This window comes from Nocardioides sp. CPCC 206347, from assembly GCF_048654605.1.
GTDB lineage: Bacteria > Actinomycetota > Actinomycetes > Propionibacteriales > Nocardioidaceae > Nocardioides.
The window spans coordinates 55244-169805 of the sequence record NZ_JBMCYZ010000001.1 but is presented as its reverse complement, the minus strand read 5'-3'; the positions used below and the strand labels follow the sequence as shown (position 1 = coordinate 169805).

103 protein-coding genes (2 of these 103 cut by a window edge) are annotated in these 114562 nt (G+C 68.7%); 65 read left to right on the top strand and 38 right to left on the bottom strand.

What is annotated here, in order from left to right:
* The 3 genes in view from ACOACQ_RS00820 to ACOACQ_RS00810 are tightly spaced (at most 24 nt apart) and all read left to right on the top strand, a layout consistent with a single transcriptional unit that may run on beyond the window.
* On the top strand, positions 1-885 hold the 3' portion of the coding sequence (locus tag ACOACQ_RS00820) for a bifunctional 3-(3-hydroxy-phenyl)propionate/3-hydroxycinnamic acid hydroxylase (RefSeq protein WP_378599765.1). Its footprint begins 558 nt before the window's first position; only the last 885 of its 1443 coding nucleotides appear in the window; its start codon lies beyond the left edge, outside the window; the stop codon is at positions 883-885.
* A complete protein-coding gene (locus tag ACOACQ_RS00815; RefSeq protein WP_378599762.1) occupies positions 882-2069 on the top strand; it encodes a cytochrome P450 in 1188 nt (395 codons plus the stop codon). The genes ACOACQ_RS00820 and ACOACQ_RS00815 overlap by 4 nt, the downstream gene beginning before the upstream one ends.
* A gap of 24 nt (positions 2070-2093) precedes the next feature.
* Positions 2094-2603: a hypothetical protein gene (locus ACOACQ_RS00810; protein ID WP_378599760.1), complete on the top strand. Its 510-nt coding sequence runs from the start codon at positions 2094-2096 to the stop codon at positions 2601-2603.
* An 84-nt stretch (positions 2604-2687) separates the two neighbouring features.
* Here the strand turns inward: ACOACQ_RS00810 and ACOACQ_RS00805 are convergent, their stop codons facing one another.
* Positions 2688-3068: a Rieske (2Fe-2S) protein gene (locus ACOACQ_RS00805; RefSeq protein ID WP_378599758.1), complete on the bottom strand. Its 381-nt coding sequence runs from the start codon at positions 3066-3068 to the stop codon at positions 2688-2690.
* A gap of 253 nt (positions 3069-3321) precedes the next feature.
* Between ACOACQ_RS00805 and ACOACQ_RS00800 the strand changes: the two genes are divergently transcribed.
* The 3 genes from ACOACQ_RS00800 (at position 3322) to ACOACQ_RS00790 (ending at position 6177) form a co-directional block, all read left to right on the top strand.
* Entirely contained in the window at positions 3322-4008 is a 687-nt protein-coding gene (locus ACOACQ_RS00800) for a DUF3558 family protein (RefSeq protein WP_378599756.1), read from the top strand.
* Positions 4009-4148: 140 nt separating this feature from the next.
* A complete protein-coding gene (locus ACOACQ_RS00795) occupies positions 4149-4907 on the top strand; it encodes an MlaD family protein (protein WP_420287414.1) in 759 nt (252 codons plus the stop codon).
* Positions 4908-5475: 568 nt separating this feature from the next.
* Positions 5476-6177 (top strand): maleylpyruvate isomerase family mycothiol-dependent enzyme, encoded by a 702-nt coding sequence (locus ACOACQ_RS00790; RefSeq protein ID WP_378599751.1) that lies wholly within the window; start codon positions 5476-5478, stop codon positions 6175-6177.
* A gap of 57 nt (positions 6178-6234) precedes the next feature.
* Here the strand turns inward: ACOACQ_RS00790 and ACOACQ_RS00785 are convergent, their stop codons facing one another.
* Positions 6235-6636: a DMP19 family protein gene (locus ACOACQ_RS00785; protein WP_378599748.1), complete on the bottom strand. Its 402-nt coding sequence runs from the start codon at positions 6634-6636 to the stop codon at positions 6235-6237.
* 279 nt (positions 6637-6915) lie between these two features.
* A complete protein-coding gene (locus ACOACQ_RS00780; protein WP_378599746.1) occupies positions 6916-8280 on the bottom strand; it encodes a mycothione reductase in 1365 nt (454 codons plus the stop codon).
* A gap of 216 nt (positions 8281-8496) precedes the next feature.
* On the opposite strand from ACOACQ_RS00780, the gene ACOACQ_RS00775 reads away from it, so the two are divergent.
* Positions 8497-9174 carry a DUF6226 family protein gene (locus ACOACQ_RS00775; protein WP_378599743.1) on the top strand — a complete coding sequence of 226 codons (678 nt, stop codon included), beginning with the start codon at positions 8497-8499 and terminating at the stop codon, positions 9172-9174.
* A gap of 117 nt (positions 9175-9291) precedes the next feature.
* On the top strand, positions 9292-9993 hold the full coding sequence (locus ACOACQ_RS00770; RefSeq protein WP_378599741.1) for a DUF6891 domain-containing protein: 702 nt from the start codon (positions 9292-9294) through the stop codon (positions 9991-9993).
* A 66-nt stretch (positions 9994-10059) separates the two neighbouring features.
* Here ACOACQ_RS00770 and ACOACQ_RS00765 read toward each other — a convergent pair whose 3' ends face one another.
* The 4 genes from ACOACQ_RS00765 to ACOACQ_RS00750 are packed head-to-tail and all read right to left on the bottom strand — an operon-like array spanning position 10060 to position 15873.
* Positions 10060-12615, bottom strand: coding sequence for a bpX6 domain-containing protein (locus tag ACOACQ_RS00765; protein WP_378599738.1), 2556 nt, complete (start codon positions 12613-12615; stop codon positions 10060-10062).
* Positions 12612-14306: a hypothetical protein gene (locus tag ACOACQ_RS00760; RefSeq protein ID WP_378599735.1), complete on the bottom strand. Its 1695-nt coding sequence runs from the start codon at positions 14304-14306 to the stop codon at positions 12612-12614. Before ACOACQ_RS00760 ends, ACOACQ_RS00765 begins: the two co-directional genes overlap by 4 nt.
* On the bottom strand, positions 14303-14710 hold the full coding sequence (locus ACOACQ_RS00755) for a hypothetical protein (RefSeq protein ID WP_420287413.1): 408 nt from the start codon (positions 14708-14710) through the stop codon (positions 14303-14305). Before ACOACQ_RS00755 ends, ACOACQ_RS00760 begins: the two co-directional genes overlap by 4 nt.
* Entirely contained in the window at positions 14707-15873 is a 1167-nt protein-coding gene (locus tag ACOACQ_RS00750; RefSeq protein ID WP_420287412.1) for an AAA family ATPase, read from the bottom strand. The genes ACOACQ_RS00755 and ACOACQ_RS00750 overlap by 4 nt, the downstream gene beginning before the upstream one ends.
* 81 nt (positions 15874-15954) lie before the next feature.
* Here ACOACQ_RS00750 and ACOACQ_RS00745 point away from each other — a divergent pair, with 81 nt between their 5' ends.
* Entirely contained in the window at positions 15955-16563 is a 609-nt protein-coding gene (locus ACOACQ_RS00745; RefSeq protein ID WP_420287411.1) for a hypothetical protein, read from the top strand.
* Between the two features lie 385 nt (positions 16564-16948).
* Positions 16949-17245, top strand: a complete 297-nt coding sequence (locus ACOACQ_RS00740) for a hypothetical protein (protein WP_420287410.1) — start codon at positions 16949-16951, stop codon at positions 17243-17245.
* A gap of 205 nt (positions 17246-17450) precedes the next feature.
* On the opposite strand, the gene ACOACQ_RS00735 is transcribed toward ACOACQ_RS00740, so the two are convergent.
* Both ACOACQ_RS00735 and ACOACQ_RS00730 read right to left on the bottom strand, forming a co-directional pair.
* Complete coding sequence (locus tag ACOACQ_RS00735) at positions 17451-18101, bottom strand: AAA family ATPase (RefSeq protein WP_378597590.1); 651 nt, start codon at positions 18099-18101, stop codon at positions 17451-17453.
* Positions 18102-18132: 31 nt separating this feature from the next.
* Positions 18133-19167 (bottom strand): LOG family protein, encoded by a 1035-nt coding sequence (locus tag ACOACQ_RS00730; RefSeq protein ID WP_378597591.1) that lies wholly within the window; start codon positions 19165-19167, stop codon positions 18133-18135.
* 547 nt (positions 19168-19714) lie between these two features.
* On the opposite strand from ACOACQ_RS00730, the gene ACOACQ_RS00725 reads away from it, so the two are divergent.
* Positions 19715-20368, top strand: coding sequence for a GIY-YIG nuclease family protein (locus tag ACOACQ_RS00725; protein WP_378597592.1), 654 nt, complete (start codon positions 19715-19717; stop codon positions 20366-20368).
* Between the two features lie 125 nt (positions 20369-20493).
* Here the strand turns inward: ACOACQ_RS00725 and ACOACQ_RS00720 are convergent, their stop codons facing one another.
* The 4 genes from ACOACQ_RS00720 to ACOACQ_RS00705 all read right to left on the bottom strand — a co-directional run bounded on the left by ACOACQ_RS00720 (position 20494) and on the right by ACOACQ_RS00705 (position 29683).
* Positions 20494-23853, bottom strand: coding sequence for an NACHT domain-containing protein (locus tag ACOACQ_RS00720; protein ID WP_378597593.1), 3360 nt, complete (start codon positions 23851-23853; stop codon positions 20494-20496).
* A gap of 668 nt (positions 23854-24521) precedes the next feature.
* Positions 24522-26177, bottom strand: coding sequence for a UvrD-helicase domain-containing protein (locus ACOACQ_RS00715; protein WP_420287409.1), 1656 nt, complete (start codon positions 26175-26177; stop codon positions 24522-24524).
* Positions 26174-28099, bottom strand: a complete 1926-nt coding sequence (locus ACOACQ_RS00710) for an ATP-dependent nuclease (RefSeq protein ID WP_420287408.1) — start codon at positions 28097-28099, stop codon at positions 26174-26176. Before ACOACQ_RS00710 ends, ACOACQ_RS00715 begins: the two co-directional genes overlap by 4 nt.
* 180 nt (positions 28100-28279) lie before the next feature.
* Positions 28280-29683, bottom strand: coding sequence for a WS/DGAT/MGAT family O-acyltransferase (locus ACOACQ_RS00705; RefSeq protein WP_420287407.1), 1404 nt, complete (start codon positions 29681-29683; stop codon positions 28280-28282).
* Between the two features lie 136 nt (positions 29684-29819).
* On the opposite strand from ACOACQ_RS00705, the gene ACOACQ_RS00700 reads away from it, so the two are divergent.
* A complete protein-coding gene (locus ACOACQ_RS00700) occupies positions 29820-32759 on the top strand; it encodes a PQQ-dependent sugar dehydrogenase (protein ID WP_420287406.1) in 2940 nt (979 codons plus the stop codon).
* Between the two features lie 2 nt (positions 32760-32761).
* Complete coding sequence (locus ACOACQ_RS00695; RefSeq protein WP_420287405.1) at positions 32762-34135, top strand: GDSL-type esterase/lipase family protein; 1374 nt, start codon at positions 32762-32764, stop codon at positions 34133-34135.
* On the opposite strand, the gene ACOACQ_RS00690 is transcribed toward ACOACQ_RS00695, so the two are convergent.
* Positions 34107-35402, bottom strand: a complete 1296-nt coding sequence (locus tag ACOACQ_RS00690; protein WP_420287404.1) for a class I adenylate-forming enzyme family protein — start codon at positions 35400-35402, stop codon at positions 34107-34109. The two genes, ACOACQ_RS00695 and ACOACQ_RS00690, sit on opposite strands and share 29 nt — an antisense overlap.
* A gap of 86 nt (positions 35403-35488) precedes the next feature.
* Between ACOACQ_RS00690 and ACOACQ_RS00685 the strand changes: the two genes are divergently transcribed.
* A complete protein-coding gene (locus ACOACQ_RS00685) occupies positions 35489-36049 on the top strand; it encodes a DUF937 domain-containing protein (protein ID WP_378600317.1) in 561 nt (186 codons plus the stop codon).
* A gap of 22 nt (positions 36050-36071) precedes the next feature.
* Positions 36072-36644: a dephospho-CoA kinase gene (gene coaE, locus ACOACQ_RS00680; protein ID WP_420287403.1), complete on the top strand. Its 573-nt coding sequence runs from the start codon at positions 36072-36074 to the stop codon at positions 36642-36644.
* On the opposite strand, the gene ACOACQ_RS00675 is transcribed toward coaE, so the two are convergent.
* The 3 genes from ACOACQ_RS00675 to ACOACQ_RS00665 all read right to left on the bottom strand — a co-directional run bounded on the left by ACOACQ_RS00675 (position 36641) and on the right by ACOACQ_RS00665 (position 41340).
* Complete coding sequence (locus ACOACQ_RS00675; RefSeq protein ID WP_378600322.1) at positions 36641-37600, bottom strand: sigma-70 family RNA polymerase sigma factor; 960 nt, start codon at positions 37598-37600, stop codon at positions 36641-36643. The genes coaE and ACOACQ_RS00675 overlap by 4 nt on opposite strands.
* 185 nt (positions 37601-37785) lie before the next feature.
* Complete coding sequence (locus tag ACOACQ_RS00670; RefSeq protein ID WP_420287402.1) at positions 37786-39969, bottom strand: S9 family peptidase; 2184 nt, start codon at positions 39967-39969, stop codon at positions 37786-37788.
* A gap of 9 nt (positions 39970-39978) precedes the next feature.
* The gene (locus ACOACQ_RS00665; RefSeq protein ID WP_420287401.1) at positions 39979-41340 is read right to left on the bottom strand and encodes a DNA polymerase IV; all 1362 of its coding nucleotides are present in this window, start codon (positions 41338-41340) and stop codon (positions 39979-39981) included.
* Positions 41341-41473: 133 nt separating this feature from the next.
* Here ACOACQ_RS00665 and ACOACQ_RS00660 point away from each other — a divergent pair, with 133 nt between their 5' ends.
* Together ACOACQ_RS00660 and ACOACQ_RS00655 are read left to right on the top strand one after the other, a co-directional pair.
* A complete protein-coding gene (locus ACOACQ_RS00660; RefSeq protein WP_420287400.1) occupies positions 41474-42475 on the top strand; it encodes a DUF4192 domain-containing protein in 1002 nt (333 codons plus the stop codon).
* Positions 42468-43928 (top strand): glutamate--cysteine ligase, encoded by a 1461-nt coding sequence (locus ACOACQ_RS00655; protein WP_420287399.1) that lies wholly within the window; start codon positions 42468-42470, stop codon positions 43926-43928. The genes ACOACQ_RS00660 and ACOACQ_RS00655 overlap by 8 nt, the downstream gene beginning before the upstream one ends.
* Positions 43929-43930: 2 nt before the next feature.
* Here the strand turns inward: ACOACQ_RS00655 and ACOACQ_RS00650 are convergent, their stop codons facing one another.
* A complete protein-coding gene (locus tag ACOACQ_RS00650; protein ID WP_420287398.1) occupies positions 43931-44371 on the bottom strand; it encodes a hypothetical protein in 441 nt (146 codons plus the stop codon).
* Between the two features lie 77 nt (positions 44372-44448).
* Here ACOACQ_RS00650 and ACOACQ_RS00645 point away from each other — a divergent pair, with 77 nt between their 5' ends.
* Entirely contained in the window at positions 44449-45303 is an 855-nt protein-coding gene (locus ACOACQ_RS00645; RefSeq protein WP_420287397.1) for a sulfurtransferase, read from the top strand.
* Here the strand turns inward: ACOACQ_RS00645 and ACOACQ_RS00640 are convergent.
* From ACOACQ_RS00640 to ACOACQ_RS00620, 5 genes are all read right to left on the bottom strand, one after another.
* Positions 45284-47329 (bottom strand): SDR family oxidoreductase, encoded by a 2046-nt coding sequence (locus ACOACQ_RS00640; protein ID WP_378600157.1) that lies wholly within the window; start codon positions 47327-47329, stop codon positions 45284-45286. The two genes, ACOACQ_RS00645 and ACOACQ_RS00640, sit on opposite strands and share 20 nt — an antisense overlap.
* A gap of 40 nt (positions 47330-47369) precedes the next feature.
* A complete protein-coding gene (gene sepH / locus ACOACQ_RS00635) occupies positions 47370-48368 on the bottom strand; it encodes a septation protein SepH (RefSeq protein WP_420287396.1) in 999 nt (332 codons plus the stop codon).
* 182 nt (positions 48369-48550) lie between these two features.
* The gene (locus tag ACOACQ_RS00630) at positions 48551-48952 is read right to left on the bottom strand and encodes a YchJ family protein (protein WP_420287395.1); all 402 of its coding nucleotides are present in this window, start codon (positions 48950-48952) and stop codon (positions 48551-48553) included.
* 16 nt (positions 48953-48968) lie between these two features.
* On the bottom strand, positions 48969-50297 hold the full coding sequence (locus ACOACQ_RS00625) for a D-arabinono-1,4-lactone oxidase (protein ID WP_420287394.1): 1329 nt from the start codon (positions 50295-50297) through the stop codon (positions 48969-48971).
* Positions 50257-51483 (bottom strand): MFS transporter, encoded by a 1227-nt coding sequence (locus ACOACQ_RS00620; RefSeq protein WP_420287393.1) that lies wholly within the window; start codon positions 51481-51483, stop codon positions 50257-50259. Before ACOACQ_RS00620 ends, ACOACQ_RS00625 begins: the two co-directional genes overlap by 41 nt.
* A gap of 32 nt (positions 51484-51515) precedes the next feature.
* Here ACOACQ_RS00620 and ACOACQ_RS00615 point away from each other — a divergent pair, with 32 nt between their 5' ends.
* From ACOACQ_RS00615 to ACOACQ_RS00605, 3 genes are all read left to right on the top strand, one after another.
* Positions 51516-52628, top strand: coding sequence for a ferrochelatase (locus ACOACQ_RS00615; protein ID WP_378600142.1), 1113 nt, complete (start codon positions 51516-51518; stop codon positions 52626-52628).
* Complete coding sequence (locus ACOACQ_RS00610; protein ID WP_378600139.1) at positions 52625-53416, top strand: inositol monophosphatase family protein; 792 nt, start codon at positions 52625-52627, stop codon at positions 53414-53416. Before ACOACQ_RS00615 ends, ACOACQ_RS00610 begins: the two co-directional genes overlap by 4 nt.
* A 135-nt stretch (positions 53417-53551) precedes the next feature.
* Complete coding sequence (locus ACOACQ_RS00605; protein WP_378600136.1) at positions 53552-53842, top strand: DUF4193 domain-containing protein; 291 nt, start codon at positions 53552-53554, stop codon at positions 53840-53842.
* A gap of 45 nt (positions 53843-53887) precedes the next feature.
* Here ACOACQ_RS00605 and ACOACQ_RS00600 read toward each other — a convergent pair whose 3' ends face one another.
* Together ACOACQ_RS00600 and ACOACQ_RS00595 are read right to left on the bottom strand one after the other, a co-directional pair.
* Positions 53888-54202 (bottom strand): DUF4235 domain-containing protein, encoded by a 315-nt coding sequence (locus ACOACQ_RS00600; protein WP_378600134.1) that lies wholly within the window; start codon positions 54200-54202, stop codon positions 53888-53890.
* A 10-nt stretch (positions 54203-54212) separates the two neighbouring features.
* Complete coding sequence (locus ACOACQ_RS00595; RefSeq protein ID WP_420287391.1) at positions 54213-54683, bottom strand: DUF3093 domain-containing protein; 471 nt, start codon at positions 54681-54683, stop codon at positions 54213-54215.
* A 51-nt stretch (positions 54684-54734) separates the two neighbouring features.
* Between ACOACQ_RS00595 and dut the strand changes: the two genes are divergently transcribed.
* The 4 genes from dut to ACOACQ_RS00575 are packed head-to-tail and all read left to right on the top strand — an operon-like array spanning position 54735 to position 56997.
* The gene (gene dut, locus ACOACQ_RS00590; RefSeq protein WP_378600128.1) at positions 54735-55196 is read left to right on the top strand and encodes a dUTP diphosphatase; all 462 of its coding nucleotides are present in this window, start codon (positions 54735-54737) and stop codon (positions 55194-55196) included.
* 54 nt (positions 55197-55250) lie between these two features.
* Positions 55251-55895 (top strand): DUF3710 domain-containing protein, encoded by a 645-nt coding sequence (locus ACOACQ_RS00585; protein ID WP_378600126.1) that lies wholly within the window; start codon positions 55251-55253, stop codon positions 55893-55895.
* 11 nt (positions 55896-55906) lie between these two features.
* Positions 55907-56269: an OB-fold nucleic acid binding domain-containing protein gene (locus ACOACQ_RS00580; protein WP_378600123.1), complete on the top strand. Its 363-nt coding sequence runs from the start codon at positions 55907-55909 to the stop codon at positions 56267-56269.
* Positions 56266-56997, top strand: a complete 732-nt coding sequence (locus ACOACQ_RS00575; protein WP_378600121.1) for a DUF3159 domain-containing protein — start codon at positions 56266-56268, stop codon at positions 56995-56997. Before ACOACQ_RS00580 ends, ACOACQ_RS00575 begins: the two co-directional genes overlap by 4 nt.
* Positions 56998-57038: 41 nt before the next feature.
* Here ACOACQ_RS00575 and ACOACQ_RS00570 read toward each other — a convergent pair whose 3' ends face one another.
* Together ACOACQ_RS00570 and ACOACQ_RS00565 are read right to left on the bottom strand one after the other, a co-directional pair.
* Positions 57039-57713, bottom strand: a complete 675-nt coding sequence (locus tag ACOACQ_RS00570) for a potassium channel family protein (RefSeq protein ID WP_378600118.1) — start codon at positions 57711-57713, stop codon at positions 57039-57041.
* 13 nt (positions 57714-57726) lie between these two features.
* Positions 57727-58392 carry a potassium channel family protein gene (locus ACOACQ_RS00565; protein WP_056710475.1) on the bottom strand — a complete coding sequence of 222 codons (666 nt, stop codon included), beginning with the start codon at positions 58390-58392 and terminating at the stop codon, positions 57727-57729.
* Between the two features lie 44 nt (positions 58393-58436).
* Between ACOACQ_RS00565 and ACOACQ_RS00560 the strand changes: the two genes are divergently transcribed.
* Both ACOACQ_RS00560 and ACOACQ_RS00555 read left to right on the top strand, forming a co-directional pair.
* Positions 58437-60485: an APC family permease gene (locus ACOACQ_RS00560; protein WP_378600115.1), complete on the top strand. Its 2049-nt coding sequence runs from the start codon at positions 58437-58439 to the stop codon at positions 60483-60485.
* The gene (locus ACOACQ_RS00555) at positions 60482-61660 is read left to right on the top strand and encodes a class I SAM-dependent RNA methyltransferase (protein ID WP_420287390.1); all 1179 of its coding nucleotides are present in this window, start codon (positions 60482-60484) and stop codon (positions 61658-61660) included. Before ACOACQ_RS00560 ends, ACOACQ_RS00555 begins: the two co-directional genes overlap by 4 nt.
* On the opposite strand, the gene ACOACQ_RS00550 is transcribed toward ACOACQ_RS00555, so the two are convergent.
* On the bottom strand, positions 61652-63163 hold the full coding sequence (locus tag ACOACQ_RS00550; RefSeq protein ID WP_420287389.1) for a class I adenylate-forming enzyme family protein: 1512 nt from the start codon (positions 63161-63163) through the stop codon (positions 61652-61654). The two genes, ACOACQ_RS00555 and ACOACQ_RS00550, sit on opposite strands and share 9 nt — an antisense overlap.
* Entirely contained in the window at positions 63160-64083 is a 924-nt protein-coding gene (locus ACOACQ_RS00545; protein WP_420287387.1) for an alpha/beta hydrolase, read from the bottom strand. The genes ACOACQ_RS00550 and ACOACQ_RS00545 overlap by 4 nt, the downstream gene beginning before the upstream one ends.
* A gap of 72 nt (positions 64084-64155) precedes the next feature.
* On the opposite strand from ACOACQ_RS00545, the gene ACOACQ_RS00540 reads away from it, so the two are divergent.
* Positions 64156-64839: a TetR/AcrR family transcriptional regulator gene (locus tag ACOACQ_RS00540; RefSeq protein WP_378600106.1), complete on the top strand. Its 684-nt coding sequence runs from the start codon at positions 64156-64158 to the stop codon at positions 64837-64839.
* A 28-nt stretch (positions 64840-64867) separates the two neighbouring features.
* Here the strand turns inward: ACOACQ_RS00540 and ACOACQ_RS00535 are convergent, their stop codons facing one another.
* On the bottom strand, positions 64868-65293 hold the full coding sequence (locus ACOACQ_RS00535) for a hypothetical protein (RefSeq protein WP_378600103.1): 426 nt from the start codon (positions 65291-65293) through the stop codon (positions 64868-64870).
* A 28-nt stretch (positions 65294-65321) separates the two neighbouring features.
* Positions 65322-65774 (bottom strand): tautomerase family protein, encoded by a 453-nt coding sequence (locus ACOACQ_RS00530; protein WP_378600100.1) that lies wholly within the window; start codon positions 65772-65774, stop codon positions 65322-65324.
* Between the two features lie 90 nt (positions 65775-65864).
* On the opposite strand from ACOACQ_RS00530, the gene ACOACQ_RS00525 reads away from it, so the two are divergent.
* Entirely contained in the window at positions 65865-66749 is an 885-nt protein-coding gene (locus ACOACQ_RS00525) for an MBL fold metallo-hydrolase (protein ID WP_420287385.1), read from the top strand.
* A 44-nt stretch (positions 66750-66793) separates the two neighbouring features.
* Here the strand turns inward: ACOACQ_RS00525 and ACOACQ_RS00520 are convergent, their stop codons facing one another.
* Positions 66794-67369, bottom strand: coding sequence for a dihydrofolate reductase family protein (locus ACOACQ_RS00520; RefSeq protein WP_420287384.1), 576 nt, complete (start codon positions 67367-67369; stop codon positions 66794-66796).
* Positions 67370-67517: 148 nt separating this feature from the next.
* On the opposite strand from ACOACQ_RS00520, the gene ACOACQ_RS00515 reads away from it, so the two are divergent.
* The 15 genes from ACOACQ_RS00515 (at position 67518) to ACOACQ_RS00445 (ending at position 86109) form a co-directional block, all read left to right on the top strand.
* A complete protein-coding gene (locus ACOACQ_RS00515) occupies positions 67518-69410 on the top strand; it encodes an ABC transporter ATP-binding protein (RefSeq protein ID WP_420287383.1) in 1893 nt (630 codons plus the stop codon).
* 130 nt (positions 69411-69540) lie between these two features.
* Positions 69541-72219, top strand: a complete 2679-nt coding sequence (gene acnA, locus ACOACQ_RS00510) for an aconitate hydratase AcnA (protein ID WP_378600088.1) — start codon at positions 69541-69543, stop codon at positions 72217-72219.
* A gap of 106 nt (positions 72220-72325) precedes the next feature.
* Positions 72326-72520, top strand: a complete 195-nt coding sequence (locus ACOACQ_RS00505) for a hypothetical protein (protein ID WP_378600085.1) — start codon at positions 72326-72328, stop codon at positions 72518-72520.
* A gap of 48 nt (positions 72521-72568) precedes the next feature.
* A complete protein-coding gene (locus ACOACQ_RS00500) occupies positions 72569-73375 on the top strand; it encodes a DNA polymerase beta superfamily protein (protein ID WP_420287382.1) in 807 nt (268 codons plus the stop codon).
* A gap of 23 nt (positions 73376-73398) precedes the next feature.
* Positions 73399-73698 carry a thiamine-binding protein gene (locus tag ACOACQ_RS00495; protein WP_420287381.1) on the top strand — a complete coding sequence of 100 codons (300 nt, stop codon included), beginning with the start codon at positions 73399-73401 and terminating at the stop codon, positions 73696-73698.
* Positions 73695-74441: a DUF3105 domain-containing protein gene (locus ACOACQ_RS00490; RefSeq protein ID WP_420287380.1), complete on the top strand. Its 747-nt coding sequence runs from the start codon at positions 73695-73697 to the stop codon at positions 74439-74441. Before ACOACQ_RS00495 ends, ACOACQ_RS00490 begins: the two co-directional genes overlap by 4 nt.
* Positions 74442-74500: 59 nt before the next feature.
* Positions 74501-77734 (top strand): ATP-binding protein, encoded by a 3234-nt coding sequence (locus ACOACQ_RS00485; RefSeq protein WP_420287379.1) that lies wholly within the window; start codon positions 74501-74503, stop codon positions 77732-77734.
* Positions 77735-77827: 93 nt separating this feature from the next.
* Entirely contained in the window at positions 77828-78508 is a 681-nt protein-coding gene (locus tag ACOACQ_RS00480; protein WP_420287378.1) for a hypothetical protein, read from the top strand.
* Positions 78505-79614, top strand: coding sequence for a class I SAM-dependent methyltransferase (locus ACOACQ_RS00475; RefSeq protein ID WP_420287377.1), 1110 nt, complete (start codon positions 78505-78507; stop codon positions 79612-79614). The genes ACOACQ_RS00480 and ACOACQ_RS00475 overlap by 4 nt, the downstream gene beginning before the upstream one ends.
* A 23-nt stretch (positions 79615-79637) precedes the next feature.
* The gene (locus tag ACOACQ_RS00470) at positions 79638-80066 is read left to right on the top strand and encodes an NUDIX domain-containing protein (protein ID WP_420287376.1); all 429 of its coding nucleotides are present in this window, start codon (positions 79638-79640) and stop codon (positions 80064-80066) included.
* Positions 80063-81031: an SMP-30/gluconolactonase/LRE family protein gene (locus tag ACOACQ_RS00465; protein WP_378600065.1), complete on the top strand. Its 969-nt coding sequence runs from the start codon at positions 80063-80065 to the stop codon at positions 81029-81031. The genes ACOACQ_RS00470 and ACOACQ_RS00465 overlap by 4 nt, the downstream gene beginning before the upstream one ends.
* A gap of 9 nt (positions 81032-81040) precedes the next feature.
* Entirely contained in the window at positions 81041-82951 is a 1911-nt protein-coding gene (gene dxs, locus ACOACQ_RS00460; RefSeq protein WP_378600062.1) for a 1-deoxy-D-xylulose-5-phosphate synthase, read from the top strand.
* Between the two features lie 31 nt (positions 82952-82982).
* Entirely contained in the window at positions 82983-84248 is a 1266-nt protein-coding gene (locus tag ACOACQ_RS00455; protein WP_420287375.1) for a hypothetical protein, read from the top strand.
* Between the two features lie 29 nt (positions 84249-84277).
* Positions 84278-85249, top strand: a complete 972-nt coding sequence (locus tag ACOACQ_RS00450) for a PAC2 family protein (RefSeq protein WP_378600056.1) — start codon at positions 84278-84280, stop codon at positions 85247-85249.
* Between the two features lie 11 nt (positions 85250-85260).
* Positions 85261-86109 (top strand): acyl-CoA thioesterase, encoded by an 849-nt coding sequence (locus tag ACOACQ_RS00445; RefSeq protein ID WP_378600162.1) that lies wholly within the window; start codon positions 85261-85263, stop codon positions 86107-86109.
* On the opposite strand, the gene ACOACQ_RS00440 is transcribed toward ACOACQ_RS00445, so the two are convergent.
* On the bottom strand, positions 86110-86955 hold the full coding sequence (locus ACOACQ_RS00440) for a MaoC family dehydratase (protein WP_378600159.1): 846 nt from the start codon (positions 86953-86955) through the stop codon (positions 86110-86112). It lies immediately after the preceding gene.
* Position 86956: 1 nt separating this feature from the next.
* Positions 86957-88303, bottom strand: coding sequence for a 3-oxoacyl-ACP reductase (locus tag ACOACQ_RS00435; protein ID WP_378600054.1), 1347 nt, complete (start codon positions 88301-88303; stop codon positions 86957-86959).
* A gap of 165 nt (positions 88304-88468) precedes the next feature.
* Here ACOACQ_RS00435 and ACOACQ_RS00430 point away from each other — a divergent pair, with 165 nt between their 5' ends.
* Positions 88469-89749 (top strand): acetyl-CoA C-acetyltransferase, encoded by a 1281-nt coding sequence (locus ACOACQ_RS00430; protein WP_420287374.1) that lies wholly within the window; start codon positions 88469-88471, stop codon positions 89747-89749.
* A 77-nt stretch (positions 89750-89826) separates the two neighbouring features.
* Complete coding sequence (locus tag ACOACQ_RS00425) at positions 89827-91467, top strand: acyl-CoA synthetase (protein ID WP_378600049.1); 1641 nt, start codon at positions 89827-89829, stop codon at positions 91465-91467.
* 33 nt (positions 91468-91500) lie between these two features.
* Here ACOACQ_RS00425 and ACOACQ_RS00420 read toward each other — a convergent pair whose 3' ends face one another.
* The gene (locus ACOACQ_RS00420) at positions 91501-92202 is read right to left on the bottom strand and encodes a TetR/AcrR family transcriptional regulator (protein ID WP_378600046.1); all 702 of its coding nucleotides are present in this window, start codon (positions 92200-92202) and stop codon (positions 91501-91503) included.
* A 136-nt stretch (positions 92203-92338) separates the two neighbouring features.
* On the opposite strand from ACOACQ_RS00420, the gene ACOACQ_RS00415 reads away from it, so the two are divergent.
* Complete coding sequence (locus tag ACOACQ_RS00415) at positions 92339-93451, top strand: hypothetical protein (RefSeq protein ID WP_378600044.1); 1113 nt, start codon at positions 92339-92341, stop codon at positions 93449-93451.
* Between the two features lie 19 nt (positions 93452-93470).
* Here ACOACQ_RS00415 and ACOACQ_RS00410 read toward each other — a convergent pair whose 3' ends face one another.
* Both ACOACQ_RS00410 and ACOACQ_RS00405 read right to left on the bottom strand, forming a co-directional pair.
* Complete coding sequence (locus tag ACOACQ_RS00410; protein WP_378600041.1) at positions 93471-94994, bottom strand: ATP-dependent DNA ligase; 1524 nt, start codon at positions 94992-94994, stop codon at positions 93471-93473.
* 12 nt (positions 94995-95006) lie between these two features.
* A complete protein-coding gene (locus ACOACQ_RS00405) occupies positions 95007-95615 on the bottom strand; it encodes a TetR/AcrR family transcriptional regulator (RefSeq protein ID WP_378600039.1) in 609 nt (202 codons plus the stop codon).
* Between the two features lie 128 nt (positions 95616-95743).
* On the opposite strand from ACOACQ_RS00405, the gene ACOACQ_RS00400 reads away from it, so the two are divergent.
* The 15 genes from ACOACQ_RS00400 to uvrB all read left to right on the top strand — a co-directional run bounded on the left by ACOACQ_RS00400 (position 95744) and on the right by uvrB (position 111304).
* Positions 95744-96694, top strand: coding sequence for a DNA-3-methyladenine glycosylase family protein (locus ACOACQ_RS00400; RefSeq protein WP_420287373.1), 951 nt, complete (start codon positions 95744-95746; stop codon positions 96692-96694).
* 82 nt (positions 96695-96776) lie between these two features.
* Positions 96777-97733, top strand: a complete 957-nt coding sequence (locus ACOACQ_RS00395; RefSeq protein ID WP_378600034.1) for an alkyl sulfatase C-terminal domain-containing protein — start codon at positions 96777-96779, stop codon at positions 97731-97733.
* Positions 97733-98557 carry an MlaE family ABC transporter permease gene (locus ACOACQ_RS00390; RefSeq protein ID WP_378600032.1) on the top strand — a complete coding sequence of 275 codons (825 nt, stop codon included), beginning with the start codon at positions 97733-97735 and terminating at the stop codon, positions 98555-98557. The genes ACOACQ_RS00395 and ACOACQ_RS00390 overlap by 1 nt, the downstream gene beginning before the upstream one ends.
* The gene (locus tag ACOACQ_RS00385) at positions 98557-99426 is read left to right on the top strand and encodes an MlaE family ABC transporter permease (protein WP_378600029.1); all 870 of its coding nucleotides are present in this window, start codon (positions 98557-98559) and stop codon (positions 99424-99426) included. Before ACOACQ_RS00390 ends, ACOACQ_RS00385 begins: the two co-directional genes overlap by 1 nt.
* Positions 99427-99435: 9 nt before the next feature.
* Positions 99436-100491, top strand: a complete 1056-nt coding sequence (locus tag ACOACQ_RS00380; RefSeq protein ID WP_378600027.1) for an MCE family protein — start codon at positions 99436-99438, stop codon at positions 100489-100491.
* Positions 100488-101504: an MCE family protein gene (locus tag ACOACQ_RS00375; protein WP_378600024.1), complete on the top strand. Its 1017-nt coding sequence runs from the start codon at positions 100488-100490 to the stop codon at positions 101502-101504. The genes ACOACQ_RS00380 and ACOACQ_RS00375 overlap by 4 nt, the downstream gene beginning before the upstream one ends.
* A gap of 5 nt (positions 101505-101509) precedes the next feature.
* Positions 101510-102481: an MCE family protein gene (locus ACOACQ_RS00370; protein WP_420287372.1), complete on the top strand. Its 972-nt coding sequence runs from the start codon at positions 101510-101512 to the stop codon at positions 102479-102481.
* A complete protein-coding gene (locus ACOACQ_RS00365) occupies positions 102478-103515 on the top strand; it encodes an MCE family protein (protein WP_420287371.1) in 1038 nt (345 codons plus the stop codon). Before ACOACQ_RS00370 ends, ACOACQ_RS00365 begins: the two co-directional genes overlap by 4 nt.
* A 14-nt stretch (positions 103516-103529) precedes the next feature.
* Positions 103530-104753, top strand: coding sequence for an MCE family protein (locus ACOACQ_RS00360; RefSeq protein WP_378600016.1), 1224 nt, complete (start codon positions 103530-103532; stop codon positions 104751-104753).
* A complete protein-coding gene (locus ACOACQ_RS00355) occupies positions 104750-105841 on the top strand; it encodes an MlaD family protein (RefSeq protein ID WP_420287370.1) in 1092 nt (363 codons plus the stop codon). The genes ACOACQ_RS00360 and ACOACQ_RS00355 overlap by 4 nt, the downstream gene beginning before the upstream one ends.
* Complete coding sequence (locus tag ACOACQ_RS00350) at positions 105838-106389, top strand: hypothetical protein (protein ID WP_378600011.1); 552 nt, start codon at positions 105838-105840, stop codon at positions 106387-106389. The genes ACOACQ_RS00355 and ACOACQ_RS00350 overlap by 4 nt, the downstream gene beginning before the upstream one ends.
* An 81-nt stretch (positions 106390-106470) precedes the next feature.
* Complete coding sequence (locus tag ACOACQ_RS00345; protein WP_378600009.1) at positions 106471-107691, top strand: phospholipase D-like domain-containing protein; 1221 nt, start codon at positions 106471-106473, stop codon at positions 107689-107691.
* A 9-nt stretch (positions 107692-107700) separates the two neighbouring features.
* Entirely contained in the window at positions 107701-108597 is an 897-nt protein-coding gene (locus ACOACQ_RS00340) for an SDR family oxidoreductase (RefSeq protein ID WP_420287369.1), read from the top strand.
* Complete coding sequence (locus tag ACOACQ_RS00335) at positions 108594-109142, top strand: carboxymuconolactone decarboxylase family protein (RefSeq protein ID WP_420287368.1); 549 nt, start codon at positions 108594-108596, stop codon at positions 109140-109142. The genes ACOACQ_RS00340 and ACOACQ_RS00335 overlap by 4 nt, the downstream gene beginning before the upstream one ends.
* A 32-nt stretch (positions 109143-109174) precedes the next feature.
* On the top strand, positions 109175-111304 hold the full coding sequence (gene uvrB, locus ACOACQ_RS00330) for an excinuclease ABC subunit UvrB (RefSeq protein WP_378597089.1): 2130 nt from the start codon (positions 109175-109177) through the stop codon (positions 111302-111304).
* Positions 111305-111320: 16 nt separating this feature from the next.
* On the opposite strand, the gene ACOACQ_RS00325 is transcribed toward uvrB, so the two are convergent.
* Complete coding sequence (locus tag ACOACQ_RS00325) at positions 111321-112007, bottom strand: ion channel (protein WP_420287367.1); 687 nt, start codon at positions 112005-112007, stop codon at positions 111321-111323.
* Between the two features lie 245 nt (positions 112008-112252).
* Here ACOACQ_RS00325 and ACOACQ_RS00320 point away from each other — a divergent pair, with 245 nt between their 5' ends.
* The 3 genes in view from ACOACQ_RS00320 to ACOACQ_RS00310 are tightly spaced (at most 13 nt apart) and all read left to right on the top strand, a layout consistent with a single transcriptional unit that may run on beyond the window.
* The gene (locus tag ACOACQ_RS00320) at positions 112253-112975 is read left to right on the top strand and encodes an MlaE family ABC transporter permease (protein ID WP_378597157.1); all 723 of its coding nucleotides are present in this window, start codon (positions 112253-112255) and stop codon (positions 112973-112975) included.
* Positions 112975-113814: an MlaE family ABC transporter permease gene (locus ACOACQ_RS00315; protein WP_378597091.1), complete on the top strand. Its 840-nt coding sequence runs from the start codon at positions 112975-112977 to the stop codon at positions 113812-113814. Before ACOACQ_RS00320 ends, ACOACQ_RS00315 begins: the two co-directional genes overlap by 1 nt.
* A 13-nt stretch (positions 113815-113827) precedes the next feature.
* Positions 113828-114562, top strand: partial view of an MCE family protein gene (locus tag ACOACQ_RS00310; protein ID WP_420287366.1) — the 5' portion only. 588 nt of this gene lie beyond the right edge of the window; the window shows 735 of its 1323 coding nt (coding positions 1-735); its start codon is at positions 113828-113830; its stop codon lies beyond the right edge, outside the window.

The window sequence follows — 114562 nt, the reverse complement described above, 5'->3', positions numbered from 1 at the left end:
CTGAACTTCGAGCAGCGCTGGCTCGTCGTGGACATTGCCGTCGAACGAGAACTCGGACACTGGGAAGGCGTCCATCAGGTCTGTGACACCCGCCGCGCCGCGACCTACATGCGCATCGGGGAGCACCGGCACCGGTGGGAGTTCCAGCTCGTCGGCGACGAGACCGCTGCCCACTTCGGAACCCTCGGAGCCCTCGCGCCGCTCCTCGCGCCATGGGACACCGATCTCACTGGATTCGAGCTCATCCGAACGGCCGAGTACACCTTCCGCGCCCAGCTCGCCGATCGATGGCGACGCGGGCGGATCTTCCTCCTCGGCGACGCCGCCCACCTCACGCCCCCGTTCATCGGACAGGGGATGGGAGCGGGTCTGCGCGACGCGGCCAACCTGGCCTGGAAGATTGCCGGCGTTCTCGACGGCTCCCTCGACACCGGCGTCCTGGACACCTACGAGCAGGAAAGGCGGCCGCACGCCGAAGCGATGATCAGGCTCGCCGTCGTCATCGGCGCCGCGATGACTGCCGGCGGCCGGTTCGGCGACCTCCTCCGCTCGGTGGTCGCTCCGCACCTTCACCGCCTGCCGGGTCTCGGCGCCAGGATCGTGGACGGAACCAGCCCACCACTGCAGCGCTCGACGCTGGTGCGCAAGCGTCGTCTCTCCCGGTCGCTGGCGGGACGGTTGGCACCCAACGTGTTCTGCGAGCCGCGACTCGACGACCGGACCTCCGGGGCGTTCGGCTGGATCACCACCGGCCCGACGTCACCGCGACCCGACGCCGTCACGATCGAAGCGGCCGGCGAGCTGGCCGACTGGCTCACGGCCCACCGAGCTGTGGCCGCGCTGGTTCGACCGGACGGGACCGTGGCCGAGGTGCTGAGCCGATGACGCGCCGTACCGACGTCCCGGTCTACCGCGAGAACCTCTACTCGGTCGTCAACAGCAGGAATCCCTACCCGCACTACCGTCGCCTGCGCGAGCTCGGCCCGGTCGTCTGGCTGCCGAAGCACCACGTCTACGCCATCACCCGGTACGCCGGGTGCAAACGCGTGCTCCTGGACGCGAAGACGTTCATCTCGGGTGACGGCGTCGGCCTGAACCCGATCGTGAACCGGCTCGGCCGCGACACGACCCTCAACAGTGACGGCGAGGACCATGCTCGCCGCCGCAAGCTGGTCGCGCCACGGATGACACCGCGAGCACTTCAGACGATGAAGCAGCAGATCGAGGACATGGCGGACTCGGTGGTCGACGACGCCGTCGTACGCCGTGACATCGACGGCGTCGCCGACCTGGCGCAGGCGCTCCCGTTGGGCATCGTCCCGGACCTGGTCGGCTGGCCCCCGGACCAACGTGAGCACCTGCTTCGCTGGGCCGCTGCGACGTTCGACTCGCTCGGGCCGCTGAACTCAACCGCGCTCCGCACGATGAGATCCAGCATCGGGATGACGCGTTTCGCCAAGAAGGTTGCCCGCACCGGCAACGTCCTGCCCGGCAGCCTGGGGGAGGAGGCGTTGCGTGCAGCACGCGACGGCACCATCAGCGACAGGGAAGGCGTCGCCCTGATGATCGACTACCTGGCCCCATCACTGGACACCACCATCAGCGGCATCGCCAGTGCCCTGCACCTGCTCGCGACCCATCCCGACCAGTGGGAGGCCCTGCGAGCGGACCCGTCGCTGATCCCGAACGCTGCGAACGAGGCGCTCCGGTTCGAGGCACCGATCCGCGCGTTCACCCGTCGCGTCGTCTCCGACGCCGAGGTCGACGGCACCACCATCCCGCGCGGGTCCCGGGTCCTGGTCCTCTACGCCTCGGCCAACCGCGACGAGCTGATCTGGGAGAACCCGGACGTCTTCGACATCCACCGCGACGCCTCTGCGCAACTGGCATTCGGCCGCGGCTCTCACTCCTGCGCCGGCCAGGGCCTGGCACGACTCGAGACCGAAACCCTCTTGTCCAGCCTGGTCGCGAAAGTCGCGCGCATCGAACCGAACGGCGAACCGGAGTGGGCCCGCAACAACCTGATCCGCTGCCACCGCACCTTGCCGCTGCGGCTGCACGCAATCTGACACTCGGCGACTACGTTGACCCGCATGCAGGTGAGATTTGAGCGCACCGGGCAACGTCGGTATGCGGTCGCCGTACTCCGCAGCCTGCACGGTGACCTCCGCATGGACCCGGCGCCCGGCTACTCCGAGCTGATTCCTCATGACCTCGTGCACCTGGTGGTCGAGGAGGAGTTCGGACTACGCGACGGGATCTTCGGCCAGCTCGCCGCTGGCGGCAACGCCGGGACATTCGTACCGACCGAGGAGCTCCGAACCAAGGCGTGGGCGCGCCAGGTCGAGCGACGCAACAGGTCCACCGGAACTGACATGGGGCGATCAGAAGCCCTTGCTGCCCAGGTCTATCCGCGCTGGCTGCGGCGCAGCGGCCACCTGCCCGGCAGCCACTACGTGCTCCAGGACCCTCCGCCGACCGACCTCAGCGACACGGACCTCGACCGGGCGATGAAGCGCATCGACGTACTGTCCGACCAGTGGCGTGCAGTCGACGTCGGCGGGTCGATGTCGGTCCAGTGGCCCTGGCCGGAGCGCGCCTGAGGGATTCAGACGCCGCGCGCGGCCCTTCTGCATGGGCCCATGGCCATTTCACGGCGGGCGCACAACTGTGGGCGACAACGACGCTCAGAGCTCGACGTACACGTCGTCGTTCTCGACGATGACGTCGTAGGTCGTCAATGGAGATGGCTTCTTGCCCAGTGCGATCAGCTTGCGCGACCAGCGGGGCATGTCCTTACCAGCGAAGCCGGGCGCCCAGTCGAGGTTGTCGCCCGATGCGAGGTCGAAGCGGGAGTTGTGCCACGGGCAGACGACCTGGCCGTCGGCGTACCTCAGACCTCCAGGCCCCTTGGTGAGGGAGAGGCCCAGGTGCGGACAGCGGTTGCGTGCTGCGCACAACGAGTCCCCGGCGAGACCAACCACGATGGACGTGCCGGCGGCGTCCGCGGAGTGCAGCTTCCCGTCGGAGAAGTCCGCGACGCTACCGACCCTGATTCGACCTGACATGTCACATCTCCTCGTTCCGGTTTCTGGCTCCGTTCTACCAGCGCGCTGTCGTCGGCGTCACTGTCGCTTGCCGTGCCAACGCACTGTCCAACTGACTACGGGTCAGGCGGTTGGGGCGCAATGGCGCTCGTCCCGGAACTACCGCCCCGTCGTTGCTGACCGGCCGTCTCGTCGCGAAGAGACCAACCTCGCGCGGAAGGCCTGCGGAGCAGAGGGCACACCCGAGAGACCCGCAGCCATGCGACGATTCGCCATGCGAAAGTTCATCGGCGCCGCGGCCGTGTTGTTCACCATGGCTGGTTGCTCGTCCGGTACGCCGGAGACGACGGAGTCCAGAGCGAGCCCGTCCGGCAAGCCGTCATCTGCAGGGTCAACGCCGACGTCAACACCAAGCGGCGATCCGGCATCATCACGGGTAGATGCTTGCGAGCTCCTGTCGGCGGAACAGCTTGTCGATCTCGCGGGCCGACCCGTCGGGAAAGGGCAGCCTGTGCTCGTGGGCGGACTGCCCGTGTGCCAGTGGCCGGCTGGCGATGGTGTCTTTGTGCAGGCCGGTTCCCTTTCGTCTTCAGACTGGGTGCAAGGACTGCCACAACTAATGCAAATGATGGAGGACTCGGGTCTGGTCGAGGACGCGGACGGCAAGCGGAAGTTTCAGCGCTTGCGCGACCTCGTTGAGCCAGGAGTCTCGATGAGTCCTACCGAGGCCTGTCAGGTCTTCTCCGCAATGCTCGAGGTGCAAGGTCAACCCCCGGGAACCCAGTCGATACTCAACGTGTTTCCGCACGCGGAAAATGCAAAGGCGATGAGCGGCCAGATCTGCAGTGCCGGCCGATTCACGACGGTCACGTTGGCCAATGACGACGGGTTGGCGCCGCCCCTGCCGGGTGAGCAGGTGCAGCACGCTCTGGAGCTGGCGCATCGTCGGAGCCTGAGCTGACTCCCTCCCTCAGCCGCGCCTGGCCTGTCACTGCGATGCAAGGCCATCGGTCGGCAGGGACCAACGCGGCGGACTGACGCATCGTGGAGGCCGTCCGTCGGCCTGAACGTGGTCGTCCAGGCCGGGGATCCCCTCATGCCATGATTCGCGCCATGCGCCTTGCGATTGCTGCCAGCTTCGTCGTTCTAGTCGCTGGCTGTTCCTCAGGTGAGCACGACCAGGATCATCCGAGCACCCGAGTTCCTGGGACGTCGCAACAGTCTTCCGCTTCGCCGCTCGACAACACCACGGTCGACCCCGTAGACGCCGAGGTCACCAGGTACCGCGCCGAGTTTGTCGAGGTCAGCGGTCTTCTCGTCGGCGACGATGTACGCATCGCCGGAGTCAAAGTCGGTGGCGTCGAGAAGATCGCAATCGAGGGGGACCAGGCCATCGTCACGTTCTGGGTGCCCCAGGAACAGAAGCTGACCGAGACCACCGGCCTCATCCTGCGCTACCAGAACCTCAGCGGTCAGCGCTACCTCGCACTGGTGCCGGGGAGCAAGGACTCGGCGATCCAGGCAGCAGACTCGCTGATCCCGTTCGCCCGGACCAGCGCCGGGTTCGACCTGACCGCTCTCCTCAACGGGTTTCGGCCCCTCTTCGCCGTCCTCACGCCTGCCGACGTCAACGCCCTCGCTGAATCCCTCATCAAGGTCCTGCAAGGGGAAGGGGGCACCGTCGCGCAACTTCTCCAAGAGATCACCGAGCTGGCCAATGACCTCCCTGACCGCAACCAGGTCTTCCACCAGGTGGCAGTGAACCTCATCCCCCTGTTGGAGGAGCTCTCCGGAAACGGAGAGCAGTTCCAGAGCACCGTCCACCGCCTCGCGCGACTCACCACAGGCCTCGAAAAGTAAGGCACACCACCGGGCGGTCAATCGACAGCTGCGAACGCCTCGGCCGCACCAACCACCTCGTGACGGCGCTTCGTTCTGCTCTGGCCCGCGACGTCGCGGCGCCGCCTGGCCGTGCGAACGGCTGCTTCAATCGGGTCTGACAGCTACGGTCGAAGCATGAGAGCGCGACGGTCCTACCCACCCCGCCCTCCGTGGCGGGTGTTGGTCACGGATCGGAGCCACGATGGCTCACTCACCTCATCGGCAGAACAAGGGTTGTCCGCTCTGCAAGCCTCACAAGAACCGGCGCGCTGGCCGCGCTGTTCGTGAACCCTGGGCTGTCCTTCGCAAGGTCGGCAAGCGTCGGCGCGTCCGTCGGGGCGACCTCGGCGACAGTGATGACAGTTAGCGCAGCCCCGACGCGGCGGAATGCCGCACCGGGTATTGCGGTCCTGGATCCCTCGCGTGACGGCCACTTCCCTCGCCAAGGCTCACGGAGGTGCGCATCGTCGAAGGCGTCCGCGGGATGCGGCGCCTCGGAGTGGCGCAGCACCCACTGTCGCGAGGCGACAGGCAGTAACGTCGGACCATGGCTGAGGAGTCAATCCTTGACGGGCTCGACCCGTTCGACCTGCTCGATCGTGAGGCTGACCGGGTCCACTCCCTATTCACCAGCGAGCCCGACTGGTCTCGGTCGAGCCGCTGCGCGGGCTGGACTGTGCGGGACATGCTGGGGCATCTCATGGGCTTGGAGGACTACACGCGGGCCAACCTCGACAACGGCGTCGGCGACCTGTTCCGTGCGGCCGAACAGGCCGGTGCAGTGGACGTCGTGGCCTTCAACGACTGGCAGCTCCGGTCGTACGCCGACGTGCCGACCGACGAACTGGTGGGCGAATGGCGTGAGGCCCAGGTGGCCAATCGTCAAGAGTTGCGGGCGCGAGGGCGCCAGGGGTCAGTGGACACCAGCGTCGGTGAGTACCCGTCGTGGCTGCAAACCTTCCACTTCGCAGTGGAGTACGCCACCCACGGCGACGACATCTACGTCGTCGTACCGGAGGAGGATCGCCGCGAGCGGAGCGCTTGGAGGGTCGTGTTCGGACGGTTCGTGCTTGAGGAGCTCGAGCGGCCGATCACCGTGACGCCCCGCGACGACCTGGTCGTGGTGGAGAGCGAGGTCGGACGAACCGAACTGTCGCCCGAGGACTTCATCGAGGCGACTGTCGGGCGCCTCCCGGACGCCCACTGGCTGGATGGCAGGCTCAGGAAGCTCCTGGCTACCGTCCCGTAGTGGCGACATGACGCGCACCCTTCGCGCGGCAACATCGGATGGCCGCCATGGCGAACGCTAGGAGCCTGCGACCAGGTAGGAGTTGACCAACCCGTCGGCGTCGGTCGACGCCTCCAGTTCGTCGAACCTGGAGTCGAACTCGTTGAGTACTTCGTCGAGGTCGCGGTCATCGAGAAGGTCCGCCCGTGCATCCGCGTCAACAGGGTAGTTCGGCCCGAGAGTCTGCATTGCTTCTCTCAGTAGCCGGGCCCACGCATCTCCGAGAACATCCGGGAGGGCGGCAAGAGCGACCGATGCTGTATCTCCACCCCAGTACCGGAAGTAGGAATCGAATCCGCCGGAGTTGACCTCCTGGCGCAGGTCGCAGATCGCAAAGACCTTCTGCATGGTGGCGCTTAGTGAGGAACGGTCGCCTTCTCCGAAATCTGCGTAGGCGCCCCACGCGTCGCCAGCGGGCATGGGCGAGATGCTAACGACGGCCGTCGGTTCCGGTTCACGCACCGAGCCCGATGCAGCGGTGGCACTTGGTCCCGCTCCAGGCTTGTCATTAGCCGTACAAGCCGTTGCCGCGAGGGCAGTGGTCAGTAGCAGGGCCGCAAAAGTTCGCACCCGACGAGCCAAGCACAGACTGTTCCCGCCCCATGCGACTCTCGGCAGAGGGGACACATCTTGCGCGCCGACTGGCGGCGGATGACGCACCTTCTCTCACCCGTCGGACATGGTGCGTCGGCCTGCTCCTCAGTCGAGCTCGAGCTTGAGCAGCGCGTTCTCAACGACCTCGGTGAGTGCAGGGTGGATCCAGTACTGCCCGCGTGCCATGTCCCGGGCTCCGAGGCCGAAGCTCATGGCCTGGATCAGCGGCTGGATCAGGGTCGCGGCCTGCTCGCCGATGATGTGTGCGCCGATCAATTGGCCTGATGTCGGGTCGGCAAGAACCTTGCAGAGGCTGGTGGTGTCGTCCATTGCCCAGCCGTACGCCGTCCCGCCGTACTCCTGAACAGCAGTGACGAAGGGACGACCGCTCGCAATCGCCTGCTCCTCGGTGAGCCCGACACTGGCGACCTGCGGATGTGTGAAGACCGCGGCGGGCACAAAGCGGTGATCCGATTCCACGAGATCGTCGGGGTGTGCGAGGTTGTGCGCGACAACCCGCGCTTCGTGATTGGCCACGTGTTTGAGCTGGTGCGCGGAACTCGCATCGCCCAGTGACCACACCTGAGATGCAGTGGTTCGACCACAGGCATCGACGATCACGCGGCCATCGGGGTGGACCTCGATACCGGCGGCGGACAGATTCAGACAGTCGGAATTCGGTGTGCGGCCTGTGGCCACGAGCAAGAGGTCCGCCTCCACGACCGAGCCGTCGTCCAGTCTGAGTCGCACGGTGCCCTCGCAGGATTCCAAGGACTCAACCCGCGTCTCGGTCCGGACATCCCAGCGCTGCCGAGCGATCTCGGTGAACCGCTGGGCGATCTCCCCGTCGAGATGGCGTAACAAGGGGGCGCTGCGGGCGAGCACGGTCGTGTGGACGTCGAAGGCGGAGAAAATATGGGCAAACTCGGCCGCGATGTAACCGCCGCCCAGAATCACGATCCGCTCAGGCAGTTCATCGATTCGCATGATCGTGTCGGACGTATGGAAGGGGACGCCCGATGCGGTCACCACGTCGGGGACGGTCGGACGCGATCCCGTCGCCACGACGATGCGGTCGGCGGTGATCGTCTCGCCGGTCGAGAGCAGGAGCTCGGTGGGGCCGACGAACTCTGCATGTGCCTCGTAGAGGGTGGTGTTCGGTTCGCCGTGCGCTCGGTAGTCGCGGCCACCGGCAGCGATGGAGTCGATCCTCCCGAACACACGGTCCCGGATGTCGGTCCAGCGCACCTGGTCGATGGTGCCGTCGACGCCCAGATGGCCGGCGTTCTTGACTGACTCGGCCAGGTCAGCGGGGTACACGTACATCTTCGTCGGAATGCAGCCGACGTTCAGGCAGGTGCCGCCGAACGTCGATTCCTCGATGATGGCGATCTGCCACTCGGCGAATTCGGGACCGATCAGAGAATTGCCCGAACCCGATCCGATGATGGCCAAGTCATAGTGAGTCACTGTCGCGACCCTAGCCATACGGCTCCATCGTGACGATCACTTCGACCGCTGGAACACCGTCCGCACTCCACGAGTCCGTCATTCTGGGCGCCGTGTCACGGTGGATTGATGCACCTGCGCGACTACCCGGCTCGCGGCAGAATCGGGCGAATCGTCTGAGCGCACCAGACCGTGATCGGTGCTCGGTGTGTGGGCGACGTGAGCGAGGATGTCGCCATGCACGACGACAGCCCGCCGCCACGTCCAGCGTGGTTCGATGACCTGCTGGTGGAGGTGGGCCGTGCTTTCGACCGCACTGGCGCGGGAACACCAGGGTGGCCAGACCCTCACCGGGATCGGGATCCGTTGGAGGACGAGTACTCCCGCTGCCTGGATCCAGGCAAGTACCAGATCCTTCATGCCCGGATCGATGCCTGGAGCGAGGTCTTGGCGTCTCGCGCCATCGCGACCGCAGACAGCATCTCGCCGACCTCGTGGACTGGCGCGGTGCGCGGACCTGATCAGATGCGACGAGTACGTCGGCTGGCGCCGACCCGCGCCGGTGCCCTCAGCGTGCTTCTCAGCGAGACCATCGTCGCCGGAGATCCGTTCGGGATCGACGTCGGCGTTTCAGGCTCGGATGAGACGTCGGTGGTGCTGCTCGACACCGTTCCGGACTGCGGATGCGACGCCTGCGACTCGGGATCCGAAGACCTTCTCGCCGTGCTCGACGGCTGGATCCTCGCCGTCGCACGAGGCGGCGTCGTCCATGCACGGTCGGCGTCAGAATCGGTCAGCCGGACAGTGGACGGCTGGGTAGGGTCGGGCGCCGGAACGGAGATCGAGCGGTGGCTGAACGATCCCATGCCCACCGCGCCCGAGGTCCGACGATGGGTCGGCGAACCGTGGGTCTAGCCCGACGTCGGCATGGCCCGCGGGTCCGACCTCTGCAGACGCGGCGGACTGACGCAAGAGAACTGGGCCAGTCTCGGCGGTCGAGAAGATCGGCTCGACCGCGTCTACCCTGCGTCCATGGGCATCTTTCGGCGCAAGCCGGTACTCACCGACGACCAGCGTCGGGAACTCCGACTGACCGCCACGGAATGGATCGCGCCGGGCTTTCGTCCGAGGACCGGTCTTGCTGAGGAACTCGTCGACTATCACGACGACATCGAAGTGCCTCACGACGTTCTTCTGAGCGCCGCTTCTGAAGTGGTCGAGGAGGTCTGGTGCGCCAGGTTGGCCGATGAGGAGGACTGGCCGGACACCGGGGACTTTGGTCGGCTTGAGCGCGCGTTCTGGAGTCTTGCGAGCCAGGGAGTGCTCGCTCGGATGGACTTCTCATGTTGTGGGACCTGCGGCATGGCTGAGATCGATGATGAAAGAACGCCGCTGGGCGGAGTTGTTGACGGTGACTATCCCTACAAGGAATGGGCATACACGTTCTTCCACCAGCAAGATTCCGAACGCCTTGTGGATTCAGATGCTGTCCTCTTCCTGGCGTACAGCGCGTTCAGGCCGGCCGCGGGCCTGGATCCGGAACTGATGGCGCGGGCCAAGGAGGGCGACGAGGAGGCGCGTCGGCAGGTCTCCACCATCACCGACACGACGGTCGGTGAGTTGGTTCGCGATGCGCTCGTTGCCGAAGGGCTCGCTGTGACCTGGAACGGGTCTAGCGCTCAGCGGATAGCCGTCAACATGCCGGAGTGGCGAAAGCCGTTGCCGCGCGGTTGAGTTCTCAGCAAACGCGGTGGAGTGAGGCAACCATCGGTCCGCTGTGCGCGATTCCGTCCCGCCCATTCACAGGCGGGTACGGAAGTTGCCGAGGACCTGCCGGTTCTCCAGGTCGGCCACAACGATCCGGCCGGACAGGTCCCAGACGGCCACGAGATCGTGGTGACTGCGGAAGCTGGCCGTCACGGAGTCGGGAAAATGGACGGTCAGGTCCGCATCACGACTGGAGACGGGGGAGATCGCGACACGGGTGCCGTCCGCTCCGCTTGAGGTCACGGCGTGGCGTACGCCGTCGGTGGTCAGCTGCAGGAAGGACCCGGGTTCCCATGCGATCCGCCGTACCTGCGGCCCTCCTCGGTCGGTGACGAGGGTGTACGAACCCGCTGGGTGCTCGTTGGTCTCGAGCTGCACGATGCCGCCGGTGGTGAGGCGGACCTGACCGTCGAGCCAGTCGAGGTGGCCGCGACTTCGCAGGCCGAGCGACGGCAGGTCCCAATGCCAGACCTCCAGCCATTCCATCGGTCGAAGGTCCGAAGCGGGGTGTCGTACGACGGCAGAGAGCTTGCCCGGCCCGCGGGCGAGGTCAACGACAGCGGCCTCGTCGGTCACCTCGCGCCACAGGCTCCGGACCGAGGTCGCCCGGACGTCGAGGAAGTTGATGGTCCCTGCCTCATCGACGACCGTCAGCGTCGCGCCGTCGTACGACGAAGCGAGGCGGGTTGCCCGGATCGGCAGCCAGGCGCGCACCTGTCGGGTGGTCAGGTCCAGCGTGTGCAGGTCCCAACCGCCGTCGCCGATGTCGTTGGCCAGGAGAGCCGTGCCGCCGTGGTCCGCCATGACGATCCGCTCCGTGGGGCGATCCCACTGTGCTCGCGTACGACCGTCCGGCGTGAGGAGCCGGACCCCGTGGCTTCCCAGAGCAACCAGCAGCGTGCCGCCCGGCAGCGGTACGACGTCATGGACAGCGAGCTGCCCGACCCCTTCGACGGCGTTGATCTCGAACGGCGCGCCGGCCGTCCGTGACGCGCGGCGATGCCAGGCGAAGCTGGGTAGGTCGGCTCGAAGAACGGGGTCGGCCCGGTGAATGAGCGCGTTGACGATGCGACGCGTCGACGTCTCGTCACCGGGGGACTGGGCAGTCGGGTCCAGCAGTTGCCGTAGTGCGACGCTCGCGAGTTCGCGGTCGGCGGCAGGGTCGGCGCTGGGGAGCTCGGAAAAGGCGCGGAGGAACCGTGAACGCCCAGCGGCAAGAGCCGGATCCGTCGTGCTCATCAGTGCTCGCGCGGCTGTACGCGCAGTGTCGTTGGTCGCCAGCGCCAGTTGGAAGGCGAAGAGATGCGCGGCTGTCGGACCGCCCAGGGACATGCCCTTGGCGATGTTGGTGATCGACGTGGCGCGTCGGTCTGCATCGGGCCAGATGGCTTCGACGGCGCCGAGGTAGTCGCCGGACCGGCCCAGGTCATCGCTCCAGGCCACGCGCAGCTCGCCAGCGGCCGCGGGGTCGACGTTCTCGAGATGCTTGATCGCCATGGCGTAGGCGCCCCGGGCGCGCGCAACCTCGAGTGCCCGATCACGACGCCCGGCTCGCCACCACAGTCGTACGACGAGGTCGGCCTGGAGCTTGCGTCCTTCGGCCAGTTCGGCGGCGAGCGAGTACTTCTGATGGCGCTCCAACATCGCCACCGCGCCGATCAGGTTGCCCATCAGGTCGACCAGGACGAACGCGGCCTCTTCGAAGCGTCCCTGCTTCTCCAGCTCGTCGGCAGCCTGGCGGTAGACGGTCTGCAAGTGTTGATGGACCGTCGGACCCCACGGAATGCTCCCTCCGCCCCCAGACATCTGATTGCTCGGACCACGCACGGCATCGCGCCGCTTGGGAAGCCGCAGGGAGAGGAAGCCGGGCTGGCTCCCGCCGAGTGCGATGGCGTCGCGCAACGCCTCACCGAACCTCTTGCGTTCGAAGGCCTTGGTCAGCGATTGCAGGTACCGCTCGTGCTTGCGTCGGATCATCGGTGCTGCCGGGCTGCGCATCAGGCTGCGAGCCAGCAGGCCGCTCCGTTGCCGCGCTGCTCCGCCCGATCCACCGCGTCGTCGCCGGGCACCGTCGCGGGTGAGCTCTCCGATCACGGCTTCGGCCTTGCTGCTGCGCGCACCGAGCTTGGCGACCGATCGGAGGTCGACCGCCGGGGGCTGCGACATGCGCGGCACGGTACGTGGAGCGGGGGTTGGTGCCTGTACGGGCGCCAGGACGTGGAAGGTCAGCTGGCTGAGGTCGACCCAGCCGGATGGCTCGACGACGTGGAGATCGTTGAGGTCGTGAGTCACGGGCCGGCCGCCCTCGAGGACGCAGAGCTTGCCGGTCGATGGGATGTCGACGTCGGCCGACGCGTACCCGCCCTCGCGTGCGACCACCGGCAACCCGGGAGCGAGCTCGCACCTCAGTTCGACAACATTCGGGAGCGACAAGAACATGCGGTCAGTACCGAGCTCCCGCAAGACCGCACCGGATTGCCACCAGGCGAGGACGCGCTTCTGGGCTTCAGCAGTCCCGATGAGCGCAACGTCGATCACGAATCCGGCCGCCGTGACGGTGCCGCGGTACGGCGGCCCGAGGCGGTTCACGCTTCGCTCCGGATGACCTGGTGCAGCTCGCCGGTGAGCAGATTCCCGATCTCGACCAAGTCATCGGCTCGTTGCACAGCCACCATCGGCAGCGACGGATGGATGGTCGGCCTGCCGGTTCCCCCCGACCACCGGGTCAACGTCCTCACTCCCTGTGCCCCGACCAGACGAACGATCAGCCCGGCGGGGGAGAGCGTCACCAGCTTGGGCTGCTCTTCGTCCACCACCAGCGCCAGGACCTCGCACCCCTGCTCGACCACGATCACGTCGGACGGTCGTCGGTGGATGAAGGTGCGCCAGTGCACGCGGTCCTCCGAGACCGCCACACTTCGGTCGGTTCCGAGTACGACGACGGTCGATGCGCTGGTGTCGGGGATCAGGTTCCAGTCCGCTCGGACGCCGACGCTGCCTGCACCGCCGACGACCGTGGCCATCCTTGGTTGGTCGATGTTGGTGCCCGGCGCGATGGCGACTGCGTCGACGGGTTCGCAGGAGTGTTGCGACAACCGCCACCACGCGTCCTTGAACCCGAAGATCAGGTCGCTGCCAGCGAAGTGGACCGGCGGCAGCCTCGTGTCGGTTTCGGACTCGATCTCGGCTGCGCTGACGCCGAGGAGCGCCACGGGGTGAACGAACTCGGTCACGCGGCCGAGGGGCTTGCCGATCACTCGCACGCGCAGCTCGCCGTCCTCCAGCACGACCACGACCAGGCGCTTGCCGAGTGCCGACCCGGCCAGGACAGTCCCGGAGAAGCTGTGGCGTCGGATCCGCGGCGACCGGCCGGCGTGCTCGGAGACGACGGCCGTGACCACTTCTCTGCTGCCCCTGCCGCGCAGGAGCAGGCGACGCGCGTGGCTGTTGAAGGTCGGCCCACGGAGGTCGACGAGTCCGTCGACGCGCGATGCGTCGGGAGCGGTCCGCAGTGCTGAGCCGCGGAGCGCGCGGACCGCGACCTCGGCTGCAGGCAGCGCGAGCTCCATCCGGTCACCGTCGAGGTTGATGCTGAGCTCCTGCACCCCGGTGGGCCCCCACGCACCTTCGGCGATCGTCAACACCCGCCGCTGGTCCTTGAGGTCAGCGGCCAGCCCGTCGCTTGCGAGCACCCAGGCCTCGTCAGCGGCCTCGACGTCCTCGAGACGCTGATCGAGGGCCGCCCGCTCAACGGGCGCGGTGGATCGCTGCGTCAGCCAGGCGGCCAGCAGTTGGGCCAAGTCGCCCTCGATCCAATGGTCCGCAGGTTCGCCGAGCACGCCGATCCGAAGTTCTGCACCCCGAGCTCGGGCTCGCCGATGCAGCACGATCAGGGCTGCGAGCTGCGCCAACCGGGGCGCGCCGAGCTGGTCGGGTCCGTTGTCCACCAGGACCACTGCACGGCCGCGCGGTTGCGGCCGGATGTAGGCCGGCGCGAGGTACATCAGCTCGTTCTCCGAGGCCCGTCGCAAGAACTCGAGAGGTAGTTCTGCGGCAAGCATCCATTCGGAGATCAGGATGCGCTCCGGGGTGCCCCGGTTGGAGATCTCCGCATAGCCGTCGAGCGGACCGCTGTCACCCTGACCCGCATCGCGACGATGGATCAGGTCGTCGAGACCGTGCAACAACGGAAGCAGTCCGAAGAGGAACTCGGGGTGCAGCGCGTTGAAGGCATCCGCCCAGGGCTCGAGGCCGGGCGGCAACTGGGTCTGGGACGTCATTGCAGCTCGACCAGCATCTGCAGGTCGGCGACTCGCGCTGGTGCGGGGCCGACGAGTACGTCGTGACCGATCAGCACGATCACCTCGCGGACAAGTCCGGGCTCCGGCCGTACGGCGCGCCGTACGACACCTGGCGGCGGACTGCATCGCAGCGTCGTCGGCAGGTGCAGCCCGTCCTCCAGGCCGACGTAGACAACACCGTCGACCCACGGCAGGCAGTTGCTGTCGCCGAGCACGACGAGCCAGCCGTCACCGCGACAGACCTTCAGGTCCTTCCCGGCACTGACGTAGCGTGCAGCGGCAGCAGCCAACAACGGCACCGCGTCGCCCCGCGCGACCACGCCGCAGGGCGACAATGGTGGTTCCCTGACATGCCAATCCAGCGCGAGCGGCTCTGCGGTCATGAGTCAGCTGGGGCGGCGTGGGCCTGGCTTGCCGTAACCAGCTGGCTGCGCACTTCCGTCAGGCCGGACGGCAGGTCCTCCGCGGTGAAGGCTGCGTCGACCTCACGGAGGGTGGCTTCGATCCGCAAGAGCGCGTCAGGGTCCGGGGACTCCTCCAGCCCGTCGAGGAGCAGCCGGCCGGCTTCGGCGAGGCGTTCGGCACGGGCGGCCGGGCCGCGCGAGAACTCCTCGGCAGCGTGCAGCAAAGTCGCGTTCTTCGAGGTCGCGAGCAGGTCGACCAGCGTCTCGCGGGCGAGCACCTGGGTGTCGGCCGTCGGCGCCACCAAGGGGAGGACCCACAGGTCATCAGCGGTCGCGAAGGAACGGCCATCCAGGATCGCCGCGGCCGCGACGAGTCGTTGCGCCCGGACGACACGTCGGTCGCTCAGCATCACGCCCGCAGACCGGAGTCGACGGACGGCGATGCCCAGGAGGGACCGGACTTGCGTGTGGTCGCAGGCACGAGCGGCGACCGACAACCGTTCGAGCGCAGGGATCAGCGATTCCCCCATAAGAGGAGCGGGCGATTCTGCCTGCCAGCCGGACTCAAGCAGTTCCTCCAACCGGGCATCTGCGACGGGCTCGACGAAGACGCGGGCCAGGAACCGGTCGGCGAAGGCGTCCAGAGCCGGATCGTCGGGAAGGCGGTTGGTCGCTCCGACACAGAGGCGCAGCGGACACGCCACAAGCGTGTTGCCTCGCCGGTAGACGCGCTCGTTCAGGATGCCCAGCAACGTGTTGAGGATCGCGGTCGAGCCGAGGAAGACCTCGTCGAGAAAGGCGATGTCGGCTTCCGGCACCATGCCGGCCGTCTCGACCTCGACCACACCCTCGCGGAGCCGCTGGAGATTGATCGGGCCGAACAGCTCGTTGGGCTCGGTGAAACGCCCGAGCAGGTACTCGAAGTACTGCCCGCCGAGCTGCTGCGAGACCCGTCGAACCGCGTCGGACTTGGCGGTGCCGGGAGGCCCGACGACGAGCAGGTGCTCACCGGAGACGGCGCACAGTGCGACGACCTCGGTGAGTACGTCGCGATCGACCAGTCCCACGCGGGCCCGTCGTACGGCGTTCTGAACTGCGCGAGCATCCGCCTCGACACCGATCGGCGTCACTCCCTCATCCATCGGGCGAGTGTAGGTGCACCGCATCGGTCAACGGGCGGTCTTTTCGTTTCGCAGCATCCGACACTGCGAGACCATGGATGGGTGCCCGCCTTCCTTCCTGATCGTGCGACGGTCCGCGAAGTCGCTGCCAGCGCTGCCCTCGGCAACACTCATCCGAGCGCGCGAGCGGGGCTTGAAGCGAAGCTCGAAGAGCCGCCTGGGGACTGGGACGAACGAACAGTCCTCACCGTCCCGGGTCTGGTCTGGTCGGTGTCCGGCGACACCTGCATGACCGGTCGACTCAGTGCACCGGACAACATCGCCTACGACCACTACGGACGAGAGTTCGTGTTCCGGCAACCACGTAACGAAACGGAGCTCGCGGCCGTGATGAGCGCAGACTCCGACGAAGTGATGGCGTGCTACCGCTTCGACGGCCTGTCGCGGTGGACGTCGCGGAGTGTCATGGCGTGGATGGAGGACATGGAGGTCGTCCTGGGTTACGTCCGCCAAGTGCTTTCCACTGAAGTGGACGCCGACATTCTTGATGGGTTGCGTCAGTACGAGGAGTACCTCACAGGGACGGACATTCGGGACGACCTCGGGGCGTTGCGGGAACTCCTTGACGACCAAGAACCGGCGCCGATCACCATGCGGCGGGTTGACCAGAGTCGACCGCCAGCACGGCGACTGCGACTCCGCAGATCCTGATCGATTCGAGTGCCTTGCCTACAGCCACGACGGGTGCGAGGTCGTTTCGGCGAGGAATCATCAGCGCAAGCGCCGAAGCGCGGTGGAGGCAGCAGCCAGAAGTGCCAGGGTCGGATGACCGCTCAGTTCTGGGTGTCCTCGCACCCGACTCTCCGGAATCCGGGCTGCTTATGCGCGGAATGCATTAGGTCCGGCTGTCACTGATTCGGTCGCAGATCATCGAGGGGGAGTGCACTTGCACGTCTTGGCGGGACTTGCATCAGGCCAAGTCAAGCGATGTGACACCCTCTGAGCCATGTCGCGTCCTCCCCGACTCCGCCCTGACCCGGGCAAGCGGAGGTCGCGCCGTCTCTCATTCTCTGGTGACGATGCGTGGGAACATCTCGTGCTTTACCTCGCGGGGCAAGCCAGTGTCTGTCTGATCAGGCAGAACGTCGACGCGCTCAACGTCGAGATCGGATACAACCGCATCATCCTTCACGCCTGTGTCCTGGAGCAGAACGCGGAGACGGACGCGGACTTGGAACAGATTCGCGACGAGCTCGAAGAGTCGCTTGAGCTTTTTGTGACGCCAGCGCCCAGGGTGCTGCTAACGGTGGCTACCGGCATCAACGGCCCCGAGTGGGACGGGTTCCACAACATGAGCATCTATAAGGCGCACTGGAGCACACGCGAAGACTGAGTCTTCGCCCGAGCTGCTCTGGATGAGCGTGACTTGGGTGAGACCTTCAGTCGCTCGGGCGGCGAACGGCGTCCATCAAGGGTTCCGGTGGGTCGGCGTAGTGCCCGGCGCTCGCCGGCGATTCGCGGCGGATTGGGTCATGTTCGGGTGCGCGCTTTGCGGCTTGCAGGGCGCATCTCCGACAGCGGCAGGAACGGGCGGGTATTCAGGCGAGTGAGGCAACCAGTCGCTGATAGGTGGCCTCCACGTCTCCCTCCGCGCTTTGAACGAGCATCGCGTCGGGACGTTGGTCCAGCAACGCTTGAAGCGCCGAGTGCCGTTGGCGAAGCGCCTCGTCGCCACCCTGTGCAGCGACTATGGCTTGGACTTGAGAGTGCCACGGGTTGTCAGGGTCCGTTTCACCGCGGCGGTGGAACCGCGCCACGGATCGCTCACAGCCATCCATTAGGAAACGCTCGATGAATCGCGCGTTGGTCCGAACAGCGCACGCCTCGAACAGCGAGACCTCGGCAGGATGGATCAGCAACTGAGGGAGCACTACATTGTGGCCGCTGTCCAAGTAGCCCTCGATCATTCCCATCGCCGCGGGACGGATGAGAGCCCCAGCCTTCAGAAAGTCGTCCGACCACCCGCCGATCAGGGTCCGAAGAGCATCTATGTCGCAGTTCAGTACACCGGGGTGTTCTTCGGCATATCGCCTGGCGATCGTGGACTTGCCGATTCCTGGCGGACCGTTGAGGTGAAGGAGATAGACCACGTCCAGGACGGTACCGGTGACCACTGGCATGGTGTCGCGCGCGCTCATTGGCCTGAGTGCCCGCTTGCCGTTGCGGGCATACGCGGCGGATAGACGCATGTAGCGTCACCTGTCTGTACAGCAGACCGGTCTATCGGAGTAGCGCACGGAAGAGGTCGCCAGCGCCGCCAGCGGACATCAGTTCGAGGTTCTGGCGGGCAACGCCCCGGTGGGCTCGCAGTGCTTCAAGAACCTCATCGACATCAGTGGTGAAATGGATCTTCGCCAAGCACTGGTTAGCGTCTCCTGTGCCGGCACGAGCCTTAACGATGATCCTGCGCAGTAGGTCGTCGAGGTCAATGCCATCAGCAGTCCCGCCGAAGTCACGCTGCCAATAGCCCTCGGGATCGAAGAAAATCATGGGTGTGAACGCATTAGCGCTAGGGGCGTAGTAGTTCTCTTCGACGTCCTGGAAGATCTCCCTAAGTGTGCCGCCGCCGCCGCGTGCATAGATGATTCCCGCGGCCGACTGCTTAACCAGCGCCTCCTCGCGGATGCTGTTGTGGAAGTACTTGGCATAAGCGGTGGCAAACGGCATCGTGGGCTCTTGCCCATACAGCCAGGTCGGAATCGCCAGGCTTGGGCGGACCTCCTTGAGCAACGACCGCGCGTCGATGCCGGCAGCAAGCCACCGCTCGGCAGCGGCCAACGTCTCAGGGGTGCCAATGACATTCCCGCCACGGTCAACGATGTCGATGAGTCGAGGGAGCTCGGGCTCAGCGCTGAGTCGGTTAATGAGACGATCGACAGTCTCGAGATCAGGGGCCGCGGCACCCACGTGCGCAGCCTCCATCGCTCCTGGCCCACCACCACTCGCGACAAGGAATTCCCCAGCAAGGGTATTGGTCAACTCGGCGACAGCTCGATAGGCCGGCGAGTCGCGGTGCACCTTGTGACCTCCCATGATTCCCACCAAAGGCAACTCGCTCAGCAAGTACCCCATCAGCGCATCCGAGATTGTCGCGTCGTGCAGAGCTTGCTTCCGGCGCGCTGCCGAACCGGGCGCCGCCCCACCGGTGCGCATGAACTCGCGGAATATCCCGAAGTCCCATGTGCCGGTAAACCCACCAGTCGAGAACCCGTCAAGTAACTCGTCCGCGGAGTACAACTCCGAACGCTCGTCCACGTGTGTCCTCCAAACCAGAAGTGCAACTTCCAGAAAAGCCTGAACGACGCAGTTCAGTCAGCTGCACGCCTGACGCCGAGCGGACCGAAACCTCGTGGGTCAATCTAGGACCAGTTGTGAACGATGCGGAAGACCTCGGATGAGCCCCTCCACACACTTTCGGCGACCTAACTTGTTGCGTCGATAGCTCTGTCGGCCTGGCACTCGAGGAGGACGAGGTGTCGGTCGCGGCGGAAGAAGCACCTTCGCTCACCCATCGGAGGGTAGGCGCACCGACAACATCGTGGAGTCGGTCTGCGTCGGCGGCGTGATCGCGGCGATCTGACGCAGTCGGGAACATCCCGGTCTGGCAGCGATTTCGGCGGACGTCTGTCGACCTGTGAGATTGCCTGTGGAATCTCGCGGCAGCTGGCCGCACGAACGAAGGGAGTGACCGTCTGCCCCGTCGCAATGGTGGCCTGATCGGAGAGGCGCTCAGCGACGAACCTGCCTTCGCCAACGATGCTGCCGAAGGATTGTGTCGGCGCGAAGGTCTACGGTCAGCCACGTGAAGGACCAGGCCGTGAACGGCCCCCAGGCTGAGCAGCCGTCCGTGTGGGTGCAGGTCGTGGCCGGCGTGAGGTGCGGGGCGTGGGACGCCCGCGAGGAGCAGATGTGTCGTCGCAATCCGGCCCGAGACAACAATGGCGACTGGTACGGCGGCGGGACGTTCTGGTTGTGCGATAGCCACGCGGACCAGGCAGCCGACGGGATGATCGACGAGGCGGGCGGCATCGCCGTGGCCGCGATTGCTGTCATCGACGGAGACGGCCCCTTGATGAGCGACACTGCGCTCGCCGAGTACGCCGCCGCGAACCCGGAGGAGCCGTTCTCCCCTGTCGCGGCCCGGCCTCGCCCGGTTTCTCACGTCTACGTCATTGAACGCGGCCGTTGGGTGAAAATCGGGAAGTCAGCTGACATCCCGTCTCGCTTGAAGTCGCTCAAGAATGGCGGGGCAACGATGCCTGACGGCATGGTGATTGGCCCGTTCGAGCTGTTGTTCACAATTCCGTACGACTGCGAGGCCGACCTGCATCAGCGATTCTCGGCATACCGGGACCGTGGCGAGTGGTTCTGGCACGAGGGTGAGGTGGCCGAGTGGACTTCTGAGATGCGCCGCACCTCCCTCGCGCCGATCAAGGCCGGCGCGAACGTCGACTGAATCACGAGGCTGAGGCGCTGGTTCGGGAGGTGCGCTGGTGCTGACGAAGTGGCTGTATCGCGGCAAAATGACGCACTCTTCGCGGCAGTTCCGAATGTTCTGCCGGAAGCGGAGCAATCCGTGAACTAGCGATATGTGACTTTCGCCGTCCGGTCGACCAGTAGCCACTTCTCTTCTCGTGCAGTGATGGCTAGTGGCGGCGGGTGGTCGGCGCCCGGCAATGTGGATCCGCCTCGTGCAGGCTCGCCGGCTCGCGCGCGAATGAGCCGCTCGGTAATGCCGCTCTGCGGTGTAGTGGTGATGGGCCTGTCGCGAAGAATTTGTCGGTGATTGACGATGTTGATGCTCTGGTCCAAGGCGGTATGCCGTTTCGGTGGCAAGTTTCCGACAACTGATTCCCAGGTGTGTAGGAGATTATCGAGGACTGCGACGCTGGCGACTGCCCAGAGCGCAAATGCCCACTCGGCGCGCCACATGTCGTTGTCGGCAGCGACCAATTGGCTCTGCCACCAAGCGAGGTCGTCTGCGTGGGCACGGCTCTCGCGCAACAAGGTTGCGGGGTGGTGGCTGGTGCCGAACGCGGCAGTACCGCTGAACACGGTCGCTGCGACCTGGTGTGGGTGCGCTGCGCCCACGATTGCGATTGCCGACGAGAGCCAGCAGTGGCCGACTTCGTCGAACAGCGCCGTCGCCGTTTTCGCCCATGGGAACGTCGACCCTTTCTCCCCCTTCTTGAAAATCCGCTCCTTCGCGATCGTCTCGAACGGCGAGTGAACCCGTCCCAGCCCTCGCAGCACCTCGGTTCGTATCCGAGCAGCGCCGTCTCCGGAGTCAGCAAATCCCATGTCTGATGAGGCGAAGAACGCTCGCGGTGAAAGTACTGCCGCTACGCGGGCCGGATGCGAGAGAGTCGAGCGGACGACTTGCGCCTGCCCGTCCAAGACCTCTGCGATCAGTTCAGCTTCGAGGTCGCTTCCCCGGGTGGGTGCGAGGCCGGCGTTGAGGAACAGTTGAACGCCATCATCGGCCAGGTCGATGCGGTCGAGCACTGGCCCGTCGACGGGGCCGTTGCCGGACTCGAACACGGTGCCGAGTCGCAGCCAGTCGTGCTCGCGGTCGGTACCGACTTCATGGGCGAGCTTCGCGCGCCACCAGTCGCCGAACTCGCTGGCAGAGTTCAGAAGTTCATGGACAGCGCGGACAGCGCGCAGACCACGCGGATCTTGTGGATGTTCGCTGATGATACCGATGAGCTCGGACCAGACGGGGTTCTCAGGCGCGGGCGTGGGTAAGCCAGGCAACGGAACGATCTGGCGGCGACGCAGCGCGTAGCGCAGTGCCGGAATGTTGCCGTCTTGCAGGAGAGCGCGCAGAGCTTGGTTGGCCTGCTTCGGCCGACCGTTAAACACTCCATCGGTCATCAAGGTCCATGCGGCTATCAGAGTCTGCGTGTCTGGGTTGTCCTCGACTGCCTCCGCGATGCCACCTGCAAGGACATACAGGTCCGTGGTGTCCGCATTCCCGCCGTAGAAGCGTGCTGTGTTGAACCAGTACGGGCGGCACAGGAGTGCGCGGAGAACGTCGGTGCGGTCGAAGGAAGTGTTCTCCTCGCCCGCGAACCGGTACAGGAACTTGGCAGCGAAGTACTCCCGGAGGGACTGGATGTCGAACTCGTAGGTGCCCTGCTCTTTGCTCGTCAGCGCCCAGAGTCGGTCCGATGCGGCGCCGAGAAGTTCGTCGATGATTGCGGTCGGCTTCTCGTAGGTGCTCTGGAAGTGCGTCATCGCGGCCTCGACCTCGGTCTTCGACATCCGACCCGACAGGTTGTGCTCTTCGCTGCGCGACTGGATGTACCAACCCAGGAATGGAACGATATCTCGCAGATCGCCCTGATGATTCTTGACGCTCTTCGGGTGCCGGTTCGCTTCCCGTATGAGCAGCAAATCCACGTAGCTGTCGTACAGATCGGTACGCTGGGTTGGTGCGGCCTCTCCGTCTCGGTTGAGAAGGTCGAGCAGAATGGTCAGCTGCATCGGATTGCTGGCCAACTCCCCGATGTAGGCCTCCTCGGCGCGTGCCTTGAACGCCTTGCGGACCCGGCGCCCTTCGGTGGACTTGAGGTCGTTGGCGGCGCACCACCTCTGCATGTAGGTCGCGATCTGCTTGTCAGTGAACGGCTCGAGGGCGAGAACCTCGAACGTATCCTCGGAGGGCTCGGGAAGTTCGGTGGCGTTGGGTCGTGAGGTCACGAGGACTCTGGGTCGTGTGGCATAGGCCGACCCTGCTGCGCAGAAGCGTTCGATCTCCTTGACCACTCGGGTGCGAGCCGCGATGTTGCCGACCTCGTCAAGCCCGTCGAAGACGATGAGGGCCGGCACAAGATTGAGAAGCTGGTCGACGACACTGGCGTCGACCTTGTCGTCGCCAGTCGCGCGAGCGAACACCTCGGCGAGAAACATCTCGATGGAACCGTTCTTTAGCGACTTCCGCTTCGTCTTGGCTGCTTCTTCCTCGAAGACGTCCTCGCCCTCAAACCATGCTGCGTACATGCCGAGCTCGACGCGGATGGGAAACCGGACCTGGTCCTCGGCGAGCGTGAGGAGGCCGGCCTTGGCGACCGCGTCCGAGACAAATGCGGCGCGGTGAGACTGGCATAGGTACTGGGTCAAGGTGGACTTGCCTTGTCCGGGAGCCCCGAGCACGAGGGTGAACGGCAAGATGCTGCTGGTCACGTGGGCCGAAACGCTGGGCAACACGCCGCCAGCCGCTTGTTCCCGGGTATTGCGGCGCGTACCCGGCGGTACCGGGGCGTGCAGTTGTCGTGCGCCAACGTCGACGTACAGGTCGGTCACGCGGTGCTTGCCGATGGCAAGCTGAGAGAACTTAAGTTTCTCGTCTTCTTTCCAAGCGACTTCGGCGATCTTTCTGATGACGCGGCGGGTGCGGGTGTCGCTATTCGCTCCCACGAACTCGCTGACCAGATACCGGATGAGGTCCCACCCGGCGAGCATGTCGGCGAATGCCCAAGTCACTTCGGAAGGCGCGCCACTGACCCAGGCGTTCAGAGTCGGGCGCCACACGCACTCCATGCGAGGCATCTCAAAGTCGGCTTCGTACTTGCGCAACGCGACATCAAGCTTGTCCATCTGGCCCTTGTCACGCATTGAGGTGCCTTCGAGATTCGTAACCAGGACGTAGCGCTGTGCGCCTTTGGCTGCGAGGGCCCGAATGTTCGCCTCTTCGCCCTCGATGGCTGCCGAGAGCCACTTGACCGGGTCCTTCTCGCGACCACGTTTGGACCACTTGTCTTGGAAGACGATGACCTTGTCGACGTCCTCGATGATCCCGTCGCGTCCGCCGTCGGCTTGTCCGATTGGGAAGGCCCGGAAGTCGGGATACTTGTGCGCGAGAAGTGCTGAAACGAGTTGCTGGAACTGGCTTGAGTCCAGCCGCTCGTATAGGTAGCGGAACTCGTCCTCGGACACGTGCGCTCCTCGCTGCTTCGCTCGGTCGGTCATGGGATCGACTCGGCCTAGCCTCTCAAAGCCCGTGCGAGAAACCGCCACGGACGCGCACCTATTCTGGCCGTTCCGACATGTTCGGCATGTCGACACATCCGGATGCGTCCGGCTAGCGGTGGATCGACGCTGAACGAGGAGGCGCCGCGGGGGATACTGACGCTACGTTGCTCAGGCTTCTTCAAGGTCGGACGCGAGCAGCACGCAGCCTCGTGAACACTCCTTGCGAACCACGGCTCGCCTACGGGTATTCGCAATGACACTCTCGTGGACCCGGATTGGGCTTTGGCACTTCGGGCAGATCTCATCGTGAAGGATGCGCGTTTCGGACATGGTGACCACGGTAGGGACACCGAACCCTTAGCGTCGCGTCGAGTCGAGATGCGCCGGGAGTGAACGCGGCAGATTGGGCTAGGTCTGCTGGCACCGAGTCGCGCAGCAGTCCCTTCCGCAGACGTGTTCAACTCGGCGCGTTTGTGCGGGTCCGACGTTACGTAGACGCGCTGAAACGCCGCGGACCAATCTCGCGCGGCCTAGCGATGAGCCGCATTGAGCGTCTCGCCACAGATCAAGACCTACAGTCTGCGGCGCCTGACATGCCGTGGGCACGACTACCGACTTGGCGCGCTTTCGGCCTACTCGAATGCATAGCGCAGGAACTCCTGATTAGCGTGCCTGTTCACGTCCCACCGACCAGCAGCCGCCGGAGGGCGCGCTCGGGTTGCCGCAGTTGTGAGTATCAGTTCGTTCTTCGCCCTGGAGGCTGCGACGAAGAACTCAGCTCGGTTGGAGTCCACGTCTCCCCAGAAGAGTTCGTGCTCAACTCCGAGCACGATGACTTTCTCGAACTCAAGGCCCTTGCACTTGTGGATGGTGAGTACACGAACCGCATCTTCCTCGGACAGGCGCCTAAGTGCAGCGAGCGGATCGCCGTCCCTGGTCAGTTCGGTGCCGAAGGCCTCGACTGTTTGTGAGATGACGTCGTCGAGGCGAGGGCCACGCTGATAGTCAGGCGAGAGCGTCGCCAAAGCCGAGACAGACGTTAGTTCGACGAAGTCGGCAACGAGTACAGCCCATTTGTCGACGCTCGACCTTGCTGAGTTTCCTGCGCGTACGTCCCGTCGCCTGAGCATCAAGAAGCTGCTCAATGCCCGGGCGTTCCTAAGGGCGACTTCCTCCGTCGGACTCAGGGCCGCTGCGATCCGCATGAGGTGCGCGTAGGCCGATGAGCGGCCGACGTCAGCAAGAACACGAATCAAATCGAGAATCACGGCGGCGACGGGTTCCGCAGTCAGGTCTTGGCGTGCTTGCTCGTTGCGGCAAGAGACGTCACGCGCGTGAAGCTCTGTTATGAGTTCGTCACACACGAGGTGGGGCTGCTGTCGGACAAGTACGGCAATCTCGTGCGGCTGGACGCCTTCGCTGAGCCATCCGCCGATTCGGTCCGCGACAGCCTTGGCCTCTTCGGAGGCTGAGCCGAAGCTCAGCACTTCAATAGTCCCACCGGTGCCCTCGATGTCGTCGGCATCGATTGCGGCTGGCGGGTCCATTACGAGCACCATGCGATTCTGCATACGGCGGAGCACGGGAGCTGAACGAAAATTCTGATAGAGCGTGAGGGAGTTGGCGCTGAAGTCGCCGGCGAAGGTCTTCATGATGCCGTCGAGCGCCCCGGCGAACTTCATGATGCGTTGTTTGGTGTCGCCTACTGCGGTTAGCACCGCGCTGCTGTCTAGAAACGCTTCCTTCAGGAGTTCGTACTGCTTCGCCGTCGCGTCTTGGAACTCGTCGAGGAACACATGGGTGTAGGTCTGGTGGATGGCGTTGCGCGCGTGTGGGCTTATCCGGAGGATGTCGATGGCGAGCCGAACAAGGTCATCGAAGGTGATCTGCTCGTACTGGACCCGCTTAGTCGCGTGAAGGGTGTAGTCGGGATCGAGGGCGTCGGTGCCAGTGAGGAGGACGCGGTAGTTGTCGACGATCCGCTTGGCGAAGGCGTGAAAGGTGAAGCTGTCGAACCGCGCCGCCAGTTGGCCCCTGCAACGTCGACGTACACGCTCACGAATGTTGCGTGCCGCGTCGACTTTGAACGAGATCGCCAGGATTCGTCTCGGGTAGGGGCAGCTGCCCGTTGTGAGGAGGAAGTCCGCTCGTTGAGCTAACAACTCGGTCTTGCCTGCGCCGGGTCCGGCCGAGACCACGACGTCAGAGTCTTGCTCTCGTACGGCTAGGAGTGCGTTCGTCTCGAGGGTGATCCCGTCCGCCGGTTTCCAGCTCTCAGGGGAGATCATTCGGGCGTCGACTCAAGACGTTTGCTAACGGCGTCGATGAGCCGTGCAAGGGGACCGGGAAGAGCATCGAAGAGCAGCTCGTCCTGTCCGTCGAACGCTGCCATGGCAGCCAGGTGGCTCGCCGGCTTGCTCCCGAGCTTGAACTGCTTCTGGTACTCGCGAAACAGTTCGAGCTGCTCGACCGAATAGTGGTGCGTGTTGGCATGGCTCTTGCCGAGTACCGCAATCTTCGTCGAGTGACCCGGCGGGGCTGCGTCAGCAACCTTGTACGCATCGGGGTAGGCCTCCAGCATCATCAGGTCCAGGTCGAGGGGGTGGGAGAAGAACACCCCCTTGCGTTCTAGCCAGGCGACCCAGCCCTTGCCCTCCTCGTACTCGGGGAACGCCCGGTCGTCGTCCCACGCGGGCAGTCCATCGATCTTGTCCTGCGGAACGACCGCGGCGGTGTGCTGATTGAGCTGGAGGGCGGCGTAGCGAATCCTTCCCCAGCCGCCACCATTGCGCCCGCTGTCCAGGTCTAGCAACGTGACGTACGGAATCTCGAGGCGCTCGAGCAGTCGCCAGAAGTGGTGGACGTGGCGACCGCCGAGAGGAACCACGCTCACGGCCACGTCGTCATCCGCCATGCCCGTCGCAGCCAGTGCCCGAGGCAGGACAATCTGCTCGCTGTCGCCCTCGCCGAGGATGACGAGGCGAGCGAAGTACAACTCCGGGTACGCACGAACGGCCTCGCGGACGTATTTCGCGGCGTCGTTGGCATCGTCGGGCATCAGTACGGTCCGGACCTGAGTCGCGCGGTCGTTACCCAGACGAAGGAATCGGATGTCGTCCGGATCGACTCGGTGAAGGAGTGCGGGCGCGTGAGTCGCGACGAGCGCCTGGACGTCGTCGTCGGCGCAAACCGTCCGGAGCTGGCGAAGTATCCTGCCCAGGTGCTGAGGTGCCAGGCTGTTCTCGGGCTCTTCAAGCGCCAAGATCACGTGCACCGGTGGTCGCAACTTGTCGGGGTCGAACGAGGTCTCGGCGCCGCTGAGCACCTTCCGAGCTATGCCTCGCCAGGCCAGTACGAGCGTGATGTAGAGCAGGGACTTTTGACCATCGCTCAGCCGGTCGAAGTCAACGGTTCCGCCTCCGGGACCTGGCGCAAAAGTCATCGTCAACTGTCGGAGAACACCATCGAGTTCGCCACGGCCGAACGCGATCGTCGGGTCCTTGAAGAAGCTGCCCTTGTGAAGTGTCGCCCACGCGTTCTGTACCTCCGCTCCAATTCCAGCGACGGCAGAGTTAGCGACCATGGACGCAGAGAGTTCGTCCGCTAGGCGAACCATCTCGACCCGTTCGTCAGTCCAGTCGGCGGCGCGCAACATTCTTGCTAGCAGTGACGCGGCTGTGAAAGCGACGTGGTCGACCGGGTCGCGTCGCGCAGGAAGGTAGTGCACCTCGATCGCGGCCCGATCGTGCCGCGACATCTCCGAGAGTTGAGTTGGCTGGCCGCCTTCGTCGGTCTGCGTGACGTACTCGATCTTCTCGTCGATGTAGCCATCGATCTCGAGTGTGGCAGTGAGACGGACTCGGATACGCGGAACACCGCCTGTGGTCTCCAATGCCATGTGCGTGAAGAACGGCGGAATCGAGGGGTAGTCGCCCTTTTCGTCGGCGGTCTCCTCGAACTCAATGTCGGCTTCCAGCCACAACTCGTTGTCGACATCTTCGGGAGCGGTCCCGAATGGGATATGGAAGTCCGAGGGCTGAACCCGGCGCATCGACGGGACCGGGCTGAAGAGGCGAGCCAAGGCTTGCAGGACTGCGGTTTTTCCAGAACCGTTAGGACCGAGCACGAACGTGAGTCTGCTTAGTTCAATGTCCGTTGGCGTCGGTCCGAACGACTGGAAGTTCTTTAGACGCATGTGACATAGCTTCATTGCTCGTCCTAGTTTCCGTTAGCTGAAAGCTGGTGCGCTCGCTCGGTGGCGGCGTTGCTTGACGTTAGTAGGCGAGTCCGTCGCTTCGGCAGCATTCTGGGCAATGCGAGGCGCCCAATCTGGGCGGAATGCCGCGCTCGATCCTGCGGCGAAGGTTGCCACGTTGCCCTCCGTCGGGGGCTACCCAGCCGAGGATTCGGCGCTGATCCCCAGCGCCACCTCAAGCTCTTCCAGCGCCTCGCCGGAGTAGACCGCGATCCGCTGCAGGTGGGGGAGGTTGTCGCGGCAGCCGGTGTAGCCGATGTTGAACTGGCCGGCGTAGCTGATGGCGGTGATGTTCAGGGCCTGGCCGTGGAAGAGGAGGCTGAGGGGGTAGTACTCCTCGAGGCGGGAGCCGTCGACGTACCGCGGCTCGGCGGGGCCGGGGACGTTCGAGAGGACCAGGTTGGACGCGGGTCGGCCGCGGCCGCCGAGGTGGGTGATGGCCTGGCCGAGGAACGGCGCCATCAGGCCGGCGGTGTAGGCGTCCATAGCCGCGCCGGAGACCTCCGGGAGGCGTTCCTTGCCGAGCTGCGTGGACGCCTTGATCCGGGCGATCCGCTCGAGCGGGTCCGCCACGTCGGTGCCGAGCTGTGTGTAGAGGAAGGTGATGGCGTTGCCGACGGAGGCGCCTTCGCCGGTGCGGACCGAGACGGGGACGTTGGCGATCAGGCTCTTGGCGGGCAGGGCGTCGACGTCCTGCAGGTAGCGGCGGATCGCACCACCGCAGATCGCGAGGAAGACGTCGTTGAGGCTGCCGCCGGCCGCTGTACCGACTGCACGGAGGCGGTCGATCGGGTACTGCTGCGTCGCGAACCGGCGCGGCGTGCTGATCTTGCCGTTGAAAATCGACTTCGGTGCGCGGTAGGGAGCGGCCCGCAGCTCGTCCTTGGTGCCGAAGAACGACTCGCTGTAGGTGCGGGTCAGGGAGCTCGCGACGGCGGCTGCGTTCCTGACGACCTTGCGGCTCGGCTTCACCGGTGTCTTCGAGCGCGGGACGGCCGGTACGCCCGACTGGTCCGGGCCGCGGACGCCGATCGCCCACGGCGGCAGCATGTCGCGCTGGTCGCCGTCGACCGAGAACGTACGACGCAGCAGGCGGACGCCGCCGACACCGTCGATCTGGCTGTGGTGCACCTTCATGTACATCGACCAGCGGTCGCCCTCGAGGCCCTCGATGACGTGGCACTCCCAGAGCGGGTAGCGGCGATCCATCCGCGCCGAGTGCAGGCGCGAGACGAGGATGCCGAGCTCACGCTCGCCGCCGGGAGCGGGGAGCGCGGAGTGCCGGAAGTGGTAGTCGATGTCGATCGCGTCGTCGGGCAGCGGCTCCCAGCGCGGGATCGCCGATCCGTGCAGGACGTAGTTGAAGGGCGGCTGGAACTCGCGATGGGCTCGCCACCGGTCGACCAGGTCGGAGAGGTACGACGGTCCGGCGTCCTCCGGCTTCGAGAACGTCGCCAGCATGCCCACCTGCATCGGGGTCGCCACGGTCTCCATGCGGAGCCAGCCCGAGTCGTTCAGGCTGATCGCTTGCCTCTTCATCGGGTCAAACTAGCCCACCGGATCCGGGCGCGACGTGGTCTTGTCCGGACGCCGGTCGGGCGAGATACCCGGGACCTTGGTCCCGGGTGGTCCTCGTTCACCTGAACAAGGGGTGCCGGCGCCACAGACTGGGCCCATGGTGCGTGGGGTCCTCGGGATGTTGCTCGTCCTGGCGACCGCGCTGACGGGTTCGCTGACGCTGGCCATTCCGGCCGCAGACGCTGCGGCGCGCCCCACCCTGAGCGTGTCGCCCGTACCGCCGATGGTCGGTGAGGCCGTCACCGCGCGCACCCGGTTCGCAACGCGGGTCGCGCGTCCCGTGCGGCTCCAGAGGCAGTCCGGGACGCGCTGGATCACGGTCACCCGCGGTCTCAGCACCCGGCGCGGCGACGTGTCCCTCGCGTACCGCGCCACCGGCACCCGCACCGTGCTGCGCGTGCTGGCACCCGCCACCCGCATCCACGGTCGGCGCTACGCGACACGCGTCTCCCGGACGGCCGTCGTACACGGGACGCCGCAGGCGGTCGGTGTCCTGTTCGGGCGGGACGCAGCCGGCCGGGTCGACGCGCGCGTCACCGTCTCGCACGCCCGCTCCGGGCGCGTGGTCGAGGTGCAGGCGCAGGGGAACGACGGGACGTGGAAGACCGTCGCCACCCGACGACTCGGTACGACGCGCGTCCTGCAGGTCGAGGACGCGACGACGGCGTCCGCGGTGGCCGGCCAGCGGTTGCGGGTCCGCGCCGCGGCCCACCGCGGTGCCGCCGCAACGGTGTCCACGACGCTCGTCCCTCCCACGGTCGGCGTACCCGTCGTCGCCGACGGTGATCCGGCACAGCTCACGGTGACCACCACGGGTGCGGTGCGATCGGTGCGCTTCTACCTCGACGGCAAGCTGATCGGCGAGGACACCACGGCTCCCTGGGGACTCACGGCTGAGCCCGCCGCCGGCACGCACGACGTCGTCGCCCGGGCGATCGGCCCGGTGGAGAGCGTGATCAGCCCGGTGACGGCGTTCGAGCGGGCGACCTCCCCGCTCGGGGTGGACTCGGGCATCGCCGAGAACTTCGCGCTCGACACGATCCAGGGCGGCTTCGAGCTGCCGACCAGTGCGGGCAGCACGCCCGACGGCCTGGTCTTCGTCGCCGAGAAGGGCGGACGCGTCCTGGTCGTCGAGCCCACGGGCGACGACGGATGGTCGCTTCCGCGCGAGGTGCTCGACCTGCAGGCCGACGTGCTCGACCAGGGCGACGCCGGGATGACCGGCCTGGCCGTGGACCCCGACTTCGCCGCCAACGGCTACGTCTACGTCAGCTACGTGATGGACGACGGCGGCGACAACCGGCATGCCCAGCAGGTCCTCCGGTTCACCTGGGACGGCACCGACCTGCAACCGGACTCGCGCCACGTGGTGCTCGGATCGGTCACCGGGCCGCAGTGCTACGACGACGACAACGTCGGTACGGCGGACTGCGTGCCCATGGTCGGCGAGGCGCACACGATCGGCGACCTCGGCTTCGACGACCAGGGCCGGTTGCTGGTCGGCATCGGCGACGGTGCGCTGTACCTCACCGGGAACGGACTGGCGGGGCGCCTGCTGACCCTGCGCGCGCAGGACCCGGAGGTGCTGGCCGGCAAGGTGCTGCGCATCGACCCGGTCACCGGGCACGGCGTGCCCGACAACCCGTTGTACGTCGGCGACGGCTCGAGCAACGCATCGCGGGTCCTCGCGTTGGGACTGCGCAACCCCTTCCGCTTCACCGTCCACGGCGACCAGCTCGTGATCGGCGACGTGGGGGAGATGACGTGGGAGGAGGTCAACGTCCTCGACGTCGAGGAGTCGGCCGGGGTGGCCAACTTCGGGTGGCCCTGCCGTGAGGGCGACGGAGCGACCGACCTCGGTGACGTCTCCACCCTCGACAGCCCGTGGAGCAGCTGCGGCGCGGTGCGCGGTGAGGGTGGGTCCCGCCTGCCGTCGTACTCCTATCAGCACCACGGGAACGGCGGCTCGATCAGCGGCGGCGTCTTCCTCGACTCGACCGCCTACCCCGCCTCGATGCGCGGGCGCTACGTCTTCGGCGACTACGCCCAGGCCTTCATCCGTACCGCCGACGTCGACCACCACGGGGAGTTCAGCGGTGTGGCCGGCTTCGCCGACGCCACGGCTGCGGAAGGGCCGGTCAAGTTCTTCACCGGGCCGGACGGCCTGGTGTGGTCGGTGTCGATCACCACCGGCTCGCTGCGCCGGATCCGCTGGACGGGCGAGGCACTGGCCGACCGGTGTCCCGTGGGCACCTTCCGGCGGACCTTCCACGACCTCGACGGTCCTGACTCACCCTTTGACGAGGTGTACGAGGGAGACCCGGCCTACGCGTGGCTGTTCCCGTACGCCGGCGTCCAGGTGCCGTCCACCCCGATGGCCGAGGCGACGTGCGAGCCCGCGGTCCAGCTGCCCGAGACGCCCGGGACCCGGTTCGCCACCTCCTGGCGCGGACGCGTCGACCTCGCGGCGGGCACCTGGCGGTTCCAGGTCGACGGCACCGAATGGGTCCGGTTGTGGGTCGACAACGAACCCGTGCATGACTTCTACGCCAATGCCTTCTGGGGCGACGCGCGGACCCACGACATCGTGCTCCCGGCGGGCCAGCACGTGGTGCAGGTCGAGCACCTCCACGGGGACGAGGACGTTGCCGCAGCCGATGTCACCTGGACGCGGGTCGGCGGACCGCCGAACGTGACGCTGACGGCTCCGGCCAACGGGTTCGTGCCCGCCGACGGAGCGGTGCCGTGGAGCGTCGAGGTCAGCGACCCCGACGGCGACGATCCGGTCGACCTCGCAGCGACGGTCGTGCTTGCCGTCGACTCCCTGCACTACACGGGTGCGACCTTCCACGCGCACCCGTCGAGCCGGATCACCGGCCAGACGTCCGGGACGCTGGACGTGGATGACGTCCACGCACCCGGCTCGGTCGTCATCCGGCTGCGCGCGACCGTCACCGACGCCAGCGGTGCCCGGACCACGAGCGCGCCCGTCTACGTCTGCCTGCCCGGCACCACTGCCGGTCCGTGCGCGGGGTGAGGATGCGTACGAACCGTCGTCGCCAGTTCCTGGGTGCGGTCTGCGGACTGCTGGCCATGACAGCCGGTCTGGCCCTGCCGGGCACGGCGCACGGTGCCCATGAGGAACCCGGCCTGCCCGGCGACGTCGTCCGCGTGCTGATCCTCGGCGACTCGGTCACCCAGGGTTCCTCGGGCGACTGGACCTGGCGCTACCGCTTGTGGCGCCATCTCCAGGACGCGGGTCTCGCGGTCGACTTCGTCGGCCCTCGCGACGACCTGTGGAACCTGCGCCCGAGTGGTCCCGGTGCGACGTCGTACGCCGACCCGGCCTTCGACCGCGACCACGCTGCGCGTTGGGGGATGTGGAGCGGATTCCCGGACACACCGATCGCCACCCTGGTCGCCGATCACCAACCCGACGTGGTGGTGACCATGCTGGGCGTCAACGACCTCCTGTACGGCCGCGACCCCGAGGCGGTCGCCGCGGACACCGCCACGCTCGTCCGCGCGGCGCGCGAGGTGGACCCCGATCTCGCATTCGTCGTCGCGGAGGCGACCCAACGCTGGTTCACGGGTGTGGAGACGCTCAACGAGGCGCTGCCCCCGGTCGTGGCCGGCCTGACGAGCCCGGCATCGCCCGTGGTCGTCGCCACGACGTCGGAGGGGTACGACGAGGAGCAGGACACCTGGGACGGCTCCCACCCCAACGCCCGCGGCGAGGTGAAGATCGCGGCGGCGATCGCGGACGCCCTGCACGGCCTCGGGTTCGGGCCTGCCGCGGCACGGCCACTGGCCATGCCGCCGGTCGGTCCGAGGGTCGGTGCCTCGCTGGCGTCGACGGCCCGCAATGGCGAGGGAACGCTGACCTGGCAGGGAGCCGCGGGAGCCACGACCCAGCTGTTGTGGGGCCGCGACAGCACGCTGGGCGAGCCCTGGCGCATCCTCGCCCACGACCTGCCTCCCGACGGATCGCGCGTCATCGCCCCACTCGTGAACGGCCACCGGTACCAGTACCGGTTGCAGCCGGTGAAGGGCGACGACCTGCCCGAGGGCGAGGTCTTCTCGCCCGTGGTCGACGTCGTCCCCGTCGCTCCACCGCTCCCGCCCCCACCGGCACCCGTTGCCCTGACGGCGCCGACCGAGGTGCGTGCAGCCGCCGGCCGACGCTGTGCGCGGCTGGCCTGGGGGCCCGTGAGGGGTGCGACGTCGTACTTGATCCAGCGTCGTGCCGACGGTCGCTGGACCCGGGGAGTCCGGACCGCCGGTGTGCGGGTGACGTTGCGTCGACTGCCGGTCCAGCGCTCGTGGCGGTTCCGGGTCCGCGCCGTTCGTGGATCGACGGTCGGCCCTCCGGCCGCCATCACGGTCAGGCGTCGCGCGACGGGTCGCTGCTGACCGGGGAATGCGCCGCGACGAGCTCGGTGCGGCGCACCTTGCCCGTCAGCGTGCGGGGGAGCGCATCGAGGAGGGCGTACTCCTTGGGCCGCTTCGGCGGCGCCAGGTGCTCGCGCGCGTAGCGGTCGAGGTCGTCGGCCGTGGCCGTTCCGACGACGGCCGCACAGACCCGCTGGCCCCAGGTCGGGTCGTCGACGCCGTACACCGCGATGTCGGCGACACCCGGGCAGGTGCCGAGGACCTGCTCGACCTCGGTGGGATAGACGTTCACGCCGCCGCTGATGACCAGGTCCTCGCGCCGGCCGTCGAGGAAGAGGTACCCGTCCTCGTCGAGGCGCCCCAGGTCGCCGACCGTGAAGGCCGGTCCCTCTGGGGTGGTGCGCCACGCCGCCGCCGTCTTCTCCGGTGCGCCGAAGTAGGTGAAGCGCGCGAAGTCCGGCACCGTGCACCAGATCGTGCCGTCGTCGTCGAGGCTCAGCGACCGCCCGGGCCGCGCCCGCCCGACCGTCCCCGGACGCTCGAGCCACTCCTCGCTGCGGCAGGCCGTGAACTGGCCCTCGGTCGATCCGTAGAACTCCCACGTCGAGCCCTCGGGAAAGGCCGCGATGAGACGGCGCTTGAGGTCCGTGGGGCACGGGGCGCCGGCGTGGGCGACGAGGCGGAAGGACGACAGGTCGGGGATGCCGTGGGTGTCCCAGTGCTCGATGAGGCGCTGCAGGTGGGTCGGTACGCAGAACATCGTGGTCGGGCGATCCCGCTTGATCGTTGCCGTCACCTCGGCCGGGTCGAACGGCCCCGGGATGACGATGCGGCCGCCCGCCAGCAGCGTTCCCATCGCGAACCGCAACGGTGCCGAGTGGTACAGCGGGCTGAGCACGAGGTTCACGTCGTCGGGCGCGAACCCCCACAGGTCGCGTTCGTCGGCCAGCAACGCCCTCGCATCCTCAGGCGCCAGGACCCCCGAGAACACGCCCTTCGGGACCCCCGTCGTCCCGCTCGTGCAGTGCATCGGCCGGCCCAGCGGCAACCCGGCCTCCGGCAGTACGTCGACCAGGTCGGCCAGGTCCGCAGCCGACCGCACGATCCGGGTCGGTGTGAGCCCGGCGAGGATCCGCTCCTGCTCGCTGTCGGTGAGCCGCGGGTCCAGGGGGATCGGGAAGACACCGGCGGTCAGAAACCGCAGCACCGCGTCGACGTACTCCAGCGAACCGGGGAGGAGCAGGGCCACGCGGTCACCGGGGACCAGGGGAACAGGAGACGCGTTCATCGGGCAGCATCCTCGCAGGGGACTGCCCGTGATCGATCAGGCTAGGGTCGTGCCACCGTCAGTGAAGCCGTCGCGAAAGGCATGCCGTGTCCGATGTAGATGACCTGCTGAGCAGGCTCCCGTTCGAGCAGATCGCCGCACAGCTCGGCATCTCGCCGGACCAGGCTCGTGCCGCCTCGGCCCAGGCGCTCCCCGCCCTCTTCGGCGGGCTCGCCGCCAACGTCGAGGACGAAGGCGCTGCGGCGTCGCTCGGCGAAGCGCTCGGCCAGCACTCGCCGCTGTCGGACTCGGTCGACCTCGACCAGGTCGACGCGGCCGACGGCGAGAAGATCGTCGGCCACGTGTTCGGCGACAACGCCGACGCTGTCGTCAACCAGCTCGCCGGTGCCTCCACGGCCGCCGGGCTCGACTCGGACCTGACGAAGAAGCTGCTCTCGATCCTCGCCCCGCTCGTGCTGTCGTACCTCGCCGGCAAGGTGGCCGGCAAGCGCGGCGCCGCCGCGGGCGGCATCGGCGCCACGATCCTGCAGGAGATCCTCAAGGGCGCCCTGTCCGGCTCGGGCGCCAACAAGAAGGCCTCGGGCGGCGGCATCGGCGACATCCTCGGCGACGTGCTCGGTGGCCTGCTCGGCGGCGGCCGTCGTTGAGGGTCGGCCAGTGAGGGTTGGATTGACAGGGGGTATCGCCTCCGGCAAGAGCACCGTCTCGGCGATCCTGCGTGAGCTCGGCGCGGTCGTCATCGACGCCGACCAGCTCGCGCGCGAAGTGGTGGCCCGGGGGACCCCCGGGCTGGCCGCCGTCGTCGAGGCGTTCGGCCCCGAGCTGCTCACCGAGGACGGCGACCTGGACCGCCCGAAGATGGGCGCCCTGGTCTTCGGCGACGAGGAGCAGCGGCGCCGCCTCGAGGCGATCGTGCATCCGCTGGTCTTCCAGCGGTACGCCGAGCTCGAGGCCTCCGCGCCCGCGGACGGCATCGTGGTCCACGACATCCCGCTGCTCGTCGAGTCAGGTCGCGCGGCGGAGTTCGACGCGGTGATCGTCGTCGACGCACCCGCCGAGGTCCAGATCGAGCGGATGGTGCGCGACCGCGGCTGGACCGAGGAGGAGGCCCGTGCGCGGATCGCCGCCCAGGCCACCCGGGAGCAGCGCCGCGCCGTCGCGACCTACCTGATCGACAACACCGGAACGCACGAAGCCCTCCGTACGCGGATCACGGAGGTCTTCGCGGAGCTTCAGGGCTAGGCAGCCAAGTCCGGGTCGCCGAGGCGACGCAGCTTCTGCAGCGCCTCCCGCTCGAGCTGGCGCACCCGCTCGGCGGAGATGCCGTGCTTCACGCCGATGTCGGCCAGCTTGTGCTGGCGGCCGTCGACCAGGCCGTAGCGCGAGCGGATGATGTCGGCCGCGCGCTCGTCGAGCTGGTCGACGAGCGTGTTGAGCCGGTCGCGGGCCTCGGTGTCGAGCACCGTCAGGTCCGGGCCGGGGGTGGTCTCCTGGGCCATCAGGTCGCCGAGCGACGTGTCGCCGTCCTCGTCGATCGGGGTGTCGAGGCTGACGTGCTCGCGGCCCCACGCCATCAGGTCGAGGACCCGGTCGACGGGCAGGCCGAGCTCGGCAGCGATCTCGGTGGGGTCGGGATCGCGGCCGAGCTGGCGCTCGAGCGTCCGGCGGGCGCCACCGACCTGGTTGAGCTCCTCGACCACGTGGACGGGCAGCCGGACCACGCGGGCCTGCTGGGCGATGCCGCGCGTGATGGCCTGGCGCACCCACCACGTCGCGTAGGTGGAGAACTTGTAGCCCTTGGCGTAGTCGAACTTCTCGACCGCGCGGATCAGGCCGGTGTTGCCCTCCTGGATCAGGTCGAGCATCGGCATCTGCGCGCGGCCGTACTTGCGCGCGATGGAGACGACCAGACGGAGGTTGGCGTTGATGAACTCCGTGACGGCCTTCTGGCCCTCCTCGGCGATCCATTCCAGCTCGGCCTGGTTGGCCAGCTTCGGGGCGCCGCCCTTGCGGCGGCCGACCCGGCCCTGGGCAAGGAGGCTCTCGGCGTAGAGGCCGGCCTCGATCGCCTTGGCGAGCTCGACCTCACGGGCGGCGTCGAGCAGGGGAGTGCGGGCGATCTCGTCCAGGTACAGCCCAACGCTGTCCCTACCCTCGATCTCACGCCCGGTGTTGCGCCTCGCGGTTGCGGTGGCCATCGCGGTTCTCCTTCGCTGAGCAGACCGGGTGAGGTCCGCACGTTTGTCCCAACACGTCCCGTGTGTCCGTGATTCCCCATGAGGAGTCCCGGACGGTGTTGTTACCCGGAATGACGTGCGGGACCCGTCAGAAGTTGCGAAGGATCTGGAATCTCAGGTACTTCTCAGTCTCGCGACTGAATACCTCAGGAAAGTGGCTCCTGACCGGCCAGGCCGAGCCGGTCCAGGATCCAGGCGAGGCTGAACGCCCGGTCCTCCCAGGCGCGGTAGCGCCCGGAGACGCCGCCGTGGCCGGCCGCCATCTCGGTGCGCAGCAGGACGTCGGCCTGCGGCGCCCGTTCGCGCAGTCGCGCCACCCACTTGGCCGGCTCCACGTAGAGCACCCGGGTGTCGTTGAGGGAGGTCTCGGCGAGGATCGGCGGGTACGGGAGGTCGGCGACGTTCTCGTACGGCGCGTACCCGGCGATCCGCGCGTAGGCGACCGGGTCGTCGGACGGGTTGCCCCATTCGTCGTACTCCGGGACGGTCAGGGGGAGTGCGGCGTCGAGCATCGTGGTCAGGGTGTCGACGAACGGCACCCCGGCGACGAAGCCGCCGAACGCCTGGGGCGCCTGGTTCGCCACGGCGCCGATGAGCAGGCCGCCGGCGCTCGCGCCCTCGGCCACGATCCGCTCGGGCGTGGTCCAGCCGCTCTCGACGAGGTGGCGCGCGCAGGCGATGAAGTCGTCGAAGGTGTGCTGCTTGTGCTCGAGCTTCCCGTCGTCGTACCAGTGGCGGCCCATCTCGCCACCGCCGCGGATGTGGGCGATCGCGAAGGCGGCACCCCGGTCCAGCAGGGAGAGCCGCCCGACGGCGAAGTACGGGTCGATGGAGGCTTCGTAGGCGCCGTAGCCGTAGAGGAGGACCGGGACGGGAGCGGTGCCGTCGGGGCCGCGCACGCCGCGACGGACCACCAGCGAGATCGGCACCTGGACGCCGTCGACCGAGGTCGCCCAGAGCCGGTGCTCCTCGTAGTCGTCGGCGTCGTAGCCGCCGAGGACGGGAGCCTGCTTGCGCAGCACCAGCTCGCCGGTGCGCAGGTCGTGGTCGTAGACGGCGGACGGGCGGCTGAGGCTGGTCATCCCGACCCGGATGGTCGGCTGCTCGAAGGCCGGGTTGTTGCCCGCGCCGACGGTCGCCAGCTCGCCCGGGAACTCGACGAACCGGTCCGCGGTGATCGGCGCGGACGCGTCCGGGCCGAGGTCGAGCACGCGCACCTGGGTGCTGCCCTCGCTGCGCTGCTGGACGACGAGGTGGTCGGCGAACGCGTCGACGTCCTCGAGCCGGACCGCGGGGTCGTGGGCGAGAAGGGGCCGCCAGTCCGCCAGGGCCGTGGGTACGGCGGGCGCGACCGCGAGCTCGAACTCGGGTCCGCTCGCGTTGTGCAGCACCAGGAAGTGGTCCTGGCCGCCGATGACCGCGTGCTCGAGCGAGTACTCGACACCGTCGGTGCGGGGCGCGAAGCAGACCGGCTGCGCCGCCGGGTCCGCCGCGTCGAGGACGTGGAACTCCGAGGTGGTCTTGGAGCTGGCGGCGATCATCACGTAGCGGCGGCTGCGGGTGCGGCCCACGCCCACGAAGTAGCGGCCGTCCGGCTCGTGGAAGACGAGCTCGTCGTCGGCCTGGGCGGTGCCGAGGCGGTGGCGCCAGACCTTGTCGGGACGCCAGGTGTCGTCGACGGTCGTGTAGTAGAAGTGGTCGGCCGAGCCGCCCCAGGTCACGCCGCCGAGCACGTCGGTGAGGACGTCGTCGAGCAGGTCCCGGGTGGTCAGGTCCAGCACCCGCACGGTGTAACGCTCGTCGCCGACCACGTCGGTGGCGTAGGCCAGCAGGTTGTCGTCGGGGCTGACCGAGGAGCCGCCGAGCGAGAAGAACTCGTGGCCCTCGGCGAGCGCATCGAGGTCGAGCAGCACCTCTTCGCCGGGCAGGGCCGGCTGGTCCGGGTCCGCGTCGGCCGCAGGCTGCGGCGGAGTCCAGTCGTCCGGGTCGGTCACGGGCACGCGGCAGCTGGCGCCGTACTGCCGGCCCTCGAAGGAACGGCCGTAGTACCAGTGGCCACGCACCCGCGTGGGCACGGACAGGTCGGTCTCCAGGGTGCGGGCCTTGATCTCCTCGAAGATCCGTCCGCGCAGGTCGGCGAGGTGGGCGGTCCGGGCCTGCGTGTAGGCGTTCTCGGCCTCGAGGTGGGCGATCACGGCCGGGTCGTCCTTGGCCCGCAGCCATTCGTACTCATCGGTGCGCGGGTGCCCGTGCAGCGTGGTGGTGACCGGACGCTGGTCGGCACGCGGCGGAGTGGGCTGCTGGGACTGCTCGGACTGCTCGACGGACATGCAGGAACGCTACTGGCCCTCTGGTGGCTCCGGAGCGGGTGGGCGCCATCGGGAGAGCTCGGGGTCGTCGACCCGGAACGAGCGGACCGGGCCCGGGGGCGTGTCGGCGGTCTCGAAGCGCACCGTCACGACGCCCTTCCCCGAACCCCAGACCCAGCCGCGCCCGTCACTGGTGTGCACGACGTCCATGCCGGGCGCCCAGTGCACGTCGGGCGGGTGGCTGCCGGCCTGGTCGGGCTCCGGAGCCGTCTCGGGGCCCGGCCCGGCAGCCGGCTCGTCGGCGTCCGACGCGTCCGACTCCTCGGCGAACAGGTCCTCCTGGACCCAGTCGGCGAGCCCGGAGACGCCCACGCCGAGCAACCGGACGCCGCCGGACGTGTCGAGGTCGGCCAGCAGGGAGCGCGCGAGCCGGGCGATGGTGGCGGTCTCCTCCGTCGGCGCCGGGAGGGTCGAGGACCGGCTGAGGGTCGTGAAGTCGTAGAGCCGCACCTTGAGCGACACGGTCCGCCCCGACAGGCCACTTGCCCGCATCCGGCGCGCGACCTCCCCGGCCTGCCGGACGACGATGGACTCCATCAGCCGCCGGTCGGTCAGGTCGTGCTCGTAGGTGCTCTCGACGCTGACCGACTTCGTCTCCCGGTCGGGTACGACGGCGCGGTCGTCCTGCGCGCGGGCCAGTTGGTGCAGCGAGGCGCCCTGGGCCTTGCCGACGATGCTGACAAGCTCCTCCAGGCTGATCGCCGCGAGCTCGGCAACGGTGTGCACGCCGATGCGCCGCAGCCGCTCGACGGTGGCCGGCCCGACGCCGGGGATGACCGAGACCCGCATCGGATGGAGCAGTGCGATCTCGGTGCCCGGGGTGATCACGGTCAGGCCGTCGGGCTTGCGCAGCTCGCTGGCGACCTTGGCGAGGAACTTCGACGAGGCGACGCCGACCGAGGCGGTGAGCCCGCCGGTGACCTCGTGGACGCGCTGGCGCAGGTCCTCGGCGAACGCCGTCACGGTCGGCACCTCGAGATCGGGCAGGTGGGCTCGTTCGAGGTCGACGAAGGCCTCGTCGAGGGACAACGGCTCGACCAGGGGCGAGCACGAGCGCAGCACGGTCATCACCGCGGTGCTGGCCGCGCGGTAGGCGTCGAAGCGACCGGAGAGGAAGGCGGCCTGGGGACAGCGTGCGCGAGCCTCTCGGGTCGACATGGCCGACCGGACGCCGTACGCCCGGGCCTCGTAGGAGGCGGTCGACACCACGCCTCGCCCGCCGACCCCGCCGACGATCACCGGTTTCCCGCGCAGGGACGGCTTGTCGCGCTGCTCGACGGCCGCGAAGAAGGCATCGAGGTCCAGATGGAGGACCGAGGCCTGGGCACGCACGCGCGTCACGTTAGTCGTCACCGGGGACGTTCCTGTCCTCGAACTGTCCACAGGGGCGTTTCCGGAAACCGTGGGTGCACAGCGTGCTGGCGGCCACGGGCCCGCGGTCGGGGCCCACCGGGACGGTTCCGGCATGACAACGACACCTGCCGCCCTGACCATCCGCAGCCCCGAGGACCTGTTGGCCATCGCCCCCGTCGTCCTGGGCTTCTGGCCCGAGGAGTCCGTCGTGATGATGACCTTCGGTGCCGACCGGCCCTTCCACGCGCGCATCGACCTGCCTCCCCTCGAGGTCCAGACCCTCGACGTCCAGCGCGCGCTCGACGAGATGCTGCTGGGCCCCGCGCGTCGCCAACACGCACAGCACGTGGTGCTGCTCTACTTCGCCGCCGATCGCGCGGCCGCTCGTGCGGCACACCGCGTCCTGCGGCGCGGGTGTCGACGGTCGGGGATCGTGGTTGCGTCTGCGCTCTTCGCCGACGGTGAGCGGTACGCCGACCTCGACGGCCCCGGACGGAACTCGCCCGGGACGCCGTACGACGTCTCGGCCCACCCGTTCGTCGTCGAGGCCCTCGTCAGCGGGCGCCTCAGCCACCGCAGCAGGGGCGATCTCGTCGCGTCCCTGGAGCCCGACCCGCAGGCGACGGCACGGGTCCAGCAGGCCCTGGTGTCCGGCGGCTTCGCTGACGAGGACATGCCGAACGACGGGCGATCCATCCGGCGCGAGGGCAGGTGGGTCGAGCGACGCGTCGCCGAGCTCCTGGCCGCCGGGGCCGGGCCGTCCGACGACGAGGCGGCGCGCCTGCTGTGGGTGATGCAGGCGTCCCGGGTCCGCGACGCCGCGTGGTCGCTGATCACGCGCCGCAACGCGGAGGCCCACGTGCGGTTCTGGTCCGACCTGGTGCGCCGCGCCCCGGGGCCGCTCGTTCCGGCCCCCGCCGCGCTGCTGGCGTGGGCCGCCTGGCAGGCCGGTGACGGCGCGAAGGCATGGGTGGCGCTGGACAGGTGCCAGGAGGTCGAGCCCGTCTACGCGATGGCGGCATACCTCGGCTCGCTGCTGCAACAGGCCGTGCCGCCCGAGTTCTGGGAGGGAGGATTCGACTGGGCGCTGGGTCTAGGGTCGGTGCATGGGTGACGCCGTCGTTGCACAGGAGTTCACACCAGCTGACCGGACCCGCTACCGGGAGAAGGTCCGGCGCTGTCTCGACGTGTTCGAGCGGATGCTGCGCGAGTCGGCGTTCGACACCGACGATCCGTGGACCGGCCTGGAGGTCGAGCTCAACCTGATCGATGACGCCGGTGACCCGGCGTTGCGCAACGCCGAGGTGCTCGACGCCATTGCGGATCCCGACTTCCAGACCGAGCTCGGCCAGTTCAACATCGAGCTCAACATGCCGCCCGGCCCGCTGGCCGGTGGGGGACTGGAGTCCTACGAGTCCCAGCTGCGCGCGAGCCTCAACGCGGCCGAGGAGAAGGCCGCACCGCTGGGCGCGCACCTGGTGATGATCGGCATCCTGCCGACGCTGCGCGCCGAGCACCTGCAGGCCGAGGCCATCAGCGCCAACCCCCGCTACCAGCTGCTCAGCGAGCAGGTGCTGCGCGCCCGCGGCGAGGACATCAGCATCGACATCAAGGGCGTCGAGCGACTGGCCACCACGGTGGACACGATCGTCCCGGAGGCCGCGTGCACCAGCACCCAGCTCCACGTCCAGGTCAGCCCCGAACGGTTCGCGTCGTACTGGAACGCCTCACAGGCGATCGCAGGCATCCAGCTCGCCGTGGGGGCCAACGCGCCGTACCTCCTCGGCAAGCACCTGTGGTCCGAGACCCGGATCCCGCTGTTCGAGCAGGCCACCGACACCCGCAGCGAGGAGCTCAAGGTGCAGGGCGTGCGGCCCCGCGTCTGGTTCGGGGAGCGATGGATCACCTCGGTCTTTGACCTCTTCGAGGAGAACGTCCGCTACTTCCCGGCGCTGCTGCCCGTCATCGACGAGGAGGACCCCCTGACGGTGCTGGAGGCCGGCGGCACGCCCAACCTGTCGGAGCTGCGGCTGCACAACGGCACGATCTACCGCTGGAACCGGCCCGTCTACGACATCAGCGGCGGCCTCCCGCACCTGCGCGTCGAGAACCGGATCCTCGCCGCCGGACCGACGGTCGTCGACACCGTGGCCAACGCCGCGTTCTACTTCGGGCTGGTTCGGGCGCTCGCGGAGAACGAGCGCCCGTTGTGGTCGCAGATGTCGTTCAGCGCAGCCGAGGAGAACTTCCACACCGCGGCCCGGCACGGCATCGACGCCGAGGTCTACTGGCCGGGCCTGGGCCGGGTGCGCGCGACCGAGCTCGTCGTACGACGCCTGCTGCCACTGGCGCACGACGGGCTCGCCGCCTGGGGAGTCGGCTCCGAGGAGGCGCACAAGTACCTCGACATCATCGAGCAGCGCTGCCTCGCGACGACCAACGGCGCGGACTGGTTCGTGCGCCAGGTCCAGCAGCGCGAGAGCGACGACCGTCCCGATGCGCTGCGGGCGGTGCTCGGCGACTACCGCGCCCGGATGCACGACAACCAGCCGGTGCACACCTGGTGAAGCTAGCCCGCCGGCTCGGCCGCCCGTAGCCGCGACCATGCCCGCCCGGCGCCGGAACGGGGATCGCGCCAGGAACGCCGGGTGACCACCACCAGGTCGAGCCGTACGCCGAGCTCACCCGAGGCGGCGCCGACCGCGGCCGCCCACGCCAGGTCCTCGGTGTCCGGCCCGGACTCGGTCCGCGTCAGCCAGGTCAGCGGTACGACCTCGCGCTCCAGGCTGGCGCGCGCCATTGCCTCCAGCACCTCGACGCGCAGCGCCAGGTCGAGGTCGTCGTCGGACCCGATCTCGAACGAGCGGACCTCGCCGCCGGGCACCCCGACGTGCAGCACGGGCGGGTGGACGCGGCGCCGCTCGGTGCGCGCGTGGCTGATCACCGCTCCCCGCAACACCCGTTGCAGCAGGAGCGGCAGCGGCTCCTGGAGTCCTGTGCCGGTCGACATGGGGATCAGCGTGCACGATCGCATCGCTGCGCGGGTCCGTCCTCCACAGGTCGCCGCGGGCCTCGTAGATTGCGGACATGGCCGACCCCCTGATCGATGTTGCCGCCCTCGCCGAGCTGGTCGGGCACGGCGGGCCGGTGACGGTCCTCGACGTGCGCTACCGGATGGGCGGGCCGCCGGGGCTGGCGGAGTTCGTCGCGGGCCACGTCCCCGGGGCGTCGTACGTCGACCTCGACACCGACCTCGCGTCCCCGCCGGGAGTGCGCGGACGCCACCCGCTGCCGGAGACGGCAGTCTTCGAGGCGGCCATGCGCCGGGCCGGGGTGAGCAACACCCGCCCCGTTGTCGTGTACGACGACTGGTCGGCCCACGCCGCGGCGCGCTGCTGGTGGCTGCTGCGCCACCACGGCCACACCGACGTACGGGTGCTGGACGGTGGCTGGGCGGCCTGGACCGCGGCCGGCCTCCCGGTCGAGACCGGCAGCGAGACCGGCAGCCAGACCGGCAGCCAGACCGGCGCAACTGCCGGCGACTTCACCGCCCGGCCCGGCAGCACACGGGCCGTGAGCGCCGAGACCGTCCGCGACACCGCCGTCCTGATCGACGCCCGTGCGCCCGAGCGGTACCGCGGCGAGGTCGAGCCGATCGACCCCGTCGCGGGCCACATCCCGGGCGCGGTCAACGTCCCGACCGCGCGCAACCTCGCGACCGACGGCCGGTTCCTGCCGGCCGACGAGCTGCAGTCGATCTACGCGGAGGTCGGCGCCACGCCGGGTGCCGAGGTCGCCGTCTACTGCGGCTCCGGGGTCACCGCGGCCCACGACGTCCTCGCGCTGGAGGTCGCCGGTGTGGCCGCGGCGCTCTACCCCGGCAGCTGGAGCGAGTGGGTGGCCGATCCCGGCCGACCCGTGGCTACCAGTGCACGCCCCTGAACAGCTGGGCGAGCAGCATCTGCTCCGTCTCCCGGCGGTTCGACTCCGGAGCCTCCTCGGCTGCCGCAGCGGCCGGTGAGGTGGTCTCCTTGCCCTTCGCCGCAGCGGAGTCCGGGAACACCTGGTAGGCCAGGTTGAGCACCTTGAACGCGGTCTTGGGTGCCAGCGTGTGGGCCAGTGCACCGGCCGTGCCGAACGACGTGTTGATCTCGTGCGGCTTCTCGACCATCGCCCGGATCACGATGTCGGCGGCCTGGGACGGCGAGATGGTGGGGAACTTGTCGTACATCTTGGTCGGCGCGATCATCGGCGTCCGCACCAGCGGCATGTGCACGTTGGTGAAGGTGATGCCGTGGCCGACGACCTCGGAGGACACGACGTTGCTCCAGGCGTCGAGCGCTGCCTTGGAGGCGACGTAGGCCGAGAACCGCGGCGGGTTGGTCTGCACGCCGATCGAGGAGATGTTGACGATGTGGCCGGACCGCTGCGTGTGCAGCTGCGGCATCAGGCCGATCAGCAGCCGGATCGCGCCGAAGTAGTTCAGCTGCATCGTGCGCTCGAAGTCGTGGAAGCGGTCCTGCGACAGCTTCAGCGACCGCCGGATCGACCGGCCGGCGTTGTTGATGACGAAGTCGACGCTGGGCAGGTCGCGCACCAGCTGCTCGCACAACCGGTCGATGGCCTCGAGGTCGGACAGGTCGCAGGGGAACACGTGGGCCTGGCCGCCGCGGACCTCGATCGCGGACTTGATGTCCTCGAGCTTCTCCTTGCCGCGGGCGACCAGCACCGGGATGCCGCCGGCCTGGGCGACCTTGAACGCCACGACCTTGCCGATGCCCGAGGAGGCACCCGTGATGACGACGTACTTGTCCTTGAGCGCTGCGATGGCCTTCGTGTCGCGCGCGAGGGTGTCGTCGAGGTTCTCCTCCCAGTGCGCCCACAGCGCCCGGGCGTAGGTCTCGAGCGGCGGCACGCTGATGCCGGATCCGGCGAGCGCCTTCTCGGTGATCCGCGAGTCGAACACCGACGGGAACGACGTGTGGGCCAGGGCCTCGGCGGGCAGCCCGAGGCGACCGATGGTCTGGTCCAGTGCCATCTGGCCGGGAGCCGAGCGGACCACGGCCTTGATCATGTTGCTCGGGCGCAGCTGGCGGGGGATCAGCCCGAGGGGACCCGCGCTCGTGACGCTGCGGTCGATCGGCGTCGCGAACCGGGGCGCACCGGCCGCCGTACAGAAGGCGTTGATCATCTCGGCCACCGGCTGGGGCTCGGGGTAGACCAGGTGGAACGCCTCGCCGTCGCGGTCGGGGAGGTGGGCGAGGTGGTCCATCGCCTTGGCGACGTAGTCGACGGGCACGATGTTGGTGTCACCGAGGTCGACGCCGACCAGCGGCAGCCACGCCGGCAGGTTGTCGCGCAGCCGCTTGATCAGCGGGAACAGGTAGTACGGGCCGTCGATCTTGTCCATCGCGCCGGTCTCGGAATGGCCGACCACGATCGCGGGTCGGTAGATCCGCCACGGGATCTTCGCCTCGTCGCGGACCAGCTTCTCGGAGGCGTACTTCGTCCGGTGGTACGGCGACGGGAACGGCTGGCCCTCCTCGAACATCGTCTCGTCGAACCGACCGTGGTAGTCGCCGGCCGCGGCGACCGAGGACACCTGGTGGAAGCAGCCGGCCTCCAGCTTCTCGGCCAGGCCGAGCGCGTGACGGGTGCCGTCGATGTTCATGGCGTCGTTCGTCGCGTCGTCGGCAGTGATGTCGTAGATCGCCGCGAGGTGGAAGAAGTGCTTGATCGAGCCGACGTGCTCGCTGATCCACTCCGGATCGACGCCGAGGTCGGGCTTGCTCAGGTCACCGAGCACCGGGCGGACCCGGGTGGAACCCGACTGGCGGACCAACGCCTCCATCTTCTTGAGGGAGGACGGGCGGACGAGTACGTAGATCGGCCCCTCGCGACGGTCGAGCAGGTCAGCGACGAGGTGGCGACCGATGAAACCGGTCGCGCCGGTGACGAAATAAGCCATGGGCGCAGGCTACTCCTGAGTAGCCGTCCGCAACCACGGACTACGCCTGATCGGAACCACCGAACATGATCTCGTCCCAGCTCGGCACCGATGCACGGCCGCGCTTCTTCTGCACGGCCCGGCGGTGGCGGGCAGCCTCGGCCTCACGCTCGGCCTCGGTGGGACCGGAGTCGGCCACCAGCGGCTGGTCGGCCGTCGCCCGGATCGGCTCGTCGTACTCGACGGCGGCAGCGGGGACGTCGACCTCGGGCCCAGCGGGTTCGGTGGCCTCGCGGGCGACCAGGTCGAGGGCGTCGTCGCCGAGCGGCAGGGTGGCGCCCAGGTCGCCGCCGAGGGGGAGCTCCTCGGCCGGCACCGAGGTGAGCCGGCGCTCGCGCACCTGGCGCAGCTCGTCGCGCGCTGCGGGCACGGCGGGGGCCTCGAGGACCTCGCCGATGAGCCAGCGGGCGTCGTCGTTGTCGGTGAGGACGTAGTTGCCGGGCGCGTCGTAGGTGAAGCGGGCGGTGCCGTTGCGCTCCCCGGACGTGTAGGTGCCGGTGAGTACCCAGCGTCCGGTCTCACGGCGGTACGCGTCCCACGTGACGCCGGTCGGGTCGGCACCGATGGCGCGCAGCTGCGCGGCCACGGCGTCGCCGAGGACCCGGCTCTGCGTGTGGGCCGTCGTCTCGCCCGGAGTACGACGGATCGACGCCTTCTGCGCACGCTCGGCCACGTGCTCGCGCTCGGCGAGGACCGGCGCGATGTAGGGCATGATCGCGTCGACCGTGGTCCCGGCCGCCTGGGCGACGGTCTCCGCGGACTCGCCTGCGCGGATGCGGATCTGGATCTCGCGGGGACGGATGCTGCTGCTCATCTTGATCTCCAACTGGCCGAGACGGGTGGTCTCACCGCGCACCGCAGCGCGGAGGTCGGGCGTGATGTCGAGGGTGAACTCGGCGCCCTGGTCGTCCACCAGCAGCAGGCGCTGACGGTCGGGACTGATGCCGGCGAGATCAAGTCGGGACGAGCCGTTGCCGGCCTGGTCCGCCTTGTCCGCCATCGTGTCCTCGGTTGTCTGCCTGGGGGAGTCCTGCCTGGTGCCGGGGTGGTGCTCCGGTTCGGACGAGCCTACGCCCGGGGAACCCCCGGATCGGGTTGCGGCCCCGGCGTGTGGCGACGTGTCGACATTTTGCCGGGGCAGTTGCCCGCCGAATCAGCGGTCACGACCAGCTCACGACCCGCTCACGACCAGAAGGCCCGGCCGCGGACGTACTGCCAGCCCTCGTTGTCGCGCCGGAACCGGCTGGTCTCGTGCAGGTCGCCCGGCACGCCGTCACGGAGGTAGCCGGCCCGGAACTCGACCACGCCGCGTCGATCCGTCGGCCCGCCGGCGTCGGTCGCGAGGACCTCGAGCCCGGTCCAGCGCAGTGCGTCGTCGAGCTCGAGCGACGCGGGACGGGTGGCCGGGTGCCAGGTCGCCAGCAGGTACCCGACGCAGTCGGCGTCGCCGACCACGAACGCGGAGTACCGCGAGCGCATCAGTTCCTCGGCGGTCGCCGGCGACGCGGTGCCCCGGTGGAACGGGCGGCAGCAGGCGTCGTACCCCTTGCCGGAAGAGCAGGGACAGGCCTTCGTCGTACTCACGCCTGACCAATTCCGGTCAGGCGCCGAGGACGCGGTCGAGGTACGGGTTGGTGAACACCCGGTCCGGGTCGAGTCGTTCGCGCAGCGCGAGGAAGTCACCGAAGCGGGGGTAGAGCGGCGCGAGGTCGTCCGCGTCCAGGGAGTGCAGCTTGCCCCAGTGCGGCCGGCCGCCGTGGTCGCGCATGACCGACTCCATGAGCGTGAAGTAGGCCTCGTGGTCGGCCCGGTGGTGGGTGTGGAAGGCCAGGTAGAACGAGTCGCGTCCGTACGACGTCGACAGGGGTACGTCGTCCGCCGGCGCCACCCGGATCTCGACCGGGAACGACACCGAGAGCCCGGACCGCTCGAAGGCGGCCCGGCACTCGCTCAATGCGACCAGGCCGGCCTCGCGGGGCACGGCGTACTCCATCTCGCGGAAGACCACTCGCCGCTCGGTCGTGAACACCCGGTGCGCGAGGTCCGAGTAGGTCCGCGCCCCGATCATCCGCGCCGCGAACCTGTTGGCGGCGGGGATGGCTCGCGGTGCCCGGTTGAGCGCGGCGGTCTGGGCTCCGAAGACGGTGTTGGCGAGCAGGTCGTCGTCGACCCACGACCGCCAGCGGGGCAGCGGTTCGGCGACCGAGAGGTCGGTGCCGCTGCGGGTGTAGCTCTTGGTGAGCAACCGGTCCGCGTGCGGGAACCAGTACATGTCGACGTGGTCGCTCGCCGCCGTCAGGTCGTCGAAGCCTGCCATGCCCTCCTCCCACGACATCGGCTTCTCCTCGGCGCGGAGCACGAAGAGCGGCTCCACCGCGAAGGTGATGGCGGTCAGCACGCCGAGCGCACCGAGGCCCACCCGCGCCAGGTCGAGCACGTCCGCATTCTCCGAGGCCGAGGCCCGCAGGATCTCGCCCGTGCCCGTCACGAGCTCCAGTCCGACCACCTGGGCGGCCAGGCCCGAGGCCCGCCCTCCCGTGCCGTGCGTGCCGGTCGAGATCGCCCCCGCCAGGGTCTGCTCGGCGATGTCGCCCATGTTGTGCAGGCTCAGCCCGAGGCGTTCCAGCTCGGCGTTGAACACCTTGAGCTGGGTGCCGGCGAGTGCGGTGACGGTCATGGCGACGCGATCGACCTCGAGGATGCCGCGCATCCGGTCGGGCAGGAGCTGGACGTGCGCGGGCTTCGCGATCGCCGTGAAGCTGTGCCCGGTGCCGGCAGCCTTGACGGTCCGGCCGGCCGTGCGCGCCTCGACGACGGCGGCGCGGACCTCCTCGGCATCGCCGGGTGTGATCACCTGCAGCCCGGAGGCCGACTCGAGGCCGGACCAGTTATGCCAGGTGCTCGGAGGGGTCCGGTGACGCGTCTTCATGGGACGGCACCGTAGCCGGAACCCGGGTGGCCAGGGCGCCGAGCAGGGCGAGCGCGCCGCCGACGCCGCAGACGAGGTACGCCGGCGAGGCGCCCTCGGCGTCGATGAGCACCCCCGCGATCGCAGCTCCGGGAGCCAGTCCCGCGGCGAGCCCGGTGCCGATGATGGCCATGCCCTCGGTGAGCCGGGCAGGCGGCAGCACCTGCTCGGCGAGCGACATGGTGGCGATCAGCGTCGGCGAGATCGCGAAGCCGCCGACGAGCAGCACGACGCCCATCACTGGGATGGACGGCACCAGCGGCAGGGGAGCCATGGCCAGGAGCATGCCGAAGGCGCCCACGCGCAACCGAACGAGCGGTCCGTGTCGCCAGACGATGGCCCCGGACACGACCCCGGCCACGAGGCTGCCGAAGGCCCAGATCGCCAGCAGGAAACCGGCGGCGGACTTCCGGCCGTTCTCGTCGGCGAAGGCGACGGTGACGACCTCGGCCGCTCCGAACAGGATGCCGAGGGCGGCGGCGACGACCGTGAGTGGCGCGATCGCGGCCCACGGGATCGGCGGACGGACGCCGCCAGCGGCCGCCGGCGGGTGCGCGGGCGGCTCGGTGCCCCGCTGCGCGGAGAACGCGTACGTCCCGAGCACACCGGTGACCAGTGCGGCGCCGAGCCCGGCGAGGGGGTGCACCCCGGTCGCCAGCATGGTGACCGCGATCGGACCCACGAGGAACACCGTCTCGTCGGCCACCGCCTCGAAGGAGAATGCGGTGTGCAGCCGGGCGGGCTGGTCCGCGAGGGTGTGGGACCAGCGGGCCCGGACGCAGGTGCCGACCGACGGAAGGGCGGCGCCCGCGACGGCGGCGCAGGCGTAGGTGGTCCAGACCGGCCAGTCCCAGCGCAGCGAGCCCATCGCCAGGACCAGGCCCACGCCCCACACGGTGATGACCGCGGGCAGGACCCGGCTCTGTCCGACCCGGTCGAGCAGGCGGCCCTGCGGGATCGCGAACAGGGCGTTGGCGATCAGCGCCACGGCGGAGACCGAGCCGGCGAAGCCGTAGGACCCGGTCTCGTGCTCGGCGAGCAGGACGATGCCGAGACCGACCATGGAGATCGGCAGTCGGGCGATCAGGCCGGTGAGGCTGAACAGCGCCGTGGAGGGCGTGAAGATCTGACGGTAGGACTCGAGCATCGCCCCTTCATCCTGCTCCCTACGATGGGGGCGTGCCGAATCCGGAGACCGATGTCCAGCGCACGACCGATCCGTACGACGCACTGCTGCTGGTGTCGTTCGGAGGGCCGGAGCGGCCCGAGGACGTCGTACCGTTCCTCGAGAACGTCACCCGGGGGCGGGGCATCCCGCGCGAGCGGCTCGAAGTGGTCGGCCAGCACTACTTCGGCTTCGGCGGGAAGTCGCCGATCAACGACCAGAACAAGGCGCTGATCGCGGCGATCGAGGCCGACCTCGCCGAGCAGGGGATCGACCTGCCGGTCTACTGGGGCAACCGCAACTGGGCGCCCTACCTCGGCGACACGGTCGCGCAGATGGCGACCGACGGGGTGCAGCGAGCGCTCTGCCTGGTCACCTCCGCCTACTCGTCGTGGTCCAGCTGCCGGCAGTACCGCGACAACATCGCGGACGCGATCGACGCAGTGCCGGACGGTCTCACGGCGCCGCGGCTGGACAAGGTGCGGGCCTACTACAACCACCCGGGCTTCGTGCAGGCGACGGTCGACGGTGTCCTGGCATCCCTGGCCGACCTGCCCGAGGACGCCCGCGACGACGCCCTGCTGCTCTTCGTGACCCACTCGATCCCGCTCACCATGAACGACAACAGTGGTCCGGGAGGACAGGGCGCCTACACGGCCCAGCACCTCGACGTCGCTGCGGTCGTGGCGCAGATGGTGGCCGAGAGCACCGGGGTCGAGCACGCCCACGAGCTGGTCTACTGCTCGCGCTCGGGCTCCCCGCACACGCCGTGGCTGGAGCCCGACGTCAACGACCGGCTGGAGGAGCTGGCCGGCGGAGCCGACACCCCGCCTGCCGTCGTGCTCATCCCCGTGGGCTTCGTCTCCGACCACATGGAAGTCGTCTACGACCTCGACACCGAGGCCCTGGCCACTGCGGAGAAGCTCGGCATCACTGCCCGGCGCTCCCCGTCGGCCGGCACCCACCCCGCGTTCGTGGGGGCGTTGCGTGACCTGGTCCTCGAACGAGCCGCCGCCGAACGCGGCGACGACGTCGCCCGCGCCGTCGTCGGCACGCGGGGACCGGTGGCTGACCACTGCCCCGTGGACTGCTGCCTCGCCGCTCCGGCGCCGGCCAGGCGGCCGTGACCTCCCCCGAGGAGCTCCTCGCCCTCGCCCTGACGGTCGGCCACCAGGCCGCCGCCCTGGTGCGGGACCACGCGAGCCGCAAGGTCGAGGTCGCCGCGACCAAGACGAGCGACATCGACGTGGTCACCGCCGCCGACCGGGCCACCGAGGAGCTGATCCGCCGGCTCATCCACCACGCCCGCCCCGATGACGCCTTCCTCGGCGAGGAGGGCGACGACGTCGCGGGCACCTCCGGCGTGCGGTGGATCGTCGACCCGATCGACGGCACCGTGAACTTCCTCTACGGCATCCCCGAGTACGCCGTCTCGATCGCCGCCGAGGTCGATGGGGAGGTCGTCGCGGGCGTCGTCATCGACGTCGCCAAGGAAGTGGTCTACACCGGCCACGTCGGGGGAGTCGCGGCGCGCAACGGGGTACCGGTCGTCGTACTACCTCCGGCGTTGCTGGCGCACCGGCTGATCGCCACCGGCTTCAACTACACCCGCCCGGTGCGCGAGGTCCAGGCCGCCGCAGCGGCCCGCCTGCTGCCCGAGGTACGTGACATCCGACGCACCGGTTCCTGCGCTCTGGACCTGTGCCGGGTGGCCGAGGGAGCCCTCGACGGGTACGTCGAGGAGGGCGTCCACGCCTGGGACCACGCCGCCGGTGGCCTGATCGCCCGGCTCGCCGGAGCAGAGACCCTGGTGACTGTCGGAGCGGCCGGAACAGAGGCCATGGTGTGTGGCCCTCGTCACGGGTTCGACGAGTTGCTGGCGGCCGTACGATCGGCGGGGTTCCTACGGGAATAGTCAGCAGCAATTGGCTGTTCTGGCGACTCGCATCCACCCGGGTATCGCAAACCGATCCCGATGGTGCACAATCTGCCGCGCTGCTCCGCACGACCAGTGCGGAAGCCGGCCTGTTGAGGGGAGAGGGGATCCGTCATGGCGACTGACTACGACGCACCACGCAAGAACGAGGACGAACAGTCCGAAGAGAGCATCGAGGAGCTCAAGGCTCGCCGCCACGACAAGAACTCCGGCAAGGTCGACGAGGACGAGACCGAGGCCGCCGAATCGTTCGAGCTTCCCGGTGCCGACCTGTCGCACGAAGAGCTCGCTGTCGAGGTCAAGCCGAAGCAGGATGACGAGTTCACCTGCATGAACTGCTTCCTCGTGCACCACCGCAGCCAGCTGGCTGACCCGAAGAAGATGATCTGCCGCGACTGCGCGTGACGCCTGACCGGACGGGGCCGTTGCGCCCCGTCCGCAGAGGCCTGTTCAGGCCTTGACGCCGGCGTCCTTGACGTCGGCATCTTTCTGGAGCGGCTTGGGCAGGTGGCCGGTCGACTTGACGTAGTAGCCGGCGGCGCGGCGCTGGGCGAGCATCTTCGCCAGGGCGACGAACGTCCCGCTCGCAGCGGCCCAGGCCACGGCCTCCCAGACGTTGACGTCGGGGTCGGCGGGGTTGACCGGCGGGTTCTTGCCGGTCGCGGCCTTCCAGCCGGTGTCGAGGCCCTTCTTCGCCACGGCCGCCGCACCGAGTGCGGAGACGAGCGAGAACGTCGACCAGATCTTCGAGCTGTCCTTTGACATGCAGCCGAGCCTACTGGCCCTGGCGGGCCAGTGAGTTGAGGGCACCGGCAAGGGCCTGCGGGTGGCGCGAGCTCACCAGCCAGTACGGCGCCGGGTCGGCCGGGTCGGTGATCTCCACCTTGACCGAGCGCTTGAGGTACGGACGGAGGAGCAGGTAGGCCCGGGCATCCGCGTCCCGACCGGACACCCGGCGGGTCTCGTCGGCATCCAGCGGCTCGGCGGCGCCGATGTACGTCGCCTCGATCCGGGCCCGGCCGGCGCGGAACGAGCCCTCGCCCACGACGAGCCGCGCGTCGCCGTACCAGAACAGGCAGACGGCGAGCAGGCCCAGCGCGACGCCGGTGATGATCCAGGGAGCGGGGCCGGGAACGGCCACGACCACGGTCAGCCACAAGGTGGCGACCAGCATCGTGCCCTGCGCCCACCAGCGCAGCGGGACGCGCAGCCGCTCGTGGTACGCCGTCCGGGCAGTCTCGCTCACGCCGAGGATGATCCCACCCGCGTGCGCGCCGCCGATCGTTAGGGTCTCCCCGTGCCCCACGACGACACCGACCTCGTGATCGCGGTCCAGCAGCTGGACCCCGACCTGCCCCTGCTCGACTACGCCCACCCGGGCGACGCCGGCGCCGACCTGTTGTCGGCCGTCGACGTGACCCTGGCGCCGGGGGAGCGGGCACTGGTGCCGACCGGGATCGCCATCGCGCTGCCCGACGGCTTCGTGGCCCTCGTCCACCCCCGATCGGGGCTGGCCGCGCGCCACGGGCTGTCGATCGTGAACACCCCGGGGACCGTCGACGCCGGGTACCGCGGCGAGATCAAGGTGCTGCTGATCAACCACGACCCGGCCGACACGATCGTCCTCAAGCGCGGGGACCGGATCGCCCAGCTGGTCATCCAGCGGTTCGAGCGAGCGCGATTCCAGGCAGTTGACGCCCTTCCCGACAGTGTTCGTGGGAGCGGAGGCTACGGTTCTACTGGAGGGTTCAGTGCGTGAGACCCGCCGGTCGAACGCACGGTCCATTCCGGTGGACCCGAAGAGGAGGACACAGTGAGGTTGCGGCGCAAGGATGCCGACGCGATCGCCGACGAGGCGACCGCTGACGACTCATCCGTGGAGGCGACGGACGAGAACGAGGCTGCAGGCCCCTACGACGTCGACGAGCTGCCCGAGGACGGGGTGGACCGGCTGGACCTGGGCTCGCTGCTCGTGGCCCCACTGGCCGACCGCGAGGTGCGGGTGCAGGTCGACGAGAAGTCCGGAACGGTGCGGGCCGTGCTGCTCGCCACCGACGCCGGTGCGCTCGAGCTGCGTGCCTTCGCCGCGCCCCGCAACGGTGACCTCTGGAGCGAGATCCGTCCCCAGATCGCTGCCGACACCGCCCGGCGCGGTGGCACGGCCACCGAGCGCGAGGGCCGCTTCGGCACCGAGCTCGTGTGCGAGGTCAAGATGACCCGCGCCGACGGCGCTGCCGGCACCCAGACCTCCCGCGTGATCGGCGTCAACGGCCCGCGGTGGCTGCTGCGGGCGACGCTGCTGGGCGACCCCGCGCGCACGCCCGATGACGCCGCGGACTGGGAGTCCGCGATCGCCCAGGTTGTCGTACGCCGTGGTGCGCACGCCATGCCCGTCGGTGAGCAACTCCCGCTGACGCTGCCCGAGGGTGCGCAGCCGAAGGCTGTCCCCGCGAGCTGAGGACGACTCCCGTGGGCACCAACAAGAGCCGGTTGCGCCGGACGATCAGCAAGTGGGCGAACCCCGAAGAGGCGGACGCCCGCGACCTGCGCAAGACCTACACCGGCGACGGCGTGGTGTGCATCGGCGATGCCCCGGACCGCGAGAAGGTCCTGCTGCGTGGCACGTTGCGGACCGTCACGCTCCGTCCGCGCGGTGGCGTGCCCGCCCTCGAGGCCGAGCTGTACGACGGCACCGGGACGGTGACCGTGATCTGGCTGGGTCGCCGGCGGATCGCTGGGATCGGCCCGGGCCGCGGCATCGAGGTCGCCGGCCGGGTCAGCACCCAGGACGGCGCGCGGATCCTCTACAACCCGCGCTACGAGCTGCTGTGAGCGCCGTACCCGACCACCTCGGGGTGGACACCGTCGAAGCGCTGGTGCGCCGCCAGCTGGCCGCCGCGCTGGGTGGCCGTCGCGGACTGGTCGAGGCCGCCGTGCCCGGCGTGGTCTTCACGGTCCTGTGGCTCACGACCAAGGAGCTCCAGTGGGCGCTGTTCGCGAGCCTCGCGGTCGCCGGCGCAGCGCTGCTGGCCCGGATCGTGCAGCGCAGCAGCCCCCAGTACGTCCTCAACGCCATCTTCGGCATCGGCATCGGCTGGGTCTTCGTCCGCTGGGCGGAGAACTCCGGCGGCTCGGAGTCAGACCAGGCGTTGGCGTTCTTCCTGCCCGGCATCCTGATCAGCCTGGGCTACACCGTCGTGCTCGGCGCGAGCTGCCTGGCGGGCTGGCCGATGCTGGGCTTCATGCTCGGCAGCGTCACCGGTGATGCGACCGCGTGGCACAAGGACAAGCAGATCGTGAAGCTGTGCAGCCGGCTCACCTGGGTGATGCTGCTGCCGGGCGCGTTCGGCGTCCTGCTGCAGGGCCCGGTGTGGCTGCTCGGCCACAACGGTGCGATCGACGCGGACCACGCCGTGGTGGCGATCCTGGTGCTGCGCACCGGTCTGGGCTGGGTGCTCCGGATCGGGTCCTGGTCGGCGATGATCTGGCTGCTGGCGCGCAACGCGACGCCGCTGGAGCAGGCCTCGGAGCCTGCCGCGGACGCCAAGGTCGTCGAGTAGCCGCCGGTGGATGAGGTGCGAGCGCAGCGAGCCTCGAAACCCTACTTCGCCGGGTGGGCCGACGGCGCGAGCATCCGCTCGAGCTCGTCCTCGGCCTCGGCCGGGACCACGAACAGCAGCTCGTCGCCCGCCTCGACCGGCTGCTCGGGAGCCGGCACGTAGACCTGTCCGTCGCGCAGGATGGTGACGAGGGCGCAGTTGTCGGGCAACGGGATCAGGCCTGCGGCCTTGCCGACGTACGGCGAGTCGGCGGGCAGCGTCATCTCGACCAGGTTGGCGTTGCCCTGGCGGAAGGTGAAGAGCCGGACCAGGTCACCGACGGTGACGGCCTCCTCGACGAGCGCGGTGATGATGCGCGGGGTCGACACGTTGACGTCGACGCCCCAGGCCTCGGTGAAGAGCCACTCGTTGTTCGGGTGGTTCACCCGACCGACCGTGCGGGGGACCCCGAACTCGGCCTTCGCGAGCAGCGAGGTGACCAGGTTGGCCTTGTCGTCACCGGTCGCGGCGATGACGACGTCGCACTTGTCGAGGCGCGCCTCCTCCAGCGAGGACAGCTCGCACGAGTCGGCGAGCAGCCACTCCGCATCCGGCACGCGTTCGGGCCGGATGGAGCTGGGCGACTTGTCGATGAGCAGCACCTCGTGACCGTTCTCGATCAGCTCGCGCGCGATCGAACGACCGACGGCACCTGCACCTGCGATGGCGACCCTCATGTGTCTGTTCTCCCTAGCCTTCGTGCTCGGGGCCGCGGCTGAGCACGTCGTAAGCGTGTTGTGCGTTCTCTTCGCGGGTCACCAGGTGGAGCATGTCGCCCTCCTGGATGACGCTCTCGCGGTCCGGGAGCATGCCCTCGCCGAGCCGGTCGATCCACGCGACACGGCAGCGGCCCTGCTCCTGGAGCTGGCCGACGCGCGCGCCGACCCAGACCTCGGTGACCGGGATGTGGTCGACGCGGACGGTGCCCGAGGGGTCACGGAAGTCCGGTTCGGCGCCGGCCGGGAGGATCCGGCGCAGCACCTGGTCGGCCGTCCACTTGACCGTCGCGACCGTCGTGATGCCGAGCCGCTGGTAGACCTCGGCGCGACCGGGGTCGTAGATCCGGGCGACGACCTGCTGGATCCCGAAGGTCTCGCGGGCGACGCGCGCCGCGATGATGTTGGAGTTGTCACCGCTGGACACCGCGGCGAACGCATCGGCGCGGCGGATGCCGGCCTTCTCCAGCACTTCCTGGTCGAACCCGATGCCGGGGATCTTGTCGCCATTGAAGCCGGGCCCGAGGCGTCGGAACGCGTCGGGCTCGGTGTCGATGATCGACACCGTGTGGTTTCTGTCCTCGAGGCTGCGCGCCAATGTCGAGCCGACGCGGCCACATCCCATGATCACGACGTGCACGGTGAGCACGCTATAGCACCGGCCATGCCCTACGGTTGTCGCTCGTGGGTGTCGGAGACGTCTCGAAGCGCATTCTGCTGGGTCGCAAGCTCCGCAGCGCACAGCTGGGGGAGACCCTTCTTCCCAAGCGCATCGCCCTTCCCGTCTTCGCGAGCGACGCGCTCTCCTCGGTGGCCTACGCCCCGGACGAGGTCTTCATCATGCTGGCGATCGCCGGTGCGACGCAGTACGTCTGGTCGTGGAAGATCGCCGTCGCCGTCGCGCTCGTGATGGCTGCGGTCATCGCGTCGTACCGCCAGACCGTGCACGCCTACCCCTCCGGTGGTGGTGACTACGAGGTGGCCACGGTCAACCTCGGTCGCACGGCGGGCATGGTCGTCGGTAGCTCGCTGCTGGTCGACTACGTCCTGACCGTGGCGGTGTCGATCTCCTCGGGAGCGCAGTACGCCGCCGCCGCGATCCCCAGCTTCCAGGAGCACGAGGCCACGGTGGCCACGGTCATGGTCGTGGCGCTGATGGCGATGAACCTGCGCGGCATCCGGGAGTCGGGCGCGTTCTTCGCCGTTCCGACGTACCTGTTCATGTTCGCCATCCTCGGCATGTGCGCCTACGGCTTCGGCGAGATGGCCTTCGGCACGCTGCCGATGGCCGAGAGCGCCGACCTCGACATCATTCCGGTCAAGGGGTGGGAGGAACCGCTCACCACCGTTGGCCTGATGATCCTGCTCGCCCGCGCCTTCTCGTCCGGCTGCGCGGCGCTCACCGGCGTCGAGGCGATCTCCAACGGCGTACCCGCCTTCAAGCGGCCCAAGTCGCAGAACGCAGCCACCACGCTGCTGCTGCTCGGGATGATCGCGATCACGATGATGATCAGCGTCATCGTCCTGGCCAAGCAGATGGGGCTGCGGTACGTCGACCCGCATCCCGAACACCTGGCCCGGCTCACCCGCAACGGCGAGCCGCTCCCGGACAACTACGACCAGCACACCGTGATCGCCCAGATCGCGCGAGCGGTCTTCCACGACTTCAGCCCGGGCTTCTACTTCGTGGTCACGGTCACCGGTGTCATCCTCGTGCTCGCGGCCAACACGGCGTTCAACGGCTTCCCGGTGCTGGGCTCGATCCTGGCCAAGGACGGCTTCGCCCCGCGTGCCTTCGGTGCCCGCGGCGACCGCCTCGCCTACAGCAACGGCATCGTGTTCCTGGCGCTGGCGTCGATCGTCCTGATCGTTGCCTTCGACGCCGAGACCACGAAGCTCATCCAGCTCTACATCGTCGGTGTGTTCGTCTCGTTCAACCTCAGCCAGCTCGGGATGATCCGGCACTGGACGCGGTTGCTCACGACCGAGACCGATCCGGCCGAGCGGCGACGCATGGTCCGGTCGCGGGTCATCAACTCCATCGGCCTGTCCTTCACGGCCGTCGTGCTGGTGGTCGTCCTGCTGACGAAGTTCCTCCAGGGCGCGTGGATCACGATCCTGGCCATGGCGTTCTTCTTCGCCGTGATGAAGGGCATCAAGGGCCACTACGACAAGGTCGCCAACGAGCTCGCGGCCGACGAGGAGGACAGCATCCTGCCCACCCGGGTGCACGCGATCGTCCTCGTCTCCAAGCTGCACAAGCCGACCCTGCGTGCCCTGGCCTTCGCGAAGGCGACCCGGCCGAATGCACTCGAGGGCGTCTACGTCTCGGTCGACCAGAAGGACACCGCGCGGTTGCTGGAGGAGTGGGACGAGCGGAACACCGGCATCCCGCTCAAGGTGCTCCACTCGCCGTACCGCGAAGTGGTCAAGCCGATCGTCGAGTACGCCGCGGCGATCCGCCGCGCGAACCCGCGCGGCGTGGTCGCGGTCTACATCCCCGAGTACGTCGTCGGCCGCTGGTGGGAGCAGTTCCTGCACAACCAGACCGCCCTGCGGCTCAAGGGCCGCCTGCTGTTCAGCCCCGGCGTCATGGTCATCTCGGTGCCCTACCAGCTGCGGTCCTCCGAGATCGCGCTCGAGCGCGAACAGCGCGAGGAGCAGCGGGTCCGTCCCGGCGACCTGCGTCGTGGTCGCGTCAGGGACCGCTCGGACCGACAGACCCGCAAGTGAGCCGGCCGCCGGCACGACGTCCGCGGGCCCGCAAGGCCCGCGGCGCCTCGGCCGTCGGACAGCGCTTCGAGGTCGAGGTCGGCCCTGTCGCGCACGGCGGGCACTGTGTCGCGCGCGTCCAGGTCGACGGCGAGGACCAGACCAGGGTCGTCTTCGTCCGGCACGCCCTGCCGGGCGAGCAGGTGGTCGTCGAGATCACCGAGGGCACCGAGGGCGACCGGTTCTGGCGTGGTGACGCGATCGAGGTGCGGACCCCGTCACCCGACCGGGTCGAGCCTCCCTGCCGGTACGCCGGCCCCGGACTCTGCGGCGGTTGCGACTTCCAGCACGTCGCGCTCGACGCGCAGCGCCGCCTCAAGGGCGACGTCGTGCGCGAGCAGCTGCGCCGCCTGGCTGGTCTCGACGTCGAGCTGACCGTCGAGGCCGTGCTCGGGGACACCGACGGGCTCGGCTGGCGCACCCGGCAGCGCTACGTCTCCCTGCCCGGCGGTGCCCGGGGCATGCGCAAGCACCGGTCCCATGACGTGATCCCGGTCGAGGAGTGCCTGCTCGCTGCACCTTCCGGACCGTCGTACGACGTCCGGGGACGCACGTTCGCAGTGGCCGACGGTGGCTTCTGGCAGGTCCACCCCGGGGCCCCCGAAGCGCTGGTGGACGCCGTGCTGACGGCCCTGGCGCCGCAGCCGGGGGAGTCGGCGCTCGACCTCTACGCGGGGGTCGGCCTGTTCAGCCGGTTCCTCCTCGACGCCGTGGGGCCCGACGGTCGGGTCGCAGCCGTCGAGGGAGACGCTGCGGCGTCGAGCCTCTCGCTCACCAACTGCCCGGGGCTGCAGGCCACGGCCGGCGACGTCGGCTCCGTGCTGGCAGGTGACCTCGGGAAGCCCTGGGACAGCGCGGACCTGGTCGTCCTCGACCCGCCTCGTGCCGGGGCGAAGCGCGCCGTCGTCGAGGAGGTCGCGCGCCGGGCGCCCCGCGCCGTCGCCTACGTCGCCTGTGATCCGGCGGCGCTCGCCCGCGACGTCGCGATCTTCGCCGAGCACGGCTACCGCCTCACGAGCGTGCGGGCCTTCGACCTGTTCCCGATGACGCACCACGTGGAGTGCGTGGCCCTGCTGGAACCGGCGGACCCGGTGGAGCCGGTCGGCGATGAGCGCTCCTCGGGCCGCTCACGTTGAACGTGGTGGAGCTGGCGGCCGCTCGGCCGTGCTCCGCAGTGCCAGCTTGTCGATCTTCCCCATCGCGTTCAAGGGCAGTTCCGACAGGACTGCGATGCTGACCGGGCGCTTGTACGGGGTCAGCCGCTCGGCACACCAGGCGTGCAGGTCGGCCTCGACAGACGTCGGCACATCTCCCGTGTTGACCGTCACGAACGCGGTGACCACTTCGCCCCACATCTGATCCGGTTGGCCGACCACGGCGACGTTGACCGTCGACGGGTGGGTGGCAAGGACGTCCTCGATCTCGCGCGGGTAGATGTTCTCGCCGCCCCGGATGATCATGTCCTTCACCCGACCGTCGATGGTGAGGTAGCCATCGGAGTCCAGGTGTCCAAGGTCGCCGGTCATCAGCCAGCCGTCCACGAGGGCCGCACGAGTCTCCTCGGGACGTCCTAGGTACCCGAGCATGATGTTCGCGCCGCTGATCGCGACCTGGCCAGTGACGCCCTGTCCGACCTCGGAGCCGTCGGCGTCGACGATCTTGATCCGTTGCCCAGGCAGCGGCAGACCAACTGTGCCGGGCTTCCGCGTGCCGTCGGCCGGGTTGATGGTGCTGGCACAGGTCCCCTCCGACAGGCCGTAGCCCTCGAGCACCGGGAACCCGAAACGCCGTTCAAAGGCCTCCAGCAACCCCGCCGGTGCAGGCGCCGCCCCGCACGCGGCGAACCTGATGGACGAAGCATCGGGCTCGCACTCCTCCGGCAGCTGCGCCAGCAAGGCGAAGATCGTCGGGACACCGCTGAAGTAGGTCGGACGGACCCGGTCGACGAGATCGAAGAAGGTGGCAGGGTCGAATCGGCCGCCAATGGCGGTGCTGCCCCCCACCAGCAACGGTACGAGCACGCTGACGACGATGCCGTTGACGTGGAACAACGGCAGGATCAGCAGGGATCGGTCCGTGCGGGATGCCCTGAGCCCCTCGGCTCCCATGGACGCCATCGCGATGAGGTTGGCGTGGGTGAGGATCACGCCCTTGGGCCGACCCGTCGTACCGCTGGTGTAGATCAGGAGAGCCATGGCTTCGTGATCGGTCACGGGTTCGTCGAGGCGGCCCCCGTCAGCTGAGACCATTGCTGTCGCTGCGATGGTGGTCGCCCCCTCGAACCGGGCCTCGCCGTGCAGGTCGACCAGCAGGACGGCGCCGGAGTCGGTCAGCTGGTACTGCGTCTCGTCGGGCAGGAGCGCGGGATTGACGGGCGTCACCGTGCAGCCGATCCGCCATGCCGCAAAGAGGAGGACGACGAAGTCGACCCCGTTGGGCAGCTGGAGGGCGACGACGTCTCCCGGCCTCGCCCCGTGGACGCGGAGGTACTCGCTCGCCTGGAGGACGCGGCGGAGGAACTCCTGGTTGTCGAGTTCGGTGTCGTCGTCGCTCACGGCCGGGCCGTGCGGATCGGCGGCGGCCCGGCGGTCTGCCAGGTTGGCCATGTGGTCGCTGAGCAGAAGGGCAGAGAAGGTCATCGCTCGTCCGCCGTTCCTGCGAGGCCGAGGTGTTCCTCGAAGAAGGCGAGCTGGTCAGCGACGAGCTGTTCGAAGGGTTCGCCGAGGTAGAAGGCGAAGTGTCCCGCGTCGTACGTCTTGACCACACCCCGCGGAGCCTGGTGTGCGTACTTCAACGTGACGTCCGCGGGGGCGACGCTGTCGGTGCTGCTGACGCAGAAGAGGATCGGTGGCGCCACCTTCCTGGCCCTCCTGCCTGGTCGGTACGAGGCCAGCCGCGGGATCACTCGGGCTCGGGTGTGATTGATGAACGTCTCCCCGGCCGGCATCAGCGCCTCGTAGCCCGGGAGCGCGTCCTCGGCAGTCATGATCGCGACGCCACCCGGCTTCGCGGCGAAGGGCAAGGTGACCGGGGCCCTCCGGGTGACTGTCGCGAGCAGGTCGCGCACCAGCAGGGACTGGAGACGGAGGGACTCTCTCGGGCCCTGGCGCAACGCTGTGGCCAGACCATCCGTGAACGGGCACTGTGCGACGGCCGCAGCCAGCTCGGGATGACGAGACGCGATCGTGATCACGTGTCCTCCGCCGAAGGATGTGCCCCAGACAGCCATGCGCTCGCTGTCCAGGTCGGTCCGCGTCCGCACATGTGCGAGGACCGCCTCCCAGTCCTGGAGCTGCTGTCGGGGGTGCAGCTCCTGGCGGTGGTCCCCGCCGCTGTCCCCGAAGTTGCGGTAGGTGAAGGCGATGCAGGCGATTCCCCGAGAGGCGAACCGCTCGGCGAAGGCGTCGAGGCGCATCTCACGGGTCGCGCCCATGCCATGACCGAGCACGACGACGGGCGGCGAGGAGACGCCCTCGGGGAGGTACAACCAGGCAGCGCAGAAGCTGTTGCCTGAGGGGATGGAGACAGTGGTGCGACGGTACGTCTGCTCGGAGGTCATTGACGAAGCCCTTCTGTGGAACGAGGTTATAGCGTTGTTATGAGTTGTTCGAAGCCATGAGAGACTGACGCCGTGAGCCCCAGCGACACCCGCGCCGCCCGACAAACGGCCCTCATCGACGCCGCGATCGGCCTGATCACCAGAGATGGCGTTGCCGGCGTGAAGGCCCGCGCAGTCGTGGACGAGGCCGAAGTCACCACGATGGCGCTCTACTCGGCCTTCGGTGGGTTGCCCGGCCTCCTCTCGGCAGTCTGCGAGGAGGGCTACGCCCGGCTCAACGGACGGTTGACAGGGCTGCCGACGACCGACGACCCGGTGGCCGATCTCTTCGCGCAGGCCCTCGAGTACCGCCGATTCGCGCTTGAGAACCCCCACCTCTACGACCTGCTCTTCGGTCTTCCCAGCGGCAATGGCATCCGCGGAGAACAGGTCGACGGAAGGGACTTGCCCGCAGGCGGCACGTCGTACGTCAACACCTTCGCCACCCTCACTCGCAGCTGTGAGCGAGCGATCTCCGCCGGTCGGGTCACCTCGCCCAGCAGTCGTGAGCTGGCCGCGCAACTGTGGGCCCTCGTCCACGGACACATCAGCCTGGAGCTGAGCGGCCACTTCGGAGAGTTCGCGGACCCGGTGGAGACGATCTTGGTCCCCCTGACCGTCGGATTCATGGTGGGACAGGGAGACGATCGCGAGGCGTCGAGCCGGGCCACGAGGAGTGCTCGCGGGTTGGCTGGCGGGTCCGCTCCGCGCGTGTAGCGGAGCGAACCCGCCGGTGTGGATCTGCTCAGGCCCTCGAACGTGCGGCCTCGAGCAGCACGTCCTCGCGACCCGCTTCCTTGACGGTCTTCACGTAGAGCGGGAACAGCTCGGCCGCGATCGGCAGCACCCTCACCAGCGCGGACTTCTTCCCCTGGACCCTGACCACGCCGCGGGTCATCGCGGCGAGCAGGTTCAGCTCGCCCTGCCAGAACAGGTTCGCCGCCTCGAGGGACATGCGGAGAGTTGCGTCCGAGGCATCGTCCAGCCCGCCCTGCCAGGCATCCTGACGCGCGGTGTCGATGATGAGGACGCTCTCCGGGTCGGAGGTGATGACCTTCAGCACCGTGTTCATGCCGTTGAGCTTCTCGACGATCGCGGCGTCGGAGCGGGCGGCGTGGAAGGTGGTGCGAACGAACTGGAACATCTCATCCGGGTTGGGCACGTTGTTCATCGGAACTCCTGTTGTCGGGTGAAGAGGATCAGGCGGTCAGGCTTGCGGCAGCGTCCTGCCAGGGAGAGGGCGCGTTCTCGTCGGCCCAGCGCCTCTCGTGGACGGACTCCGGCGGCGGTGGCACGAGTCCCTGGGTGCGCCAGAGATCGATCGGCGTCTCGTCGATGTGGATCTCCCAGTCGAAGCCACGCTCGCGCACGAAGGGCTCGAGCGTCGCCTCCATGGCCTCCATCGTCAGGTCTCGCAGCTCCGGGGTGTCGAGCTGCCGCGCGATGTGATCGATGACGACCCGCACGAAGTTGTCGGCCGGCTCGCCGCCCACCCAGATGCTGCCCTGAGGACGCTCCTCGAACACGACGACCACGTAGAACCGGGGAAGTCCGGCGAAGTCCACGTAGAGGTCGGTGATGGCGTCCGAGAAGGCCTTCTTGCTGTCCATGTCGTACGCGCCCTCGGGGGCGTAGATCTGCCACATCGGCATGTCGAAGCATCTCCTTCGTGTTGTGCGCCTTGACTAGAACAACGTTATAACAGCATTATGAATGACGCAATGACGACTACGGAGGATTCGATGAACCAAGCCAACGCAGCTCCCCGACCGCCCGTTCGCGCGACAGTCTTCGTGGGCCGGTGGCCGCGCGTTCCCTTCGAGGACATGCCGGAGGTGATGCCGTCGGGAGTCTTCTCTCCCACGACGGCCACGCTGATCAGCGGCGAGAGCGAGATCGTGCTCATTGACGCCCTCTACCTGAAGGACGACGTCCGCGACCTCGGCGACCTCATTGAGCGCACGGGCAAGACCCTGACCGCGATCTACGTGACGCACGACCATCCCGATCACTACCTGGGGGTCGGCCCCCTGCTCGAGCGGTTTCCCGGCGCGCGGTGCTTCGCCCTGCCCCAGGTGATCGAGTCGATGAAGGAGAACATGGAGATGCATGCCGACCAGTGGGACCTGCTGTTCGGTGACGCCACCATCCTCGAAGGCGTGCTTCCCGAACCGCTGCCCTCAGACCCACTGACCGTCGACGGCGTCGAACTGCGGGTCATCACGGTGAAGCAGGCCGACATCCACCCCACCTCGATCGTGCACGTGCCCGAACTCGGCCTGGTGGTCGCCGGCGACGCCGTCTACAACGAGATCCACCCCATGCTCGGCCTGTCGGGCCCCGAGGAGTGGAAGGACTGGCTCGAGACGATCGACTTCATCGAAGGGCTCGAGCCGACCATGATCGTCGCCGGACACCGTCGACCTGACGGCGACGACCACGCGGTGCGCGACATGCTCGCGCAGACACGCGCCTACATCCAGGACTTCGCCGTCGAGTTCGAGGCGAACGACACGCCCGAGGCGCTCGTCGACGCGATGGTCGCGAAGTACCCCCATCACGGGAACCTCTGGACCCTGCAGTTCTCTGCCATCACCGCGATGGCGGACATGACCCTCGGCAACTGAGCGGTGGTGCCCCCTGCTGGAACCGGCGGACCCGGCGCAACGGGTCAGCGCACGACGTCGTAGCAGAGCTTCTGCACGCCGTTGGTGTAGGTCTCGCTCTCGACCAGGGCCAGCTTCTGCCGGTCCTTGGCGGTCTCGCTCCACATCCGCTTGCCCTCGCCGAGGACCCAGGGGAACACCAGCAGGTGGTAGCGGTCGAGGAGACCGGCGTCCGCGAGACCGCGGGCCAGGCTGGCCGACCCGTGGATCGAGATCGGACCGCCGTCGGTCTCCTTGAGGGCCGCGACGTCGGCGAACGTGCGCAAGATGGTGGTGTCGCCCCAGTTGTCGACGAGGTCCTCGTCCTGCAACGTCGTCGAGACGACGTACTTGGGCATCGCGTTGTACTTCGGGAACTCGGTCGTCATCTTCGGCCATACCGGCGCGAAGGCCTGGTAGCTGACCCGGCCGAGCATGAGCGCGCTCGCCTCCTCCTGTTCCCGGGCCTTGAGCTCGTAGACCTCCTCGAGGAAGTCGATGCCCTGGAAGGTCCAGCCGCCGTTGGGGTAGTCGGCCTCCGGGCCGGGTGCCTGGACGACGCCGTCGACGGAGACGAAGGCGGTGTAGATCAGGGTGCGCATGGGGGACCTCCTGGGTCGGTTGGGGGCGCTTCCATCCTCTCCACGAAGGGGTGTGTGTCGATACGACAGACACGCCAGAACTTTTCTGGGGCACGTGGGGAGCGCGCGACTTGTCCTCAAGTCGGCTTGAGGTCCTACCGTCAGGTCCATGAGCATGGAATCAGTCGCGATGGGCCAGATGTTCCGAGCGATGCACGCCTCGGACGAGCGTCGGGACTTCAGCTGGGAGACCGCTCGCCGGATCTTCCGTTTCGCCCGGCCGCAACGGCGCCAGCTGATCGGCTTCGTGCTGCTGAGCGTCGCGAGTTCCTCCCTCGCGGTCGCGACGCCTGTGCTCGCTGGCAAGGTCGTGAACGCGATCGTCGCGAGCGACGCCCAGGACGTCGTGGTCCGGCTGGCGCTGGCCATCGCGGGCATCGCCGTGCTCGACGCCGCGATGGGGCTGTGGTCGCGATGGCTGTCGTCGCGGATCGGGGAGGGGCTGATCCTCAACCTGCGCACCGCGGTCTTCGACCACGTCCAGCGGATGCCGATCGCGTTCTTCAGCCGGACCCGGACCGGCGCCCTGGTCAGCCGCCTGAACAACGACGTCATCGGGGCCCAACGGGCCTTCAGCTCGACCCTGTCGGGCGTCGTGGGCAACCTGGTCACGCTCGCGTTGACCCTCGTGGTCATGATTGGGATCTCCTGGCAGGTGACCCTGCTGGCGCTCGTGCTGCTGCCCGTCTTCGTGGTTCCGGCCCGACGGATGGGCAAGCGCCTGGCCGGGATCCAGCGAGAGGCGGCTGACCACAACGCGGCCATGGGCAACCAGATGACCGAGCGCTTCTCCGCCCCGGGGGCCACCCTGGTGAAGCTCTTCGGACGTCCGGAGCAGGAGTCGGTCGAGTTCGCGGCCCGTGCCCGACGGGTCGCCGAGATCGGGGTCCGCACCGCGATGGTCCAGACGACCTTCATCACCGCCCTGACGCTCGTGTCGGCGCTGGCCGTCGCCGTCGTCTACGGCCTCGGTGGCAGCCTGGCGCTGCGGGGCACCCTGGACGCCGGTGACGTGGTCGCGTTGTCGCTGCTGCTCACCCGCCTCTACGCCCCGTTGACCGCGCTCGCCAGCGCGCGGGTCGAGGTGATGAGTGCCCTGGTCAGCTTTGAGCGGGTCTTCGAGGTCCTCGACCTCGCGCCGCTGATCACCGACCGCCCGGGTGCCGGGAAGGTCGCGGACGGACCAGTGGCCGTCGAGCTCGTCGACGTCCGCTTCGCCTACCCGTCGGCCGACAAGGTCTCGCTCGCCTCCCTCGAGGCGGTCGCCACCCTCGACACGCGCGGCGGCGAGGAGGTCCTGCACGGCATCTCCCTGCGCGCCGAACCCGGCCAGGTGGTGGCCCTGGTGGGTTCCTCGGGCGCGGGCAAGTCGACGATCGCGCAGCTCGTCTCCCGCTTGTACGACGTCGATTCCGGCTCCGTGCGGCTGGGCGGCGTCGACGTACGCGACCTGACGGCGGAGTCGATCCGGGGAGCGGTCGGGATGGTGACGCAGGACGGCCACCTGTTCCACGACTCCATTCGCGGCAACCTGCTGCTTGCCCGACCCGAGGCCACGGACGCCGAGATCTGGGACGCGTTGACGCGTGCGCGGCTGGCCGATCTCGTTGGTGCACTGCCCGACGGCCTCGAGACGGTGGTGGGGGAGCGTGGCTACCGGCTGTCCGGTGGCGAGCGCCAGCGCCTGACGATCGCGCGGCTCCTGATGAAGCAGCCACGGGTCGTCATCCTCGACGAGGCCACGGCGTCCCTGGACTCCACGTCCGAGGCCGCGGTCCAGGCCGCCCTCGCTGAAGCGCTGTCCGGCCGGACGGCACTGGTGATCGCGCACCGCCTCTCGACGATCCGCGCAGCCGACCAGATCCTGGTCGTCGAGGACGGCACGATCGTGGAACGTGGTACCCACGCCGAGCTGCTGGCCCGGGGCGGGCGCTACGGCGAGCTCTACCGCACGCAATTCGCTGAGACGGATGGAATTCCGACACCTTCTGATGTATCTTGACGTCAAGAGATATCGAAGAAGCGATGTCCGTGGGAAGTTAGGTCGACCTCACTATCCGTGCCCCGCCTGACGGCGGCAGGATGCAGGGAAGACGTACCCCACACCGAGAAGTCGATGGACGGAGACCCGGATGCCCAGCAAGGACAGCTTCGGCGCCAAGAGCAATTTGGATGTGGACGGCAAGTCCTACGAGATCTTCCGTCTCGATGCGGTGACCGGCGAGGGCCTGGACGTCTCCAGCCTGCCGTTCTCGCTGAAGGTCCTGCTGGAGAACCTCCTGCGCACCGAGGACGGTGCCGACATCACCGCCGAGGACATCAAGGCCCTGGCCGGTTGGGACGAGACCGCCGAGCCCGACAAGGAGATCCAGTTCACGCCGGCGCGCGTGATCATGCAGGACTTCACCGGCGTGCCCTGCATCGTCGACCTCGCCACCATGCGCGAGGCGATGGCGGACCTCGGCGGCGACGCCACCAAGATCAACCCGCTCGCGCCCGCCGAGATGGTCATCGACCACTCCGTGATGGCTGACGTGTTCGGCACGCCCGAGGCGTTCGAGCGCAACGTCGAGATCGAGTACGAGCGCAACCGCGAGCGGTACCAGTTCCTTCGCTGGGGCCAGACCGCGTTCTCCGACTTCAAGGTCGTCCCGCCGGGCACCGGCATCGTGCACCAGGTCAACATCGAGCACCTCGCCCGTGTCGCGTTCACCCGCGAGATCGACGGCGTGACCCAGGCCTACCCGGACACCTGCGTCGGCACCGACTCCCACACCACGATGGTCAACGGCATCGGCGTGGTCGGCTGGGGCGTCGGCGGCATCGAGGCCGAGGCCGCGATGCTCGGCCAGCCGGTCTCCATGCTGATCCCGCGCGTCGTCGGCTTCAAGCTCAGCGGCGACCTGCCCGAGGGCACCACCGCCACCGACCTCGTGCTCACGATCACCGAGATGGTGCGCAAGCACGGCGTCGTCGGCAAGTTCGTCGAGTTCTACGGGCCCGGTGTCTCCGCGCTGCCCCTGGCCAACCGCGCCACCATCGGCAACATGAGCCCCGAGTTCGGCTCCACGATCGCGGTCTTCCCGATCGACGAGGAGACCATCAAGTACCTCAAGCTGACCGGGCGCTCCGACGAGCAGCTCGCGCTGGTCGAGAGCTACGCCAAGGAGCAGGGCCTCTGGCACGACCCGTCGGCCGAGCCCCGCTACTCCGAGAAGCTCGAGCTCGACCTCGCCAGCGTCGTCCCCAGCCTTGCCGGCCCGAAGCGTCCGCAGGACCGCGTCGAGCTGTCCAACGCTGCGTCGGCCTTCGCCGGTGAGCTCCCGGGCTACAGCTCGAACGTCGACGCGAAGATCCCCGTCACGCTCGCCGACGGCACGAGCTTCGAGCTCGAGAACGGTGCGGTGACGATCGCCTCGATCACCTCCTGCACCAACACCTCGAACCCGTCGGTGATGATCGGTGCGGCGCTGCTCGCCAAGAAGGCCGTCGAGAAGGGCCTGACCCGCAAGCCGTGGGTCAAGACCACCCTCGCGCCCGGCTCGAAGGTCGTCAGTGACTACTACGAGAAGGCCGGCCTGACGCCGTACCTCGACAAGCTCGGCTTCAACCTCGTCGGCTACGGGTGCGTCACCTGCATCGGCAACTCCGGTCCGCTCATCCCCGAGGTCTCGCAGGCGATCAACGACAACGACCTCGCCGTCGTCTCGGTGCTCTCGGGCAACCGGAACTTCGAGGGCCGGATCAGCCCCGACATCAAGATGAACTACCTGGCCTCGCCGCCGCTGGTCGTGGCGTACGCGCTCGCCGGGTCGATGAAGGTCGACCTGTTCAAGGACCCGCTGGGCCAGGACCAGGACGGCAACGACGTCTACATGCGCGACATCTGGCCGAGCCCGGCCGAGGTCGAGGAGACGATCGCGATGGCGATCAACTCCGACATGTTCGGCGACTCGTACGCCGACGTCTTCGCCGGTGACGACCGCTGGCGTGCGCTGCAGACGCCCGAGGGTGCGATCTTCGAGTGGGACGAGAACTCGACGTACGTCCGCAAGGCGCCGTACTTCGACGGCATGTCGGACCAGCCGAGCCCGGTCACCGACATCTCCGGTGCGCGGGTGCTGCTGAAGCTGGGCGACTCGGTCACCACCGACCACATCAGCCCTGCCGGTGCGATCAAGAAGGAGTCGCCGGCCGGCCGTTACCTCGCCGAGCACGGCGTCGAGGCACGCGACTTCAACTCCTACGGTTCGCGTCGCGGCAACCACGAGATCATGATTCGCGGCACCTTCGCGAACATCCGCCTCCGCAACCAGCTGGCTCCGGGCACCGAGGGTGGTGTCACCCGCGACCTCACCGTCGAGGGCGGCCCCGTCACGTCGGTCTACGAAGCCTCCGAGAACTACATCGCAGCGGGCATCCCGCTGGTGGTCCTCGCCGGCAAGGAGTACGGCTCGGGCTCATCGCGCGACTGGGCGGCCAAGGGCACCTCGCTCCTGGGCGTCAAGGCCGTCATCGCCGAGTCGTACGAGCGGATCCACCGCTCGAACCTGATCGGCATGGGCGTCATCCCGCTGCAGTACCCCGCGGGCCAGTCCGCCGAGACGCTGGGCCTGACCGGCGAGGAGACCTTCTCCTTCACGGGGATCACCGCCCTCAATGACGGCGTCACCCCCGGCACGGTCAAGGTCAGCACGGACACCGGTGTCGAGTTCGACGCCGTCGTCCGGATCGACACCCCCGGTGAGGCGAACTACTACCGCAACGGCGGCATCATGCAGTACGTCCTGCGGAACCTGCTGAAGGCCTGACCCGACGCTGGTCGAGGAGGTTGCGCAGCAACCGTCTCGAGACCACGGCCCGTCCCTCCTCGTGAGGGGCGGGCCGTCGGCGTTTCGGTGCAGGTAGCCTGAACAGATGGTGGTCGTCGCAGGTGCGGTCCTGGGAGTTGTTGCGCTGTCGCTCATGATCCTGACCGGGATCGGTGAGCACCGTCGTGGCGCAGGGGCACCGCTGGTCGTCCTCGCCGGTGCCTTCTTCCCGATTGCGTGGGTCGGCTGGTATCTCAAGGACGACCTGCCGGGCCGCCGCCAGGCACCTCGCGTCGCCTGACCGAGAACTCGCTGGCTGGCCATCGTGCCGGCGCCGTAGCGTGCGCGCATGCGCTCCATCCCCACTGACTTCGACGCGACCGTCGTTGCTGACATCGACGCACGCCTGGTTGCCGTCGAGCAGGACAACGACGTCCGGGTCCCGTGGGCGATCGAGAGCGGCAGCCGTGCGTGGGGGTTCGCATCTCCGGACAGTGACTACGACTGCCGGTTCTTCTACGTCCGTTCCCGCAAGGCGTACGCCGACCTGTGGCCGTCGCGCGACGTGATCGAGACACCGCTCGAGGGGCTGCTGGACGTCAACGGCTGGGACCTGCGCAAGGCGGTTCGGCTGGCCGTCGCCGGCAACGCGACGGTTGGGGAGTGGCTGCGTTCGCCGTGGGTCTACCGAGGCGACCAGCAGTTCCGCGATGACCTGCTCGAGCTGGTCGCCGCCGTGACCGATCCCGTCCGGCTACGACGCCATTACCTGCACGTCGGACGGGCGCAGTGGGCGCACGCGGACGAGGGTGCCGGGAGCGTCCGGCTGAAGCGGGTCTTCTATGCCATCAGGCCCGCAGTCACCCTGCACTGGCTCGACACCAACTCGGGTGTCCCGCCGATGAATCTCGACGAACTGCTCGCCGAGACCGTTGTTCCTGATGACGTCCGGGCCGAGATCGCAGACCTGCGCGATCTCAAGTCCCGCACGCGAGAGCTAGGGAGTGCACCAGCTCCGCAGGCCATCGCGCACTGGACGGAGGTCACCTTCGCTGCGGTGGACGACGCGTTCCGAGCACCCTCCGACGGGCTGAGGGCTCGAGCAACGGACGGTTTCCTCTCGTTGGTGGACCGATGGGCGCCCGACCGTCCCTGACGATCCTTGGCTAGCGTGGAGCCATGCTCGTCGCCTTCAGCATCAGTCCCACGACCGCCGATGACACCGGGAGCGTGTCGGAGGCGGTGGCCGCTGCCGTACGCGTCGTGCGTGAGTCCGGGCTGCCCAACGAGACCAACGCGATGTTCACGAACATCGAGGGGGAGTGGGACGAGGTGATGGCCGTCGTGAAGCGGGCGGTCGACGTCGTGGCTGCCGTGTCGCCGCGGGTCGGCCTCGTGCTCAAGGCGGACATCCGGCCGGGCTTCACGGGCGAGATGACCGCGAAGGTCGAGCGCGTCGAGAGGGCGCTCGAGCAGTGACCCAGCCGCCGCCGTACGGACCGCCGCCGAATTGGCCTCCGCCGCAGTACCCGCCGCAGTACCCGCCGCAGTACCCGCCGCAGTACCCGCCGGCGTTCCCGCCTCCGGGTTTTCCGCCGCCGCGCAAGCGACCGGTGCTGCCGGTCGTGCTCGCGGTGGTGGCAGCGGTGCTGCTGATCTCGATCGCGGTGCTGGTGCCGGTCCTGCTCACGCGGGGCGATGACGACGACACCGTGGCCAGGGGCGACTCCACGGATGCAGGGGTGGACACCAGCGACCTCAGCGCCGTGCAGGAGTTCGAAGGTCTGACCAACCAGCACCTCGCGCTGGGCGAGTCCCACGAGTACCCGCAGTCCCCGTCGGTCGGCGGCGACCACGCGCCGGTCTGGCTCGAGTGCGGTGTGTACGACGAACCGGTACCCGAGGTCAACGTCGTGCACGACCTGGAGCACGGCACCACGTGGCTCACCTATCGTCCCGACGAGGTCGACGACGAGGGCATCCAGCAGCTCGGGGACGTCCTGCCCGACAACGGGATCCTGTCGCCGTACCCCGACCAGGAGGCGCCGGTCGTGATCACCGTCTGGGGCCGCCAGCTCGAGCTCACCGGGCCGGAGGATCCACGGATCAAGCTCTTCATCACGAAGTACGCCGCCGGTGACACGGCGCCCGAACCGTTCGCGTCGTGCCACGGCGGGGTGTCTCCCGACGACCTCGACGGCGTCGGCGGGACCGCCGCCTGACCGGCGATCCGGTTCGCCGAACCGGTGTGGCAGGGGCGGGTCGTGAGTAGCCTGCTGCCATGGCGACCGCGGCGGAGCCGCTGCTCCTGGGCCGTGACGCCGTGTGTGAGCGCCTCTCGGAGAGGCTCGCCCGCGCAGCTCGAGGCGCGGGTGGCCTGGTGTGGATCAGCGGCGAAGCGGGGATCGGCAAGACGACCCTCCTCAGTGAGGCGTGCCGGATCGCTGCCGCCGGCGGGTTCCGGGTGCTGCACGGTGCCGCGTGGGACGACCCCGGGACGCCACCGTTCTGGTTGTGGGCCCAGGTCCTGCGGGACGCGGCGGACGGAGTCGAACCCGCTGCCCTGATGGATGTGTGGGGCCCACGCTCCCACGAGGCGTTGGCTCTCCTGCCGGGGGCCCGCGTGGGCCTCACCGCGAGCTCCGCCACGCCGGGCACGAACCGGTTCGCCCTGTTCGACTCCGTCGCGGGAGTGCTCGAGATGCTGTCCCGCGACCGTCCCTTGCTGCTGGTGCTCGATGACCTGCACTGGACCGACGCCGGGTCGCTGCGACTGCTCCGGTTCGTCGAGCGGACGCTGGGCCGCCGGCAGGTCCTCGTCGTCGCGGCCTGGCGAGACCACGAGGCGCTGGTCGACGAGACGGTCGTGGGCCTCGCCGAGGAGCTCGCGTCCCGAGCCGACCGGGTGGCGCTGCACGGTCTCGATCCCGGGTCCGTCGGTCGGCTGGTTGCCGCCGAGACCGGCGGTGTTCTCAGCGATGCCGACGCCCGGCGGCTGCACCAACGCACCGGGGGCAACCCGCTGTTCGTCGGCGAGCTGGCCCGGCTGGCGGTGGACCGGGGGACCGACGTCATCGACTCGGCGGTGCCCGAGTCGGCGACCGCGATCATCAGGCGGCGCCTCGGCCGGGTGTCCCAGGCGTGCCATGAGCTGCTGGTGGCCGGCGCCGTCGCCGGCACGGCGAGCGCCGTGGAGACGGTCGCGCAGATGACCGCGCAGCCCCCGGCCGCGGTCGCCGAGCTGCTCGACGAGGCGGTCGCCGCAGGCCTGGCCCGCGACCTGCCGGGACGCGTCGAGCTCCCGCACCCCCTCATCCGCGCGGCGGTGGTCGCATCGGTTCCCGCCCGTCGCGTCCGGGAGCTCCATCTGGCGGCCGCGACCCTGATCGCGAAGCGGGTGGAGGTCGATCCGAGTGCTGCAGCCGAGGTCGCCCAGCACCTGCACCGCGCCCTCCCGCTCTCGGATCCTGCTGCGGCGGTGGCCATGAGCCGTCGTGCCGCGGCGGCCGCACTGGCCGTCCACGCCTACGAGGAGGCCGCCGAGCACCTCACCGCGGCGCTCGGCGCGAGCGAGAAGGGCAGCGAGGTACGACGCCAGGTCCTGCTCGAACGCGGCGCCGCCGTCATGGCGTTCGACAACCTCGAGGCGGCCCGGGAGGACTTCCTGGAGGCGGCCGGCCTGGCCCGTGCACGCGGTGACGGTGCCGGCCTGGCGGAGGCAGCGCTCGGGTTCGCAGCGGGGTTGTCCGGATTCGAGGTGCGGTTGTGGGACCGGACCCAGATGGACCTGCTCGAGGAGGCGCTGGTCCTGCTCGACGGTCAGGAGACCATCGCCCGTGCCGACGTCATGGCCCGGCTCTCGGTGGCGATGTCCTTTGCGGGAGACCCGGTACGACGATCGGCCCTGGCCGAGGAGGCCGTGGAACTGGCCCGGCGGCTGGGTGATCCTCGTGCCATCGCGCATGCGCTGGCTGCGCGCTGCGACACGATGGCCGGCCCCGCCCATTCGGAACGACGCGAGGCCGACGCGGGCGAGGTGATCGGCTGTGCGCGACGAGTGGGCGACCTCGGGCTGGAGCTGCTCGGGCTCCGGCTGCGGATCGTTGCCTTGCTGGAGCAGGGCAGGGGCCCGGCGGCGCGCGCGGACATGGCGGCGTTCGAAGCCGCGGCGGACCTGCTCCGCCAACCCCTCTACGGCTGGTACGTCCCGCTGTTCCGGGGCTTCGTCGCCCACCTCGACGGGGACCTGCGGCTGCAGGAGCGGTGCGCGAACGAGGCCGAGGAGCTGGGGCGTCGGGCGGGAAGCCACAACGCCGCGATCCTGGCCGCCGTGCAGCGCAGCTGGATCGCCATCGAGGAGGGACGCACCGAGGACATCTACCCTGAGCTCGTCGGCCTGATCGAGGCCTTCGCGGAAACGGCGCCCGACGGCACCCAGGTGATGGCCCTGTTCCCCGGGCAGCCGCACGACGTGCGGGCCGCGGCGTTGGCTGGTGTCGACGCCATCATGGCGGGCCTGGCCGACGACGCGGAACTGATCTCGAACCTGTCGCTGGTCGCTCTCGCTGCCTGGGATGCCCGTGACCCGGCACCCGCAGCGGCGGCGGTCCATCGGCGACTCGAGCCCTGGTCCGGGAGGTTCGCTGTCGACGGCATCGGTGCCGGGGCGATCGGGCCGGTCGACCGGTACCTCGGCCTGCTGGAGATCCTGATGGGCGACCTCGCCGCCGCCGACGCGCACTTCCGTGGGGCAGCGGACCTCGCAGGCAAGGCCGGTGCGGTACTGAGCGGAATCCACCTGCGTCGGGACCGGGCCGAGGTCTGCCTGCTCCGTGGCGGGCCGGGCGATGCCCGGGTGGCCGTGCAGCTCCTCGAGGAGGCCGAAGCCGGTTACCGGGCCCTCGGCCTCACCCAGCGTGCGGACGAGGCAGCGCAGCGTCGTACGGCCGCGCCCGGCCCGGTGCCCATGGTCGCGGGGGAGTCCGGATCGTTCCAGCGCGACGGCGACGTGTGGCGGGTGTCGTACGCCGGCGCGAGCGCCGTGGTGCGGCACGTGAAGGGCATGGCCGACCTGGCCGTGCTGCTCGGTCGGCCCGGCACCGAGGTGCACGCACTGGACCTCGCGGGCGTGCCGGGAGCGGCGGTGCACGAGGGCGACACCGGACCTGCGCTCGACGAGCAGGCCCGTGCCGCCTACAAGCAGCGGCTCGACGTCCTTGACAACGAGCTCGACCAGGCTGCGCTGGCGGGCGACGACGAACGCCGCCGCCGGGCAGAGGAGGAGCGCTCGTTCCTGCTGGCCGAGCTCAGCGCGGCCTACGGGCTCGGGGGCCGCGCCCGCCCCACCGGTGCCTCCGCCGAGCGTGCTCGCAGCGCGGTGACCTGGCGGATCCGCGACGCGATCCGCCGACTCGAGGCCGCGGAGCCGGGGATCGGGACGCACCTGCGCCATGCCGTGCACACCGGCACCTTCTGCCGGTACGAACCCGAGCGGCCGGTCACCTGGCTCCTGTGAGGCGGGTCGCCGTGAGGCCGCCTTCCGGTGTGAGGCGGAACCTCTCGCCTCCGGGGTGACAGCACTTCACCCCGACACCCACAGGAGTCCGCCATGAGCTTCATCCAGATCGAGGACCTGCACACCGACCACATCGCCGAGATCAGCGAGCTCGGCGACCAGTGGCGCCGCGACACCGCCGGTCGTCGTACCCTCCTCAGCGATCGCGTGTACGTCGACCGCAACGACCCGTCGCACTACGTCGCCATCAACGAGTTCGCCTCCTACGAGTCGGCGATGGCCAACTCGGCCCTGCCCGAGACCGACGCCATCGCCGCACGCTTCGCGGCACTCGTGACGGGCGACATCAGCTACGTCGACCTCGACCTCGTGGCCGCACACGACGCCCGCACGGAGGCGGCCGACGTGTTGCGCCAGGACCTCGAACGGTCCGCACTCACCCCGTCGGCGTACACCGACGACGTCCTCTTCGAGGGCATGTTCCCGCAGGCCCTGGTCCGCGTGACCGGGCCCGACGCTGTCACGGCGCTGCTCGTCGAGGACGCTCCCGCACGGACCATCGAGACCTGGGACGTCCAGCCGACCCCGAACGGCTTCGCGCTCGAGTACTCCTGGCGCACGACCGGCGAGACGTCGTACCTCTCCGTGGGTACGGTGCTCGCGACCGTCACCGACGGCCGGATCAGCCGGATCCTGTGCACCTGCGCCGGGTCGTGGGACAGCGCCGCAGAGGCGGCCATCGTGGGTGCCGTCACCGCCGGGTCCGCGTCGTGAGCGTCGCGGACGCCGTCGACACCGATGTCGACACCGATGTCGAGGCACGGGCCGGGGAGCTGGTCGAGCGGCTCTTCGGCCACACGATCGCGACCCTCGAGATGGCGACGATCTGGCTCGGGACCCGGCTGGGCCTGTACGACGCCCTTGCCACCTCCGGCACGGCCGCCGAGGTCGCGCAGCGCTCGGGCGTCCTGGAGCGGTACGTCCGTGAGTGGCTCGAACAGCAGGCCATCGCGGGCCTCGTCTCGGTCACCGTGCCGGACGTCGACCCGGCGGCCCGGACGTTCGGCCTCTCGGCTCCCCAGCGTCTCGTGCTGGCCGACGCCACCAGTCCGTTCTCCGGCGGCGCGCTCGCACTGCTGTCCGGCGGCTGCGGATCGGCGCTGCCGCAGGTCCTGGAGGCGTGGCGAAACGGCACCGGCATGCCCTTCGGCGCCTACGGCGACGACGTCCGCGAGGGGCAGGGCCTGTTCAACAAGGGCGACTACCAGGAGCGGCTCGTCCAGGACTGGCTCCCCGCTCTCCCGGAGGTCGACGCCCTGCTCACCCGCAACGGTGCCCGCGCGCTCGACCTCGGGTGCGGTGTCGGCTGGTCCACGATCGCGTTGGCGGGTGCGCGACCGGGACTGGTCGCCGTGGGCATCGACCTGGACGAGGCCTCGGTCATGGACGCCCGCGCCAACGCCGTCGAAGCAGGCCTGGCCGGCAGGGTCGAGTTCGAGGTGGCCGCGTCCGACGCCGACCACGGCGCCGAGCGGTACGACGTCGCCTTCTTCTTCGAGAGCCTGCACGACATGGCGCACCCGGTCGAGGCCCTGGCCGCCGTACGACGCGCGCTGCGACCCGATGGCCGCGTGGTGGTCATGGACGAGCGCGCCGAGGAGGAGTTCGCGCCCGACGGGTCACCGCTCGAGCGCCTGTTCGGCGCCTGCAGCGTGCTGCACTGCCTGCCCGTGGGGCTCGCGGAGCCCGGCTCCGCGGGCACGGGCGCGATGTTCCGGCCCTCGACGATGCGCTCCTATGCAGAGGCAGCCGGGTTCTCCGAGGTCCGGATCGCTCCGATCGAGCACGACTTCATGAGGTTCTACGTGCTGGTGCCGTGAGGCGACCGACTACGGTGACGCACGTGCACCAGTTCGCGTCGATCATCCTCGTGGACGTCCGTGGCTGGATCCTGTTGCAGGAGCGCGACGAGAATCCGGTGATCGACCCGGAGCGTTGGGGGTTCGTGGGCGGCCATGTCGACGAGGGGGAGCACCCCGACGCGGCCGCCTACCGTGAGCTCGAGGAGGAGACCGGCATCCGCATGGTCGAGCCCGAGCTGACGCTGTGGCGCGAGACCACCGTGTTCCACGAGGGCTATGGCACCGAGGACACGGTGCGCGTCTACGTCGCCCTGACCCACGCCACCGATGCGGACATCACCGTCGGTGAAGGGCGGCAGATCGTGTTCGTCGACCCAGCCGTCACCGCCACCCTTCCGCTGGGCGCGAGTGCCGCCCAGATCCTGCCCGACTTCCTCAACTCGAACTTCTACCAGGAGCTGCTGCCGTGACCGGTCCCGCGTTCACCGTCATTCCCGTGCCCGGTCCGGGCGCCGAGGACGTCGTCGTCGCCACCTCGGGCCCCGACGCCGGAAGTGTCTTCACCGGCACCGAGGACGGTGCGATCTTCCGGATCTCCCCGGACGGTTCGCGGATCGACCGGGTGGCCAACACCGGGGGACGCCCGCTCGGCCTCGAGTGGTCGCCCGACGGGCGCCTGCTGGTCTGCGACGCCCACCGCGGTCTGCTGTGGGTCGACCCCGCGTCCGGCGCGATCGAGGAGATCACCGCCGACATCGACGGCGTGCCGATGAAGTTCTGCAACAACGCCGCCATCGCGTCCGACGGCACCCTGTGGTGGTCCGACTCGTCCACCCACTTCGGCATCCGGCAGTGGAAGCACGACTTCGTCCGCAACACCCGCACCGGCCGGCTCTTCCGGCGCGACCCGGACGGCACGATCACCACCGTCGTCACGGGGCTCGCCTTCGCCAACGGCGTCGCCCTCTCGACGGCCGAGGACTTCGTCTGCGTCGCCGAGACCGGCGCGCGCACCGTGGTCCGCCACTGGATCAGCGGCCCCGACCAGGGCACGCAGGACCTGCTCTGCACGGACCTGCCCGGCTACCCCGACAACATCGCGCGCGGTTCCGACGGGCTGATCTGGATCACCATCGCCAGCCCGGTCGATGCACTGGTCGAGCGGATCCAGCGCGGCCCGCTGCTGTTGCGCAAGCTGGTGACCCTGCTGCCCGATGCCGTGCAGCCCAAGCCCAAGCAGACCGTGCGGGTCGTGGCGTACGACGACCGGGGCCGTCTCGTGCACGACGTGGACCTGCGTCCGGGCGACCACGGGGCGTCGTACCACATGGTGACGGGGGTGCGGGAGCACGACGGAATGCTCTGGATGGGAAGCCTGCACGAGCCCGCCGTGGCGTGCCTCGACCTTTCCGCAATCGCCACGACGACCGCCTAGACTCGGCACATGCCTGTCCTCGACAAGATCTCCGGTCCCCGTGACCTGCGGACCCTCTCCGAGGACGAGCTGACCCAGCTGGCGGCCGAGATCCGCGACCTCCTCATCCGGACGGTCGCGACCAACACCGGGCACCTCGGGCCCAACCTCGGCGTCGTCGAGCTCACCCTCGCGATCCACCGCGTCTTCGACTCCCCGCGCGACAAGGTCGTCTTCGACACCGGCCACCAGTCCTACGTGCACAAGCTCGTGACCGGTCGGGCGGCCGCGTTCGACACCCTGCGGCGCGAGGGGGGCCTCAGCGGCTACCCCAGCAAGGACGAGTCCGAACACGACCTGGTCGAGAACTCCCACGCGTCGACGGCGCTGAGCTACGCCGACGGCCTGGCCAAGGCCTACGCCATTCGTGGCGAGGACCGCCACGTCGTCGGAGTGATCGGCGACGGCGCCCTCACCGGCGGCATGGCGTGGGAAGCCCTCAACAACATCGCGATCCAGCACCGCAGCAAGCTCGTGATCGTGGTCAACGACAACGGCCGCTCCTACACGCCGACGATCGGTGGCCTGGCCACCGCGCTGACCAGCCTGCGCACCGACCCGCGCTACGAGCAGGTCCTCGACGTCGCCAAGCGCCGCCTCACCGCGCTGCCCGGCGTCGGCCCGGCGGCGTACGACGCCCTCCACGCGGTCAAGAAGGGCCTCAAGGACGCACTGGCTCCCCAGGGGCTGTTCGAGGACCTCGGCCTGAAGTACGTCGGCCCGGTCGACGGGCACGACCGTGCAGCCATGGAGCAGGCGCTCAGCCAGGCGAAGCGCTTCGGCGGTCCGGTCATCGTGCACGCGATCACCCGCAAGGGCTTCGGCTACGACCCCGCGGAGCGGCACGAGGCCGACCAGTTTCACGCGCCCGGCCCGTTCGACGTCCAGACCGGCATCGAGAAGCCCAAGGGCCGGATCTGGACCGACCACTTCGCCGACCACATCGTCAGCATCGGTGAGCGCCGGCCCGACATCGTCGGCATCACGGCCGCGATGACGCACCCAGTGGGCCTCGACCAGTTCCAGGCCCGCTTCCCCGACCGGTTCTTCGACGTCGGCATCGCCGAGCAGCACGCCGCGACGTCGGCTGCCGGTCTCGCCATGGGCGGCCTGCACCCCGTCTTCGCGGTCTACGCGACCTTCCTCAACCGCGCCTTCGACCAGGTGCTGATGGACGTTGCGCTGCACAAGTGCGGCGTCACCTTCGTGCTCGACCGCTCCGGTGTGACCGGTGACGACGGCGCGAGCCACAACGGCATGTGGGACATGTCGATCCTGCAGGTCGTTCCCGGGCTGCGCCTGGCGGCGCCGCGCGACGTCACCCGGATGCGGGAGCTGCTCGACGAGGCGGTCGAGGTCGCCGATGCGCCGACCGTCGTCCGCTTCCCGAAGGGTCCGCCGCCCGACGACATCGCCGCGATCGGCAAGGCCGGTGGCTGCGACGTCCTGGTGCGCGAAGGTGCCCGTGACGTCCTGGTCGTCGCGGTCGGCTCGATGGCCACGATCGCCGTCGACGTCGCCGCGCGCCTCGTCGCCCAGGGGATCGGCGTCACGGTCGTCGACCCGCGCTGGGTCAAGCCGGTCGACCCGGCCCTGATCGACCTGGCCCGCAACCACCGCCGCGTCGTCACGATCGAGGACAACGGCCGGGTGGGCGGTGTCGGCTCGGTGCTGCTGCAGACGCTCAGCGACGCGGGGGTCCGCACCCCGGTGCGCCTGCACGGCATCCCGCAGGAGTTCCTCAGCCACGCCAAGCGCGCCGCGATCCTCGAACGGATCGGCCTGACGGCGTCGACCATCGCGCTCGACGTGCTCCACGACATCACTGCCGAGCCGGTGGCGGAAGGTCGGACGCTGCTCGATGTGGACGGCAAGCGCTGACCCAGGCCGCAGTGCGCACCGAAGGGCTCCGGTGCGCGGTGCCCTGCGGTCGTTGCTGTTCCTGACCAGCCTGTTCGTCACCTGCCTGGGCCTGCTGTCGCTCACCGCCTGCTCGGACGACCTGCCCCCGCCGACGTACTCCGGCGACCCGTTCACCGACGTCGGCGAGCTCATGCAGACCACGGTCAACGCGCGCGCGGTGGCGCTGCAGAAGCACGACGTGACCCGCTACCGGCTCACCCTCGACCCCTCTGACGCCGGCCTGATCGACGACCAGCAGGTCTATTTCGACAACCTCGAGCAGCTGCCGATCGAGGTGCTGCGCTATCGCGTGCTGACCGACACGATCACCCTGGTCGAGGGCTCGGAGGACTACTGGGCCGAGGTCGTGCTCGCCCTGAAGCTGAAGGGGTACGACGCCGCGGCGGTGCGCACCCGCGACCGGTTCCTGTTCACCCCGTCCGAGGACGGCCGGCACATGCTGATCTCCTCCACCACCGACTACCAGTGGGAAGCCGACCACCCGGGCAACGTGCAGCCCTGGGACCTGGGCGCGGTGCAGGTGGAGGAGCGCGCCGGTGTGCTGGGCGTGTTCGACGACTACACCGAGGACTCGTCCGGCGAGGTGCTGGACGCGGTGAGCAGCGGTCGCGGCGACGTGCGCGCCGTCATCGGCGACGACGACGCGAAGCCCGCCGACGGCGTCATCGTCTACTCGCTGCAGGACCCGACCTTCCTGCGTGGACTGGCGAACCAGACGGTCGGGGACCCGGACCGGGCCGACGGACTGACCATCGCGGTGCCCGTCGACACGCGCACGCCCGGCAAGGGCGCGGCGTCGTACCGGATGTTCCTCAACCCGCGGGTGCTCGACCAGACGCCCCTGGTCATCGGGCGCCTGGTTCGCCACGAGCTCACCCACGCCCTGCTCGGTGCCCGCGGCCGGGGGGCGCCGTTGTGGATCAACGAGGGCCTGGCCGAGTACGTCTCCGTACGCCCACTGCCGCCGGCGAAGCGGCGCCTGCCCGCCAGCGCCCTGTCCGTCGGCGCGAGCGCGACCGACCTCCCGGGCGAGGCCGAGTTCGCCGGGCCCGACGCCGAGGGCTGGTACGCCGTCTCGTGGTGGGTCTGCGAGTACGTCGCCAGCGCCTACGGCGAGGACGTGCTGCTGCTCCTTCTCGACCGTCTGCAGCACGGCGCCGACCAGGCCGAAGCCCTCCAGGCTGTGTTGGGCATCACGTCCAGCCAGCTCGCCCAGCGTGGTGTGGCGTTGATGACCACCACCTACGACCGCTGACCCCGATTCCCCGCCACTAGGCTGGTGTCGTGACCTCTCCTGCGCAACCCACCGGCCCCTCCTCGCGCGTGGTGCACATCGTGGACGAGGTGCCCGAGCTCGAGGGCGTCAGTTCCCTGCCGCTGATCGTCGCGCTCGAGGGCTTCCTCGACGCGGGCAGCGCCGGAGCCCTGGCCTGTCGCCACCTCGTCCGTACCGGCGCCGACTCGCCCGAGGGCGGGGGAGTCGTGGTCGCCACCTTCGACGTCGACCAGCTGCACGACTACCGCGCCCGCCGGCCCCCGATGACCTTCGCGCGCGATCACTACGAGGGCTACGAAGCCCCGCGCCTGGTGGTGCGCCTGCTGCACGACACCGGCGGGACGCCGTACCTCCTCCTGCACGGCTCGGAACCGGACATCCGCTGGGAGGCGTTCTGCCGCGCGGTGCTGGAGGTCGTCGAGCGGTTCGCGGTCTCCCTCGTGGTGTCGATCGGCTCGGTCCCGATGGCGGTGCCGCACACGCGTCCGATCGCGATCACCCACCACGCCAACAACCCCGAGCTGCTCAAGGGCACCAGCCCGTGGCGCGGCGAGCTCCGTGTGCCGAGCAGTGCCCAGGCGCTGCTGGAGGTCCGTCTCGGCGAGTGGGGCCACGACGGCCAGGGATTCGTGGCGCACGTGCCGCACTACCTCGCCCAGCTCGACTACCCGCCGGCGTCGATCGCCCTCCTCGAGCAGGTCGAGCTGGCCGCGCGCCTGACCATCGACCTCACCGCGCTGCGCGAGCTCGCCGACGAGCGCGAGGAGGAGATCAGCCGCTACCTCGCCGCGAACACCGAGGTGGCCGACGTCGTCTCCGCGCTCGAGCAGCAGTACGACACGTTCGCCCGCGCCGAGGACGAGGGCAGCAGCCTGCTCGCCAGCGACGAACCGCTGCCGACCGGTGAGGAGATCGGCCAGCAGTTCGAGCAGTTCCTGGCCGGCCTCGAACGTCCCGACGAGACCGGAGGACAGGCGTGACCGAACGCACCATGGGCGAGGCGACCCGCAAGCTGGTGGCCCTGCTCGACCTCGAGCAGCTCGACACCGACCTGTTCCGCGGCACCCAGCCCGAGACGATCCGTCAGCGCGTGTACGGCGGCCAGGTGGCTGCGCAGGCGCTGATCGCGGCGTCCCGCACGGTGCCCGAGGGCTTCCACGTGCACTCGCTGCACTCGTACTTCCTGCTGGCGGGCGACTACAACGTCCCGATCATCTACGACGTCGAGCGGATCCGGGACGGCAAGTCCTTCGCCACCCGTCGTGTCCTCGCGCGCCAGCACGGCCGGCCGATCTACTACCAGTCGCTCAGCTTCCAGAAGCTCGAGGAAGGCCTCGAGCACCAGGACGTGATGCCCGAGGTGAAGGGTCCCGACGAGGGCCTGAACCTCATGGACCTGATGAAGGAGCGCGGCAACGACGACGGCCTCAGCACGGAGTGGGCGGCGCTCGACGTCCGCTGGCTCGGCAACTCGTCGTACGGCCTGGACCCCGACCCGATGCACCCGTCGCGGACACAGGTGTGGATCCGCGTCGACGGGCGGCTGACCGACGACCCGATGGAGCACCTGGCGACCTTCACCTACGCCAGTGACGTGTCCCTGCTGGGGGCGACCCTGGCTGCGCACCCCGACAACGGGCCGGACAAGGTGCAGATGGCCTCGCTGGACCACACCATCTGGTTCCACCGGCCGTTCCGGGCCGACGAGTGGTGGCTCTACGACCAGCAGTCCCCGTCGGCCAGCGGCGGACGAGGGCTCGCCCTGGGCAGGATCTTCACCCAGGACGGAACCCTCGTCGCCACGGTTGCGCAGGAGGGGCTCATCCGCCCCCGACGCTGACTACAGCGCCGTCGTACGACCGAGCAGGTGCGGTGCACCCGTCTTCGGGTTCACCAGCGTGAAGTCGTAGCCGGACTCGTTGCGGTCGGCGCCGAACTGCACCTTCCCCGGAAGGAAGATCGGCTTCTTGAAGGCGACCGACACGTTGACCGCGTCGGGCAGCCGGTTCTCGAGTGCCGCGATGCAGCGCGCCTTGCTCCACATGCCGTGCGCGATGTGCCGGGGGAAGCCCAGTGCCTTCGCGGTCAGCGGGTAGAGGTGGATCGGGTTCCGGTCGCCGGACACCGCACCGTAGGTGCGGCCGAGGTTGTCCGGAAGGCTCCAGACGGGTCCCTTGGCCTCGACGGCGGCGAGGTCCATGCCCGGGTCGCCGTTCTCCTTGTCGCCCTTGCCGATGCGCAGGTACGTCGACGTCGACTCCCACACGACCTCGTCACCGACGGTGCCGGTGACGTTCATGTCCCACGCGCGGCCCTTGGTGCTGGCGCGCAGGTTCTCGGCGACGAGCGACAGCGAGACGGTCTCGCCGATCGCCACCGGACGGTGCTGGGTGATGGAATTCTCCAGGTGCACCGAACCGATGGCCGGGAACGGGAAGTTCACGTCGGTCATCAGCTGCATGTGCAGCGGGAAGGCCAGCATGTGCAGGTAGGGGACCGGGGCGACGTCGCGCTCGGGGAAACCGCACACCGCTGCATAGCGGTTCACCGCCGAGCGCTCGACGACGACGTCGTTGCGCTCGAGGGTGAGGTCGGGCAGCGTCGTACTGGTCTTCTTGACGCCCGGCAGCTGGTTCACGCCGGGTACGGCGGGCAGGGCCGCCTTGAGCATCACGGGCAGGGCCATGTCAGGCACCCAGCATCATCTGGCCGCAGACCCGGACCACGTTGCCGTTGACGGCGGACGAGGCGGGGTTGGCGTACCAGGCGATGGTCTCGGCGACGTCGACCGGCAGGCCACCCTGCGACATCGCGTTGAGGCGCTGGCCGACCTCGCGGGTCGCGAACGGCACGGCGGCGGTCATCGCGGTGATGATGAAGCCCGGAGCGACGGCGTTGATGGTGATGCCGTCCTTGAGCTCGTCGGCGAGGCTGTCGACGAAACCGATGACGCCGGCCTTGGAGGCGGCGTAGTTGGTCTGGCCCACGTTGCCGGCGATGCCGGCGATCGAGGCGACACCGATGATCGAGCCGCCCTTGTTGATGACCTTCTGGTCGAGCAGCTCGCGGGTGATCAGCTCGGGAGCGGTCAGGTTCACGCCGATGACCGAGGTCCACCGGTCGCCCTTGTCGTTGGGCGCCATGTTCGCGAGCTTGCGGTCGCGGGTGATGCCGGCGTTGTGGACGACGACGTCGACGCCGCCGTGCTTCTCCTTGAGGTGGTGCGCGATCCGCTGCGGCGCGTCCTTGGCGGTGATGTCGATGGTCAGCCAGTCGCCGTCCAGCTCGTTCATCAGGCTCTGCAGCTCGCTGGCTGCCTGCGGCACGTCGACACCGACGATGGTCGCGCCGTCACGGTGCAGCACGCGGGCGATGGACTCGCCGATGCCGCGGCTCGCGCCGGTGACGAGGGCGATCTTGCCGGCCAGCGGCTTGGTCCAGTCCTCGACGCTCGTGGTCGTGGCCTTGCCGTGGGCGCCGACCCGGACGACCTGGGCGGAGACGTAGGCGGACTTGGGGGAGAGGAAGAAGGCCAGGCTGCTGGTGATCGCGGCCTCCTCGCCGTCGGCCACGTAGACCAGCTGGACCGTGCCGCCGCGGCCGATCTCCTTGCCGAGGCTGCGGGTGAAGCCCTCCAGCGCACGCTGGGCGACGCGCTCGCTGCCCTTGGTCTGCTCGGGCGGCGTACCGATCACGATCACGCGGGCGCAGGACTCGAGGCTGCGCAGCAGCGGGGTGAAGAAGTCGCGGAGGGCGACCAGTTCGTCGGCGGTCTTGAGGCCGGTGGCGTCGAAGACGAGGCCCTTGAGCTTCTCGCCGTCGACGGGGGTGGTCGTCGACGCGATGCCGAGCAGGTCGAGCAGGCCGGGGAGCGACTCGGCGAGTCGGCCGGTGCCGCCCACGAGGACGGTGCCCTGGACGAGCGGGTCGCCGTCGGAGTAACGGTCGAGTGCGGTCGGGTTCGGAAGGCCGAGGTTCTTGACGAGGAGCTTGCCGATCGGGGAGGTCACGAAGCCCTGGTACTTGTCGCTCATGGTGCGGCCGCCTGCTTTCTGCAAGGGTGGAAGTGCGGGAAGGTTGGTCCACGGGCCGAGCCCGCTCGGACCATATGTAACTAGATGTGTAACTCTGAGTCCATATTTCGTGATCTGCCCCTCAAATCGTTCTCTTGAGGGGCTCAGCGCCTGAGGATGGAAAACATGGCAAACACAGTTCGTCGGGCCGCCGTCATTGGTGGTAACCGCATTCCCTTCGCCCGCTCCAATGGCGCCTACGCCACTGCCTCCAACCAGGAGATGCTGACCGCCGCGCTCGACGGCCTCGTCGCCCGGTTCGGACTGGAAGGCGAGCGTATCGGTGAAGTGGCCGGTGGCGCCGTGCTCAAGCACAGCCGCGACTTCAACCTGGTGCGCGAGTCGGTGCTCAGCACCCGCCTCGCCCCGGAGACGGCTGCCGTCGACCTCCAGCAGGCCTGCGGCACCGGCCTCCAGGCGATCAACTACATCGCCAACAAGATCAAGCTCGGCCAGATCGAGTCCGGCATCGGCGGCGGTGTGGACACCACGTCCGACGCCCCCATCGCGATCTCCGAGAAGCTCCGCAAGAAGCTGATCCAGCTGAACAACGCGCGCTCCACCAAGGACCGCCTCGCGATCCTGGCGACCATCCGTCCCGGCGACGTGGGCCTCGCGATCCCGTCGAACGGCGAGCCGCGCACCAAGCTCTCCATGGGCGACCACCAGGCGCTGACCGCCCTCGAGTGGCAGATCACCCGTGAGGACCAGGACCTCCTGGTCGTCACCTCGCACCACAACCTCGCCGCGTCGTACGACGAGGGCTGGCAGGACGACCTGATCTCGCCGTTCCGTGGGCTCGAGCGTGACAACAACCTGCGCGGCGACTCGTCGCTGGAGAAGCTCGCGACCCTCAAGCCGGTCTTCGGCAAGGGCGAGGCCGCGACCATGACGGCCGCCAACTCGACCCCGCTGACCGACGGTGCCTCCGCGGTGCTGCTCGGCTCGGACGAGTGGGCCAAGGAGCACGGCCTCGAGGTGCTCGCCTACTTCGTCGACTCCGAGGTCGCTGCTGTCGACTTCGTGAACGGCGCCGAGGGCCTGCTGATGGCTCCGGCCTACGCCGTCCCGCGGATGCTCGAGCGCAACGGCCTGACCCTGCAGGACTTCGACTTCTACGAGATCCACGAGGCGTTCGCCTCGCAGGTCCTGTCGACGCTCGCTGCCTGGGAGAGCCCGGTGTTCTGCAAGGAGCGCCTCGGCCTCGACGCGCCCCTGGGCTCGATCGACCGCAGCAAGCTCAACGTCAAGGGTTCGTCGCTGGCGGCGGGTCACCCGTTCTCGGCCACCGGCGGCCGGATCGTCGCCAACACCGCCAAGCTGCTCAAGGCCAACGGCGGCGGCCGCGCGCTGATCTCGGTCTGCGCCGCCGGCGGCCAGGGCGTCGTCGCGATCATGGAGCGCTGAGCGACTCACCCGCATCGCGACGGCCCGCTACGGATGATCCGTGGCGGGCCGTGGCGAGAACCGAAGGCGGGAGAAGGATGACGATCGACCTGCCGCTGAGGCTTGCCCGCACCGGACTGGACGAGGCCACGTACGTCTGGCTCGCCACCAAGGCGGGTCTGCTGACCCCGACGCTGCCGCACAAGGCGGCGAAGATCGCGGTGGGCTACCTGAAGTACGGGGGACTCGGCGCGCTGCCCGTGCTCGCCGCGATCCGGTACGGCGATCGCGCGGCCGTGATCGACGAGCGGGGCGCCCTCAGCTTCAAGGACCTCGACGCGCGGTCCAACGCGCTGGCCAATGCCTGGCGCGAGCGCGGCCTGGAGCCGGGCGAGGGCGTGGCGATCCTGGCCCGCAACCACCGTGGCTTCCTCGAGGCGACGTTCGCGGCCGCCAAGTGCGGCGCGAGGATCGTGCTCCTCAACACCGACTTCGCCGGCCCGCAGGTCCGCGAGGTCGCCGAGCGCGAGGGCACCGACCTGCTGGTGCACGACGACGAGTACGCCGGCCTCCTCGAGGGCGTCGAGCCGCGACGAGGGCGGTTCCGCTGCTGGGCCGACACCGACGGCCCCGACACCATCGACGCGCTGATCGCGGGCGCGTCGAGCAAGGCACCGCCTGCTCCTGGTGTGCAGTCGAAGGTCATCCTGCTGACCAGCGGCACCACCGGCACGCCGAAGGGCGCATCGCGCCCCGAGCCACGATCGTTGGCGCCTCTCGGTGCCATCCTGAGCAAGGTGCCCATCAAGGCCCGTGAGATCACGGAGATCCCGGCGCCGATGTTCCACACGTTGGGCTTCGCGCACGCAGTCATGGCGATCGCGTTCGGCTCGACCGTGGTGGTCCGGCGCAGGTTCGACCCGGTCGCCGTCCTCGACAGCCTCGAGACGAACGGCGCCACCATGATGGTCGCCGTACCGGTCATGCTGCAACGGATGCTCGACGCACCCGGCGGCTTCGACGTGCAGCGGGACTTCCCAAACCTGCGGATCATCTTCGTGGCCGGGTCGCAGCTGGGTGCTGAACTGGCCAGACGGGCCACCGACGGCTTCGGCCCGGTGGTCTACAACCTCTACGGATCCACGGAGGTCGCCTACGCGACGGTCGCCACGCCCGACGACCTGATGATCGAGCCGGGTTGTGTCGGCCGACCGGTCAAGGGCGCGATCGTGAAGATCCTCGACGAGTCGGGCAACGAGCTGTCCACCGGCGTCACCGGCCGGATCTTCGTGGGCAACGGCATGCAGTTCGAGGGGTACACCGGCGGTGGCGGCAAGCAGAGCGTCGACGGACTGATGGCCTCGGGCGACGTCGGACACTTCAACGCCGACGGCCTGCTCTTCATCGAAGGTCGCGACGACGACATGATCGTCTCCGGCGGTGAGAACGTGTTCCCCGGTGAGGTGGAGGAGCTGCTGGCCACGATGCCGCAGGTCGAGGAGGCGTCCGTGGTCGGCGTACCCGATGAGGAGTACGGGCACCGCCTGGCCGCGTTCGTCGTACTCCGTGGGGACACGACGCTGACCTCCGACGAGGTTCGTGACCACGTACGGGTGAACCTTGCCCGTTACAAGGTCCCGCGCGACGTGCACTTCCTCGACGAGCTCCCTCGCAACCCCACGGGGAAGGTCCTCAAGCGAGAGCTCCGGGACATCGCCGCAGGTGTCGTCGGCCCTTGAGGCGAGGGTAGGGGCACTCCTTCGTCGCGAAGGTCAGGCGGTGGCGCGGTTGGGCGACACGAGCGCCAACGCCGAGGTCACCATGTAGGAACGAACCTGGTCCGCAGTGACCCGGTTGACCGTCGGGATGCCGGGCGCGACCTCGCTGACCAGGACGCCGAGCCGGGCAAGGTGCAGGGCGCCCAGGCCGCTGGCGTACAGCGTGTTGGCCAGCAGGACCGGGTCCTCGGTCAGGCTGAAGGCCTTCGCGGCGGCCCCGTCGCGGAGCTCGTCGGCGAAGATGGTCAGGCAGGAGGTCATGCCCCGGCCGAGGCGCAGGAGTGCGCTCTCGGACAGGTCGTCGAACAGCTCGCCGGCGGGGCGCGTCATCAGCGACTGGGCACAGTCGACGAAGGCGGGATGCGTCACCCCGAAGTCCACGAACGCACCGACGATGGCGGCGAGGCGCCCGGTGTGGGTCGTCTCCGGCGCCGCCGCTGCGACCATCGCTTCCTTCAGCTCCTCGAGGTAGCCGACGAGGGTCAGCGAGAAGAGCTCTTCCTTGCCGGTGAAGTGGCGGTAGACGATCGCGCGGTTGATGCCCACCGCGCTGGCGATCTCCTCGATCTGTGCGTCGCGGACACCCTTGGAGTCGAACAGTTCGCGGGTGGCGGCGATGATCTGTGCTTCGCGCTCGCGTCGGCGCGCGGCGGCGGCCTTGCGTCGACCGTCGCTCGCGGGTGCCTGGCTTGCCATGGCCCGAGTGTACGGCGTGTGCAACTCAGTGTTGCAACAAGTGTGACCGGACCGCCTCGATCGTGTCGGCCTCGGCGGCCGAGCTGTCGTCGCGACAACGGACGACGCGACGGCTCTGACTCGGTACGCTCCGCAGATGGGCGTTGAACCGGACGGCAAGGTCGCCGCGCCCGGACGTGCCCCCGGCGCGGAGACCGTCCCGGAGGTACGGGAGACGGCTGGTCCCGACCTCGCGGTGGGCCTCGTCGGGCTCTCCAGGAGCGCTGCCGCCGGCGATCCGCACCCCTCGATGACGCCGAAGCAGCTGCTCGCGCTCCAGCGGACGGCCGGCAACAGGGCCGTCCAGCGGGTCATCGGGACACCGACGGTGCAGCGCGACAAGGACAAGAAGAAGCCCGACTCGATCCAGGTCACGGGCAAGGCCAACGAGCCGGCCTACTACCAGACGAAGTCGGCCGAGCTCGCGATCCGCAAGGGCGGCCACAACGTCGCTGCGTGGACCACGCCGACCTGGGAGTTCAACGGCGCCTACATGGCCAACGACATGTCCGTCCTCAAGCTCTCCTACGAGCTCGGGTTCGTGATCGACCTGCCCTCGGACTACGACGCCGCCAAGGTCGAGATGCTCAAGCAGCACGAGCTCGGACACGTGGAGATCGCCAAGCGCAAGGCCAAGGAGGCGTTCGAGGTCTCGCTGAAGGCCAGGATCGAGGCGTTGGAGGACGCGCGCGACCTCAACGTCATCAAGGCCATGATCAGCAAGGCGATGGACGAGGCCAAGGCGGCGGAGAAGGCGGCCTCGCAGGCCTTCGACGACGCCGAGTACAAGGTGATGTCCGACCGCTACCGGGGCATCAAGGCGCCGCTCGCCGAACTGACGAGGTCCTCGCCCGGGATCGCGTCAGCGGCCAGGGTCCTGAAGACCGTCCCCGGGGGCATGCACAGGGCTCGCGGCACGGCTGCGTCCGGCGTCACGGCCGGCATTGCGGCCAAGGTCGACGCGGCAGCCGGAGCGTTGAGCCCCGCCGAGCTGGCGCGCGTCCAGTTCAACCCGGAGTTCGGCGCACTGGTCAGCAGCGCGCAGGCAGCGGCCAGGGACTTCATCACGTCAGGAGAGCTGGCGAAGGGACTCGAAGGCATCGGCGACGGGCCGGCGTTCAACCAGGACGAGATCCCCGGCGCGCAGAAGGTCGTCGCCGCGTGCGGCAAGTTCTCCTACTCCTCGTCGGGCGCGTCCGCCGGCTTCTGACCCGGGCTGCGGCGTTCGCTCACCCGAGGAGGGCCTTGACGGCGTCGATCGTGTCGGCCTCGTCGGCTGACTTGTCGTCGCGGTAGCGCACGACCCGGGCGAAACGGAGCGCCAGCCCGCCGGGATAGCGCGTCGAGCGCTGGAGGCCGTCGAAGGCGATCTCGACCACCTGCTCCGGCCGGACCGTGACCACCCAGCCGTTGTCGTCGACCTCGAGCTCGCCGAACCGCTCGGTCTGCCAGCGCAGCATCTCGTCGGTCATTCCCTTGAAGGTCTTGCCCAGCATCACGAAGCCGCCGGGCTGCGAGGGATCCCGCGCACCCAGGTGGATGTTGGAGAGCCAGCCCTTGCGTCGTCCGGACCCGCGCTCGACCGCGAGCACGACGAGGTCGAGGGTGTGGACCGGCTTCACCTTGATCCATGCAGCGCCACGGCGCCCGGCGTCGTACGGCGCACCGGCGGCCTTGACGACGACGCCCTCGTGGCCGTCGGCCAGGGCCGCTGCGGCGAACGTCTGTGCTGCGTCCGGATCGGTGCCGACCCATCGTCGTACGCGATGTTGTTCGGGTACGAGACGTTCGAGGGCGTCCCAGCGCTCCGTCGCCGGCAGGTCGAGCAGATCGGTGCCGTCCAGGTGCAGCAGGTCGAAGAAGTACGGCGTCACGACGGTTCGGCCGTCGCTCTCGCCCTGCGTGGCCGTCCGTGACGCCGTCTCCTGGAACGGTCGTGGGCGGCCGTCGTTGGCCAGCGCGAGCGCCTCGCCGTCGAGGACGATCCGGTCGGCGGGAAGGGCACGGACGATGGCGACGACCTCGGGGAGCCGCGACGTGATGTCGTCGAGGCTCCGGGTCGCGACCAACACGTCGTCGCCGTCGCGGTGCACCTGGATCCGGATGCCGTCGAGCTTCGCGTCGACGCCGAAGACCTCGCCGGCCGGGGCCGTCCTCTCGATCGCCGCGGCGACGTCGGGCGCCGAGGAAGCGAGCATCGGGAGGACCGGTCGGCCGACGCTGAGTCCCACGGCCGCCAGCGCCTCGGGCCCGGCGAAGGCGGCGTCGACGACATACGTCGCCCCGCCGGCCAGCATGGCGGCGCGTCGTACGGCGGACAGGGGCACGCCCGAGGCCAGCGCGATCGCGTCGGTGACCACGGCCTCCAGCGCGCCCTGACGGACCTCGCCGACAGCGACCGCCCGGAGCCACTCCTGCTCCGGCGCGGTCGCGGCGCCGAACAATTGATCCACCAGGGCGGCCCGCGCGCCCTGCGATCCCGCACCACCGAGGCCGGCCATCGCGCTGAACGTGGCGTCGACCTGGCCCACCTCCAGCGACGCCGACTCGGCGGGGGAGGGCAGCGCCTGGAGGCTGCGCCAGCCGAGCCCCGTACGACGCTGCCGCAGGCGCCCGCTCAGGTAGTGCGCAACGAGCGAGCGTTCCTCCGGCGTCGCGTCCAGCAGCAGGTCAGCGAGGAATCGGGTCTTGTCCTTGCGCGACCGTGTTCCGGCCACCGCGGCCGAGACGTCGACGAGATCGCGCAGCAGCACAACGCCGTCCGATCAGTGCGTGGCCTCGAGGACCGCGGCGCTCACGGCGCCCTGGATGACCTGCTCGTAGACCTCGTCGAGGCTCACCGCGGAGGCGCTGGTGAGGGACAGGTCGCCGAAGTAGCCGGCGACCTCGAGCGAGACGAAGCCGTGGAGCGCAGCGAACAGCGCCATGCCGGTCTGGATCAGGCGATCCTCGGGCAGGCCGGCCGACCGCACCATCACGGCGAGCGCCTCGATCGCCTCGAGTGCCGCGGCGAAGAAGCCCTCGCGATCGATCGGGGGGCGGGTCAGTGCGGCGTAGCGCTGTGGATGGGTGCGGGCGAAGACACGCAGCTCGTGGCTGAGCGCGCGCAGCCCGTCGGCGCCGGCGTGCCCCATGGCCGCGGCGCGCACGTGTTCGCCGAGCATCCGCATGGCCCGCACCTGGACGAGGGCGCGCAGGTCCTCGAGGTTCGCCACGTGGTTGTAGAGCGAGGAGACACGTGCCTCGAGCTCGGCTGCGAGCGAGGTCATCGTCAGGGCGTCGTACCCGTCGCGATCGACGAGAGCCTCCGCTGCCCGGAGCACGGCCTCCTGGTCGAGCCGGCCGCGGCGGGTGCGGGTCGCGTCGATGGTCAACTGCCCTCCGGGAGCGTGAGGTGTGCGAAAGGGGTTCGTACGATTGTGAGAGAGCGTAGTCGTCACGGACCGGATCCGGCGACTGGCAACGCCTGTCAGGCGTGGGTCATTGGCCTTACAGTGCTGCGATGACCTCCCCGGACGGAGTCCGTGTGTGGCACCCGGGGCGACCGGTCCCCGTGGCCGCGTTGCTTCGCCAGCAACGCCGCGGCGCTGGTGATCCGACGCATCGGCTGGACGTCGACGGGTGGCACTGGCGAGCGAGCCGCACGCCTGCGGGGCCGGTCAGCCTGGCCATCTCCAGCCAGCGCGCCGACGGCGGTGTCGAGATCCGGGCGTGGGGCGAGGGCAGCACCTGGGCGCTGGCGCAGGCCCCGGCGCTGCTCGGCGATCTCGACGACTGGACCGGTTTCGTGCCGCAGCACCCGGTGCTCGAGGACGCCCGCCGCCGGCACCCCCATCTGCGACTGGGCCGGACCGGACGCGTGCTGGAAGCCGTCGTCCCCGCGATCATCGAGCAGAAGGTCACCGGCCAGGAGGCCTTCGCGAGTTTCCGGGCGCTGGTGCGCCGCCACGGAAGTCCCGCGCCGGGGGCCGGTGCCGGGCACCACCTGATGGTCCAGCCCGACGCGGCGACATTGCGATCCATCCCGTCGTGGGAGTGGCTGGCCCTCCACATCGACCCCGCCCGGTCCCGGGCAGTCGTCACGGCGGCCCGACACGCCGACGCCCTCGAACGGATCGGGGACCTGGTGGGCGAGCACGCGGGCAAGGAGGCGGAGCGGCGGCTTCGAAGCCTTCCGGGAATCGGTGTGTGGACCAGCGCCGAGGTCCGCCAACGTGCCCTCGGCGACCCGGACGCGGTGTCCTTCGGTGACTACCACGTGGCGAAGGACGTGGGTTGGGCCCTGACGGGGACAGCGTTCGACGACGCCGGGCTCGCCGCGTACCTCGCGCCCTGGCGCGGGCATCGCGGAAGGGTCCCCTTCCTGGTCGCCGCGGCCGGTTTGAGGCGGCCACGACACGGTCCGCGCATGGCGCCACGTGAACACCTCAGGACGCGTGACCAAATTGCGTGATATCTGTTACACCGAGCAACAGGCAGTCGCGATGCTCCGCGACGGGCGGGAATTCACCCGCGATCCAAGGCAAGGGGTTCACATGGGAGTCGTCAGGATGGGTGCCTACGCGCACGCTTCCGCACCCGACGTCACGCGACTCCTCGAAGAGGTCGACCCGGCCGCATTCATCGTCGCGGTGCGGTCAGCGTCCGACGCAGATCTCCTCGCTGTGACCCATGACGCAGAGCGGGGTCTGGCCGTTGTCGAAGGTGTGATGCAGCGCCTGGGCGAGTTCGCCGTCTCCGAGCAGCTCGCGGAGATGGACTGCCACCTGCTGTGGGAGACCACCGACGTTCCCGGCGCGCGCCATGTCCTCCGTGTGCACGACGGTACGACGCAGGTGGTGGCTGGATCCGCGCCCACCGACCTGGCCGTGCAGGGAACGGCGCTCCAGCTGCTGCGCCTGGTCGCTGGCCAGCTCGACGTCGCCGTCGCCTACCTGGGTGACACGCTCCGTCTCGAGGGCTCGAGCGAAGCCGCGCTCGCCCTCGCCGCTCTCTTCGCTGTCGACGGCTCTGCCCCACTGACGGGTCAGCCCGTCAACCCTCGTGACATCGACCCGGTGCAGGTTGCCCGGGCACTCTCCGGCGTCAACGCCGACCATCTTCGGTCGGTCATGGCGTCGGGCTTCCGGCCGGTCATCCTCGAAGAGATCTTCGACCGGATGCCGGCCTACGTGAACGGCCGAAAGGCAGCAGGCGTCCAGATCACGGTCGGCTTCAGGTTGACCGGGCGCCCCGACGGAGAGGTGGACCGTTACGTGCTCCGACTCAGAGACGGTCAAGCGACCGTTCTCGCAGGGGAGGCGGCCGATGCCGTCGGCCGGGACGATCGCGATGCGACCGTCACCTGCGAGGCACAGGACTTCCTGCGCCTGGCAACCGGTCACCTCAGCGCCGTGACGGGCGTGCTGCGAGGACAACTGAAGGTTCGAGGCGACAAGGTCGCCGCGCTGCGCCTGAACTCGGCGTTCGACATCCCGACGGCGGCAGCCTGATGGCCGCCGTCGTTGCAGGTGGCCGGTCGTTCCTCAGCAGCTTCACCGACCGGTTCAAGGACGGCATCGAGACCACGGGTGACCTGGTCAAGCTGTCGGTCGAGTCGCTGCAGTGGGGTTTCTCCGACATCGTGGCCCGCCGGTTCTCCTGGAGCGAGTTCCTGCTCCAGTGCTGGTTCATGACGCGGGTGTCGCTGTTGCCGACGATCCTGGTGTCGATCCCGTTCGGCGTGATCACGTCCGTGCAGATCGGCGCAGCGGCCAACCAGATCGGCGCGCAGTCCTTCATCGGCGCCGTCAACGGCATCGGCGTTCTCCGGCAGGGAGCGCCGCTGGTGACGTCGTTGATGATCGCGGGCGCCGTCGGTTCGGCCATCTGTGCCGACCTGGGTGCGCGCACGGTCCGCGAAGAGATCGATGCGCTCAAGGTGATGGGCATCTCGCCGATCCAGCGCCTGGTGGCTCCTCGCATCCTGGCCGGACTCCTCGTGTCGATCCTGCTGACGGTCATCGTCGCCATGACGGCGATGACGACGGCCTTCGCCATCGTCGTCGGGACCGGCCAGATCTCCTCGGGCACCTACCTCGACTCGTTCGTCGGGCTCGCCCAGCCGGCAGACCTCGTGCTGGCGGAGCTCAAGGCGTTCATCTTCGGGTTCGTGGCGGTCATCGTCGCGGCACACAAGGGGTTGCACGCGTTCGGCGGTCCGAAGGCTGTTGCTGACGCGGTCAACCAGGCCGTCGTGCTCAGCGTGATCCTGCTGGCCGTGATCAACGTGGGCCTGACCCAGGCCTACGTCATGCTCTTCCCCGGAGGTGCCTGATGTCCCAGGTCCAGCTCGGACGCACCCTGGGCTCGCGGTTCTCCGACGCCCTCGTCGGCCTGACCGACGGCTTGATGTCGACCCTCGCCCAGCTCGGCTCCTTCGTGACGTTCGCGGGCAAGGTCTTCGTCAACATCCCCTCGACGATCGCCATGTACCCCAAGGAGGTCCTGCGCCAGATCAAGGACATCGCCTGGGGCAGTGGCGCACTCCTGGTGGGTGGCGGCACGGTCGGCGTGATGATCCTGTTGTCGGTGGCGGCCGGAACGTCCATCGGTATCGAGGGCTTCAACGGTCTCGAGATCGTCGGCCTTGCACCGCTGACCGGCTTCATCTCCGCCAGCGTGAACACCCGTGAGCTGGCGCCCCTGATCGCGGCGCTTGCGCTGGGAGCGCAGGTCGGCTGTCGGTTCACGGCGCAGATCGGTTCGATGAAGATCCACGAGGAGATCGACGCGATCGAGGTGATGGCGGTGAGCGCGATGCGCTATGTCGTGACCACCCGCGTCATCGCATGCATGGTGGCGATCCTGCCGCTCTACCTGATCGGCCTGATCGGCAGCTACGCCGCGTCGCAGGCCTCGGTCGTCTTCCTGTTCGGTCAGTCGCCGGGCCAGTACGACCACTACTTCTCTTCCTTCGTGCAGGGCCGCGACATCGTCTTCTCGATCATCAAGATCCTGATCTTCGCGCTCACGGTGGCACTCATCCACTGCTGGTACGGGATGAGGGTGGGCGGCGGACCCCAGGCTGTCGGCGAGGCCACCGGCACCGCCATTCGCGCGTCCATCGTGTCCATCGTCGTTCTCGACATGATCCTGACCCTGGTGTTCTGGGGCGGGGACCCAGGCTTCCGGATCTCGGGGTGAGGTGAAGAAATGGCTCGCGAAGAAACTCGGCAGCAGCTCGCACGACGCGGACTGATCGCACTGGTCGCCCTGGCGGTCATCGGTGCGCTCATCACGCTGCGCAGCAACGGCACCTTCGGGTCCAAGCCGCACGTCACCGCAGAGGTCGCCAACGCCGGCGGGTCCTTGCGTGCAGGCTCCGACGTGAAGATGAACGGCGCCATCATCGGCAAGGTCTCGTCGATCGACCGGGCGAAGTCCGGCGGAGGGGTGACCATCGACATCGAGATGTCCGAGGACGACATCGACTCGGTGCCCGCCAACGCAGTGGCCCGGGTACTGCCCGCAACGGTCTTCGGCACCACGTTCGTGGACTTCGTGCTCCACGGAAAGGGTTCCGGCAAGCTGAAGGCCGGCTCGGTCGTCAAGGCCGACTCCAGCCAGGGGACGCTGGAGCTGCAGCAGGCCCTCGACGACATCGACCGACTGGTCAAGGCGCTGGGCCCGGCGGAGCTCGCCTCTGCGATCGGATCGGCAGCCGAGGCGCTCGACGGCCGAGGCGGCCAGATCGGTGAGCAGGTCCGGGTCCTCAACTCCTACCTCGACAGGCTCAACCCGCGGATGCCCCAGGTGCGTGCCGACCTGACGGCACTGGCGTCCACGACGAAGCTGCTCGACGAGATCGCTCCTGACCTGCTCGACGCGACGGACGACGTGCTGGTCACGCTGAACACCATCGTCACGCAGGAGGCGTCCCTGACGGCGCTGATCTCCGGCGGAACCAACCTGGCCCGGACGTCCAGCAACTTCCTCAGCAAGAACGAGAAGCAGCTCGTGCGATTCATCAACGGGTCGGCCGTACTGCTCGATGCGGTCTACGACAACCGCAGGGCCGGCATCAGTGATGCGATCGCCGTCAACATCGCCCTGGGCAAGGTCGTCCCGACGACTGTGAGAGAAGGATTCGTGAAGACCGACGGCACGATCAAGCTCGGTGTGCCGCGCTACTACCAGCAGCGGCCGACGTACCGCACTGGCAGCACGGACCAGGCCGGTATCGGCGGACTGCTGGGGTCGGGCCGATGACCGGGCTCCGGACGATTGCGATCAAGTTCGCGGCCTTCGCGACCCTCAGTGGCCTGCTGCTCGTGCTGCTGGTCAACACGATGACCAACGGAGTGTCAGGTGACACCCGGGAAGTCGTCGCCGAGTTCAGCGACGTCAGCGGTCTGCGGATCGGTGACGACGTGAAGGCGGCGGGTGTCCGCGTCGGTCAGGTCAAGAAGATCGAGGCCACCGACGAAGGTGCCGAGATCACCCTGGAGGTCGCCCGTGAACAGGCGGTCCTCGACAACACCAAGCTCGTGATGCGCTACCAGAACCTCCTCGGACAGCGCTACATCGGCATGGTGCAGGGCTCCAAGCGGGGCGCCGAGGTCGCCGACGGTGCCAAGGTGCCGGTGACGCAGACGGACCCGGGCTTCGACCTGACCGAGCTGCTCAACGGCTTCCGCCCCCTGTTCAAGGTGCTCCAGCCGGCCGACGTGAACACACTCGCGACGTCGCTCGTCAAGGTCCTGCAGGGGGAGGGCGGCACCATCGAGCAGCTCCTGAAGCAGACCGGCGAGCTCAGCAACTTCCTCGCCGACAAGGACGCCGTCATCGGTGAGGTCATGACGAACCTCCAGCCGGTGCTCGACAACCTGGCCGGCCAGGGCGACGAGCTCACCGCCACGGTTCGGGAACTGCGAGGCCTGATGACCGGCCTGGCCAAGGACCGGGAGTCGATCGGTGCCTCGATCGACGGGGTCAGCCGCCTGGTCGGAGCGACGAGCTCGCTCCTCAAGGAGGTCAAGGTTCCCCTGGTGAAGGCGACGGATCGCTTTGTGACAGTTGCCGACATGCTCGAGAAGTCGCGAGGAACCCTGGAGGACGCGGTGCCCGCATTCGGGACCATCTTCGAATCGCTCGGTCGGGCGACGTCGTACGAGAACGCGTTGAACGTCTACGTGTGCTCGTTGTCGATCGCACTGACCGAGGGCGCCGGCGGGATCAACCCGGTCGGCAACAACGGACCATGGTCGGCGGTGTGTCGATGAAGCCCATGAACGAGCGCGACCCGATGCGGGTCGGCCTCATCACGATCGCGATCCTCGGACTCATCGGTGCCGCCGTCGTCGTGCTCAGCGTGACGTCGTTCGGCACGAAGAAGTACACCGCCGTCATCGAGCACACGGCGGGCCTTCGTACCGGCGAGGACGTGCAGGTGCACGGCGTCAACTCCGGGAAGGTGACCGGTGTGGAGCTCGAGGACGACCACGTGGTGGTCAGCTTCGTGCTGGACAGCGACATCGAGCTCGGCAACCAGACCACCGCGACGGTGAAGGTGGCCACCCTGCTGGGCAGCCACTACCTCGAGGTGGATCCCAACGGAACGGGCTCGCTCGCCAATGCCCAGATCCCGATGGATCGCACTTCGGTGCCCTACAACCTCCAGGACGTCATCGAGGAGGGCACGAAGGCGCTCGACAAGCTCGACCCCGACATCCTCGCCAAGGCCCTGACCGCCATGGCGGGAACGCTGGGTGCGAGCGAGGACGAGATCGGACCCGCGCTCGAGGGCGTTGCCCGGTTGTCCGAGGTCATCTCCAAGCGCTCCGACCAGGTGGGTGACCTGCTGGCCTCGACGCGCAGCGTGACCGACCAGCTCTCCGCGAGCAGCGAGGACATCGTCGGCCTGATGAAGCAGGCCAACCTCGTGGTCGGCGAGATCACCAGCCGCAAGGAGGCCATCCACACGCTCCTCGTGGAGACCACCGACCTCTCGAAGGCGCTCACCGCGATCGTCACGTCGACCAACGGCAAGTTGAAGCCGGCGCTGGCCGACCTGAACGCGGTGCTGGACACCCTCAACAGGCAGGACAAGCAGTTGACCAACCTGCTCGAGGTGATGGGCCCCTCGGTCCGGTACCTCGCCAACGCGACCGGCAGCGGCCCGTTCGTGCCGCTGTACCTCAAGCCGCCCGCTGTCCCGGCGGACGACACGACCTGCAAGCTGCGGGGTGATTGCCAGTGACCAGGTCGAGGAATCTGCTGCGCGGCCTGGGGGCCCTGGTCGTGACCGGTGCCGTCCTGGCCACCTCCGCGTGTGGCGTCGTCGGCGGCTCGGACACGATGACGGTGAAGGCCTACCTGGCCGACTCCGCCGGTCTCTTCGTCGGCAACGACGTGGGTGTCCTGGGCGTCAACGTCGGCTCGATCACCTCGATCGAGCCAGCCGGTGACAAGGTGCTGGTCACGATGGAGATCGACGGGGACCAGCCGGTCCCGGCGGACGCCGGTGCGGTCGTCGTGGCCCGCTCCGTGGCGACGGACCGCTACATCGAGCTCACGCCGGTGTACCGCGAGGGCGCCAAGATGGCCGACGGTGCGACGATCGATGTCGATCGCACCCGGACGCCTGTCGACTTCGACCAGGTCCTCGACTCGCTCAACGAGTTCGCGACCGGTATCGGCGGCAACGTCGAGACGACGAAGGCTGTCCAGCGGTTCATCGATGCAGGAACCAGCGCCCTCCAGGGCCGGGGACCGCTGCTGAACCAGACCATCCACTCCCTGGCCGACGGCGTCAGCGGCATCTCCTCCCAGCGCGAGGACATCGCCGCGACGATGAAGTCCCTGGACGTGCTGCTCAGCAGCATCGCGACCAACGAGTCGACGGCCAGGACCTTCATCCAGCAGGTCTCCAGGGCGTCGAAGATCCTGGCCGACGAGCGGGAGAACTTCCGTTCGGCCCTTCGCTCGCTCGACGAGGCGGTCACCACCGTGGCCAAGTTCGCCGTCGACAACCGCCAGGAGATCGTCGACACCCTCGATGGTTCGACCGAGCTGATGAACACCGTGCTCTCGAAGCAGGGCAGGCTCGAGGAGATCCTCCGCGTGATGCCGCTCGCCCTGCAGAACATCGCCCTGATCAAGGGCGATCGCCTGCCGGTCCGGATCGATCCGTTGATCCTGGTGCCCCTCGGCAACGTGTTGCAGGACATCTGCGACGGGCTGTTGCAGGGCACGCTCTGCGATGCACTCCTCGGGACAGGACTGGGCCAGTGAAAGGGAAGATGACGATGCGCTCGACCTCTGCCCGGGCCGTTGCGGCCGCAGCGCTGGCGCTCACCGTCGGCTCGCTGTCCGCCTGCGGTACGACGATGCGCGACCTCCCGATCCCGGGCACAGGAGTGTCCGGGGACACCATCGAGGTCAAGGCACAGTTCTCCGAGGCGCTGAACCTCGCTGTCGGGGCTCCGGTCAAGGTCAACGGCGTCGACATGGGCAAGGTCAAGTCGGTGACGGTGGACGACTTCGTCGCCGAGGCCACGATGACGCTGAAGACGGACGCCGAGCTCCGGGAGGGCGCGCACGCACGTCTGCGCTACACCACCCCGCTGGGTGAGCTCTTCGTGGACGTCACCAACCCGGCCACGGGTGCAGAGCTCGGCGACGACGCGACGCTGGCGCTGAAGGACACCGAGACCGCTCCGACGGTCGAGGACGCGCTGGCGCAGGCCTCCCTGCTGATCAACGGTGGTGGCCTGGAACAGCTGCAGACCGTCACCGAGGAGCTCAACACCGCGCTCGTCGGCAACGAGGGCGACTACCGCGCGCTGCTGGACCGCGCTTCGGTGTTCCTGACCCAGGCAAACGCGACGACCCAGAGCATCGACCAGGTGCTGAACTCGCTCAACGGGCTCTCGACGACGCTCGCTGCACGACAGGGCACGATCAACCGGGCGGTCAAGGAGATCACGCCGGCTGCGAAGGTCCTGCGAGAGAAGACACCTGACTTCACGCGGCTGCTGGCAGAGATCAAGAAGTTCACCGGTGCCGCCAACAGGACGGTGAACGCCACCCGGTCCCAGCTGCTCAGCATGCTGACGGAGCTCGAGCCTGTCCTGGCGGAGTTCGCCAAGAACAACGGGACCTTCGAGTCCTCGCTCAAGCTGCTGATCGCCGGCGCCCGGGCCGTCGACGAGGTTGCGGCGACCGACTACCTGAACATCAGTCTCGAGCTCCACCTCAACGGCATCGATGCCACGGGGGCGGTACAGGGCACCATCGCTGGTCTGCTCGGCCTGCTCGGGCTCAATCCGAACACGCCCGGTCTGGGCGACCTGCTGGACCTCGGTGGCCTGTTGAACCTCGGCGGTCTGGCTCCGGCCAACAAGTCGACGAAGTCGGGCTCCACGACCAAGTCCGGGACGTCCGGCAGCACGACCGGCTCGGGCAGCAAGCCCGATCCATTGGGACTCAACGGCCTCCTGCTGGGCCTGCTCGGAGGCGGATCGCGATGATGAAGATCCTGAGTGACCGTCTGTACCTGAGCCTCATCGGCATCGGGCTGGTCCTGGTGTTCGCCACTGCCTACATCTTCGCCGAGGTCCTGGACCAGCCGCTGACCAAGCGGCCCGTCACGGTCAATGTCGAGCTGGCACAGACCGGCGGTCTCTTCGAGGGGTCGGCGGTGACCTATCGCGGTGTGAAGATCGGAAAGGTCGAGAAGATCGTCCCGTCCAAGGGCGGCATCCTGGCCGAGATCGCGATCACCACGGAGACCGACATCCCCAAGGACTCACTGGTTCGGGTGCGTAGCCTCTCGCCGGTCGGTGAGCAGTACGTCGACTTCCAGCCGAAGAGCACCAAGGGGCCGTTCCTCGCGTCGGGCGACGTGATCCCCGCGGAGTCGACGGACATCCCCAAGAGCCTGAGCTCGACGGTCATCGCCGTCAACAACGTGCTGCGCCAGATCGACGACAAGAAGCTGCGCATCGTCCTCGGTGAGCTCAGCACCGGCCTCAAGGGCACCGGCACCGACCTGGGACAGATCCTCGACCAGGGCACCGCGATCCTCGCGACCCTCAATGAGGTGTGGCCCGAGACGGACCGCCTGATCACCAACGCCGGCACCGTCCTGCCCATCGTGACGGACAACGCGGACTCGTTGCGGGTCCTTGCCCAGTCATCGAAGCAGTTCGCCCAGTTCCTCCGCGAGTACGACCCCGAGCTGCGCGACATCCTCAAGCGCACTCCGGCGCAGCTCAAGGAACTGGTCCGGCTGGTCAACGACGCCGACACGGTGTTGCCGGGCTTCTTGGCGACGGGCGTTAGTTTCACTGACGTGTTCCGATCCTACGAACCCCACCTGCGGGCCCTCCTGCAGTCCTACGAGCCCGGCCTGCGGTCGCTGCTCGCCAAGGTCCAGGGTGGCGAGCTGCGCATCCAGATCATTGGCGACAAGAGCCCGCGCTGCAAGAAGTACGGCACCACGCGCCTCGACCCGGTGAACCCGGAGCGTCGGCCGCTCCAGAAGGACGCTCGTTGTGAAGCATCCTTCGCCACGCTGCAGCGGGGCGCCAACCATGCCCCCGGGCCCGTTCGGTGAGGGTCGGGAAGAGCCTGCACCGGGCCGCCGGCCCACTCGTCGCGCTGGTGCTCGCGGGCGCCGTGCTCTCCGGGTGCGGAGCCGACGACCAGCAGGCGAAGGACCTCAAGGAGGCCCGCGCGAAGGTGCAGGAATTGACGGCGGAGGACACCGCCGCTGATGAAGCCCTGGCTGCCGCCAAGACGCTGCTCGCCGAGATCACGACGTACTCCTGGAAGGAGGGTGACCACGAGTTCGCGTGGCTCGACAAGATCGCGGGCACCGAGCTGAAGGACAAGCTCGCTCCCAACGTCCCGCTCCTCCAGGAACAGATCGTCAAGGGCAAGGTCACCGCCAAGGGCCAGGTCGTCGACTCGGCAGCGCGCGTGGTCGACGAGACCCAGGTCGAGGTCCTGGCGTTCGTCGACCAGGCCATCACCGACGAGACCAACAAGGACATCAAGATCGAGGAGCAGCGGGTCAGCATGACCATGAAGCTGGTCGACGACGAGTGGCTGGTCGAGCGTCTCGAGCTTCTCAGCGGCACCAACAACGAACCCGTGCAGTAGTGCGTCGGCCCTTCGACCCGATGCTCTAGATTGACGCGCGTGGCGCATGGTGACAGGGACAGGCTCGCCGGGCTGAGAACGGTGTTGCGGCGGGTTCTGCTCACCGTGATCGGTGTCCCGTTCGTGGTGGCGTTCGCGATGTCCGTGGTCGACTCGTACCGCCGCCGCGGGAAGCGCCCCAAGCCGTTCCCGACGAGGGAGCCGCACACGGTCACCGTGGGCGACGGCCAGGTGACGACGTACACCTTCGGTCGCGACCTGTACGACGACATGCTGGCGGCGATCGAGGGCGCTGAGCAGCAGATCCTCTTCGAGACCTACATCTGGAAGGGCGACGCGACGGGGGAGCGGTTCAAGCGGGCCCTCATCGCCGCTGCCGACCGTGGCGTCGACGTCTACTGCATCTACGACGCATTCGCGAACCTCGTGGTCTCGCCTGCGTTCAAGCGGTTCCCGGCCAACGTGAAGGTGCTGAAGTACCCCGTCTACGCCGCGGGGTGGCGCTTCTTCGACCTCCGGCGCTACGGCCGCGACCACCGCAAGATCCTGGTCGTCGACGACAACGTCGGCTTCATCGGTGGCTACAACATCGGATCCAGCTACGAGACCGAGTGGCGCGACACCCACGTCCGGATCACCGGTCCGGCGGTGTGGGACCTCAAGCGGGCGTTCGCCGACTTCTGGAACCTCAACCGCCGGCGCCGCATTCGCGCCTCCGAGCGGCCGCTGCTGCTCGAGACCGCCTCGACCTGGGAGCCGCGGGTCCGGGTGCAGCGCAACGTGCCGCGCCTGTGGATGTTCCCGATCCGCTCGATGTACATCGAGGCGATCAACCGGGCCAGCCACAACGTGTGGATGACCCAGGCGTACTTCCTCCCCGACGAGGACTTCATCGATGCGGTCAAGGCAGCGGCACGCCGCGGCGTCGACGTACGCCTGCTCCTGCCGCTCAAGTCGAACCACATCGTTGCCGACTGGATCTCCCGCGGGTACTTCAGCCAGTTGCTCGACTCCGGTGTGCGGATCCTGCGCTACCGCGACGCGATGGTGCACGCCAAGACCGCCACGGTCGACGGCAACTGGGCGACGGTCGGCACGGCCAACATCGACCGGCTCAGCCTGCAGGGCAACTTCGAGATCAACGTCGAGATCATCGACGAGGGCTTCGCCCGTGACCTCGAGGCGATCTTCGAGGTCGACCAGTCCCACTGCCTCGAGCTCACCAGTGGTGAGTGGGAGGCGCGCGACGTGCACCGCAAGTTCACCGAGATGCTGCTCACCCCCCTTCGCCCGCTCCTCTGAGGAGGCCCCATGTGGTTCCGAGCCCCGGTGCGTGACCTCGCCGGCAAGCAGGTCTTCGTCACCGGTGCCGCGAGCGGCATCGGCCGCGCGGTGGCCGAGTACGCCGCCGAACGTGGCGCCGTACTGCACCTGACCGACCTCCAGGCCGAGCCCTTGGCGGCGGTGGCCGACGACATCAGGGCCCGGGGCGGCCAGGTCGCGACCGCGGAGCCTGCGGACGTCTCCGACCACGCCCAGGTACGACGCCTGGCCGCCCACATCACGCAACAGTCGGGTCCGATGGACGTGGTCCTCAATGTCGCCGGCATCGCGATCTGGGGCACCGTGCGCAGCCTCGAGCCCGAGCACTGGCAACGACTCGTCGACGTGAACCTGATGGGCCCGATCCACGTCATCGAGGAGTTCCTGCCGCCGATGATCGACGCCCGGCGCGGTGGGCAGCTGGTCAACGTGTCGTCCGCGGCGGGCATCATCGCGATGCCCTGGCACGCGGCCTACAGCGCCACCAAGTTCGGCCTTCGAGGAGTGTCGGAGGTCCTGCGCTACGACCTGCGCAAGCACCGCATCGGCGTGAGCCTGGTGTGCCCGGGCGGGGTCGACACCGGCCTCGTGGCGACCATCCGGATCGCCGGGATCGACCAGCAGAACAAGGCGTTCGTCCGCGCCCGTGGGCACTTCCAGAAGCGGGCGGTGACTCCCGAGAAGGCCGCCGAGGCGATCTGGCGAGGCGCGTTGCGCAACCGCTACTGGGTCTACACGTCGGCCGACATCCGGTTGGTGCACTGGCTGCAGCGGTACTTCCCGCCTGGCTACGCCGTCGCCATGCGGATCTTCAACTACGGCGCGAACCGGGTGCTCCCGTCCGTGGAGAAGGCGCGTCGTCCCGACCCGGTGGAGCCGGCATGACCGCCGGTTCCGGCGCGCGCATCGCGCCCGGCGGGTGGCGCGACGTCGGGCCGTTCGTCGCCGGTTTCGCGCGGGTCGCCGGTCGGATGCAGGGCACCGAGCCGCCCGCTGTCTTCCTGACCCTCGGTCGCCACCGCCGGCTGTTCTGGGGCTGGCTGCACTTCGCCGGGCGCCTGATGCCGGGAGGCCGCCTCGCGCGCCGTGAGTCGGAGCTGGTGATCCTTCGGGTCGCGAGCCGCCGCGGGTCGACCTACGAGCTGGAGCAGCACCGCAGGCTCGGCCGGCGTGCCGGACTGACCCGCGACGAGATCGCGGCGATCGAGGGGGACGACGAACCCAGCGGGTTCTCCGCACGCGAGCGGCTGCTGCTGCGGGCCACGGACGAGCTGGTGGCGGACCAGGACCTGTCGGACGCGCTGTGGGCGGAGCTCGGCGAGGAGTTCGACGAGCGCGAGAAGATCGAGATCGTGATGCTGGCGGGCCACTACGCGATGCTGGCGACCGCCCTGCACGCCCTGCGGGTGCAGCCGGACAAGCCGCGCTGACCGTTGTCGGTGGCCGCCCGTACGCTGAATCCATGCGTCCGGTCACCGATCTCGAGCGTCGAGTCGCCCCTTTCCACGTCGAGTCGGACTACGTCCCGTCCGGTGACCAGCCGGCCGCCATCGCCGAGATCACCCAGCGGCTCAACGCCGGCGCCAAGGACGTCGTCCTCCTGGGTGCCACCGGCACGGGGAAGACCGCCACGGTGGCCTGGGTCGCCGAGCAGGTGCAGCGCCCCCTGCTGGTGCTGCAGCCCAACAAGACCCTGGCCGCCCAGTTCGCCAACGAGCTGCGCCAGCTGTTCCCGAACAACGCGATCGAGTACTTCGTCTCGTACTACGACTACTACCAACCCGAGGCGTACGTCCCGCAGACCGACACCTACATCGAGAAGGACTCCTCGATCAACGAGGAGGTCGAGCGGCTGCGCCACTCGGCGACCAACAGCCTGCTGACCCGCCGCGACGTGATCGTGGTGTCGACGGTGTCGTGCATCTACGGCCTCGGCACCCCGCAGGAGTACGTCGACCGGATGCTCCGGCTGCGCGTGGGGGAGGAACACGACCGTGACTCGGTGCTGCGACGTCTCGTCGAGATCCAGTACACCCGCAACGACATGGCCTTCACCCGCGGCACCTTCCGGGTCCGGGGCGACACGCTGGAGATCTTCCCCGTCTACGAAGAGCTCGCCGTCCGCATCGAGTTCTTCGGCGACGAGATCGAGCGGTTGATGACGCTGCACCCGGTCACCGGCGAGGTGCTCACAGAGGACACCGAGCTCCACGTCTTCCCGGCCAGCCACTACATCGCCGGCCCGGAGCGCATGGAGAAGGCGATCAACGGCATCGAGCTCGAGCTCGCCGACCAGCTGGCGACCTTCGAGCGGCAGGGCAAGATGCTCGAGGCGCAGCGCCTGCGGATGCGCACGACGTACGACGTCGAGATGATGCGGCAAGTCGGTTCCTGCTCCGGCATCGAGAACTACTCGATGCACATGGACGGCCGCGCGCGGGGAACGGCGCCCAACACGCTCCTCGACTACTTCCCCGAGGACTTCCTGATGGTGGTCGACGAGTCGCACGTGGCGATCCCGCAGATCGGCGGCATGTACGAGGGCGACATGTCCCGCAAGCGCAACCTGGTCGATCACGGCTTCCGGCTGCCGAGCGCGATGGACAACCGGCCGCTGCGCTGGGAGGAGTTCCTCGAGCGGATCGGCCAGACCATCTACCTGTCAGCGACCCCGGGAGACTACGAGCTCGACAAGGTCCAGGGCGACGTCGTCGAGCAGATCATCCGCCCGACGGGCCTCGTCGACCCCCAGGTGGTCGTGAAGCCGACCAAGGGCCAGATCGACGACCTGATCCACGAGATCCGGGTGCGCACCGAGAAGGAGGAGCGGATCCTGGTCACCACCCTGACCAAGAAGATGTCCGAGGACCTCACCGACTACCTCCTCGACGCGGGCATCCGCACCCGCTACCTGCACTCCGAGGTCGACACGCTCAAGCGGATCGAGCTGCTGCGCGACCTCCGTCTCGGCCTGTACGACGTCCTGGTCGGCATCAACCTGCTCCGCGAGGGCCTCGACCTGCCGGAGGTTTCCCTCGTCGCGATCCTGGACGCCGACAAGGAGGGCTTCCTGCGCTCCGACAAGTCCTTGATCCAGACCATCGGCCGGGCCGCCCGCAACGTGTCGGGCGAGGTCCACATGTACGCCGACCGGATCACCCGGTCGATGGAGTCGGCCATCGAGGAGACCAACCGCCGCCGCGAGAAGCAGGTGGCCTACAACCTGGCGCACGGCGTCGATCCCCAGCCGCTCCGGAAGAAGATCGCCGACATCACCGAGATGCTGGCGCGCGAGGACGAGACGACCCAGGAGCTGCTCCAGACGTGGGCCGACGCGGGGGTGAAGGGTCGCGCCGGGGGAGTGCGTCCCAAGAAGTCGCCGACCCCGCAACTGCGGAGCACCGACATCGGCGGCCATGCGGCAGCGTTGGCGGGCCTGCCGAGCGCCGACCTCGCCCAGCTGATCCAGGACCTCACCGACCAGATGAAGGGCGCTGCAGCGGAGCTCCAGTTCGAGCTCGCGGCGCGGTTGCGCGACGAGATCAGCGACCTGAAGCGCGAGCTCCGTCAGATGATGGAAGCCACGAAGTAGCCCTGCTCCGGGTGGCTCACTTCCGTCGCGCGGCCAGTCCGACCATCCGGGCGACGACCAGCGCGATGTAGAACACCCCGGCCACCTGCTCGACCATCACGAACGAGCGCGCCTGGTCCATCACGGGGTAGACGTCGGACAGGCCGACGCTCGTCAGCGTGGTGAACGACAGGTAGAGCAGCTCGAACCAGGGGAGCGCCTCGGCGTCGTCGGCACTGTTGAACCCGATGAAGGATCCGGGCCAGAGCACCTGCGCGGCGGCGTAGAGGTAGGCGAACCCCCAGGCGACGACGGTGAACGCCGCGCCGGTCGCGAAGATCTCGTCGCGGGTCACCTCGTCGTCGTGGAACAGGTAGCGGAGCATCGCGTACGACACGAAGAAGTAGAACGGCACGTGGAAGGCCGCCGAGGCGAGCACCACCCACTCGGTGTCGGGGCTGATCGCCTCGGCCACGGTCAGGGCCATCGCCGGCACGCCGAGGAAGCCGCCCACCCAGGCCAGCACGGGCGTGCGTCGTACGGCCCAGACGGCGGTGAGGACCACGAGCATCTGCACCACGCCCAGGACGGCCCGGCCGACGGTCGAGTCGTCGAGGCTCGGGTAGGCCAGGACCACGGTGAGCTGGGCGAACAGCAGGACGGCCGACGGATGGCCCCCGGCGGCCCGCACGGCGGTCATGATCCGGCTGTCTGCTGTGGGCACGTCCCGATCCTAGGGAGTCGGTCGGCCGTCGCGGTGCAGGCGGCTGCACGCGCCTGCCGTGACTCGGGTACGGGGGAGGGCGTTGAGTGTGCGTAGGGGCGTTGTAGCGTTGGTCACAACGAGAACGTGTTCTACTATTGCCGGGCAGTGCGGCTCGGGCCGCTGAGGGACATGACGGGAAGAGGAGACGGGGCGTGGCGTTCAACGCCGTTTCGGTCGTACGTGGCCCCGGTGAAATCGCGGTCATGGTGGTCGAGGTCACCAAGATCATCTTCACGCGCAAGTTCCAGGTCCGGGAGTTCCTCGAGCAGGCCTGGTTCGTCACGACCGTCACGCTGATGCCGACGATCATGGTGTCGATCCCCTTCGGCGCGGTCATCTCGCTCCAGGTCGGCAACCTGACCGGTCAGCTCGGGGCCCAGTCCTTCGCCGGCGCCACGGCCGTGCTCGCCACGGTGCGCGAGGCGGCCCCGATGGCGGCCGCCATGATCATTGCCGGTGCGGCCGGGTCCGCCATCTGTTCGGACCTCGGCGCCCGCAAGATCCGCGAAGAGATCGACGCCATGGAAGTGCTGGGCATCGACCCGCTCGAACGCCTGGTCGCCCCGCGGGTGGTGGCGACGGTGTTCGTGGCCCTGATGATCAACGGCATCGTGATCGCCGCCGGGATCGGAGGCGGTTACTTCTTCACCGTCATCGTCCAGGGCGGATCGGCCGGAGCCTTCCTCTCGACCTTCGCGCAGCTCGCGTCGCTGCCCGACCTCTACATCGCCATGATCAAGGCCGCCATCTTCGGCTGGCTGGCAGCGATCATCGGGGCCTACAAGGGGCTCAACGCGGGCGGCGGCCCGAGCGGCGTCGGTCGCGCCGTCAACGAAGCGGTCATCATCGCGTTCATGGCGCTGTTCTTCCTGAACGCCGTGATCACCGCCATCTACTTCCAGGTCGCTCCACCGGTGGGTCTGTGATGTCGGCGGCCAGTGAGTTCTTCGGAGGCGCCGTCCGGGCGCGCCGTGCCTCCCTCGAGGGGTACGGCGACCAGCTGCTCTTCTACGTCAAGGCGCTCGCCTGGGCGCCGCGCGCGATCCGGCGCTATCCCCGCGAGATCTCGAACACCCTCGCCGAGGTCGCCTTCGGTGCCGGGGGACTGAGCCTGATCGCCGGGTCGGTCGGCGTCATCGCGTTCATGGCCTTCTTCGCGGGCACCGAGGTCGGCATCCAGGGGTACGCCTCGCTCAGCCAGATCGGCGTCGCGAAGTTCAGTGCGTTCATCTCGGCGTACTTCAACACCCGTGAGGTCGCTCCGCTCGTGTCCTCGATCGCGCTCGCCGCGACCGTTGGCTGCGGCTACACCGCCCGGCTCGGTGCGATGCGGATCTCGGAGGAGATCGACGCACTCGAGGTGATGGGCATTCCCTCGCTGCCGTTCCTGGTCACCACCCGGATGATCGCGGCGTTCATCGCGGTGATCCCGCTGTACATCGTCGCCCTGTGCGCGTCGTACCTCTCGCCGCGACTGATCGTCACCCTGATCTACGGACAGTCCGCAGGAACCTACGACCACTACTTCCTGCAGTTCCTGCCGCCGATCGACATGCTCTGGTCCTTCTTCAAGCTGCTGTTCCTCGCGGTCGCCGTGATCCTGATCCACTGCTACTACGGCTACACCGCGTCCGGCGGACCCGCAGGTGTCGGCCGTGCTGTCGGTACGGCCATCCGCACGAGCATCGTGACCATCGTGGTGGCCGACTTCTTCCTGAGCTTCGCCATCTGGGGCTCGACCACGACCGTCAGGATCACCGGATGAGGGGGGTCCTGCCGTGCTGGTGAACATCCACCATGACAGCGCGAAGGAGCACAACCGTCTCCTGGTCGCGGGTGTCGTCTTCCTCAGCGTCATCGCGCTGCTGCTCTGGCTGTCGATCGCGATCTACAACAAGACGTTCGACAACAGCACCATCGTGACCGTGAAGGCGGACCGCGCCGGCCTGCAGCTGGCGAAGTTCGGCGACGTGCGCCTCAACGGCGCGCTCGTCGGCCGTGTCGACAAGATCTCCCAGGATGGCGAGGAGGCCGAGATCACCCTGGCCATCGAGCCCGAGGCGGCCACGAAGATCCCGGCGAACGTCGAGGTGCAGATCCTGCCCACGACCCTGTTCGGCCAGAAGTTCGTGGCGCTGATCCGGCCCGAGGCCGCCTCCGCGACGGCGCTCAAGGACGGTGACGTGATCCCGTCGGACCGGGTCGAGACCAATGTCGAGCTCAGCCAGATCCTCGCCGACCTCTTCCCGCTGCTGCGCGCGGTCCGTCCCGCGGACCTCAATGCCACCCTCAACGCGCTGCTGACCGCGCTCGAGGGTCGCGGCGAGGACATCGGCGCGACGATGGACCAGCTCGGTCAGTACATCGGTGCGATCGACGAGTCGCTGCCCACGCTGCGCAAGGACCTGATCGCGCTCGCCGAGGTCGCTGACGCGTATGACCTGGCTGCCCCGGACCTGCTCGACGTGCTCGACAACGTGACCGTGAGCAGCAAGACGGTGACGGAGAAGGCG

Excerpts from the sequence above, each read along its gene's own strand:
- ACOACQ_RS00815 (WP_378599762.1), top strand. The coding sequence starts at position 882 with ATGACGCGCCGTACCGACGTCCCGGTCTACCGCGAGAACCTCTACTCG.
- ACOACQ_RS00810 (WP_378599760.1), top strand. The coding sequence starts at position 2,094 with ATGCAGGTGAGATTTGAGCGCACCGGGCAACGTCGGTATGCGGTCGCC.
- ACOACQ_RS00805 (WP_378599758.1), bottom strand. The coding sequence starts at position 3,068 with ATGTCAGGTCGAATCAGGGTCGGTAGCGTCGCGGACTTCTCCGACGGG.
- ACOACQ_RS00800 (WP_378599756.1), top strand. The coding sequence starts at position 3,322 with ATGCGAAAGTTCATCGGCGCCGCGGCCGTGTTGTTCACCATGGCTGGT.
- ACOACQ_RS00795 (WP_420287414.1), top strand. The coding sequence starts at position 4,149 with ATGATTCGCGCCATGCGCCTTGCGATTGCTGCCAGCTTCGTCGTTCTA.
- ACOACQ_RS00790 (WP_378599751.1), top strand. The coding sequence starts at position 5,476 with ATGGCTGAGGAGTCAATCCTTGACGGGCTCGACCCGTTCGACCTGCTC.
- ACOACQ_RS00785 (WP_378599748.1), bottom strand. The coding sequence starts at position 6,636 with ATGCCCGCTGGCGACGCGTGGGGCGCCTACGCAGATTTCGGAGAAGGC.
- ACOACQ_RS00775 (WP_378599743.1), top strand. The coding sequence starts at position 8,497 with ATGCACGACGACAGCCCGCCGCCACGTCCAGCGTGGTTCGATGACCTG.
- ACOACQ_RS00770 (WP_378599741.1), top strand. The coding sequence starts at position 9,292 with ATGGGCATCTTTCGGCGCAAGCCGGTACTCACCGACGACCAGCGTCGG.
- ACOACQ_RS00760 (WP_378599735.1), bottom strand. The coding sequence starts at position 14,306 with ATGACGTCCCAGACCCAGTTGCCGCCCGGCCTCGAGCCCTGGGCGGAT.
- ACOACQ_RS00755 (WP_420287413.1), bottom strand. The coding sequence starts at position 14,710 with ATGACCGCAGAGCCGCTCGCGCTGGATTGGCATGTCAGGGAACCACCA.
- ACOACQ_RS00750 (WP_420287412.1), bottom strand. The coding sequence starts at position 15,873 with ATGGATGAGGGAGTGACGCCGATCGGTGTCGAGGCGGATGCTCGCGCA.
- ACOACQ_RS00735 (WP_378597590.1), bottom strand. The coding sequence starts at position 18,101 with ATGCGTCTATCCGCCGCGTATGCCCGCAACGGCAAGCGGGCACTCAGG.
- ACOACQ_RS00715 (WP_420287409.1), bottom strand. The coding sequence starts at position 26,177 with ATGATCTCCCCTGAGAGCTGGAAACCGGCGGACGGGATCACCCTCGAG.
- ACOACQ_RS00710 (WP_420287408.1), bottom strand. The coding sequence starts at position 28,099 with ATGAAGCTATGTCACATGCGTCTAAAGAACTTCCAGTCGTTCGGACCG.
- ACOACQ_RS00705 (WP_420287407.1), bottom strand. The coding sequence starts at position 29,683 with ATGAAGAGGCAAGCGATCAGCCTGAACGACTCGGGCTGGCTCCGCATG.
- ACOACQ_RS00700 (WP_420287406.1), top strand. The coding sequence starts at position 29,820 with ATGGTGCGTGGGGTCCTCGGGATGTTGCTCGTCCTGGCGACCGCGCTG.
- ACOACQ_RS00695 (WP_420287405.1), top strand. The coding sequence starts at position 32,762 with ATGCGTACGAACCGTCGTCGCCAGTTCCTGGGTGCGGTCTGCGGACTG.
- ACOACQ_RS00690 (WP_420287404.1), bottom strand. The coding sequence starts at position 35,402 with ATGAACGCGTCTCCTGTTCCCCTGGTCCCCGGTGACCGCGTGGCCCTG.
- ACOACQ_RS00675 (WP_378600322.1), bottom strand. The coding sequence starts at position 37,600 with ATGGCCACCGCAACCGCGAGGCGCAACACCGGGCGTGAGATCGAGGGT.
- ACOACQ_RS00670 (WP_420287402.1), bottom strand. The coding sequence starts at position 39,969 with ATGTCCGTCGAGCAGTCCGAGCAGTCCCAGCAGCCCACTCCGCCGCGT.
- ACOACQ_RS00660 (WP_420287400.1), top strand. The coding sequence starts at position 41,474 with ATGACAACGACACCTGCCGCCCTGACCATCCGCAGCCCCGAGGACCTG.
- ACOACQ_RS00655 (WP_420287399.1), top strand. The coding sequence starts at position 42,468 with ATGGGTGACGCCGTCGTTGCACAGGAGTTCACACCAGCTGACCGGACC.
- ACOACQ_RS00650 (WP_420287398.1), bottom strand. The coding sequence starts at position 44,371 with ATGTCGACCGGCACAGGACTCCAGGAGCCGCTGCCGCTCCTGCTGCAA.
- ACOACQ_RS00645 (WP_420287397.1), top strand. The coding sequence starts at position 44,449 with ATGGCCGACCCCCTGATCGATGTTGCCGCCCTCGCCGAGCTGGTCGGG.
- ACOACQ_RS00640 (WP_378600157.1), bottom strand. The coding sequence starts at position 47,329 with ATGGCTTATTTCGTCACCGGCGCGACCGGTTTCATCGGTCGCCACCTC.
- sepH (WP_420287396.1), bottom strand. The coding sequence starts at position 48,368 with ATGGCGGACAAGGCGGACCAGGCCGGCAACGGCTCGTCCCGACTTGAT.
- ACOACQ_RS00625 (WP_420287394.1), bottom strand. The coding sequence starts at position 50,297 with ATGAAGACGCGTCACCGGACCCCTCCGAGCACCTGGCATAACTGGTCC.
- ACOACQ_RS00620 (WP_420287393.1), bottom strand. The coding sequence starts at position 51,483 with ATGCTCGAGTCCTACCGTCAGATCTTCACGCCCTCCACGGCGCTGTTC.
- ACOACQ_RS00605 (WP_378600136.1), top strand. The coding sequence starts at position 53,552 with ATGGCGACTGACTACGACGCACCACGCAAGAACGAGGACGAACAGTCC.
- ACOACQ_RS00600 (WP_378600134.1), bottom strand. The coding sequence starts at position 54,202 with ATGTCAAAGGACAGCTCGAAGATCTGGTCGACGTTCTCGCTCGTCTCC.
- ACOACQ_RS00570 (WP_378600118.1), bottom strand. The coding sequence starts at position 57,713 with ATGAGGGTCGCCATCGCAGGTGCAGGTGCCGTCGGTCGTTCGATCGCG.
- ACOACQ_RS00550 (WP_420287389.1), bottom strand. The coding sequence starts at position 63,163 with ATGACCTTCTCTGCCCTTCTGCTCAGCGACCACATGGCCAACCTGGCA.
- ACOACQ_RS00545 (WP_420287387.1), bottom strand. The coding sequence starts at position 64,083 with ATGACCTCCGAGCAGACGTACCGTCGCACCACTGTCTCCATCCCCTCA.
- ACOACQ_RS00535 (WP_378600103.1), bottom strand. The coding sequence starts at position 65,293 with ATGAACAACGTGCCCAACCCGGATGAGATGTTCCAGTTCGTTCGCACC.
- ACOACQ_RS00530 (WP_378600100.1), bottom strand. The coding sequence starts at position 65,774 with ATGCCGATGTGGCAGATCTACGCCCCCGAGGGCGCGTACGACATGGAC.
- ACOACQ_RS00525 (WP_420287385.1), top strand. The coding sequence starts at position 65,865 with ATGAACCAAGCCAACGCAGCTCCCCGACCGCCCGTTCGCGCGACAGTC.
- ACOACQ_RS00520 (WP_420287384.1), bottom strand. The coding sequence starts at position 67,369 with ATGCGCACCCTGATCTACACCGCCTTCGTCTCCGTCGACGGCGTCGTC.
- ACOACQ_RS00515 (WP_420287383.1), top strand. The coding sequence starts at position 67,518 with ATGAGCATGGAATCAGTCGCGATGGGCCAGATGTTCCGAGCGATGCAC.
- acnA (WP_378600088.1), top strand. The coding sequence starts at position 69,541 with ATGCCCAGCAAGGACAGCTTCGGCGCCAAGAGCAATTTGGATGTGGAC.
- ACOACQ_RS00505 (WP_378600085.1), top strand. The coding sequence starts at position 72,326 with ATGGTGGTCGTCGCAGGTGCGGTCCTGGGAGTTGTTGCGCTGTCGCTC.
- ACOACQ_RS00500 (WP_420287382.1), top strand. The coding sequence starts at position 72,569 with ATGCGCTCCATCCCCACTGACTTCGACGCGACCGTCGTTGCTGACATC.
- ACOACQ_RS00495 (WP_420287381.1), top strand. The coding sequence starts at position 73,399 with ATGCTCGTCGCCTTCAGCATCAGTCCCACGACCGCCGATGACACCGGG.
- ACOACQ_RS00485 (WP_420287379.1), top strand. The coding sequence starts at position 74,501 with ATGGCGACCGCGGCGGAGCCGCTGCTCCTGGGCCGTGACGCCGTGTGT.
- ACOACQ_RS00480 (WP_420287378.1), top strand. The coding sequence starts at position 77,828 with ATGAGCTTCATCCAGATCGAGGACCTGCACACCGACCACATCGCCGAG.
- dxs (WP_378600062.1), top strand. The coding sequence starts at position 81,041 with ATGCCTGTCCTCGACAAGATCTCCGGTCCCCGTGACCTGCGGACCCTC.
- ACOACQ_RS00445 (WP_378600162.1), top strand. The coding sequence starts at position 85,261 with ATGGGCGAGGCGACCCGCAAGCTGGTGGCCCTGCTCGACCTCGAGCAG.
- ACOACQ_RS00440 (WP_378600159.1), bottom strand. The coding sequence starts at position 86,955 with ATGGCCCTGCCCGTGATGCTCAAGGCGGCCCTGCCCGCCGTACCCGGC.
- ACOACQ_RS00435 (WP_378600054.1), bottom strand. The coding sequence starts at position 88,303 with ATGAGCGACAAGTACCAGGGCTTCGTGACCTCCCCGATCGGCAAGCTC.
- ACOACQ_RS00430 (WP_420287374.1), top strand. The coding sequence starts at position 88,469 with ATGGCAAACACAGTTCGTCGGGCCGCCGTCATTGGTGGTAACCGCATT.
- ACOACQ_RS00425 (WP_378600049.1), top strand. The coding sequence starts at position 89,827 with ATGACGATCGACCTGCCGCTGAGGCTTGCCCGCACCGGACTGGACGAG.
- ACOACQ_RS00420 (WP_378600046.1), bottom strand. The coding sequence starts at position 92,202 with ATGGCAAGCCAGGCACCCGCGAGCGACGGTCGACGCAAGGCCGCCGCC.
- ACOACQ_RS00415 (WP_378600044.1), top strand. The coding sequence starts at position 92,339 with ATGGGCGTTGAACCGGACGGCAAGGTCGCCGCGCCCGGACGTGCCCCC.
- ACOACQ_RS00400 (WP_420287373.1), top strand. The coding sequence starts at position 95,744 with ATGACCTCCCCGGACGGAGTCCGTGTGTGGCACCCGGGGCGACCGGTC.
- ACOACQ_RS00395 (WP_378600034.1), top strand. The coding sequence starts at position 96,777 with ATGGGAGTCGTCAGGATGGGTGCCTACGCGCACGCTTCCGCACCCGAC.
- ACOACQ_RS00390 (WP_378600032.1), top strand. The coding sequence starts at position 97,733 with ATGGCCGCCGTCGTTGCAGGTGGCCGGTCGTTCCTCAGCAGCTTCACC.
- ACOACQ_RS00385 (WP_378600029.1), top strand. The coding sequence starts at position 98,557 with ATGTCCCAGGTCCAGCTCGGACGCACCCTGGGCTCGCGGTTCTCCGAC.
- ACOACQ_RS00380 (WP_378600027.1), top strand. The coding sequence starts at position 99,436 with ATGGCTCGCGAAGAAACTCGGCAGCAGCTCGCACGACGCGGACTGATC.
- ACOACQ_RS00375 (WP_378600024.1), top strand. The coding sequence starts at position 100,488 with ATGACCGGGCTCCGGACGATTGCGATCAAGTTCGCGGCCTTCGCGACC.
- ACOACQ_RS00370 (WP_420287372.1), top strand. The coding sequence starts at position 101,510 with ATGAACGAGCGCGACCCGATGCGGGTCGGCCTCATCACGATCGCGATC.
- ACOACQ_RS00360 (WP_378600016.1), top strand. The coding sequence starts at position 103,530 with ATGCGCTCGACCTCTGCCCGGGCCGTTGCGGCCGCAGCGCTGGCGCTC.
- ACOACQ_RS00355 (WP_420287370.1), top strand. The coding sequence starts at position 104,750 with ATGATGAAGATCCTGAGTGACCGTCTGTACCTGAGCCTCATCGGCATC.
- ACOACQ_RS00340 (WP_420287369.1), top strand. The coding sequence starts at position 107,701 with ATGTGGTTCCGAGCCCCGGTGCGTGACCTCGCCGGCAAGCAGGTCTTC.
- ACOACQ_RS00335 (WP_420287368.1), top strand. The coding sequence starts at position 108,594 with ATGACCGCCGGTTCCGGCGCGCGCATCGCGCCCGGCGGGTGGCGCGAC.
- uvrB (WP_378597089.1), top strand. The coding sequence starts at position 109,175 with ATGCGTCCGGTCACCGATCTCGAGCGTCGAGTCGCCCCTTTCCACGTC.
- ACOACQ_RS00320 (WP_378597157.1), top strand. The coding sequence starts at position 112,253 with ATGGTGGTCGAGGTCACCAAGATCATCTTCACGCGCAAGTTCCAGGTC.
- ACOACQ_RS00315 (WP_378597091.1), top strand. The coding sequence starts at position 112,975 with ATGTCGGCGGCCAGTGAGTTCTTCGGAGGCGCCGTCCGGGCGCGCCGT.